103 protein-coding genes and 1 tRNA gene (1 of these 104 running past the window's edge) are annotated in these 115,343 nt (G+C 70.5%); 55 read left to right on the forward strand and 49 right to left on the reverse strand.

Annotated elements, in window-relative coordinates; genetic code table 11:
* Positions 1-102: 102 nt before the first annotated feature.
* Positions 103-1,146: an aldo/keto reductase gene (locus tag ABZ374_RS19230; RefSeq protein ID WP_360312485.1), complete on the reverse strand. Its 1,044-nt coding sequence runs from the start codon at positions 1,144-1,146 to the stop codon at positions 103-105.
* A gap of 179 nt (positions 1,147-1,325) precedes the next feature.
* On the opposite strand from ABZ374_RS19230, the gene ABZ374_RS19235 reads away from it, so the two are divergent.
* Positions 1,326-2,192, forward strand: coding sequence for a helix-turn-helix transcriptional regulator (locus tag ABZ374_RS19235; protein ID WP_360312487.1), 867 nt, complete (start codon positions 1,326-1,328; stop codon positions 2,190-2,192).
* 47 nt (positions 2,193-2,239) lie between these two features.
* Here the strand turns inward: ABZ374_RS19235 and ABZ374_RS19240 are convergent, their stop codons facing one another.
* The 7 genes from ABZ374_RS19240 to ABZ374_RS19270 all read right to left on the reverse strand — a co-directional run bounded on the left by ABZ374_RS19240 (position 2,240) and on the right by ABZ374_RS19270 (position 7,152).
* The gene (locus tag ABZ374_RS19240) at positions 2,240-3,013 is read right to left on the reverse strand and encodes a hypothetical protein (protein WP_360312488.1); all 774 of its coding nucleotides are present in this window, start codon (positions 3,011-3,013) and stop codon (positions 2,240-2,242) included.
* Between the two features lie 54 nt (positions 3,014-3,067).
* Positions 3,068-4,153, reverse strand: coding sequence for a hypothetical protein (locus ABZ374_RS19245; protein ID WP_360312490.1), 1,086 nt, complete (start codon positions 4,151-4,153; stop codon positions 3,068-3,070).
* 190 nt (positions 4,154-4,343) lie between these two features.
* Positions 4,344-4,904, reverse strand: a complete 561-nt coding sequence (locus ABZ374_RS19250; RefSeq protein WP_360312492.1) for a restriction endonuclease — start codon at positions 4,902-4,904, stop codon at positions 4,344-4,346.
* Between the two features lie 612 nt (positions 4,905-5,516).
* Complete coding sequence (locus ABZ374_RS19255) at positions 5,517-5,762, reverse strand: hypothetical protein (RefSeq protein WP_078974732.1); 246 nt, start codon at positions 5,760-5,762, stop codon at positions 5,517-5,519.
* Complete coding sequence (locus ABZ374_RS19260) at positions 5,759-6,049, reverse strand: hypothetical protein (protein ID WP_360312494.1); 291 nt, start codon at positions 6,047-6,049, stop codon at positions 5,759-5,761. The genes ABZ374_RS19255 and ABZ374_RS19260 overlap by 4 nt, the downstream gene beginning before the upstream one ends.
* A gap of 114 nt (positions 6,050-6,163) precedes the next feature.
* Positions 6,164-6,634, reverse strand: coding sequence for a hypothetical protein (locus ABZ374_RS19265; protein WP_360312496.1), 471 nt, complete (start codon positions 6,632-6,634; stop codon positions 6,164-6,166).
* Between the two features lie 8 nt (positions 6,635-6,642).
* Complete coding sequence (locus ABZ374_RS19270) at positions 6,643-7,152, reverse strand: SigE family RNA polymerase sigma factor (protein WP_360312498.1); 510 nt, start codon at positions 7,150-7,152, stop codon at positions 6,643-6,645.
* Positions 7,153-7,466: 314 nt separating this feature from the next.
* Here ABZ374_RS19270 and ABZ374_RS19275 point away from each other — a divergent pair, with 314 nt between their 5' ends.
* The 12 genes from ABZ374_RS19275 to ABZ374_RS19330 all read left to right on the forward strand — a co-directional run bounded on the left by ABZ374_RS19275 (position 7,467) and on the right by ABZ374_RS19330 (position 21,535).
* On the forward strand, positions 7,467-7,835 hold the full coding sequence (locus tag ABZ374_RS19275; RefSeq protein ID WP_360312500.1) for a hypothetical protein: 369 nt from the start codon (positions 7,467-7,469) through the stop codon (positions 7,833-7,835).
* Between the two features lie 123 nt (positions 7,836-7,958).
* Complete coding sequence (locus ABZ374_RS19280) at positions 7,959-9,248, forward strand: cytochrome P450 (RefSeq protein ID WP_360312502.1); 1,290 nt, start codon at positions 7,959-7,961, stop codon at positions 9,246-9,248.
* 553 nt (positions 9,249-9,801) lie between these two features.
* Positions 9,802-10,506, forward strand: coding sequence for an SAF domain-containing protein (locus ABZ374_RS19285; protein ID WP_360312504.1), 705 nt, complete (start codon positions 9,802-9,804; stop codon positions 10,504-10,506).
* On the forward strand, positions 10,503-11,462 hold the full coding sequence (locus ABZ374_RS19290; RefSeq protein ID WP_360312506.1) for a hypothetical protein: 960 nt from the start codon (positions 10,503-10,505) through the stop codon (positions 11,460-11,462). Before ABZ374_RS19285 ends, ABZ374_RS19290 begins: the two co-directional genes overlap by 4 nt.
* Positions 11,452-13,317, forward strand: a complete 1,866-nt coding sequence (locus ABZ374_RS19295; RefSeq protein ID WP_360312508.1) for an ATPase, T2SS/T4P/T4SS family — start codon at positions 11,452-11,454, stop codon at positions 13,315-13,317. Before ABZ374_RS19290 ends, ABZ374_RS19295 begins: the two co-directional genes overlap by 11 nt.
* Positions 13,318-13,322: 5 nt before the next feature.
* A complete protein-coding gene (locus ABZ374_RS19300; RefSeq protein WP_360312510.1) occupies positions 13,323-14,294 on the forward strand; it encodes a type II secretion system F family protein in 972 nt (323 codons plus the stop codon).
* On the forward strand, positions 14,291-15,166 hold the full coding sequence (locus ABZ374_RS19305; RefSeq protein WP_360312512.1) for a hypothetical protein: 876 nt from the start codon (positions 14,291-14,293) through the stop codon (positions 15,164-15,166). Before ABZ374_RS19300 ends, ABZ374_RS19305 begins: the two co-directional genes overlap by 4 nt.
* Before the next feature lie 44 nt (positions 15,167-15,210).
* Positions 15,211-15,507 (forward strand): hypothetical protein, encoded by a 297-nt coding sequence (locus ABZ374_RS19310; protein WP_360312514.1) that lies wholly within the window; start codon positions 15,211-15,213, stop codon positions 15,505-15,507.
* A 40-nt stretch (positions 15,508-15,547) separates the two neighbouring features.
* Positions 15,548-15,982: a TadE family protein gene (locus ABZ374_RS19315; protein WP_360312728.1), complete on the forward strand. Its 435-nt coding sequence runs from the start codon at positions 15,548-15,550 to the stop codon at positions 15,980-15,982.
* A 17-nt stretch (positions 15,983-15,999) separates the two neighbouring features.
* Positions 16,000-16,434, forward strand: coding sequence for a TadE/TadG family type IV pilus assembly protein (locus ABZ374_RS19320; RefSeq protein ID WP_360312516.1), 435 nt, complete (start codon positions 16,000-16,002; stop codon positions 16,432-16,434).
* 20 nt (positions 16,435-16,454) lie between these two features.
* Positions 16,455-16,907, forward strand: coding sequence for a pilus assembly protein TadG-related protein (locus tag ABZ374_RS19325; protein ID WP_360312730.1), 453 nt, complete (start codon positions 16,455-16,457; stop codon positions 16,905-16,907).
* A gap of 110 nt (positions 16,908-17,017) precedes the next feature.
* Entirely contained in the window at positions 17,018-21,535 is a 4,518-nt protein-coding gene (locus ABZ374_RS19330) for a LysM peptidoglycan-binding domain-containing protein (RefSeq protein WP_360312518.1), read from the forward strand.
* 80 nt (positions 21,536-21,615) lie between these two features.
* Here the strand turns inward: ABZ374_RS19330 and ABZ374_RS19335 are convergent, their stop codons facing one another.
* Complete coding sequence (locus tag ABZ374_RS19335) at positions 21,616-22,182, reverse strand: A24 family peptidase (RefSeq protein ID WP_360312520.1); 567 nt, start codon at positions 22,180-22,182, stop codon at positions 21,616-21,618.
* A gap of 139 nt (positions 22,183-22,321) precedes the next feature.
* Between ABZ374_RS19335 and ABZ374_RS19340 the strand changes: the two genes are divergently transcribed.
* The 5 genes from ABZ374_RS19340 to ABZ374_RS19360 are packed head-to-tail and all read left to right on the forward strand — an operon-like array spanning position 22,322 to position 29,376.
* Positions 22,322-23,269 (forward strand): MoxR family ATPase, encoded by a 948-nt coding sequence (locus tag ABZ374_RS19340; RefSeq protein ID WP_360312522.1) that lies wholly within the window; start codon positions 22,322-22,324, stop codon positions 23,267-23,269.
* Positions 23,266-24,288 carry a hypothetical protein gene (locus ABZ374_RS19345; protein WP_360312524.1) on the forward strand — a complete coding sequence of 341 codons (1,023 nt, stop codon included), beginning with the start codon at positions 23,266-23,268 and terminating at the stop codon, positions 24,286-24,288. Before ABZ374_RS19340 ends, ABZ374_RS19345 begins: the two co-directional genes overlap by 4 nt.
* Positions 24,285-27,134, forward strand: a complete 2,850-nt coding sequence (locus tag ABZ374_RS19350; protein ID WP_360312526.1) for an alpha-glucosidase C-terminal domain-containing protein — start codon at positions 24,285-24,287, stop codon at positions 27,132-27,134. Before ABZ374_RS19345 ends, ABZ374_RS19350 begins: the two co-directional genes overlap by 4 nt.
* Positions 27,131-28,474 carry a toll/interleukin-1 receptor domain-containing protein gene (locus ABZ374_RS19355; protein ID WP_360312528.1) on the forward strand — a complete coding sequence of 448 codons (1,344 nt, stop codon included), beginning with the start codon at positions 27,131-27,133 and terminating at the stop codon, positions 28,472-28,474. Before ABZ374_RS19350 ends, ABZ374_RS19355 begins: the two co-directional genes overlap by 4 nt.
* Positions 28,471-29,376: a DUF4231 domain-containing protein gene (locus ABZ374_RS19360; protein ID WP_360312530.1), complete on the forward strand. Its 906-nt coding sequence runs from the start codon at positions 28,471-28,473 to the stop codon at positions 29,374-29,376. The genes ABZ374_RS19355 and ABZ374_RS19360 overlap by 4 nt, the downstream gene beginning before the upstream one ends.
* A 100-nt stretch (positions 29,377-29,476) precedes the next feature.
* Here the strand turns inward: ABZ374_RS19360 and ABZ374_RS19365 are convergent, their stop codons facing one another.
* The 5 genes from ABZ374_RS19365 to ABZ374_RS19385 all read right to left on the reverse strand — a co-directional run bounded on the left by ABZ374_RS19365 (position 29,477) and on the right by ABZ374_RS19385 (position 33,415).
* Positions 29,477-30,535, reverse strand: coding sequence for a terpene cyclase (locus ABZ374_RS19365; RefSeq protein WP_360312532.1), 1,059 nt, complete (start codon positions 30,533-30,535; stop codon positions 29,477-29,479).
* A gap of 384 nt (positions 30,536-30,919) precedes the next feature.
* A complete protein-coding gene (locus ABZ374_RS19370) occupies positions 30,920-32,044 on the reverse strand; it encodes an FAD-dependent oxidoreductase (RefSeq protein WP_360312732.1) in 1,125 nt (374 codons plus the stop codon).
* Between the two features lie 119 nt (positions 32,045-32,163).
* Complete coding sequence (locus ABZ374_RS19375; RefSeq protein ID WP_360312534.1) at positions 32,164-32,517, reverse strand: hypothetical protein; 354 nt, start codon at positions 32,515-32,517, stop codon at positions 32,164-32,166.
* A gap of 71 nt (positions 32,518-32,588) precedes the next feature.
* Complete coding sequence (locus ABZ374_RS19380) at positions 32,589-33,245, reverse strand: hypothetical protein (RefSeq protein ID WP_360312536.1); 657 nt, start codon at positions 33,243-33,245, stop codon at positions 32,589-32,591.
* On the reverse strand, positions 33,242-33,415 hold the full coding sequence (locus ABZ374_RS19385) for a hypothetical protein (RefSeq protein ID WP_360312538.1): 174 nt from the start codon (positions 33,413-33,415) through the stop codon (positions 33,242-33,244). The genes ABZ374_RS19380 and ABZ374_RS19385 overlap by 4 nt, the downstream gene beginning before the upstream one ends.
* 190 nt (positions 33,416-33,605) lie before the next feature.
* Here ABZ374_RS19385 and ABZ374_RS19390 point away from each other — a divergent pair.
* From ABZ374_RS19390 to ABZ374_RS19415, 6 genes are all read left to right on the forward strand, one after another.
* Positions 33,606-33,692, forward strand: a tRNA-Leu gene (locus ABZ374_RS19390).
* Positions 33,693-33,908: 216 nt separating this feature from the next.
* The gene (locus ABZ374_RS19395; RefSeq protein ID WP_360312540.1) at positions 33,909-34,523 is read left to right on the forward strand and encodes a zinc ribbon domain-containing protein; all 615 of its coding nucleotides are present in this window, start codon (positions 33,909-33,911) and stop codon (positions 34,521-34,523) included.
* Positions 34,524-35,164: 641 nt separating this feature from the next.
* Positions 35,165-35,392, forward strand: coding sequence for a hypothetical protein (locus ABZ374_RS19400; RefSeq protein WP_360312542.1), 228 nt, complete (start codon positions 35,165-35,167; stop codon positions 35,390-35,392).
* Between the two features lie 97 nt (positions 35,393-35,489).
* The gene (locus ABZ374_RS19405; protein WP_360312544.1) at positions 35,490-36,137 is read left to right on the forward strand and encodes a hemerythrin domain-containing protein; all 648 of its coding nucleotides are present in this window, start codon (positions 35,490-35,492) and stop codon (positions 36,135-36,137) included.
* A 279-nt stretch (positions 36,138-36,416) separates the two neighbouring features.
* The gene (locus tag ABZ374_RS19410; protein ID WP_360312734.1) at positions 36,417-37,382 is read left to right on the forward strand and encodes a hypothetical protein; all 966 of its coding nucleotides are present in this window, start codon (positions 36,417-36,419) and stop codon (positions 37,380-37,382) included.
* A gap of 16 nt (positions 37,383-37,398) precedes the next feature.
* Positions 37,399-38,241 carry an alpha-L-glutamate ligase gene (locus tag ABZ374_RS19415; protein WP_360312546.1) on the forward strand — a complete coding sequence of 281 codons (843 nt, stop codon included), beginning with the start codon at positions 37,399-37,401 and terminating at the stop codon, positions 38,239-38,241.
* A 352-nt stretch (positions 38,242-38,593) separates the two neighbouring features.
* On the opposite strand, the gene ABZ374_RS19420 is transcribed toward ABZ374_RS19415, so the two are convergent.
* Positions 38,594-41,755, reverse strand: coding sequence for a BTAD domain-containing putative transcriptional regulator (locus ABZ374_RS19420; RefSeq protein WP_360312548.1), 3,162 nt, complete (start codon positions 41,753-41,755; stop codon positions 38,594-38,596).
* A 380-nt stretch (positions 41,756-42,135) separates the two neighbouring features.
* On the opposite strand from ABZ374_RS19420, the gene ABZ374_RS19425 reads away from it, so the two are divergent.
* Positions 42,136-43,356: a hypothetical protein gene (locus tag ABZ374_RS19425; protein ID WP_360312550.1), complete on the forward strand. Its 1,221-nt coding sequence runs from the start codon at positions 42,136-42,138 to the stop codon at positions 43,354-43,356.
* An 83-nt stretch (positions 43,357-43,439) separates the two neighbouring features.
* A complete protein-coding gene (locus ABZ374_RS19430; RefSeq protein WP_360312552.1) occupies positions 43,440-43,784 on the forward strand; it encodes a hypothetical protein in 345 nt (114 codons plus the stop codon).
* Positions 43,785-43,812: 28 nt separating this feature from the next.
* Here ABZ374_RS19430 and ABZ374_RS19435 read toward each other — a convergent pair whose 3' ends face one another.
* From ABZ374_RS19435 to ABZ374_RS19455, 5 genes are all read right to left on the reverse strand, one after another.
* Positions 43,813-45,999 (reverse strand): NB-ARC domain-containing protein, encoded by a 2,187-nt coding sequence (locus ABZ374_RS19435; protein ID WP_360312554.1) that lies wholly within the window; start codon positions 45,997-45,999, stop codon positions 43,813-43,815.
* Positions 46,000-46,153: 154 nt separating this feature from the next.
* A complete protein-coding gene (locus ABZ374_RS19440) occupies positions 46,154-47,110 on the reverse strand; it encodes an iron-siderophore ABC transporter substrate-binding protein (RefSeq protein WP_360312556.1) in 957 nt (318 codons plus the stop codon).
* Between the two features lie 46 nt (positions 47,111-47,156).
* A complete protein-coding gene (locus ABZ374_RS19445; RefSeq protein WP_360312558.1) occupies positions 47,157-47,951 on the reverse strand; it encodes an ABC transporter ATP-binding protein in 795 nt (264 codons plus the stop codon).
* Positions 47,948-48,985: an iron chelate uptake ABC transporter family permease subunit gene (locus ABZ374_RS19450; protein WP_360312560.1), complete on the reverse strand. Its 1,038-nt coding sequence runs from the start codon at positions 48,983-48,985 to the stop codon at positions 47,948-47,950. The genes ABZ374_RS19445 and ABZ374_RS19450 overlap by 4 nt, the downstream gene beginning before the upstream one ends.
* Positions 48,982-50,004 (reverse strand): iron ABC transporter permease, encoded by a 1,023-nt coding sequence (locus ABZ374_RS19455; protein ID WP_360312562.1) that lies wholly within the window; start codon positions 50,002-50,004, stop codon positions 48,982-48,984. Before ABZ374_RS19455 ends, ABZ374_RS19450 begins: the two co-directional genes overlap by 4 nt.
* A 108-nt stretch (positions 50,005-50,112) precedes the next feature.
* On the opposite strand from ABZ374_RS19455, the gene ABZ374_RS19460 reads away from it, so the two are divergent.
* The 3 genes from ABZ374_RS19460 to ABZ374_RS19470 all read left to right on the forward strand — a co-directional run bounded on the left by ABZ374_RS19460 (position 50,113) and on the right by ABZ374_RS19470 (position 53,467).
* A complete protein-coding gene (locus ABZ374_RS19460) occupies positions 50,113-51,699 on the forward strand; it encodes an amidohydrolase (protein WP_360312564.1) in 1,587 nt (528 codons plus the stop codon).
* Between the two features lie 181 nt (positions 51,700-51,880).
* The gene (locus ABZ374_RS19465) at positions 51,881-52,543 is read left to right on the forward strand and encodes a hypothetical protein (RefSeq protein ID WP_360312566.1); all 663 of its coding nucleotides are present in this window, start codon (positions 51,881-51,883) and stop codon (positions 52,541-52,543) included.
* 162 nt (positions 52,544-52,705) lie between these two features.
* Positions 52,706-53,467, forward strand: a complete 762-nt coding sequence (locus ABZ374_RS19470; protein ID WP_360312568.1) for a hypothetical protein — start codon at positions 52,706-52,708, stop codon at positions 53,465-53,467.
* On the opposite strand, the gene ABZ374_RS19475 is transcribed toward ABZ374_RS19470, so the two are convergent.
* The 6 genes from ABZ374_RS19475 to ABZ374_RS19500 form a co-directional block, all read right to left on the reverse strand.
* Positions 53,464-53,685 (reverse strand): hypothetical protein, encoded by a 222-nt coding sequence (locus tag ABZ374_RS19475; protein ID WP_360312570.1) that lies wholly within the window; start codon positions 53,683-53,685, stop codon positions 53,464-53,466. The two genes, ABZ374_RS19470 and ABZ374_RS19475, sit on opposite strands and share 4 nt — an antisense overlap.
* A gap of 184 nt (positions 53,686-53,869) precedes the next feature.
* Positions 53,870-54,403 carry a hypothetical protein gene (locus tag ABZ374_RS19480; protein ID WP_360312572.1) on the reverse strand — a complete coding sequence of 178 codons (534 nt, stop codon included), beginning with the start codon at positions 54,401-54,403 and terminating at the stop codon, positions 53,870-53,872.
* A 243-nt stretch (positions 54,404-54,646) separates the two neighbouring features.
* A complete protein-coding gene (locus tag ABZ374_RS19485) occupies positions 54,647-55,150 on the reverse strand; it encodes a tetratricopeptide repeat protein (protein ID WP_360312574.1) in 504 nt (167 codons plus the stop codon).
* Between the two features lie 14 nt (positions 55,151-55,164).
* Complete coding sequence (locus tag ABZ374_RS19490) at positions 55,165-56,652, reverse strand: MFS transporter (RefSeq protein ID WP_360312576.1); 1,488 nt, start codon at positions 56,650-56,652, stop codon at positions 55,165-55,167.
* On the reverse strand, positions 56,649-57,134 hold the full coding sequence (locus tag ABZ374_RS19495) for a nuclear transport factor 2 family protein (protein WP_360312578.1): 486 nt from the start codon (positions 57,132-57,134) through the stop codon (positions 56,649-56,651). Before ABZ374_RS19495 ends, ABZ374_RS19490 begins: the two co-directional genes overlap by 4 nt.
* 149 nt (positions 57,135-57,283) lie before the next feature.
* Positions 57,284-57,997, reverse strand: coding sequence for a spermidine synthase (locus tag ABZ374_RS19500; RefSeq protein WP_360312580.1), 714 nt, complete (start codon positions 57,995-57,997; stop codon positions 57,284-57,286).
* Between the two features lie 460 nt (positions 57,998-58,457).
* Between ABZ374_RS19500 and ABZ374_RS19505 the strand changes: the two genes are divergently transcribed.
* From ABZ374_RS19505 to ABZ374_RS19530, 6 genes are all read left to right on the forward strand, one after another.
* Positions 58,458-60,005, forward strand: coding sequence for an ABC transporter substrate-binding protein (locus tag ABZ374_RS19505; RefSeq protein ID WP_360312582.1), 1,548 nt, complete (start codon positions 58,458-58,460; stop codon positions 60,003-60,005).
* 261 nt (positions 60,006-60,266) lie between these two features.
* On the forward strand, positions 60,267-62,495 hold the full coding sequence (locus ABZ374_RS19510; protein ID WP_360312584.1) for an ABC transporter permease: 2,229 nt from the start codon (positions 60,267-60,269) through the stop codon (positions 62,493-62,495).
* Entirely contained in the window at positions 62,485-63,246 is a 762-nt protein-coding gene (locus ABZ374_RS19515) for an ABC transporter ATP-binding protein (protein WP_360312586.1), read from the forward strand. The genes ABZ374_RS19510 and ABZ374_RS19515 overlap by 11 nt, the downstream gene beginning before the upstream one ends.
* Positions 63,243-63,986, forward strand: coding sequence for an ABC transporter ATP-binding protein (locus ABZ374_RS19520; protein WP_360312588.1), 744 nt, complete (start codon positions 63,243-63,245; stop codon positions 63,984-63,986). The genes ABZ374_RS19515 and ABZ374_RS19520 overlap by 4 nt, the downstream gene beginning before the upstream one ends.
* 62 nt (positions 63,987-64,048) lie before the next feature.
* A complete protein-coding gene (locus ABZ374_RS19525) occupies positions 64,049-64,573 on the forward strand; it encodes a hypothetical protein (protein ID WP_360312590.1) in 525 nt (174 codons plus the stop codon).
* Between the two features lie 96 nt (positions 64,574-64,669).
* Positions 64,670-64,816, forward strand: coding sequence for a hypothetical protein (locus ABZ374_RS19530; protein WP_360312592.1), 147 nt, complete (start codon positions 64,670-64,672; stop codon positions 64,814-64,816).
* Between the two features lie 47 nt (positions 64,817-64,863).
* Here ABZ374_RS19530 and ABZ374_RS19535 read toward each other — a convergent pair whose 3' ends face one another.
* Together ABZ374_RS19535 and ABZ374_RS19540 are read right to left on the reverse strand one after the other, a co-directional pair.
* Positions 64,864-66,009, reverse strand: coding sequence for an acyl-CoA dehydrogenase family protein (locus ABZ374_RS19535; RefSeq protein WP_360312594.1), 1,146 nt, complete (start codon positions 66,007-66,009; stop codon positions 64,864-64,866).
* The gene (locus ABZ374_RS19540) at positions 66,006-67,193 is read right to left on the reverse strand and encodes an acyl-CoA dehydrogenase family protein (RefSeq protein ID WP_360312736.1); all 1,188 of its coding nucleotides are present in this window, start codon (positions 67,191-67,193) and stop codon (positions 66,006-66,008) included. The genes ABZ374_RS19535 and ABZ374_RS19540 overlap by 4 nt, the downstream gene beginning before the upstream one ends.
* A gap of 343 nt (positions 67,194-67,536) precedes the next feature.
* Between ABZ374_RS19540 and ABZ374_RS19545 the strand changes: the two genes are divergently transcribed.
* Both ABZ374_RS19545 and ABZ374_RS19550 read left to right on the forward strand, forming a co-directional pair.
* Positions 67,537-69,378: an AMP-binding protein gene (locus ABZ374_RS19545; protein ID WP_360312596.1), complete on the forward strand. Its 1,842-nt coding sequence runs from the start codon at positions 67,537-67,539 to the stop codon at positions 69,376-69,378.
* 135 nt (positions 69,379-69,513) lie between these two features.
* Complete coding sequence (locus tag ABZ374_RS19550; protein ID WP_360312598.1) at positions 69,514-70,251, forward strand: HdeD family acid-resistance protein; 738 nt, start codon at positions 69,514-69,516, stop codon at positions 70,249-70,251.
* Positions 70,252-70,374: 123 nt separating this feature from the next.
* Here the strand turns inward: ABZ374_RS19550 and ABZ374_RS19555 are convergent, their stop codons facing one another.
* The 5 genes from ABZ374_RS19555 to ABZ374_RS19575 all read right to left on the reverse strand — a co-directional run bounded on the left by ABZ374_RS19555 (position 70,375) and on the right by ABZ374_RS19575 (position 75,403).
* Positions 70,375-71,877 carry a DHA2 family efflux MFS transporter permease subunit gene (locus tag ABZ374_RS19555; RefSeq protein ID WP_360312600.1) on the reverse strand — a complete coding sequence of 501 codons (1,503 nt, stop codon included), beginning with the start codon at positions 71,875-71,877 and terminating at the stop codon, positions 70,375-70,377.
* Positions 71,878-71,932: 55 nt separating this feature from the next.
* The gene (locus tag ABZ374_RS19560; RefSeq protein ID WP_360312602.1) at positions 71,933-72,544 is read right to left on the reverse strand and encodes an NAD(P)H-dependent oxidoreductase; all 612 of its coding nucleotides are present in this window, start codon (positions 72,542-72,544) and stop codon (positions 71,933-71,935) included.
* 161 nt (positions 72,545-72,705) lie between these two features.
* Positions 72,706-73,980 carry an MFS transporter gene (locus ABZ374_RS19565; protein WP_360312604.1) on the reverse strand — a complete coding sequence of 425 codons (1,275 nt, stop codon included), beginning with the start codon at positions 73,978-73,980 and terminating at the stop codon, positions 72,706-72,708.
* Between the two features lie 240 nt (positions 73,981-74,220).
* On the reverse strand, positions 74,221-74,772 hold the full coding sequence (locus ABZ374_RS19570) for a GNAT family N-acetyltransferase (protein ID WP_360312606.1): 552 nt from the start codon (positions 74,770-74,772) through the stop codon (positions 74,221-74,223).
* Positions 74,773-74,896: 124 nt separating this feature from the next.
* On the reverse strand, positions 74,897-75,403 hold the full coding sequence (locus ABZ374_RS19575) for a YfbM family protein (RefSeq protein ID WP_360312608.1): 507 nt from the start codon (positions 75,401-75,403) through the stop codon (positions 74,897-74,899).
* A gap of 142 nt (positions 75,404-75,545) precedes the next feature.
* Here ABZ374_RS19575 and lon point away from each other — a divergent pair, with 142 nt between their 5' ends.
* The 3 genes from lon (at position 75,546) to ABZ374_RS19590 (ending at position 79,144) form a co-directional block, all read left to right on the forward strand.
* Positions 75,546-77,963, forward strand: coding sequence for an endopeptidase La (gene lon / locus ABZ374_RS19580; RefSeq protein ID WP_360312610.1), 2,418 nt, complete (start codon positions 75,546-75,548; stop codon positions 77,961-77,963).
* A 372-nt stretch (positions 77,964-78,335) separates the two neighbouring features.
* Positions 78,336-78,722 (forward strand): hypothetical protein, encoded by a 387-nt coding sequence (locus tag ABZ374_RS19585; protein WP_360312612.1) that lies wholly within the window; start codon positions 78,336-78,338, stop codon positions 78,720-78,722.
* A gap of 131 nt (positions 78,723-78,853) precedes the next feature.
* Positions 78,854-79,144 (forward strand): YiaA/YiaB family inner membrane protein, encoded by a 291-nt coding sequence (locus ABZ374_RS19590; RefSeq protein ID WP_360312614.1) that lies wholly within the window; start codon positions 78,854-78,856, stop codon positions 79,142-79,144.
* Between the two features lie 36 nt (positions 79,145-79,180).
* On the opposite strand, the gene hrpA is transcribed toward ABZ374_RS19590, so the two are convergent.
* Positions 79,181-83,134, reverse strand: coding sequence for an ATP-dependent RNA helicase HrpA (gene hrpA, locus ABZ374_RS19595; protein ID WP_360312616.1), 3,954 nt, complete (start codon positions 83,132-83,134; stop codon positions 79,181-79,183).
* Between the two features lie 136 nt (positions 83,135-83,270).
* Between hrpA and ABZ374_RS19600 the strand changes: the two genes are divergently transcribed.
* Together ABZ374_RS19600 and ABZ374_RS19605 are read left to right on the forward strand one after the other, a co-directional pair.
* Positions 83,271-84,062 carry a class III extradiol ring-cleavage dioxygenase gene (locus ABZ374_RS19600; protein WP_360312618.1) on the forward strand — a complete coding sequence of 264 codons (792 nt, stop codon included), beginning with the start codon at positions 83,271-83,273 and terminating at the stop codon, positions 84,060-84,062.
* Positions 84,063-84,175: 113 nt separating this feature from the next.
* Positions 84,176-84,685 carry a hypothetical protein gene (locus tag ABZ374_RS19605; protein WP_360312620.1) on the forward strand — a complete coding sequence of 170 codons (510 nt, stop codon included), beginning with the start codon at positions 84,176-84,178 and terminating at the stop codon, positions 84,683-84,685.
* A gap of 59 nt (positions 84,686-84,744) precedes the next feature.
* Here ABZ374_RS19605 and ABZ374_RS19610 read toward each other — a convergent pair whose 3' ends face one another.
* The 4 genes from ABZ374_RS19610 to ABZ374_RS19625 form a co-directional block, all read right to left on the reverse strand.
* Positions 84,745-85,881, reverse strand: coding sequence for a protein-L-isoaspartate(D-aspartate) O-methyltransferase (locus ABZ374_RS19610; protein WP_360312622.1), 1,137 nt, complete (start codon positions 85,879-85,881; stop codon positions 84,745-84,747).
* Positions 85,882-85,919: 38 nt separating this feature from the next.
* The gene (locus ABZ374_RS19615; RefSeq protein ID WP_360312624.1) at positions 85,920-86,777 is read right to left on the reverse strand and encodes a radical SAM protein; all 858 of its coding nucleotides are present in this window, start codon (positions 86,775-86,777) and stop codon (positions 85,920-85,922) included.
* Between the two features lie 56 nt (positions 86,778-86,833).
* Positions 86,834-87,736: a hypothetical protein gene (locus tag ABZ374_RS19620; RefSeq protein WP_360312626.1), complete on the reverse strand. Its 903-nt coding sequence runs from the start codon at positions 87,734-87,736 to the stop codon at positions 86,834-86,836.
* A 441-nt stretch (positions 87,737-88,177) separates the two neighbouring features.
* Positions 88,178-88,699, reverse strand: a complete 522-nt coding sequence (locus ABZ374_RS19625) for an ATP-binding protein (RefSeq protein ID WP_360312628.1) — start codon at positions 88,697-88,699, stop codon at positions 88,178-88,180.
* A gap of 209 nt (positions 88,700-88,908) precedes the next feature.
* Here ABZ374_RS19625 and ABZ374_RS19630 point away from each other — a divergent pair, with 209 nt between their 5' ends.
* From ABZ374_RS19630 to ABZ374_RS19650, 5 genes are all read left to right on the forward strand, one after another.
* On the forward strand, positions 88,909-89,802 hold the full coding sequence (locus ABZ374_RS19630; RefSeq protein ID WP_360312630.1) for a helix-turn-helix transcriptional regulator: 894 nt from the start codon (positions 88,909-88,911) through the stop codon (positions 89,800-89,802).
* Positions 89,799-89,987, forward strand: a complete 189-nt coding sequence (locus ABZ374_RS19635; protein WP_360312632.1) for a DUF397 domain-containing protein — start codon at positions 89,799-89,801, stop codon at positions 89,985-89,987. The genes ABZ374_RS19630 and ABZ374_RS19635 overlap by 4 nt, the downstream gene beginning before the upstream one ends.
* Before the next feature lie 145 nt (positions 89,988-90,132).
* Entirely contained in the window at positions 90,133-90,834 is a 702-nt protein-coding gene (locus ABZ374_RS19640) for a hypothetical protein (RefSeq protein ID WP_360312634.1), read from the forward strand.
* A gap of 293 nt (positions 90,835-91,127) precedes the next feature.
* Complete coding sequence (locus ABZ374_RS19645; RefSeq protein WP_360312636.1) at positions 91,128-91,733, forward strand: hypothetical protein; 606 nt, start codon at positions 91,128-91,130, stop codon at positions 91,731-91,733.
* A gap of 121 nt (positions 91,734-91,854) precedes the next feature.
* Positions 91,855-92,970, forward strand: a complete 1,116-nt coding sequence (locus ABZ374_RS19650; RefSeq protein ID WP_360312638.1) for a MerR family transcriptional regulator — start codon at positions 91,855-91,857, stop codon at positions 92,968-92,970.
* A 60-nt stretch (positions 92,971-93,030) separates the two neighbouring features.
* On the opposite strand, the gene ABZ374_RS19655 is transcribed toward ABZ374_RS19650, so the two are convergent.
* From ABZ374_RS19655 to ABZ374_RS19675, 5 genes are all read right to left on the reverse strand, one after another.
* The gene (locus ABZ374_RS19655; RefSeq protein WP_360312640.1) at positions 93,031-93,339 is read right to left on the reverse strand and encodes an antibiotic biosynthesis monooxygenase family protein; all 309 of its coding nucleotides are present in this window, start codon (positions 93,337-93,339) and stop codon (positions 93,031-93,033) included.
* Positions 93,340-93,468: 129 nt separating this feature from the next.
* Positions 93,469-94,269, reverse strand: a complete 801-nt coding sequence (locus tag ABZ374_RS19660; protein ID WP_360312642.1) for a peptidase — start codon at positions 94,267-94,269, stop codon at positions 93,469-93,471.
* On the reverse strand, positions 94,266-95,540 hold the full coding sequence (locus ABZ374_RS19665; RefSeq protein WP_360312644.1) for a VWA domain-containing protein: 1,275 nt from the start codon (positions 95,538-95,540) through the stop codon (positions 94,266-94,268). The genes ABZ374_RS19660 and ABZ374_RS19665 overlap by 4 nt, the downstream gene beginning before the upstream one ends.
* 67 nt (positions 95,541-95,607) lie before the next feature.
* Positions 95,608-97,830, reverse strand: coding sequence for a glycosyltransferase family 39 protein (locus ABZ374_RS19670; protein WP_360312646.1), 2,223 nt, complete (start codon positions 97,828-97,830; stop codon positions 95,608-95,610).
* Positions 97,827-99,290 carry a bifunctional glycosyltransferase family 2/GtrA family protein gene (locus tag ABZ374_RS19675; RefSeq protein ID WP_360312648.1) on the reverse strand — a complete coding sequence of 488 codons (1,464 nt, stop codon included), beginning with the start codon at positions 99,288-99,290 and terminating at the stop codon, positions 97,827-97,829. The genes ABZ374_RS19670 and ABZ374_RS19675 overlap by 4 nt, the downstream gene beginning before the upstream one ends.
* 212 nt (positions 99,291-99,502) lie before the next feature.
* Between ABZ374_RS19675 and ABZ374_RS19680 the strand changes: the two genes are divergently transcribed.
* On the forward strand, positions 99,503-100,399 hold the full coding sequence (locus ABZ374_RS19680) for an alpha/beta hydrolase (RefSeq protein WP_360312650.1): 897 nt from the start codon (positions 99,503-99,505) through the stop codon (positions 100,397-100,399).
* A 107-nt stretch (positions 100,400-100,506) separates the two neighbouring features.
* Here ABZ374_RS19680 and ABZ374_RS19685 read toward each other — a convergent pair whose 3' ends face one another.
* The 3 genes from ABZ374_RS19685 to ABZ374_RS19695 are packed head-to-tail and all read right to left on the reverse strand — an operon-like array spanning position 100,507 to position 105,787.
* On the reverse strand, positions 100,507-101,019 hold the full coding sequence (locus tag ABZ374_RS19685; protein ID WP_360312654.1) for a hypothetical protein: 513 nt from the start codon (positions 101,017-101,019) through the stop codon (positions 100,507-100,509).
* Positions 101,016-105,326, reverse strand: a complete 4,311-nt coding sequence (locus ABZ374_RS19690; RefSeq protein WP_360312656.1) for a DUF6531 domain-containing protein — start codon at positions 105,324-105,326, stop codon at positions 101,016-101,018. The genes ABZ374_RS19685 and ABZ374_RS19690 overlap by 4 nt, the downstream gene beginning before the upstream one ends.
* 11 nt (positions 105,327-105,337) lie before the next feature.
* Entirely contained in the window at positions 105,338-105,787 is a 450-nt protein-coding gene (locus ABZ374_RS19695; protein WP_360312658.1) for a hypothetical protein, read from the reverse strand.
* Between the two features lie 467 nt (positions 105,788-106,254).
* Between ABZ374_RS19695 and ABZ374_RS19700 the strand changes: the two genes are divergently transcribed.
* Positions 106,255-106,428 carry a hypothetical protein gene (locus ABZ374_RS19700; protein ID WP_360312660.1) on the forward strand — a complete coding sequence of 58 codons (174 nt, stop codon included), beginning with the start codon at positions 106,255-106,257 and terminating at the stop codon, positions 106,426-106,428.
* Positions 106,425-106,898: a PaaI family thioesterase gene (locus ABZ374_RS19705; RefSeq protein WP_360312662.1), complete on the forward strand. Its 474-nt coding sequence runs from the start codon at positions 106,425-106,427 to the stop codon at positions 106,896-106,898. The genes ABZ374_RS19700 and ABZ374_RS19705 overlap by 4 nt, the downstream gene beginning before the upstream one ends.
* Positions 106,899-106,987: 89 nt before the next feature.
* Here the strand turns inward: ABZ374_RS19705 and ABZ374_RS19710 are convergent, their stop codons facing one another.
* Together ABZ374_RS19710 and ABZ374_RS19715 are read right to left on the reverse strand one after the other, a co-directional pair.
* Positions 106,988-108,394, reverse strand: a complete 1,407-nt coding sequence (locus ABZ374_RS19710; protein ID WP_360312664.1) for a HAMP domain-containing sensor histidine kinase — start codon at positions 108,392-108,394, stop codon at positions 106,988-106,990.
* Entirely contained in the window at positions 108,394-109,119 is a 726-nt protein-coding gene (locus ABZ374_RS19715; RefSeq protein ID WP_360312666.1) for a response regulator transcription factor, read from the reverse strand. Before ABZ374_RS19715 ends, ABZ374_RS19710 begins: the two co-directional genes overlap by 1 nt.
* Positions 109,120-109,417: 298 nt before the next feature.
* Between ABZ374_RS19715 and ABZ374_RS19720 the strand changes: the two genes are divergently transcribed.
* The 3 genes from ABZ374_RS19720 to ABZ374_RS19730 all read left to right on the forward strand — a co-directional run bounded on the left by ABZ374_RS19720 (position 109,418) and on the right by ABZ374_RS19730 (position 111,741).
* Positions 109,418-110,242: an enoyl-CoA hydratase family protein gene (locus ABZ374_RS19720; protein WP_360312668.1), complete on the forward strand. Its 825-nt coding sequence runs from the start codon at positions 109,418-109,420 to the stop codon at positions 110,240-110,242.
* Positions 110,243-110,333: 91 nt separating this feature from the next.
* Positions 110,334-110,990, forward strand: a complete 657-nt coding sequence (locus ABZ374_RS19725; protein ID WP_360312670.1) for an alpha-ketoglutarate-dependent dioxygenase AlkB — start codon at positions 110,334-110,336, stop codon at positions 110,988-110,990.
* 241 nt (positions 110,991-111,231) lie between these two features.
* Positions 111,232-111,741, forward strand: a complete 510-nt coding sequence (locus ABZ374_RS19730; protein WP_360312672.1) for a hypothetical protein — start codon at positions 111,232-111,234, stop codon at positions 111,739-111,741.
* Positions 111,742-111,767: 26 nt separating this feature from the next.
* Here ABZ374_RS19730 and ABZ374_RS19735 read toward each other — a convergent pair whose 3' ends face one another.
* Entirely contained in the window at positions 111,768-112,331 is a 564-nt protein-coding gene (locus ABZ374_RS19735; RefSeq protein ID WP_360312674.1) for a TetR/AcrR family transcriptional regulator, read from the reverse strand.
* Between the two features lie 77 nt (positions 112,332-112,408).
* Between ABZ374_RS19735 and ABZ374_RS19740 the strand changes: the two genes are divergently transcribed.
* Together ABZ374_RS19740 and ABZ374_RS19745 are read left to right on the forward strand one after the other, a co-directional pair.
* Positions 112,409-114,013: a carboxyl transferase domain-containing protein gene (locus ABZ374_RS19740; protein ID WP_360312676.1), complete on the forward strand. Its 1,605-nt coding sequence runs from the start codon at positions 112,409-112,411 to the stop codon at positions 114,011-114,013.
* Between the two features lie 11 nt (positions 114,014-114,024).
* Positions 114,025-115,343, forward strand: partial view of a biotin carboxylase N-terminal domain-containing protein gene (locus ABZ374_RS19745; RefSeq protein WP_360312678.1) — the 5' portion only. It continues 727 nt past the right edge of the window; only the first 1,319 of its 2,046 coding nucleotides appear in the window; its start codon is at positions 114,025-114,027; its stop codon lies off the right edge, out of view.

Raw genomic sequence — 115,343 nt, forward strand, 5'->3', positions numbered from 1 at the left:
GCCGCGGTGAGTTCGGGGGCGCCGGGGCGGAGTTTGACCCAGGCCATCAGTTCCTCGCCGTAGCGTTCGACCCCCGGCACCCCGCCGAGCGGGTGGTGTGGGTCAGGGCCGAATCGGGCCCGTGCCCGCACCGGTCGCGGTGATCGCGGCGGCGATGGCGTCCAGGTCGGCGGCGGTCAGGACCAGATCGGCGGCACCGGTCCAGCCGTCCACCTGGGCGGGCGTACGGGCGCCCACGATCGCGGCGGTGACGCCCGGCCAGGCCAGCGTCCAGGCCACCGCGACCTCGGCCGGCGACACACCGTGCGCGGCGGCGATCGGCCGCAGCGCGTCGGCGAGGGCGAGGTTGGCGGTCAGGCCCGTGGTGAAGTCGCCGTGGGTCCTGCGCCAGTCGTCGTCGGCCAGAGCCGCGACGCGCTCCACCGAGAACGCGCCGGTGAGCAGGCCGGATTGCATCGGCGAGTACACGATCACGCCGGTGCCGTGCGCGGCGGCCCAGGTCAACTCGGGCGCGGCGGAACGGTTGATCGCGGAGAACGGCGGCTGGATCGCGTCGACGTGCGCGATGCGTTCGGCGATCTCCAACTGCGCGACGTCGTGATTGGACAGGCCGATCGCGCGGACCTTGCCCTCGGCCCTGAGGTCGGCCATCACCTGCCAGTACTCCTCCAGCGGGGTGGCGTCGGGCGACGGCTTCGAGACATCGGCGCCGTACTCGAACGCCTTGCCCGTGTCGGGCCAGTGCACCTGATAGAGGTCGATGTGCTCGACGTCGAGCCGACGCAGCGAGTCTTCGAGCTCGCGGCGCACGCTTGCCGGGTTCATCACCCGACGCTCCGCGGCGGCCGGGTTCTCCGGGTCCCAGACCAGGCCGACCTTGGTGAACAGGTACGGCCGCTCGGCCTCGGGGAGATCGGCGACGGCCTTGCCGACGAGACGCTCGGAATGGCCGTGGCCGTATACGGCGGCGGTGTCGATCCAGTTGACGCCGGCGGCGATCGCGTGCCGGATCGCGGTGATCGACTCGGCGTCGTCGGTGGCGCCCCAACTGTAGTTCCAGCCGGCGCCGGACACCGCCCACGAGCCGAAGCCGACCCGGGTGATGGCCATGTCGGTGCTGCCGAAGGGTGTGGTGGACAGACTCATGATGTGGGTACTCCGTACTCGACTCGGTGCTGCGAGAGGGCGATTGCGCCGTGCCCTCATCCTGGAGGCGGCCGCACCGGCTACCCAGGGCCTTGCGCGGGCTGGGAACAGGCTTTCCTGGGTCCGGCAGAACCACCTTCGCCGGTCCCGGACGCCGGCCCGCGTCCAGGATCGGCACAATGACCACGCGAGCAGACCTGGGCGCCTTCCTGCGCACCCGCCGGGCCCGCCTCCAGCCCGAGGACGTCGGCCTGACCCGGTTCGGCGAACGCCGCCGAGTGCCGGGACTGCGCCGCGAGGAACTCGCCCGACTGGCGGGCGTGAGCGTGGACTACTACGTGCGGTTCGAGCAGGGCCGCGCGGAGAACGTCTCCGACGAGGTGCTGAACGCGATCGCGTCGGCGCTGCGGCTGAACCGGGACGAGCACGGACACCTGCGCGATCTGGTCCGGGCGGGATCGGAGCGCCGGGAGTCGGCGGCGGCAACGGCGCTGCCGACTCAGCGGGTTCGGCCGGGGCTGCGCCGGTTGTTGGACTCGATGCCGGAGACGCCCGCGTTCGTGATGGGCCGGCGGACCGATCTGCTCGCCTGGAACTCGCTGTTCGCTCTGGTGTTCATCGACCTCGACGCGGTGCCGGTCGAGCGGCGGAACAAGGCGTGGTTGGTCTTTTGCGACGAGCAGTTGCGGGCGCGGTACGTCAACTGGGAGACCAAGGCGCAGGACGTCGTCGCCTACCTGCGGCTGGACGCGGGCCGGCACCCCGGCGACCCGGCCTTCACCGAGCTGATCACCGAACTCTCGGCGGCCAGCCCCGACTTCCGCCGCCTGTGGGCCACGCACGAGGTCCGCGACAAGACGCACGGCGGCTACCACCTCCGCCACCCGGCCATCGGCGAACTCACCCTGTCCTACGAAAGCTTCCGCACCTCCGACGACCCGGACCAAACCCTCGTCACCTACACCGCCGCCCCCACCTCCCCATCGGAAGCCGCCCTACGCGCCTTCTCGCCGGCCAGGGCCACGCCCACTCCGCTGGCGAGGTGATTCCCTCGCGCCATACATGAGCCTCACCACGGCGGTCCGCTGCGAGGTCAGTTGATCAACTGGAGTTCACCGATGCGGACTTCGGCGGTATCCGTGCCGGTCAAACCGGGCAGGGGATGCGAGCCCGTCGCGTCGGTGTAGTAGGTCTCCCAGAACACGGTTGCGGTCACGGTGAACTTATCGCCTGGCTGACCCTGTGAGGTGTTCTTGTATTTGTAGCCGCACTCGCTCATGTTGTTGAGATCCGACGGTTGGTACGGCCTTCCGGGCGAGTCGCACGTCACCTTCCCGCCGTCACCCATATTCCACTCGACCTTGGTGGAACGCGCAAATGCGGTGACAGAGACGGTGCCGACGGTCAGAGTTTGGCTCAGCCATTCTTTGGACCATGTGGTTTTACTGTTCCCGGCGATCCACATCCAAACTGGAAGCCCTACCAGGCCGAGTTTTCCGGGCGCCGGGTTGACGGCGATCTCCGGATTCTCCAGTCCGAGTGTCGCAAGGGCCCTCAGCGCAACGTCGGCCGGCGCGGGGGGCGGAGGGTTTTGGTTGCCTGTCTGGCCTGGAACATTTCCAGCGCTGGTGCCGATTCCACCATCTGGCGGGAAGCCTTGCTCTCCGGAGCTCCCTCCGGCAGTGCCTCCGGTATTTCCCCCTGTGCTTCCGCCGGTAGTTCCCCCCGGCACGCGGATGTCAATGCAGATGAGTAGATTCCCGCATTGATTGACGTCTGCGGTCGCCGAAGGAAGCCCCAAGAGGGCGGCAGAAACACCGGCCGTGCAAGCTATGGCGATGCTGCGTACAACTCTACGACCTGCCATGACATCTCCTTGGAATGCCTGTGCTGGGGAGAGGGAGGTGTTTCCGTGGACGGATCATGCCGAAGTCCCATCGACGGAATACGGGCGCCCGGAGCTGGCAATCAACTCGACCGGCCCATTGCCTGTGGCGGGAACCTTGAATGCATACATTCCTATATTTGCGATCTCCAAGTTGCGCCATGTTGTGATGCGACCGCTTAGGTTCTCATAAGTCGCGCTTTGATTAACAGTGAAAGTGCCGGAAGGTCCGGCCGTCATGCTTGACGTCAACTTCACGCTACACATGACCAATTTTGCGCCGTCGGTAGTGTTCCAAGCGGGAATATGATTTGCAGTCAGAGCCTCGGATCGCACCGAGACGTTGCCTCCTTTGGTTACCGAAACCAGGCCTTGCTTGTTGGTCTTTTCGAGCTGAATCGACTTCTGTGCCGAGGCTCCCCAGGTTGTCGAAGTCGGCCCCTCCGTGAGGCTGGAGGAAAAGTCGGAACAGATTTTGTCTCCGTAGTCGATTTCTGGGGTTCCGTCAACGGTGGAGATTTGAGCAACGCCGGGCAGAGTCTTCTTGACTTCGCCGAAGGTTAGAAACGCCATCTTCCAGGGACCCGTTCCCTGTGTTTGACGCAGTACGCCAAGAGCCGGGCGGGAATCGCTGCCCAACCGCTGTGTACCGATAGATAGAAGCCACCTGTCGCTGCCATTCGGCCCGTCCTGGGGCTTGGCGACTTGGATGTCACTCGTAGCGGCAGTTTCTTCGGCAAGCTGGATGTTGTTGCCAAACTTGATGATTCTTTGCTGTCGGGCCTTTGAGATATCGAGCAGCGTGCCGGTTTCGAGCTGATCGAGCCCGGCGATGTCATGACTCGACTTTGTCTTCTTGCTCTGGTCGTAATAGTTCTGAGCGATGGTCTTGGCTTCGCTCTCGCTGACCGGAGGTGCCACCGGTGCCGGGGCTTGTGGGGCATTCGACGCCGCCGGGAGGGGAGGGGCGGCGGTTTTGGGGGCGGCTTGGTTGATTTTGGGGGGTTTGGGGGTTTTGTCTGATGAGCAGGCTGTGGTGGTGGTCAGGAGGGTGAGGGTGGTTAGGGCTGCGAGGAGGGTTGGGGGGAGTTGGGTCTTGATTGGTCCGGCCAAAACTGCCACCCCCGCAGTGCGATCTTCGGAGTTCGGTGCTCAACGGTGATCCGAAGCATCATTGCACTTGATCGGGTGGGCCGTAAGCGTCTTCGGCGGATCGCTGCGTGTAGTGGGTTTGGGGCACGGGTCGGGGCAAAACGGTGGCTATCGCGCGGGATCGTGTCGGGTGGCCGGGGCGTCGGTGGTCCTGCCGTGGTCAGTGGGTGGTGCCGACCAGGGTGGTCAGGCCGTGGCCCTGTTGCCATTGGTCCAGGCGGGGTCGGTCGAGCAGGACGATGCCGTGGTGGCGGGCGAACTCACGCGCCTCCGTGGTGAGTCCGTGGAGGGTGAGGAATACCGGGATGTCGGCCCGGTGGTCGTGGTGGGCCGTGCCGATGAAGGCGTGCAGGTCCAGGGGGCGGGCCGGGTGGTCGGTGGGGCCGCAGCGGATCAGGACCAGGCTGCCGTTGGGGAGGTAGGCCTTGATGTCGGCGCCGGGGGCGAGTTGCACCGCGAGTAGGCCGTCGCGGCGGCAGAGGTCGGCGATCCGGAGTTCGAAGGCGCGGTCGTCCGGGTGATCGGTGCGGGCGTCGAGGGTCGAGTTGGCGAGGTGTACGACGGCGCACAACAGGGCCAGCGAGGCGACGGTGGCCAGCCACGCGTCGATCCCGGTGATGTCGAGGAAGGCGAAGAGGTCGCGCAGTGCGATGGCCGGGACGACGACCAGCAGGACCATGGCCCGACCGCGGAGTTTGGCGTGGGTGGGGGTTCGGGGCATGCGGGATCCCTCCGGTGGCTACCGACGGCGGAGCGGGCGGCAGCCTAGGCGGAGGGAAGGTCGGTCAACCACCCGACTGGATGGGGGAGAGGGGGAGAGGGTGGTTCGGTGGGTCCGGGTCGGACGAGGATTCCGCTGGTCCTCGGGGGTGTCGGTGTCCGGTGGTGCGGTTGTCGGGCGGTTGCTCGGTGCGGGGCCGTGTGGGTGAGGAGGCGGTGGCGGTGCGGGGGTGTCGCGGCCGCTCGGTCCGTGGAGCGGGCGATGGTGGGGCGTTGTCGTGCCACCCGGTCTCGGCGGTTCGCGAAGACGGTTAGTGCGTCGGCGCCGGCTCCGCTATCTTCTGCCGAATGAGCAGGATCCGTAAGACAGCGATCATGGTTGTGGCATGTTTCGGTCTCGCGTTCGCGGGAGTGGCTTCCGCCTACGCCATTCCCGGCCAGCACCCACAGGTCCGCAAGGTCTGTCGGGTACTCGACCCGGAGACCAAGCACGCCAAGCGGGCAAACCATGACGGTCGTACCGGTGCGCCGGGGGTGCGCCGCCAGCGGCACGAAGGCGTGATGGGGGAAGTGGCCGACCACTACTGCGTGCCGGGTGGCGGGAAGCGCCGGATCAACCCAAGTGCACGACCTGCAGCACGGTAACGGTCGTCGTCCCCTCGTTGAGCAGTACCACCACGATCAAGGGCCCCGCCGCTGCGGTGCGGACGATGCGATCGTCCTCGCCGTAGCGGACGGTGGCCGTGTACGGGTCGCAGACCAGCTTGTACAGCAGCATTCCCCAGTGGTTGAGCGTGGTTTCGGGGAAGCGGTCGATGACCTCTTGGTGCTCGATGCCGATCCTCGGGCGCCACGTCACGCGGCACTGCTTTGCGCTCGGCCGCGTGCGATCCACTTGCGGACGATCTCCTCGTCCACCTCGTCGAGGTCCGGGTCCTTGCCGGTGGCCCGCACCTGGGCCGCGAGGGCACGCGCGTGCGGCAGCGCGGCGATCAACTCCTCCGCGACCTGCGCGTAGCGGGCCAGCAGGCCGGGCAGATCGCCGATCGGCGTCAGGTGTACCAGTCGCAGGAATTCGTGGCGGGCTTCGGGGTGTGGGAGCGCATGCGCGATGCGATCCACGGTCCACGGGTCCGTGCTGTTCACGCCGGGCCTCTCTTCCCTCCGGACGAAGTGATCCGGGATCAGATTAGGGGCCGGGTGCGCGATTGCGGCGTGATCGGCGGGTGACGACCGGTGCGATTCGGGAGTGACAATCCGTCAATTTCGGGCGGATGATGAGCATTTGCCCTCGTCGGTGGCCTGACACCTGATCGTCCGGGAGCTCTGGGTGGGTAGCCGGGGCGGGTTGTCCGCCTCGACCGCCTCCGGCGGCCCCTCGGGCGCGATGCTCGCGTCGGCGCGCGTGCCGTCCTCCGGCGGTGTCGTCGGGGGCTCGGTCGAGCGCGGCGTCGCGGTGACGTCGGGCGCCGCGGACTCCGGCGTCGGCCGGGCCGACGCCGCGGCCGGCGGCGGCGGGACGGGCGCTGCGGGGCCCACCTGCTCCGAAGCCGAGGGGGTCAGCAACACCCCCGCGCCGGCGATCGCCAGCACGGCCGCGCCGGCGGCCAGCGTCGCCACGCGGCGCCGCCGCCGGGCCCGTCGGCCACCCGCGACGGCCGCGTCCACCACGCTCGGGAAATCGGGCTCGGGTCGGTCCAGGATGAGCTGGAACAGGTCGTGATCGTTCATGGCCGGCCTCACCGTTCGGACAGCTCCCACATGTGCTCGCCGACGAGTTCGCGCAGTCGGCTCAGGCCGCGCGAACTCTGGCTCTTGACCGTTCCGGTGCTGATCCGCAGGGCCTCCGCCGTCTGTTCGACGCTCCAGTCCTCCCAGAATCGCAGCACGAGCACGGCCCGGTAGCGCGGCGGCAGTCGCAGCAGCGCCGCCCGCAGGGTCAACCGCAGGTCCGGCGAGGAGGACTCGTCGCTCGGCCGCTGCGGGAGTTCGTCGACCGGCTCCTCCCGCCAACGGCCCTTGCGATGCTGGTCGATGTAGGTGCGCGTCATCACCACGCGGGCGTAGGCGTCGATGTTGCCGTCCCGGCGCAGTCGGCCCCAGGCCGTGTACATCTTCATCAGCGTGGTCTGCGTGAGGTCCTGCGCCTCGTACCAGTCGCCGCACAGCAGATAGGCCGAGCGGCGCAGTTGGGCCTGCCGGGCCTCGGCGTATTCGCGGAACTCCCGTTCACGGGCGGCCTCCCTCACGCGTTCGGCAGCGGGGTTGCCAGGGGGTGGTCGCGGGGGTCGCGCACCGTGATCTCCTCCTCACCGGGCCCGCGCCGCGAACGCGGGAGCGCCCGGCCGGTGCCGGGCGCCTGTTCGTCTGCCTGTCGAGGGGCCTGTCATCCACGGGATACGCGGCTCGGCCGCCCCGGGTTGCATCGGGCCCGGGAGATGTTCCGCACGTGTGCGAGACGGGCGTGGAGTGCAACGCGGGTCGCTCGGGAGCCGTATTTCCGTGTGCAACGTTCGGCGCCGTGCGCGGCGCCCGACACCGGTGACAGCGAAGGAGTGCTTCCGTGTCGAACCGTCGAGACCGGGTGCCCGGCCGGACCATGCGACGGGCCGGTCCGGTCGGGGCCGTACTCGCGACCGTCGGCATCGCGCTGGGTGCCTGGGTGGGTATCGCGCCCGCCTCGGACGCGGACGAGCCGCCGCCCGCCTCGGTGACCTCGGTCGGGGCCGGCCGGCGGATCGATCCGCCGCCGATCGCCGCTCCCGACCGGCCCGCCACGAACGACCCCGAGGCGGTCGCGCCACGCAGGCTCCGGGCGCCCGGGCCCGGCCGGGCCGGCGTCGTCACGCCCGGCAAGCCGTACGTGGACCGGGGCGTCGAACCGACCCTGGCGGCGCGCAACCGAGGTTCGGCCGCGCCGGCGAAGCCCTGACCACCGCCGCACATGACGGGCCCGGGCCGGGAACCGCGCCCGCGAACCCCTCCGACCGCCGCTCCGCCTCCGCGGGTGTGTCCAATACGCTCGGCACGCCGGTCAACCCCAAGGAGTCGCAACGTGGTCCCGATCGCCCCGGGCGCAGTTCCGCTGCTCGGCCACACCCCGGCGCTGCTGCGCGGCCGCTGGGACTTCGTGTCGTCGCTGCGTGCCCACGGGCCGATCGTGCGGATCCGGGTCGGGCCGAGGGAGCTGTACGTCCTCAACGACCCCGCCCTGGTTCGGTGTGTCCTGGTCGAACACGCGGACACCATCGAGCGGGACGGCTTCTTCAAGCAGGCCCGGTTGCACATCGGGGACGGCCTCGCCGCCTCCGACGGCCCCCTGCATCGACGCCAACGACGGACGTTGCAACCCGCGTTCCAGCGCTCGCGGATCGGCGGTTACGTCGAGCTGATCCGTCGCCGGGCCGAGCAGGCGAGCGCGCAATGGTTGCCGGGGTCCACGCTCGCGCTCGATCGGGAGATGAGCGAACTCGGGCTGGACACGCTCGGTCGGTTGATTTTCGGGGAGAGCCCGGCGGCCGACGCGGCGGTGGCCGAGGTGCGGCGTTCGTTGCCGGTGTTCATCCAGGAGGTGTTCACCCGCACCGTGCTGCCGGAGTGGGCCCGTCGGTTGCCCACGCCCGGCAACCGGCGCTTCGCCGAGACGGGCCGCCGGTTGCGGGCGGCGATCGCCTCGGCCGTGGACGCCGACGCGGGTACCGGGCTGCTCGGCGAGTTCGCCCGGATGGACATGGCGCCCGAACTGGTGCGCGACGAGGTGGTGTCGATGCTGATCGCCGGCAACGACAACACGAATGCCACCCTTTCGTGGGTATTTTTCGAGCTGGGCCGGCACGAGGACGTACGCAAACGGCTGTACGCCGAACTCGACGAGGTGCTGGCCGGCGGACCGGTGACCGCCGAGAACATCGGGGCTCTCGTATATACAAGGTGTGTTGTCGACGAGACGCTTCGCTTGTACGCGCCCTGGCTGGTGGTTCGCCGGGCCAATCGCGAGGTGGACGTGATGGGTCATCACATCCCGAGCGGAGGCGACGTGTTGTACAGCCACCACGCGCTGCACCGGGACCCCGAGCTGTTTCCGGAACCCGAGCGCTTCGATCCGGACCGATGGGCCGAACCGGGCTTTCCCGGGCGGGTGCGCGGCGTCTACATGCCGTTCGGCGCGGGGGTGCATCGATGCATCGGCGAACACCTGTTCCTGGCCCAGATCGTGACCACCGTCGCGACCGTGTCCGCCCGTTGGCAACTGCGGCCGGTGCCCGGCAAACCGTCCCGCCCGAGGACGAGCGCGCTGCCGCGCCCCGGGCATCTCCCGGTCACGGCCGTCCGCCGAAGGACCTGAGGCGACCCGCCCTCGGCCGGCAACTCCCGGCCCTGGTAAGCGCCTAAGCAATTTGACGACACTTCCACCCCTTCGCCGGATTCGCCGGCGAGGCCCCGCGCGCGCCCACGCAGCGTGTCGAGTACGGTTCGCAGCGTCGGGACGGCAGTGCGTTATCACGTTCGGCCGATCACGGTGCGCGCAGAACTCGGCCGGCCAACAATTGCCCGAAAGTGCTTGCGGAGCGCCTCGTTTCGGGACCATCGTGGGGCCCGTTCGATGTCCGGAACGAGATGCTTGCCCGTGATCTTTGGTGGGGTCGGGTTCGTCATACGGCGTCCGCGATCGTGCTGGTTGACGTGGTGGGAAGTCGTTCCGGAAAGCTTCGAATGATCGACTTCGACGACTGTTTTCGGGCTGTTCACCATTCACCTGACAGTGTGTGTGGTGGAAGATACGAGCGGTAGCTCCGAAGTGGATCACGGTCCGCACGGAACCTGGGTGGACCCGGCAGAGCAAGGGGGCGGAGCCGGTGGTGAAGGCAGCTACGGAACGGCCATCGGGTAATGGCGTCGTGTCGCAGGGCGCTGCCGCCGGCACGATGCCGGTCACGCCCACGCGCAGCCTCGGCGCCAGACGCCGGCGGCCGGCGCTCATCGCGCTCTCGGTCGCGCTGATCGCGGCCGGTGGACTCGGTTCGGCGGCGTTCTATCAGATGGGCGACAAGCGGGTGCCCGTGCTCGCGGTCGCCCGCACGGTGCCCTACGGCCAGACGATCGCCGCCGAGGATCTGCGCGTCGTGGAGATCAACGACGCGCCCGGGCTGCGCCCGATCGGATCCGGCTCCAAGGCCGTCATCGTGGGCAAACGCGCGGCCGTCGAGCTGCGCGCGGGCACCCTGCTGACCTCGGACCAGGTCACCGAGCGGATCGCGATCCAGCCGGGCGAGACCCTCGTCCCGATCGCCCTGGACATCACCAAGATGCCGGTGCAGCGGGTCACTCCCGGCACCCGAATCCTGGTCGTGACGTCGGCGCCCCCGGTCGGCGGCGCCGCCAACTCCACCTCCACGCAGCCGATCACCACCGCCGCCACGGTGATCCGCTCCGGCAACACGGACTCGAATTCGAGCTCGGGCAAGGCCGTCCTGGACGTCGCGGTACCCGCCAAGGACGGCCCGGTGCTGGCGCTCCAGGTGGCCGAGGGCAGGTTCTCCATCGTCGTGCTGAACACGGGCAACGCGGACGCGGCACCGGCCAGGACCGGAGGAGCCCCATGACCGTCGTCGCGGTCACCGGTGGCACCCGTGCGCCCGGCGCCACCTCGACCGCGCTGGCGCTCCTGCTCACCTGGCCGCTGCCGGCCGGTCGCCGGGTGATCCTGATCGAGGCCGATCCGGACGGGGGTTCGATCCTGGCCGGCGCGCTCCAGGGTCGGGTTTCGGCCGAGTACGGGCTGCACCAATTGGGTGTCGCGCACCGTCAGGGCAACCTGGTGGACGCGTTCTTTCGGCAGTTGGTCGACCTGTCCGACGGCCGGCGCGAACGGCTGCTGCTGCCCGGCCTGGTGGACCCCACCCAGGCTTCCGGACTGGCCTACACGTGGGACCCGATCTCGCAACTCGCGGCCGGTCTGGGCAATCAGCAGATCCCGCACGACGTGATCATCGATCTGGGCCGGCGCGGCACCACGGGCGCGTCGGCCATCGCCGCACGCCGAGCCGACCTGGTACTGCCGGTCGTGCGCGGGACGCTGCCCTCCCTGGCCCAGGCACAGCCCCGGCTGGCCTCGCTGCGCCACGACCTGGACACGCACGGGACGGGCTCGGACTCGATCGCGCTCGTGGTGATCGAGGAGGGGCGCTACGCGCGCCAGGAGATCGGCAAGCACCTGGAGGCGCCGGTGCTGGGCCTGTTGCCGTTCGATCCGGAACGGGCCCGGGTGTTGTCCGACGGCGAAGGGGACACCGGAAAACGGTTCCTGCGGTCGAAGTTCATGCGTGCCGCGCGAACCACCGCGGAGGCCGCGCTGGCCCTGGCCAACCAGCGCCGGATGCGATTGGCGCCGCGCCCGGCGCCCGGCGGCCAGTTGCCCGCCGGGCCGGACGCGCCGCTGCCGGGCGACGGTTGGGCCCAGGCCGCCGCCTACATCCGCCGACCCGCGGAGCCCGAAGCCCGACCCGAGGCCGAACCGGCGCACCGGCCGGCCGGCGAGGAGGCGGGTCATGTTCGATAACGCGCGACCCCTGCACCCGGACCCGCACAACAAGCCGGAACCGGAACCGGATCCTGCCGCCGAGACCGGCTATCGCCCACACATGCATGTCGTGCCGGGCCTGCCGGAGGCGGAGGACGTGGTGTACGCGCCGCCCACGCCGCCGTTGCGCACCTGGCCCGAGGGCTTCCAGCGAAGCGCCTCGGCCGGACCCGACGCGCCTCCCCCGCCGACCTGGTCGGCGGGCGCGGGCTCGCTGACCCCCGCCGTGGGGCACACTCCACCGCCGACGCCCGCCAACGGCACCCCGGTTTCGCCCGCCGCGACGGCGCACCCGAACGGGCCGCTGAACGGCGCGGTCCGGCACGCGGGCGGCCGGGACGGCATGTTCACCGTGCCGCCGACCGCGAGCGTGAGTGCGAACGGCGTGGGCACGGTCAGCCGGCGACCCCCGCCCGCCGGCCGGGCGCCCGCCACGACCGGACCCGCCAAGCCGCCGCGCAATCCCTCCGGCGAACCGGTGGTGGACCCGGCGCTGGTCCGGATACTGAAGGACCGCGCGGCCGAGCAACTCCACGAATTCGACAAGATGTCGCCCGGCCTGACCAACGAGGACCGCGAACAGCGCGGCCGGGCGATCGTCGCCCAGGTGGTCGCCGAATGGGCCGACATCACCGCGCGTGAGCGCGGCATCTCCACCACCCCCGCCGAGGACCGGGCGATGGCCCGGGCGGTGTGGGACTGGCTGTTCCGGGCCGGGCCGTTGGAGCCGTACCTGACCGACCCCGCCGTGGAGAACATCCTGGTCAACGGCTACGACACGGTCTGGGTGGACTACGCCGACCGGCCCCGCGTCCAGGTGCCGCCGCTCACCGCCTCCGACGAGGAACTCCGCGAACTGCTGAGGGACCTGGCCCGCCGGCACGGCAGCGGCGAACGCACCCTGTCCACCGCGCAGCCCACCCTGGCCCTGCGGTTGCCGGACGGCTCGCGTCTCCAGGCGATCACCGAGGTCACCCCGCACACCTACGTGACGATCCGTCGGCACCGGGTGCGCGACGTGCGGCTCGCCGACCTGATCGGACTGGGCACCCTGGACCGGACCCTGGCCGCCTTCCTGGGCTCGCTGGTCCGGGCCAAGAAGAACCTGATCATCTGCGGGACCCAGGGGGTGGGCAAGACCTCGCTGTTGCGGGCGCTGTCCCACGAGATCCCCCGGGACGAGCGGATCGGCACCTTCGAGACCGAACTCGAATTGTTCCTGCACGAGTTGGGACACCTGCGCCAGGTGGTGGCGATCGAGGCCCGCGAGGGCAACGGCGAGCGGGGCATCGACGGCAAGTCGGCGGGCGAGTTGACCATCGGCGAGTTGATTCCCTCCGCGCTGCGGATGTCGCTGTCCCGGATGATCGTCGGCGAGGTGCGCTCCAGCGAGATCGTGCCGATGTTGCGGGTGATGACCAACGGCGAGGGCGGCTCGATGTGCACGCTGCACGTGCGCGAGCCGGACATGATCTTCGACCGGATCGCCGAACTCTGCCTGGAGTACGGCGCACACATGAGCCCCGAACTGGCCTACCGGCTCGCCTCCAACGCGGTCGACTACGTGGTCTTCGTACGGATGATCGACGAGACGGCGATCGGTGGGAAGCGGCATCGTTTCGTGTCGCACGTGCTGGAGGTGACCGGGATGGGTGAGCACCGCCGCCCGGCCGTGAACACGATCTTCGCGCCCACCGGCGACGACCCGCGAGGTATGGCCCGGATGTACCCCTCGGACATGCCGGACCTGATCCGGGCCGGATTCAGTCCGCATCTGCTCGACGAGCCGCACGGCTGGCGGCCGTTGCAGCTCAAACTGAATCAGGTCGGGTGACGGACATGGGTGACGCCCTGTTGGTCGCGGTGTGCGGCTGCCTGTTGGTGGGCGGCCTGGTGGGTCTGGTGGTCGGCGTCGTCGGCACGTACGACGATCCGACGCCCAAGCCGCCCGGCCGGCTGGAGCTGGCCGTACGACGGATGCGTTCGGGGCCGGTGAGCGCCCGGCAACGTACCGCCCGGCGGGTGCGCCTGGGCATCGGACTCGCGGTGGCCGCGCTGGTCTGGCTGTTCACCGGCTTTCTGGTGGCCGGTCTCCTGGTGGTCGTCGCCTTCACCGGACTGCCCTGGCTGCTCGCGCCGACCAAGAGTGATCGCACCGTCATCAACCGGCTGGACGCGCTCGCCGAGTGGACTCGGCGGATCGCCGACCTGATCGAGCTGGGCGCCGGTCTGGAGAACGCGATCCTCACCTCCCGGGGCACCTGCCCCGAGCCGATCGTCGAGGAAGTCGGCGACCTGGTCAGCCGATTGCAGTCGCGCTGGCGCCCGGACGAGGCGTTACGGGCGTTCGCCGCCGATCTGGGCGACGCCACGGCGGACAAGATCGCGGCGGCGCTGATCCTGCGCTCCTCGGACCGCGGCCCGGGCCTGGCGATGGCCCTCAAGGACCTGGCCGGCACGGTGCGCGAGGAGGTGCGCCAGCGGCGCGCGATCGAGGCGGACCGGGCCGGCGCCCGGATCGCGGTGCGCTGGATCACCTACATCACGCTCGGGGTGACCGCCCTGGTCGTGGTGATCAACCGCGACTACGCCGAGCCGTACGGGACGGTGATCGGCCAACTGGTCCTGCTGCTGCTGGCGATGGGCTACATCGGCACCCTGATGTGGATGCGGTCGCTGGCCACGGATCGGTTCAAGCCCCGGTTCCTGGTCGCGGATCCGCGCAGCGTGGTCAAGGCCGCGCAGGCGGCGGACGCACAGAACGCGGAAGGCGTGCACACGGCACCGGTGCTGCGGGGTGAGTGGTCGTGATCCCACCCGTGATGATCGTCAGCGGTTGTGTCCTGGGCGCCGGCGTCGCGCTGCTCGTGCGCGAGTTGTGGCCGGCACCGCCGGACCTGGGCAACGCGCTGCATCGACTCTCCGGCACGCCCAAGCGGCGTACCGAGCAGACCGGCAGCAGGTACGACGACCAACTCGTCGCGCTGACCCTGCGCGTGCCGGGATTTCGGGTGCCGCATCGCGAACTGGACCTGGTCGGCGAGACGGTCGCGCAATTCGTGCGCACCAAGGCACTGCTGGCGCTGCTCGGCCTGTTGCTGCCCGCGATGCTGTCCTCGGTGCTGCTGGCCACCGGCATCGGAGTGGCTTTCTACGTACCGCTGTTCCTGTCCCTGGCGGTGGCGGCCGGGATGTGGCTCATCCCGGACTTCGCGCTGCGCGACCAGGCCAAGGCCGCCCGGACCGAGTTCCAGCACGCGGCCGCCGCCTATCTGGACCTGGTCGCGCTCGGCCGTGCGGGTGACGCGGGTCCGGGCGAGGCGTTGGAGCGGGCGGCGGCGGTGGGGGACGGCTGGGCCTTCTCCCGGATCCAGGACGCGTTGGCGCGGGCCCGGGTGAGCGGCGCGGACCCCTGGGACGGCCTGCGCGACCTGGCCAAGGATCTCGACCTTCCCGAACTCGCCGACGTGGCGGACATCATCGAGATGGCCGGCACCGAAGGCGCCGCGGTGTACGGCACGTTGCGAGCCCGGTCCCAGTCCCTGCGTATCGAACTGCTGGCGAACGAACACGAACAGGCGAACGCGGATTCGGAACGGCTCACCGTTCCGGGCACGATGCTCGTGGTAATCATGGGAATCCTGCTTGGATTTCCGGCCATATCCCGGATTTTCTCGGTATGAACGACCTTCGGATCTCGAGCCGTTCTCCGGAAGGAGTACAGGCAATGCAAACCGGTTCCTCATCCCCCGCGGTGCTCGATCGTGCGGAATCCGCCCTACACAGACTGGCTCCGGCCCCGATCGCCTTCGTCTTGATGGTCACCGGCGGTGTGGTGGACCGCTACCGGCGTCTGCGCAAGGAGCGCGACCACGGCGCGGTCAGCATCGAGACGGCGATCATCGTCGCGGTGCTGATCGTCGCCGCGGTCAGCATCGCCGGGGTCATCTACGCCATGTACCAGAAGTACCAGAAGGATCTGGACAACTCCGACTCGAAGTACCAGGAACCGAAGCCGAACTAGAGATCCGACGCGAAGGATCCGGACCGTCCTCGTGAACAAGATGCCATGCGGCTCTCTTGTCGACGCGATCCGGCGCCGTCTGCGCAAGGCAGGCGGGCCGGATCGCGGCGGCATGTCCATCACCATGGCGATCATCTTCCCGGTGTTCATGCTCGTGCTGCTCACGGTGATTCAGGGCTGTCTGTGGTGGTACGCCCGTGAAGTCGCTTTGCAGGCGGCCAAGGAGGGGGTCGAGGAGGGACGGCGCAGGGGCGGCGACAGCGCGGCGGCGGAACAGCGCGGCCGGGATGTGGCGAAGGACCTCGGCGGGGGAATGCTCAAGGACCTGAAGGTGATTCCGGAGCGGAAGGCCGGTGCGCGGCTCACCGTGACCGTTCAGGGCACGTCGTTGTCGATCGTGCCGGGACTCGGGAGTCTGACCATCAGGCAGCACGCGGACGGCGTTGTCGAGCGGTGGACGACAGCGGGCCGATGAAGAGCTGGGGGGCGAGGGTGTACAGGGGGAGCCTGCGGGCGGACGAGGGGTCGTTCGCCCTGGAGGCAGCGGTGCTCGCACCGGTGTTGATCGCGTTCCTGTGTCTGGTCATCGCGTTCGGACGCACCACGCTGGCCGGCAACGGGGTCGACGCGGCGGCGAAGGCGGGGGCACGGGAGGCGTCGATCGCACGCAACGCGTCCGATGCCGAGTCGGCCGCGAGGGCGGCCGTGGTGAAGTCCCTGGACCAGGACGGGATCGCCTGCGCCCCGGTGACCCACGTCGACATCACCGGCTTCGCCACCGACGTCGGCAAGGCGGCCACGGTCACGGTCAGTGTCACGTGCAAAGTGTCCCTCTCCGACGTCGCCTTCCCCGGCATTCCCGGCTCGAAGACGATGAACGGGACCTTCACCTCCGTGATCGACACCTACCGGGAGCGGTCGAAGTGACGGCCGGGCGGCGAACCCGGGTGCTTCACATCGGTGTTACCGGCGAGCCCCGGGATCGGGGTTCGCTCGCCATCATGCTCGCGATCATGATGGCGGTGATCATCCTGCTGGTCGGACTGGTGGTCGACGGCGGCGGCAAGCTGCGCGCGGATTCCAAGGCCGACGCCTACGCCCAGGAGGCGGCGCGCGCCGCCGGTCAGGCGATCGACCCGACCAAGGCCATTCCGGGGACGGCGATCGTGGTTCCACAGCAGGCCGCCGAGACCGCGGCGGGCGAGTATCTGAGGGCCCACGCCGTGGTGAAATCCGGCCACGCCAAGGTCACGTCCGACGGTCGCTACATCGACGTCGATGTGACGATCGAGTACAACACCAAGGTGGCCGCCTTCTTCGGCGTCTCCACCGTCACCGTCAAAGGCCATGCCCGTGCCGGGCTCGTCCATGGGATTCAAGCCCCGGAGGCCGCACCGTGACCGTTACTCAAGGCTCTCGCTCCGGCGCCGGTTCCGGTCCCGGGGCGCACGCTCGCAGCCGTGACGACCGCGGCAGGCGCCGCGGACCCGGCCGCTTCCTCTTCGACCTCGTGCGTGGCCTGCTCAGCCTCGTCGTGCTGCTCGCGTTGCTGATCGGCCTTCCCGCGCTGCTCGTCGTGGCCACCACGACGCTGTTGCCGCGCCGACTACCCGGCCTGGACGAGGTCACCAAGATCCTCACCGCGCCCGACGACGGGAGCGGCTTCATCGCCGCGCTCGCGATCATCGCGTGGATCGCCTGGTTGTGTTTCGCGATTTCGGTCGTGGTGGAGATCCCGGCCCAGGTGAAAGGGCTGTCCGCGCCGCGGATCCGCGGTTTGGGCTGGAGTCAGAAGGCGGCCGGCGCGCTGATCGGCGGCATCATGCTGCTGTTGCCGACCGGTACCGCGCTGGCGGCGGGCCAGGCGCAGGCCGCTCCACAACTCGCGGACACCGTGGCGAGCGCGCCCAGCCGGGTCGTGGAGCAGGAAATCCCGGTCCGGGTCCAGGAACCCGGGCCGAGTGCCGGGCCCACACATACCGTCCAGCGCGGTGATTCGTTGTGGACTATCGCCGAGGAACGACTCGGCGACGGCAAGCGGTGGACGGAGATCGCCGAGCTCAACGAGGGCAAGGTGATGGTGAACGGCCAGCGCTTCGACGCGGCGGACTACGTCGAGGTGGGTTGGGTACTGGCGCTGCCCGCGAATGCCGCGCCGCCCGCCGAGGTCAAGGCCGCGCACGCGCCCGAGAGCGGGTCCGGGGCCCAGCGCGACGACAAGAAGGCGTTGCCGCAGACGGTCACGGTCAAGCCCGGCGACACCCTGTCGGACATCGCCGAGGAACTGCTCGGCGACGGCGACCGCTACCCGGAGATCTTCGCCGCCAACAAGGACAAGCCGCAGTCGAGCGGCTCGGCCCTGACCGACCCGAACGCGATCGAACCCGGCTGGACGTTGTCCATCCCGGGCGCCGCCAGTGCGGAGGCGCAACTGCCGCCGCAACAACAACCACCCGCACCCCAGCAACCGCCTCAGCAGCAACCGCCTCAGCAACAACAGCAGCAACAACCGCCCGCCGCGCAGCCGAAGCCGTTCGTCGAGACGCCGCCGCACATCGCCAAGCAGGACCCGGTCGCCGCGCCGAGCGCCCCCGTCAAGTCGAGCGAGGCGCCGAAGCAGAAGTCCGAGAACCCCAATCCCACCGGCAGCCGGGCCGAGGCGCCGAGCACCGGCGGCGCCGAGCATTCGGTGCCGATCGGCGCCATCGCCCTGGGCGCGGTGGGCGCGGCGGCGGTGCTGGGCGCACTGCTGGTGCGTCGCCGGCTCCAACAGTCGGTCCGCCGGGACGGCCGTCGGATCGCGATGCCGGCGCCGGAGGCCGCCGACCTCGAACAACAACTGCGCGCCACCGAAACCCCGGACGCCCTGGACCTGTTCGACCGCACGCTCCGGACGTTGTGCGCCCGGATGTCGGACACCGGGCGGACCCTGCCGCTGATCGACTCGGTGCAGCTCACCGACCGTCGACTCGAACTGCACCTGGCCGCGCCGTCCCCGCCGCTGTATCCCTTCGAGGCGGTGCACGGCGACCACATGCACTGGACCTGCCCGGCGGACGCCGAGTTGCTGCACACCAGCGCGGCGGCCAATGTGCCGGCGCCCTACCCCGCGCTCGCGGTGTTGGGTGAAACCGACGACGGCAGGCAGTTGTTGATCGATCTCGAATCGCTCGGCGTGGTCGGACTCACCGACGGATCCGGTGAGGACAACCTGGCCGTGCTGCGCGCGTTGGCGGTCGAGCTGTTGTCCAACGTGTGGAGCGACGATCTGTGCGTGACGGTGGTCGGCTTCGGCCGCGAGCTGCGCGACGTCGAACGTGAGGGCCGGCAACAACTGCGCTACGCCTACTCGTTGGACGAGGCTCTCGGCCGACTGGCGACCTGGTCCGACGAGGTGGTCGGATTGCTCGACGACGCCAAGCTGACCTCGCCGCGCCAGGCCCGGACCAAGGGCATCCTGCCGGACACCTGGCCGCCGGAGATCGTGTTGTCCCTGGAGCCGCTGACCGAGGCACACGTGCCGCACATCCAGCGGTTGACCAACAGCTACCCGCGCGCGGCCGCCGCGATCATCGCGCCGATCCACTCCGAGCCCTGGCTCAGCGGGCTCGGGGTGACCCGACTGCCCACGGTGCCCGGTGTGGTGACGCCGAGTCGGATCAACACCGACGTACACGTGCAGCGCCTCGAAGACCCGCAGTACCAGGCGCTGGTGAGCATGTTCACGGTCTCCCGGGACCTGGACGGGGTGCCCGCCGACGAGGTGTTGATCCCGGGACAGCGGGACGACCACGAGCCGGAGCCGGTCCAGGTGGGCGCCGGAGCGGCCGGCAGCATCTCCTCGGCCGCCTGGTCCGCGGTCGGCGGGATGGAGCGGCCGGCCCGGATGGGGGGCGGCACCGCGACCGACGTGGACGCCGGGCCCGACGCGGCTCCCGCCTACTACCAGCCCGATCCCACCGACCCCGAGCCGGACGAGCGGGCCTTCGCGGCTCCCGCGCCGAACACGGCCGGCCGGGGCGGCCCCGGCTCCTGGGGCGCCGCGATCCACCCGATCGCCGGACGGCCGTTGGCCCCGCCGGAGCGGATCGAGCGGCGTGGCGGAGCGTCCGAGGACACCGGTTCGCTGCCGCTGCCGTGGTTGCCCGACGACCCGCACGAGTACGCCCCCACACCGGGCGAACGCGTCGACGAGCCCGCGTTGTTCCAGCCCGCGCCGGTCGGTCCGGACGGCCCGGATCCCGCGACGTCTCCGGGATACCCCGAGTCCACCGGCGCGGGGGAGTCGGCGGTCGACCCGCGGCCCACCGCCGGGGTCGGCGCGGAGCCCGGCTATCCGGAACAGTCATATGCCGAACCGCCGTATGCGGAACCGCGGTACCCGAATCCGCCATATGGCGGTGAAGCGCCGGTGCCGCCATCCTTCGAGGAGCCGACCGCCGACGGGTCGGTTCGTGCCGGGTCGGTGTATGCCGAACCGAACGCTCGGGAAGCCGTCGTCGCCACGTCGCAGCACGGCGAACCGGTGACGGAGGACCCGGTGTTCGAGGCGGCCGGGACGACGGTGGGCGACCCGGCGGTCCCGGCGGATTCGACCCTCGGCGAACCGGTGTTCGGAGCGCCCGTCGATGCCGAACAGGCGGCCGTGCGCGACCGGTTGGTCGACGAGCGGTCGGTGTCGGATGTCGGGCAGGACGAAACAGGACTCGAAGGGGTGGACGATCCCGAGGACCACCCCTACGCATCCGCCGAGGAAGCCGGACACCCGGCCGATCCGGCGGCGGCCGCAGAGGCCCCGGACGAGGGAACAGCAGTGCCGATCGACGCTCGGACCAGCACCGGAGAACAAGCCCCGCGGTGGGATGTCGAGGACGCGCCGGAGGGCGGTTACGCGGCCTACCCGGCCCATGCCGCCAACGGACACGGGGGCGTTCGCGCCGACGTGTTCAGCGGCTCGGGAGTCCACGTACTGGGTCCGGACGACGAGGTCGACCTGATGCAGGGCCGCGAGCGCGGCGCACCGGCGCCGACCGACCCGGGACCCGCGCAGGCGAGTCCGGCGGAGAGTGTCGCCGGCGGCGTCGAGATGCCGTCCGCCGAGTACTGGGGTGCGCCGGGGCAGGTGCGGGAGGGCCTCGGCGTAGAGGACTCCGGGATGTTCCTGGTGGTCGCGCCGGACACCGAGACGGCTGCGCCGGAGGCCCCGGAGGTGGGTTCGACCTGGGACGTCGCGCTGCCCGTCGCCGCGCCGCCCGCCGAGGCCCCGGCCGCGCCCGGGCAGCCCTCGGAGGGCTTCGCGCCGACCTACCCGGAGATCCGGATCCTGGGTCAGGTGGACCTGATCGGCGTCGGCGAGGAGGTCGAGCACGGCCGCCGGGCCCGGCTGACCGAACTGGCCGCGTGGATAGCCCTGCACCCCGGTCGTCCACTCGCCGAACTCGACACCGCCGTCTGGCCGCTGGGTGTCACCGCCACCGCGCGCAACTCGGCGATCAGCCAACTGCGCCGCTGGGTGGGCACCGCCCAGGACGGTACGAGCCACCTGCCGGCCGCGGTCGGCGGCGGGGGCTACGGATTCGGGCCGGGGTTCGCCTGCGACTGGTTCCGCTTCCGCCAACTGGTGGCACCCGGCCTGTACGGGAGCCACGAGGTGGCGATGGACTACGCGCGGGCGTTGGACATAGTGCGCGACGCGCCGTTCGACGGGGTGGGTCCGCGCCGCTACGTCTGGGCCGAGCCGTTCCGGCAGCAGATGATCGCCGAGATCGTCGACGTCGCCGCCCGACTGGCCGACTACCACCTGGACAACCACGACCCGCAGGCCGCCAAGCGGGCCTGCTCGGTCGGCCTGGTGGTGTGCCCCGAGTCGCAGATGCTCTACCGCACGATGTTCCGGGCGACACATATAACGGGCGACCGCGCGGAGTTGGACTACTACGTGGATCGGCTGGACGGCCTGCTGGCCGGCCTCGGTGCGGAACCCGAGGCGCTCACCGTCGAGTTGCTCCGCGACCTGCTGGACGACTGATCGGGCGATGGGCGGAGCGGCGCGGGACGCCGTCCGCCCACCGGCTCGTTCGCGGCGGTCGGCCTCCCGAGCCCGCCCGATCAGGCGCCGCGAAGCAGCAGGACGAGCATTGCGGCGCCGAGCAGGAAGGGGCCGAACGGGACCACGCTGCCGCGGCCCGCGCGCCTGCTGACCGCCAGCCCGGTCGCGTACACCCCCACGCAGACGTACGCCAGCACCAGTGCCTGCGCGAGCGCGGCCCAGGACGTCCAGCCCAGGACCAGGCCGACCAGGCCCGCGGCCTTCACGTCGCCCAGGCCGATGCCGACACCGCACAGCGCGAGCACGAGGTGCAGGGCGTACGCCCCGGCCATCGCGAACAGCGCCCGGAGGTAGGCGTCCCGGTCGAACGGGATCAGCAACAGCGCGGCGAGCACCGGGTATCCGGGCAGGGTCAGCGGGTCGGGGAGCCGCATCAGGCGCGCGTCGCACACCACGAGAGCCGAGGCGAGCAACGCGAAGGCGAGGAAGGCGGGCAGGACCGCGTGGAGGCCGACCCGCCAGACCAGCGCGCCGCCGGTGAGCACGAACGCGCCCGCGATCACCGGCAGGTCGTGACGCAGCACGCCTGCGGTGTCCTCGTCGAGATGGATCGGAGATATCCGCACGGCTCGGATCCTGTCAGACCGAGGGCCGGATCGGCACCGGGTCCGCTCCCTGGTCCGCCGGTTCGGTAGCGGGGCCGGATCGGGTGCGTTTGCAACGGAATCCGTACCGGGTCGGTCACTCGAACGGCACACTGGAGCCGTGCCCAAAGCCATGGCGTTCGACCCGTTCCGGCCGCTTCCCGCTCCGTCCGTACCGGCTACCGGCGGCGACGACGGCGACGCGGCGGTGGGCGACGGCGCATACGTGTTCGACGACGAGCGGATCGTGCTCGCGGTCAACGTCGCGCTGGCCACCCGCCGACCGCTCCTGGTGCTCGGCCCGCCGGGATCGGGCAAGTCCACCCTCGCGCCGAACGTCGCCCGGCACCTGGGGCGGGTCTGCCACACCGAGGTGATCACCGCGCGGACCGAACCCGAGGACCTGCTCTGGCGCTTCGACGCGCTGCGCCGGCTCAACGACGCGCAGATCCACAAGGTCGCGCCGACCATCGGCGCCTACTGCGTACAGGGCGTGTTGTGGAAGGCATTCGATCCGTACCGCACCGTGCCCCGGCGCGCGGGGGAGCGGCCCGTCGAACCCGCGTACGGGCGGCACACCGGGCCCGCGCCGCAGTCGGTGGTGCTGATCGACGAGATCGACAAGGCCGATCCGGATCTGCCCAACAGCCTGTTGGTGCCGCTCGACACCCTGCGCTTCACCGGGCCGGACGGCGAACCGGTCCGGGCGCGACCGGGCGCCGAACCGCTCGTCGTGATCACCAGCAACAACGAACGTGAACTGCCCGCGCCGTTCGTCCGCCGCTGCATCCTGCTGTCCCTCGAAGCCCCGGACCGGCCGCACCTGTTGAAGGTCGCGCGCAGCCATTTCGGCGCCGATCACGACGAATCGATGGCCGAGCAGGTGGCGGACCATCTGTTGAAGGTCGCGAACGAGTCCGCGTGGGTGGCCGGTCCGAGTACGGCCGAGTTCCTCGACACCCTGCGGGCCTGCCACGAATTGGGCGTCACCGCGGGCAGCCGCACCTGGGACCTGGTCGTGGAGGTCGCACTGAGCAAGGGCCGAGGGAGCGCGAGGCCGCACGGGTGAGCACGGCACGCGGGCAGGTGCATCTCGGCGACCTGGTCCGGGCGATCGTCGCGCTGGAGGTCACCGACGTCGCGGCGGCGGCGGAGATCGCCCGGATGCTGGGGCCGACCGGTGCGGCGGACCCGCGGGAGGGGACCGACGTGGCGGCACAGCCGGCGGCGGAGGCGGACGACGACGTGCCGGATCCCGCCGACCTGGACGAACCACCCGCGATGGACCCGGGAACCCCGGCGCCGCCCCCGGGTGAGGCGGATGGTGCCTGCTCGGTGCTCACGCTGCGCGGACCGACCCGGGGCGGGGCGGGCGTGGGTGGCGCGGTGGATTCGGACGGCCCGGCCGAGGCGGATGCGGTGGGTGTACGGAGGTTGCTCGATCCAGGTGCGGGCGAGGAGCCGACGCAGCCGCCGTGGGCGGTGCGTTGGGCGCCGGGGGTGATGTTCGCGGTGGCCTCGACCGACGTGCTCGGCCGAGTCCTCGACGAACGCGCGCTGGTTCGTGCGGTGGTCGACGGCGCCCCGGTGCGCAGGTTGCCGTTCCGGCCTCGGCCGACCACTCGACTGGGCCTGCAACTCCTGTTGGACGGCGGCGAATCGATGTTGCCCTTCGGGGCCGACCAGCGTTGGCTGCGGGACCTCGCGGACGCCGTGGTCGGCCGCGGACGGGTCGAGGTGCTGCGTTTTCAGGGCACCCCGTGGCGCGGTGTGCGGGCGATGCGGCGGCACGGACGGGTGGGCTACCGGGCACCGGCGCCGGGCACGCCCGTGGTGGTGGTGTCGGATCTGGGCCTGCGCCGACTGCCGTTCAGCGGTGCCGCCGCGGCCGGCGTCGCCGAATGGCGGGACTGGCTCGACGCGGTGCACCGGGCCGGTTGTCCGGTGGTGTGCCTGACGCCGTACGAGGCGGGGGCACATCCGTGGACGCTGCGGCGGCGGGTGGCCCTGGTGTCGCTGGATCGGCGGACCTCGATTCGCGCGGCGTGGCGGGAGAGCCGACGAGTGCGGGTAGGGGCGATCCGGTGACGGATCCGGACCCGGTCGTCGGCGGGCACGCGGTGGTCGGCGGGCGGGCCGAGCCCGGCGCGGCGGAACTCGACTTCCTGCGCCGGTTGGCGGTGGACGATCCGCTGCTGTACACGCTCGCCCAAGCCCTGTGTCTGGCTCCGCACGCCACGACGGCGTTCGTCCGGCGGGCCCGGCTGGAGTTCGTCCCGGCCAGTGCGGCCGGGCTGGAGGCGGACCTGTGGTTCTCGCCGCTGGTCGAGTCCGCCGACGCGCGGGCGGTCGTGCTCGATCCGTTGTATGCGGCGGGTTTGCGGCACGAGTTGGTTCGGGACCCGGTGCGCCGACGGGCGGTCCACGCTCTGACGGAGGAAATGCAGCGGCACGCGCCCGAGTTGGTGCGGCGCTATACGCGGTTGGCGCTGGCGGACGCCGGTGGGCCGGACGCGGAGGGGGTTGTGGACGCGGAACTGGCCGGGTTCGCGGCGGCCCTGGCGGTCGATGCCGGCGATGACGACGCGGCCGAGGATCTGTCCCGCTGGCTGGTGCACTTCCTGCCCCGGCTGCCCGGAGTGCTCGCGACCGACGCGCTCGCCCGTACGCTGCTGATCTCGGCGGCGACCCGGCTGGCCGTCGACCTGCCGCAGTGGGTGCTCGACCGGCACGGCCCGGCCGGCGTCGCGGCGGCTCGGGCGGCGGTGCGCGGCCATACGGAGCTGGGCGTATGGCTCGACGACAACGGGCTGACCCTCAGCCGCCCACCGGCGCCGGGCGCGCGGGTGCTCGAAGTGCCGGGTGGGGATCGGGTGTGGGTGGAGTTGGCCGGGGCGGGGGCAGCCGGTGCGGGTGGGTACGCGGTGGAGGTGGGTGCGGCCGAGACGGTGCGGGTGGCGGTCGCGGTGTTCGCCGAGTTGGTCGACGAGGCGTACTCCACTCGGCCGCAGCCCGGGTCTGTTGCGCAACTACGCAGCGTCGAGGTGGTGTTCGGCGGCTCGGCAGCGCTCGCGGACGGCGGTCTGCGGGCGGTGCTGCGGCGCGTCGGAAACGACACGGACCTGCTGATCTTCGGCAATGCGACGCCGGTCACCGTGGGGTTGATCGGCACCCCGGAACTGCTGCGGGTCGACCACGCGACCGGCACGGTACTCCTGAGCTCCCACGGGGATTTGGTGGTGGTCGGCTATAGCGGAGCCGAGGTCTCGAGGGTGTCCGGCCTGGGAAGAATTCACGACGCGGTGGTGGTCCCACCGCGGAGGACGGGCCGTCGGCCGGAGGTGATCCTGGCCAACGAACGCGGGATCTGGGCCGTTCGTCCGGATGCCCCGTCCGAACCACCGAGGATCCTGTCCCGATCGACCGGGCCGAACCCTCGGCTCTGGGCACCGGCGCAGTCGTCGCAAGTCGTGGTCGCGTTCGCCGACGGGCACCTGGAGTTCGTCCACGTCGACGGCGGTTCGCCCATGCACGACTCGGGAACCGAACAGCGCCCCATCACGGCCCTGTCCGGAGGGGTGGCCGGCTACCCCCTCGTGTTCGCCAGGCCGGGGCCGGAGTTGGTCGTGAGCCTGACGTCCGCATCCAGCTACGCCATTCGGGGACCCGAGCTGTCTCGGGAGATTCGTTCACTCGCGGCACATCCCGACGGACGCTCGGGTTTGGCCGTGGACGTGTCCGGGCGGCTGCTCAAGTGGAGCAGTGAGCCGGCCCCCGATCGTCTACAGGAGCGGCGACTGCCGTTCTCGGCAGTACATGTCTCCGCGCCGAGCCCCTTCGCATTCGGCATCATCGGGCGGGGTGGCCCGGTCGAGCTGAGGGCCCAGGACGGCCGCACCTTCCTGCTGACGCCTCGTCGAACGGTCGACGCGAAGAGGGACTGGCTGCGGGACACCCTGGTGGGCACGATGCCCATGGACCTGACGCAGGACGACCTGGAGACGGCTCGGCGGTTCGGGATCGGCTGTGTGTGCCTGCCCTTCGCTCCCGACGGTGTGGTCGGTTCGACGGCACCCGCCTTGTTTCGGGCTGCCCGGGCGGCCGGGATCAGAGTCCTGGCCGATGTGGTCGTCGGCCCCGATGAGGTCGATACTCCCCGATTGTTGCGGTACTGCGCGGAGTTGCTCGCGGCCGGAGCCGCAGGGGCGCGGGTGTTGGTGCCGGAGCGTGGGCCTGCGGGAAGCGCCGCCGGGTCGATTCCGGTGCCCTCGGCGGGGTTTCTCGGCGGGTTGCGGACGCTGGTCGACGACCACCCGGGACAGGTCCTCGTGCTCGACCACGGTGCGTGGAGCGGGAGCGACCGGGGAATCGCCGAGGGCGTGTGTGACCTGGTGCTCGCGGGCGAGACGCGCCCGTGGCGATGGGCGGGCAGGTCGGGTGGGGCGGTGGAACCGAACCAGGCCCGGAACTGGCGCGTTTCGCTCGCCGGGTCCGTCGACGGCGACCCGGCGTCCGCCATGGCGATCGCCTCGGCCACGCTGGCACTACCGGGACTTCGAGCCGTGGCCGAGGTGCCGTCCGGACTCCCGCCGGATCGCCTTGCGGCGTTGTTGCGGGCTCGCCGGGGAGAGCGCGCGCTCACCCGTGGCAGCGCGATCCGATTGCCGTCGATCCATGCGGACGTGGTCGCGCTTCTGCGCCGGTACAAGGAGGAGTACGTGCTCTGCGCCGCCAACCTCGGGCCGGACGGGCGAGTGATCGCGCTGACCACGCCCTCGGTACCGGCGGGCCGGTTGGTGGATCTGCTGGATGTCGCCGCGCCGCACCAGGAGCGGACCCGCAGCGGCGGCCCCACGTTGCTCACCCTCGCCCCCTACGAATACCGGTGGTTCCGCGTGCTGACCACCGACGAGCTCTACGCGAGCCGCCCGTGACGATCCATCACCTGCCCGACCCGCGCGGCGCCGTGCCGGTGTCGGCGCCGCGCCCGCGGATCTTCATCAGCCACAGCACCCGGGCCAAGCCCGGACAGGTGTGCTGCCGGTGCCTGGACGCACGCGACGTCCTGGTCGAACAGTTGCGGGCGGCCGGCTTCGAGGCGGTGTACGACAAGGACTTCCTGCGCAGCGGTGACGCGTGGCAGCAGGAGATCGCGGTGGAACTGCACGGCAGCCAGGCCACCGTGCTGCTGCTCTCCCGGCACGCGCTGGATTCGGCGAACGTCGGCTACGAGGCGAGCATCGCGGACGGCAGGCGGCGGGCGGACACCCGGTATCGCTTCATCACGGTGAAGTTGCCGGACGTACGGCGCGCGGATCTGGAGGCGAGTGCGCTCCGGGCGATCCACCTCGGTGAGGCGGACATGTGCGACTGGGCCGACGACGAGATCGCCGGCGGCCGGCTACCGGTCAAGCTGCATGCGGATCTGGCGCAGGTCCGGCTGTGGCACCTGGACCGTTCCTCGCCCACCCGGCACGCGGTGACGTACGCGCTGGGTGAGGCGTACGAGGACCGGTTACGGGCTGCGGCGGATCTGCTCGGGGTGCGCGAGCGGCTCGATCGCGAAGTGTTGCGGGAACGGTTGAGCGAGGCGCTGCTGACCGAGCGCGCCGCGGCTCCTCGGCGCGAACCCGACCCGCTGGTACGGGCGTTGGGCGAGGTGTTGCCGGTGTTGCGGCCGGATCCGGCGGGCACGGTGGCCGACCTCAGCGTCGTGTACGCGCGGGTGCCCACGATCGCCGCCGCGCAGTTGGGCGAGTTGCGCACCCGCGCGGGCGGGCGGGTCGCCGTGCTCGCGGCGACTCGGGGCGGGACCCTGCGGGCCTACCTGCTCCGGGCGAGCGGACACCCGCGTCCGTGGCCGCACCTGGAGGTCACGATGCCGGCCGGAGCCGGGGTGACGGTGGGGTTGATCGCCGCGATCCGGGACCGGGTGGCCGGCTATCTGGACTACGACGGCTATCACGACCCGGAGTTGGAGGGCGAGGACGGTTTTCGGGACGTGATCGAGGCGCACGCGCAGGAAACCGGGCCGATCGTGGTGGTCATCCGACATCTGCCGGATGCCACGTTGATCCGCGAACTGCGGTCGGCCTTCCCACTGTTGTTGCTGCTGTTCGTCACCGACCGGGCGGGCGTGTGCGGTTCGATCGAGGTCACCGAACTGACACCGTTGACGCCGTCCGGTGAAGGAGAGTTGAAACGTACACACGGCCGGGCGATGCGCCTGGCCGGACACCCGGAACGATCGAACCCGCCCTGGAGGCCCGCGTGACCGTCGGTACGGATCCGGTGTTGGCCCAGACCTGGCGAGCCCAGCGCCGCTGGTCGCTCGCGGCCTCCGCGGCCAAGGCGTCGGTGCAGCGCTGGCGGCTGGTGCGACTCGTGCTCGGGGTGAGCGGCGCGATACTGGCCACGGCCGGCACGCAGGTGCACGGCGATCCGGGCAAGGTGTTGTCCCTGATCGGCGCGCTGGGTGTGGGATTGGTCCCGCTGGTGACGTCGCTGCGGCTGCAGCCGGCCCGGATCGAGGCGTGGACGCGGTTGCGGTCGGTCGCCGAGGGCCTCAAGAGCGAGGTCTACCTCTACCTGACGTCGAGTGATCCGTACGGCGGCGGCGAGGCCCAGCGCCGGGCGGCCTTGTCCGCGCGTCGCGCCTCCTTCGAGGACGAGGCGAGCGAACTGCTGGCCGAACTGCCGCAGTTGGACCCGGCGATGGATCCGACGCCGCCGACCGTGTGCGATGTGGACGGCTATGTGCGCGAGCGGGTCGACGGCCAGGCGGACGGCTACTACCGCGACCGGGTGGTGCGGATGCGGCGTGGCCTGGTCCGGATTCAGTTCGCCGAGTTCGTGTTGGCGCTGACCGGTATGGCGTTGGCGGTGGTGGCGGGCACGGCGGGCGGCGACCGGCTCGGGGCCTGGGTGCCGGTGGTCACCACGGTCTCGGCTTCGGTGATGCTCTACGGGTACGGCGTGCGGTACCAGGAGAATCTGATCTCGTTCGCCCGCACGGCCGAGCAGTTGCGCCGGCTGCGCGACGATCGCACGGCGCGGATGCCGCTGGATCCGGCCGAGGAGGCGCGTTTCGTCGAGCGATGCGAGAACGTCATCTCGATCGAGACCCAGGGGTGGATGGCCCGGGCCGCGCACGCGGATCCGGGACCGCCGCAGTGAGCTCGCCACCGGGACCGGGGGCGACGCGCGTCGGATGGTGAGCGGCGGCCGGCGCCCGGGATGAGGCGGAACCGGGCGCGCGGGTACGGCCGTTGAGACCCTAGCGAGTGCGCAGGTGCACGGTCGCCGGGTGTTGCGCGTCCTCCGCGTAGCCGTGTGCGGGTTCGTCCGGGGGCGCGTCCGGTGCGGTGTAGGGGCCGGAGCGCAGGCCCCAGTCGTAGTAGCCGCGGATCCAGTTGCGCATGCCCTCGACGCTCATCTCCACGGCCGTGCGTTCGGTCGTGCCCAGGCCGAGTTCGCCGCAGATCTGGGGCATGTACGCCTGGAGGGTCATGAAGGTGTCGAGTTGTTCGTACGTCATCCTGGTCGCCTCGCGCAGCGCGGTGTCGTACGAGCAGTCGAGGCGAGCGCGCAGGACCACGACCAGGTTGTGCGAGGCGACCCGGCGGCCCTGACGGCCCGGCGACTGGATGTCGTTGATGTACGCGATGGTGTCGGTGGCGGCCTCGCGCAGTCGGCGCATCAGCGGGTGCGCCTGGATCTGGGCGGGCACTTCGAATCTGCGGCTGCGTTCGATCGCGTCGAGGGAGTGCGGGATGCCGGCGGTGTTGCGGCGCATCACGCGGTAGCTGTCCAACGCGGGGACGGTGGGCGAGGCGCTCAGCCGCAGTTCGGAGGCGTGCGAGGCGAGGAACCGGGCCCAGTTGGCCGCGAAGCGGTTCTGCCAGGTCACCGAGGTGCCGTCGGACATCGAGGCCCAGACCTCGGACCAGGCCAGGGTGATCGGGGAGACCAGATCGGGCGGGGTGCCGGGTTCGCGGAACGGGATGGTGATCAGTTCGCGGGCGATCTCCGCCACCCGGTCCGGGCGTTCGGGGGCCGCGTCCGGATCGTCGTCGCCGTCGTCGTCGCAGTCGTCGTCGATGAGGAAGGCCAGCGAGAACCAGTTCATCAGCATGTACTGGTCGTCGGCCGACGCGTGCGGGTAGGTGCGGCCGACCGCCTCCGGCAGGTCCCAGGAGGTGTATTGGCGCAGACCCGCGTCGGTGCGGATCAGGCCGCGCGCGCGGACCCAGTCGAGATGGCGGCTCCGGGCCTGGTCCAGGTACGGACTGATCGGGGCCTCGAACGGTATCGAGAACAGCACATCCTGCGGCACCTGGTCTCCCACCCGTTGCGTGATCATTGTTATGCCGCATCGGCGTCGCCGGCGCAAGATCCTTTGCAGGTGCGGAGAGTGACGTCGACGGGCGCTTCGACACGTACGGTGATGCATTTTCTACGGCCACGTGCGGTGAATCGTGTGCGGCCACGTGCGGTGAATCGTGTGCGGGTGCGTGCTGGTGGTGCGTGTGGTGTTGTGCGTACGCGGTGCCGAGTATCGGTGTTGCGTATGCCGTGCCGTGTATCGGTGCTGTGTCTGCGGTGTTGCTTGTGGGGCCGAGCGTGTGGTGCCCGAGCGTGTGGTGCCGAGCGGTGGGGCTGCGTGTGCGTGTGCGGGCCGTGTGGCGCTGTGCGCACGGGACTTGCGGTCCGGCCCGAGTCAGGCCGCGAGGTGAGCGGTGCTCTTGGTGGAGAGCAGTGCTTTCAGGTCGTGCACGGCGGCACGGCCGGCCCGGTTGGCACCGATCGTGCTCGCCGAAGGACCGTACCCCACAAGGTGGATGCGCGGGTCACGCGCGGTATGTGTACCCTCCATGCGAATGCCGCCGCCGGGCTCGCGCAGGTCCAGCGGCGCCAAGTGCCTGAGCGCCGCCCGGAATCCGGTCGCCCACAGGATGGCGTCGGCGTGTACCGAGGAACCGTCGGCCCACGCGACACCGGCAGCGGTGATGCGATCGAAGATCGGCAGTCGCGTCAGCACGCCGTGCTCGCGCGCGGCGCGCACCGCGGCCGTCGGCGGCAACCCGGTTACCGCCACCACGCTCTCCGGCGGCAGCCCCGCCCGAACCCGCTCCTCCACCCGGGCGACCGCGGAGCGCCCGACCTCGGCGCTGAACTCGCCGTCCCGGAACACCGGCGGCCGGCGGGTGACCCACGTGGTCGTGCCGACCTCGGCGATCTCGGCGAGCGCGTGGATGGCGGACGTACCTCCGCCCACCACGACCACGTGTTGCCCAGCGAACTCGGCCGGTCCGCGATAGTCCGCGGTGTGCAACTGCCGGCCGCGGAACTCGGCGGCGCCGGGGTAGAAGGGGACGAACGGGTGGCGCCATGTCCCGGTCGCGTTGATCAGCGCGCGGGCGGTCCAGGTGCCCCGGTCGGTCTCGACGAGCAGAAGGTCGGCGCCGGCTCGGTCGGCGGGGGAGGCCGCCTCCGGCGACGCGCCTCCGGGCGACGCGCCGTTGGTCGACCCGCCCCGCGTCGAGCGCACGGCCGTCACCGTGACCGGCCGCACGATGTCCAGGTCGAAGGCGCGCTCGTAGGTCGCGAAGTACTCCGGCAGCGCCTCGAACGCGGGCCGCGCCGGATCGATCTCCGGGACCGGCAGGCCCGGCAGCTCGTGGATCCCGTGCACGGCCTCCATCAACAACGTGGGCCACCGGTGCCGCCAGGCCCCGCCCGGCCCGTCGTCGGCGTCCAGTACGACGAAGGACAGGCCGGAGCGGCGCAGATGGTAGGCCGCGGACAGGCCCGCCTGGCCGGCGCCGATCACCACGACGTCCAGGACGCCCGGGTGCCTCGGCGCGTCGGTGGGCCGCCGCGCGGCGGAGGTGGAGGTCGCCGTCGTACTCGCCGTTTCCGTCACACGAGCCAGAACAGGTGGGCCCGGGAGATGCTTCCCGGTCAGCCCGTGGCGTCGACCACGGTCGTGATCCCGATGAGCTGACCGGCCACGGTGACCAGACCGAGCCACTGCCGCACGCCGCGCAGCCCGGCCTTCTCGGACAGCGCCATGGACACCGTGGCCAGGAAGAGCGCGAGCAGGCTCGTGCCGAACGCCACCAGCGACGCGTCCGCCGGGCCGACCGCCGGTTCCCGACAGCCCCACCGCTCCAGGCATTCGCCGGTGGCATTCCAATAGCCGGCGAGCACGAGCGTGGAGTCCACCAGGATCAATACGACCGTGCCGACGAACAGCACCCAGCCCCACATGAGCGCCCGAAGCCCGGGTCCGGCCGCCTCGTCGTGCCCGCTCACCCGCGCAAGCCCCTTCCACCGACCCCGCTCCGGATCCACTCGTGCCCGACGCGCATACCCGGACGTGTGCCTCAGGAATCCGACCCGAGCAGCCTGCCGAGTTGCTCCTGGCAACGATCGAGTCGGGCCTGGAGCAGCGTGACCTCGGCGACCAGTTGCGGCACCAGCTCGTACTCGCCGCGTACATAGGGACTCGCGTCGGCGCCGACCGGCACCCCGGCCAGGCGCGCGTACGACTCGAACGACAGCCCCACCCGCCCGGCCGCACACCCGGTACAACTGCCGACCAGGCCGCGCCGGCCCACGACCCCCGTACCCGCGTCGACCAGCAGCTCGGCCGGATTGCCACAGCCGCAGGCCCCCACCCGCACCGAGGTGACCCGCTGCCTGCTGTACCGGAAGCCGCGTTCGAAGCGGATGTAGTTGCCCAGTACGTCCACCCGCAGCAGCGCCGCGTGCCGATACTCGGTGACGCACATCAGCCCGCGCGCGTCGCTCTCGGCCGTCAGGCAATAGAACCCGCAGTCGCAGCGGGCCGCGGGCGGCCGATGCCGGCGCCCGTACGCACAGCGCGCCTCGGCCTCGACCTCGTACGCCTGGCCACGCCCGATCGACACCCCGGTGAAGCCCGCCCGATCACCGTCCACCGACAACAACAGCGCCGCGACCTTGAACCCCACGGGCGCGACGTCCGGCCGCTCCTCGGGCAGCCGCCGCCGGCCGATCATCGCCCGGCGACCCCCGACGGCACCTCCGCCACACTCGGCCCCGAGGCCCGCGCGTCACCCCCGCGACCCTGCGTGCCCTCGGGCACCGCGGCGTCCCGCTCCCGCTCCTCCTCGACCCGCGTCGCCCGCTCCACCACCACACCCGTTGCCACCGGCCTGCCGAGCTGCATGGGAAACCCCTCCCGAATCGACTCCTCCCAGGATGTTCACCAGCCACACCCCCACCCACACCCGTCGACCGATCCCGACAAATCACCCGGGAAAGCCGGCCAAACCAACCACCGGGTAACCGTGTCGCAAAGCCCGCCCGAACCTTGCTATCCTTGCCGTGCACGCAGGGCCCCGCCCCTGCGTCCACTCGTCCGGGTGGCGGAATTGGCAGACGCGCTAGCTTGAGGTGCTAGTGCCCGAAAGGGCTTGGGGGTTCAAGTCCCCCCTCGGACACCAGCGAGAACCCCTGTCCATGGGGTTCTTTTGCTTTTCCGGGCCCATTGCTGCTCGGCGGCTCGCGCGCTCGCGCACCGAAAGTCTTTGACGCCCAGGGTAATCGGGCAATTGCTGCACGTGTACGGGTGGGGCGGGGTGCCGGGCGGGGACGGGGGTGCGCGGTGTGGGAGCATCGGGGCCGCTGGGCTGGTGCTGCGACGACGGGGAATCGGGAACATGCTTATTTGGGGCTTCAAGTCCATATTCAAGACGCTTTCCGAGGGCGTCTTTCATTGCCCGCGCTGTGGGGGTGATCGGCAGTATCACCTGAAGTTGGCCCGGCGCTGGTTCACGTTGTTCTTCATTCCGATCTTTCCGTTCAAGCAGCAGGGCACGCACGTCGAGTGCACGACCTGTGGTGGGACGTTCCACGACACGGTGCTGCAGGGTGCGACGAGCGCGCAGATCTCCGAGTTGTTGGGGCAGGGGATGCGGGCGCTCGCGGTGAGCATGCTGCGGGTGTCGGGTGCGCCGTCCACGGCGGCTCGCACGGTGGCCACCGCCGCGGTCGTCGAGGCCGGGGTGGCGTGGTACACGGTGGCGCAGTTGGACGCCGATCTCGCGGGCGCCGGCTTCGAGTTGCCTCCCGTGCTGGTGCCGCTCGGCGACCAACTCCAGCCGCAGGGACGCGAATGGCTGCTCACCCGGGCAACCCTGATCGCCGCGGCCGACGGCGGCGTCGGCTCCGCCGAGCGAGCACTGCTCGACCAGGTCGGCGGCCTGCTGCAGATGACCCCGGCCCACGTCACGGGAGTCGTCGAGACGGCCCAACGCACCGCACCGCACAACTGACCAACCCTCCCGAGATCCCGCCTTCCCGAAAGGGTCGGCGGGATCTCGTGTTTCGTCGGCGCGGCGGCGGCACCGGTTTCGATCGTCGACCGGGTGCCATTGCCGGCCGGCGGGTTCGGGTGGAACCGGGGGTCTTTGCCCGCGAGTTGGGGGTGCGGCGGGGGGTGGTTGTCGAATGGGCGTTCAATTTTGGGTCGGTGGGGGGCAAGGGCGGGGAATGTAGCGGTTGTTCGTCTTCGGGTGAGGGTTCGGCGGCTCCGGGTGGGTATCGAAGGAGCAGATAGTGCGCGTCGCGCGCACCACGGCGACTGCGCCGGATACCGGGACGACCAGGAGGACGTGGCCATGACGCGGATCAGGATCGTCAAACGCCCCGTTTCCCCGCGGCCGCAGCCGCCGGCGGATTTGCGCACCCCGTCGGGGCGTCAGCTGCCCTATTGACGTCGGCGGGTGCTTCCATGTCGCCGTCGACGTCGGCGGACGCTTGCTGCTGCGTGGCATTTCATACGCCGTGCGTACGCGGGTGCATGCGATCAGCGATGTGCAGATCGAGTACTCGCTGATCTCGTGCGGGATCGAGGGCGACATCCCGGCCGCGTGCCGCGTGCCGCGAGCCGGGCATCGGGATCACCGCGTGCGGCGTGCTCTCGCGTGGCCTGATCGGTGCGCACTGGTCCCGCGAGCGGGCGGTCGCGCCGGGTGACGTCCGGGCGATCAGCCCGCGCTCCCCCGAGAGCGGGCGCCGACTGCTCCTGGCCGGCCTGACGAACCCCGGCACACGGGGCCTGATCGCCCGGGGCGTCCCGATGCGTCGTCCGCCCGGGGGCGCCCTCGCGGGCGGCGTTGATCGAATGGGCATCGGACGTTGATTGACGCGCGTAACACTTGCGCGTCCAGGCGGCCTCGGCCGCCCTCTCCCGCCGGCCGGATGCCTGTGCCGGCACCGTCCGCAAAAGGAACCGCCCCATGTCCGCCGTGCCCCATGCCGCCTTCTCCCCGCTCCTGCGCTTCACCGGGATTCGGCTCGTGCACACCGCACTGCGCCGCGATCTCGCGCCGATGCCGGGGCGGATTCGTGCCGTACCCACCGCCGAGGGCCCGCTCGTTGCCGATCTGTCCGCCCAATGGCGGCTGCTCGCTCGGATCCTGATGGCCCATCACGAGTACGAGGACGCCTGTCTGTGGCCGGTGTTGCGGGCGGCCCGGCCGGAACTGCGGTTGTTGCTCCATCGCCTGGAGGCCGACCATCACCGGATCGACCACGACCTGACCGTGGTCACCGCGATGATCGGCAGCCTGGACCGGGATCCGGAACGCTCGTGGATGGTGGCCGCCGCCGTCGAGGCGGTGCTGGAGACGGTCGACGCGCATCTGCGGGTGGAGGAGGTGCAGGTGTTGCCCGAACTGGCCGCGGTGGTCGCGGCGGGCGAGCACATCGGCACCCTCGGCGCCTCGCTCGCGGCGATCGACGCCGCCGACGTGTTCGACGCCCCGATGCCGGGCCACCGGGCGCCCACCGACGCGATCACCTGGCTCCTGGACGGGATCACCGGTGTCTCGGGCGGTTGCGCCGAACCGATCCCGGGCCGCTTCCCGGGGCCCCGCACGGCCTGAACCACCTGCGGTACGTCCGCCCCCGATCCCGCCCGGTCCCGGGCCATCGCGGCCGGCGTACGCCTTGACCTGCTCTATGCCGGGTGCCGAGCGGAGGATCCGATTCCTCTCTACTCTTGACCTGATGACGAATCACCCCCCAAATGGCCCATGATGGTGGTCACCCGTGGCGTTTGATGGGGTGTGTGCCGGTCGTCCACGGCACGCGTGGCATGCTGTGCCGTCAATGCTCTGCCGGATGGGGGAACGGCGGCCGTCCCGGGGGGATATCGGATGAAAATGGCCTTGGCGTTCCTTGTCGAGGAGCACTACCGCCTCGACGGCATGCCGCTCGACGTGGTCCGCCAACTCGACGCCTGGGGACATCACGTCGACGTCGTGCGTCCCGGCAGCTCGTTGATCGAGCTGTCCGACCTGATTCGTGCCGGTTCGCACGACGCTTGGGTGCTCAAGACGGTCTCCGGCGGTCCGGGGTTGAGCATGTTGGACGCCGCGGCGGCGCTCGGGCTCACCACGATCAACGACGCGCGGGCGATCCGTTCGGTGCGGGACAAGGCGGTGGCCGCGGTGATCGCGCGGGCGCACGGGTTGCCGATGCCGGTCACCTGGTTCGCCGCGGTGCCCGAGTTGCTCGCTTCGATCCCGGCCGATGCCTATCCGTTGGTGGTCAAGCCGGCCGGCGGTAGTTCGGGACGGGCGGTGCACCTGGTGTCCACGTCGGAGGACCTGGTTCGGCTTGGCGGCGAACTCGCGGGCGAGGGACCGTTGTTGGCCCAGGTATACGTCCCGAATTCCGGAAAGGACATCAAGGTCTACGCGATTTCCGGCGAATTCCACGCGACGGTGCGGCGCTCGCCGCTGCATCCCGGGCACGCGGTCCGAGAGACCCGGGTGCCGTTGTCGAGTGCGGTCGCCGCGCTCATGCACCGGATCGGCGAAGCCTTCGGGCTCGATCTGTTCGGCGTGGACGTCATCGAGGGCCCGGACGGCCCGATGGTCGTGGACATCAACGATTTTCCGAGCTTCCGCTGTGTGCCGGACGGTGTGGCGAGGGTGGCCCGTGCGGTGCTCGATCTCGCGGCCGGAGGCCGGGGAGTCGGTACCGGCGCGGCGGTCGCCGCGAGCCTGGCCGCGGTCCCGAGCGTCGCCGCCCGCACGTCGTTGCGCTCCCGGGCCGTGGTCACGCCCACGCGAGCCGGTACGAATGCCACCGTCGACGCCGCGCCGCCCGCGTACGTCGGCTGACGGGGCGCGTGCACACGTGCTGCGTATCTGCCTCGTCACCGACCGTCCCGACCACCCCTTGCTGGCCGAAGCACGCGCTCTGTTGACGTTGCGTCACGAGGTGGTGGCGCTCGATCCGGACACCGTCACCGATCGGCATCCGATCAGCGCCGACGTGTACCTGCTCAAGGCGCGCACGGCCAAGGCGCTCGCGTTCGCCGAGCGGGCCGAGCGGGCCGGTGCCCGGGTGATCAACTCCCCTGCAGCCACGCGTGCTTGTCAGGATCGGGTACGCATGGCCGAACTCGCCTGGGCGGCCCGGCTGCCGTTCCCGGACACCCGGGCGTTTGCCTCGCCCGGCCGGTTGCTCGCCGCCGATCCGAGGTTCCCCCTCATGGTCAAGAGCCGACACAGCCGCCGCGACGACCTGGTGGCCCGCGTCGACGATCGCGACGCGTTGCGTGCGTTGGCCCGGGAGTGGCCGGACGAACCCATCGTGGCCCAGGAGTTCGTCGACAACGGCGGCTGGGACCACAAGTTGTGGGTGGTCGACGGCCAGGTTTTCGCGGGCCTGCGCCGTACCGCGCTCGACGGCCCTGCGGAGACCAAGCCGATCAGCCCCGAGGACCTCCCGGCGGGCTGGTCCGCGCTCGCGCGTCGGGTGGGCACCGCGTTCGGCCTCGACGTCTACGGGGTGGACATCCTGGAGGTGGCCGGCGTGCCGTCGATCATCGACGTGAATGCTTTTCCCGGCATGCGGGAGATGCGCGGAGCGCCCGAGGCGCTTGCGGCGTTGGCCGTACGGACCGGAAAAGCGGATATGTCCCGCGTGGGTTCGGTGGGGGGAAACAAGCGATTTATTCGGGCGAGTCGGGACTGATGGAACGGTAGTGGTCTTGGGTTTTGTGACTCGGGGCCGAAAGATCGCAAGGATGTGCGGCGGGGCCGATCATGGGATACGTTCTACGCAGTGAATCCCAGTCCAAGAACTCGTTTTTTCAGGACGGCTTCGGCATGCTCATGTTCTCCGCACCGATTCTCTTCGCCCTACTGCCGGTCGACCTGCTCGGGTCCGCTTTCGATTCGAATATGCTTTCGAGCATCCACGAGACATTCATGATGTCGATGCGCGATACATTCATGATGGGTTTCTCGAACCTCCGCGAGACTTTCATGATGTAACCGAGTGGTTGTGGCTTGCCCTCGTCGGCCGGTCGAGGAGTCCCGCGGGCTCACGGCGCCGCGTCGTCGATGCGCCGAAGGGCGTCCCGTGCGTGTGTTGCCTCCGGGGCGCCCAGGCGTTCGTAGCCGGTGAGTGCGGACGACCAGAAGGGGCGGGCGGCCGGGCCGCCGTCGATGGCCTCGGTCGTCCGTGCCAAGCCGACGATGGCGTGCAGTTCCTCCAGCTCGGTGCCCATGTGGCGGGCCAGTTCCGCGCTGATCCGGTACTCCGCGCGGGCGCCGACGCGATCGCCCAGTTCGTAGCGGGCCTGCGCGAAGCCCGCGGCGGCGCGTTGCCGGTGCAGGGCGTCGCCGATCCGCTCGGCGATCGCGCGCCCGCGCGCGAAGTGTTCCAGCGCCTCCCCGGGGGCGCCCAGCGCCAGGTGCGCGTGGCCGACGTTGATTCGCGTGTCGGCCTCGCTGCGGAGGTCGTTGATCTGCTCGTAGACCCGGATCGCCGCGGCGTAGCGTTCCAACGCCGCGGTCGGATTTCCGCGGGCCAACTCGACTTGACCCAAATTATTATCGAGCACGCCGAATTCGCCGAGGCCGTTGCTGCGGCGGACCACGTCGAGCGATTGCAGGTAGTAGCGCTCCGCATTGTCGAAGTCGTTTTGCATGAAATAGAGTTCGCCCAAATTATTAAGAATCTTGGCGGTCTCGCGCCATTCGCCGAGCAATTCATAGACGTCCCGGGCCGAAAGCATGCGTTCGGCTGCCCGGTCGAATTTGCGTAAATGGCCCAGGGCCACCCCGAGGTACAGCAGGACGCCGGCCCGCCCGAGCGGGTCGTCGATCTCGCGGTGGATCGCCAGCGCCTGTTCCAGGTGGTCCAGGGCCGCCGCGAACCGGCCCGCCCGCACGAAGGTCGCGCCGCTCTGCGCGAGTGCCTCGGCCCGGCCGTGCGGGTCCTTCGCCTGCTCGGCGAGCGCGAGGGCCTCGGCCGCGTCGCGGAGCGCCTCCTCGTGCGCGCCCAGCCGCCATTGGATGTTCGCGCGCTCGATCAGCAGATGCGTCTGGGCCCGGAGGTTCGGCGGGTCGACGCGGCGCCAGGCCCGCAGGGCGGCGGTGAACAGGTCGCGGGCGGTTTCCCAGGACCCCCACTTCAACAACGACCGGGTCAGTATTTCCGGCAATATCCGGATGTGCTCCGGCGACTCGACCTCGGCCGACCGGATGGCGGCCACCAGGTTCGGTCGTTCCCGGCCGAGCCACGCCTCCGCCTCCTCCGCCGTGCGAAACGGTGGCCGGGCCCGACGGGCGGGCACCGGTCGCAGGCCCGAGCGCCGCCCGTGCGGGTAGGCCAACCGGTCCGCCTGATCGGCCAGATCCAGATACAGGTCCAGCACCCGCCGCAGCGCGTCCGCGCGTTCGTGCTCCGGTTCCTCGCGGTGTGCGGTGTGCATCGCGAAGTCGTGCACCAGGTCGTGGAAGCGATAGCGCTCCAGTTCGGGTTCGCCCAGCAGATGCGACTCGACCAGCTCGTCGATGCCGCGCCGGGTCTCGTCCGGAGCCAGGCCGCACACCGCCACCGCGGCCGGCCAGGCGAGGTCGGGGCCGGGATGCAGGGCGAGCCGACGAAAGACCGACCGGGCGGCCGGCCCCAGTTCCGCATAGGACAGGGCGAACGCCATCGAGATGCCCGGCGGCGCGTCGATCGCGTCCAGCGGTCGGGGCGCCTCGGCCAGGCGCGCGACCAGATCGCTGACCCGCCAGGCCCGGTGCCGGAAACGATTCGCGGTCAATTGCACGGCGAGGGGATGATTCGCGCAGCGATTCACGATCTCCTCGACCAGTGCGCGGTCCCCCTCGTCCAGCTTCCGGGTCTCCTCCGCGATCCGGGTGAACAGCGCCGCCGCGTCGGCGGTTTCCGGTACCTCCAGGGGCAGCGGCCCGGCGCCTTCGAGATCGGTGAGCCGGCGTCGGCTGGTGACCAGGACCCGGCAAGTGGGGCTGCCCGGCAACAACAGGCGGACCTGCGCGGCGTCCCGCACGTCGTCCAGCACGATCAGCGCCCGCCGATCGGCCATCTCCCGTCGCCACTGCGCGGCCCGCAGATCCAGCGTGGGCGCCAGGTGTTGCGCCGGCATGCCCATCGAGATCAGCAACGAGCCGAGCGCCTCGGTGGGTTCCACCGGCGACTCGTGCGGATCGTGCGCGTGCAGGTTCAGGTAGAGCCGGCCGTCCGGGTAGCCGGCCCGCATCCGGTGCGCGGCGTGGATGGCCAGGGATGTCTTGCCCACTCCGCCCAGACCGGAAATGACCGTGATCGGCAGCGCGGTGCCGACGTCGTCCTCGCGCAACAACCGGGCCAACTCGGCGCGCCGACCGACGAAGTGCCGGGTGTCGCGGAGCAGCGTGTCGGGTGCGGTCGTGGTCGGCTCCGGCCGCAACACCCGGGCCGGCGACTCCCGTCGGGACTGCGTGGGGATCGACAGCGCCGGGTCCCGGTGCAACAACCGGGTGTGCAGTCGTTCCAGATCCGGCCCCGGGTCCGCGCCCAGTTCGGTGTTCAGCCGGGCCCGGGTGCGCCGATAGGTCTCCAGCGCCTCGCTGTAGCGGCCACAGCGATACAACGCGAGCATCAGATCCGCCACCACCGACTCGGCGACCGGGTGCCGGGCCGCCAGATCCCGTAACTCGCCCACGACTTCCGCATGTCTGCCCAGCCCGAGTTCCAGGTGGATGCGACGCTCGTGGATCTGTCCGAGCTGCTCCTCGAACCGGTCCCGCACGACGGCCGGCCACAGGCCGGGCAGTCCGGCGAACGGCTGTCCGCGCCAGAGCCGTTCGGCCGCCCGCAACAGATCGGCGGCGGACGCCGGATCCTCGGTCGCGTTGGCCCGCTCGTGCAGGGCGCGAAAGCGGCGGAAGTCGACCGCTTCCGGATCCAGTCGAAGTCGGTAGGTTCGCGAATCCGTGGACAACTGCACGCTGTCGCCCGCGATGCGCAGTCGCTTGCGTAATCGGGAGACGTAACTGCGCAATGTCTCGACCGATTTGTTCGGCGGTTCGTCGTCCCATACCCGACTGATCATCGTGTCCGTGGATACCGCCGCGCCTTCGGCGTACAACAGCACGGCCAATACGCATCGTTCCTTGACCGATCCCAATGGGTGCCGTGCGCCGTCCACCCACAGTTCCATCGGGCCCAGCACATGGATCGATAGCACCGCGTTATCCCCCCGCCCCAGCCCCTCCTGGCCAACGCGCCCGGTCCCGAGGTGTCGTCCAACCACTGTGGCACGTCCTGCCACAGCGCCACCAGAAGCGACACCGGCAATCCGACCGGAAATCGCCTATGCGTGACGACTCGTTCCGGTTCCCACCCGCGTGCGGTGCCATTGCAGACCTGTTGCAGCGGGGCTGCAAGGAATTCATCCGGTGAGTCGGGGATGTCCATGTTGTCGACGGTGATTCACCGTATCGACGGTGCTTCTCCGGATCGACGGTATCGACCGTATCGACGGTATCGACCGAACCGAACGAACCGACCGCCCGGCCACGGGGGAACGGGGCCCGTCCGGTGGTGACGACGCTCATGGAGGCATGGATGACGATCATGGCAGGCGACAGGAGACCCGTACCGGTCCGACCGGACGCGGCACGGTGGGCGACCCGATCGGGGACGCGGGGGGTGCTCGTCGTGGTGCACAACGTCACGTCGGGCCAGCGCCTGATCGAGGCCGTTCGGCTCCTGGAAGGGGATTTGCGGGTGGAGGTGTTCTTCACGATGGCGCCCACGGTCTTCTCCTCGGGCGTGGCGGAATTCCTGGATCGGCTCGGGGCCACCACGTTGCCCTGGCAGCGCGCGGTCGACATGCGCTTCGACCTCGCGTTGGCCGCCGGACACGGGGGACTGCACGAACTGGACGCGCCGGTGATGGTGATGGCACACGGCGCGGGGCACAACAAGCGGGTCTCCGCCCCACGCGGTGGCCGCACCGTCGCCGCTCGCGAGACGTACGGGATGTCCGCGCAATGGCTGATCCGGGACGGGCAGTTGGTGCCGGCGACGATCCTGCTGGCACACCACGAGGAGTTGACCCGTCTGGGCATGTCCTGCCCGGAGGCGGTGACCGCCGCCGTGGTCGCCGGCGATCCCGACTACGACTGCCTGGCGGCCAGTCGCCCGGATCGGGCGCGCTATCGCGACGCGCTGCGGATCGGCGCTCGGCAGCGACACATCGTGGTCACCTCGACCTGGGGCGGCAATTCGCTGCTCGGCCGCACCCCCGAACTGCTGCACCGGATGACCGTGGAACTGCCGCGCGACGCCTACCGGGTCACCGCGCTGATGCATCCGAACGTCTGGAGCGGGCACGGCGCCTGGCAGGTACGCTCCTGGCTCGCCGAGTCGTTGCGCGAGGGCCTGACGCTGATCCCGCCGGAGGACGACTGGCGGGGCGTGCTGGTCGCGGCGGACTGTGTGGTCGGCGATCACGGCTCGCTGAGCCTGTACGGAACGGCCACCGGGGCACCGGTGGCGCTGGCGACCTACCCGGAAGCGGACATCGATCCGGCCTCGCCGCTCGGCGAGTTGGCCGACTTCGCGCCGCGGATCCGGCATCGCCGGTCGATGCTCGGGCAACTCTCCCGGATTCCCGAGGACTTCCGCCGGGCGGACTACGCCCGGGTCGCCGGCCGGATCACCTCCCAGCCGGGCGCCTTCGGACGGAACACGCGCGGGCTGATGTATCGCCACCTCAAGCTCAAGGTGCCGCCCAGCCGACCGTTCGCCCGCGTCGCCGAGTTGCCGGGGCCGCTGCGATGACGGGGCCCTCGGGGTGCGCCGGGCAGGCGGCAGACCCGGGTGACGCCCGACCCCGCCCGATGGCGGCAGCGGCCGATCGTGACGTGCGTTCGGTCACGGTGGTGGTCCGCTCGGCCGACGGGCGGGTCACCGTCGACGAGCACAGGTGTGCCGAACTTCCGGACACCGACGGGGAATCGGCCGACGTGGTGGTCTTGGTCGAGGACGGCGTGCCGTCCTGGAGCCGATTGCTCGACCACGACCGCGAGTTGGCCTCGGCGCATCCCGGCGCCCTGGTCACGCTGATCGCCTGCGGCCCGGATCTGGCCCTGGTGCGGCTCGGCTCCCCGGCGCCGGGCGGCGCGCGCCGGACGAACACCACCCGGGTATGGCCGGTCTACGCCTCGATCCTGCACGCGTTGACCGTATGGGAGGTCGCCCCGCACTGATTCGCGCAGCACTCCGGCGGCCGGCACATCACCCCGGCGGATCGAGGTCGCGCAGCCGTGCGCGCACGATCTCGGCCGCCGGGGTCCGCCTCGTGCCGTACAACTCCAGCGCCTCCGCGTACAACTCCCGCGCGTGGTCGAACTGCTCGCGCCGCTCGGCCGACTCGGCGAGCGCGGACAGCACATGGGCCGCCTCCACCGCCGCCCGATGCCTGCGCAGCACCTCCAGGGCCGCGGTCGACTGCGCGTCCGCCTCGTCGTAGCGGCCCGCCGCCGACAGGGCCCGGCCGATCAACGCCCGCGCCCGAGCGGCGTTGTACTCGTCGCCCACCCCGACCAGTTCGACCCGGGCCGCCTCCGCGTACTCGACGGCCCGGTGCGGCAGGCCCGAGCGCAGCGCGACGTCCGCCCGATTGAACCGAGCCAGCGCGGCCGGACGTGTGTCCCCCAACGCCAGACACCGCTGCTCGGCCTCTTCGAACGCCTCGTCCGCCTCGTCCAGGCGGCCCAGACGCAACAACGCCAGACCGGTGTAGTTGCGGGTGCGCGCGGCCCCGACCGCGTCGCCGGCGGCCAGGCACACCCGGTTCGCCTCGGTGAACATCCGCAGCGCCGCGTCGTGGCCGCCGGCACTGAGCTCGCACAGTCCCCCCGACGTCGACATCCGCGACTCGGCCGCCGGATCGGCACACGCCCGCGCCGCGCGCAGACCGATCTCGTGCGCCGTGCGAGCCTCGTCGAAGTACTTGCCGCGCAGGAACAACGGCCACAGCGCGTCGGTCAACTGCCAGGCCACGGCCGGGAGGTCGGCGCTCTCCGCGATCCGGATCGCGGCCAGCAGGGTGGCCCGATGTTGCTCCAGCCAGGCCAATGCGGTGCCCTGGTCCGCGAATTCCACCCTGGGCACCTCGGCACGGGCATAGTCGCGGGACAGCGAGGCGTGTTGGGGGTCGAGCAGCCGCTCGGCGCCGGTGGCCGTGGCGAGGTAGTGGTCGAGGGTCGCGCGCAGCGCGTCGGTGCGCTCGACGTCCGGGCGATCGCACAGCTTGGCGACCGCGTGCAGGCGGACCAGATCGTGGAAGCGATAGCGCCCGTCGGCGGCCTCGGTGAGCAGATTGCGATCGACCAGGGCTTCCAGGACGAACTGCGCGGCATCGGGGTCGCAGCCCGCGCCGGTGTCGAGCACGGCGGCGGCCACGACCGGCCCGAAGTCGGGCCCCGGATGCACCCCGAGGCCCCGGTAGAGCAGGGCGGCGGCCTCGGGCAGATCGCGATAGGAGACGTCCAGCGCGGCCCGGACGGTGTGGTCGTCGTCCAAGGCGAGTGCGTCCAGCCGACCCCGCTCGTCGGTCAGTGCCCGCACCATCGTGGTGATCGGCCGGTTGGGGCGCGCCGCCAGCCGCGCCGCGACGAGCTGGACGGCGAGCGGGAGCCGAGCACACAGGTCGACCAACTCGGCGGCCTGGGCCGGCTCCTCGTCGACTCGACGGTCGTTCATCGTGGCCGCGAGGAGATCCACCGCGGCCTTTCGATCCAGCGGTTCGAGCTGGATCGGCACCCCGCCGTTGACCAACAGCCCGGACAACCTGCTGCGGCTGGTCACCACCGTCACATTGGCGCCCGCCGGCAACAGCGGCCTGACCTGGGCCGCGGTGACCGCATCGTCCAACAGCACGCCCAACCGGCGGCGCGCCGTCAACGACCGGTACAGGCCCAACCGTTCGGCCGGATCGTGCGGCACCTCGCCCGCCGGCACGCCCAGTCCGCGCAGGAAGCCGCCGACGATCTCCGCCCACCGGGCCGGCTCCTCGCCGCCGTGCCCGCGCAGATCGGCGTACAACCGGCCGTCCGGGAACTCCTCGCCCAGCTTGGCCAGCCAGGTCAGCGCGAGGGTCGTCTTGCCTACGCCCGGCATGCCGCTGAGCAACACGATCGGGCTGTCGCCGACGCGGAGCAGGCCGTCCAGCTCGTCCAGTTCGCGGCGCCGATCGATCATCGGCGGTCCGGGCGGCAGTTGCCACGGCACGACCGCGGCCTCCGGGCGCTGCACCGAGAAGTGGATGCCGCCGTGCACCGTTCGCGCCTGCACACTCGGCCCGTGCACGGTGCCGCCGAGTTCGTTGCGATGCGCATTCGGGGGAACGATCTGCCCGTCGTGCTGCGCATTCGGGAGACTTGCCGGCCCGCCGGCCCGCCCGTCGTCGACCTCCGACACGTGCGCCCCCGATCGTCGCGGCCGGAACCGCCCTCACGCGTGGCCGAACCCGGCCCGATGGGCGGAAGGGCATTCTGGATGTTTGTCACCCCAAGGGCCCGCGAAACCTCGGGTCGACGATCGCTGCCCCTTCGATCGTTGGTGGCGGTGCCCGTCAGGCCCGCTTCGGCAGGTCGCGTTCCAGGTCGGCGAGCACGCGGTCGGCCGCGGTGTACCCGGTGCCGACCATCCAATATTCGTCGTCCACCTCGTGGGCCCGGTTCGCCCGCACCGCCTTGAGCGTCTTCCACAGCGGGCCGCCGAACACCTTGTCGTGGTCCGTCTTGTCCTTGGGCCCGTAGGTGGCCACGAAGATCACGTCGCCGTCGGCCTTCTCGATCTGCTCGGCACTGACCTCGACCATGAACGTGTCCACGTTCTGCACGTCGGGGCGCCCCAGCCCGGCCTCGGACAGGATGCTGCCGACGAAACTGGCCCTGCCGTACAGCCGGTTCTGACCCGCGACGAAGCGCAACACGCTGACCTTGAGCGAGCCGGGGTCGCCCTGCGCGGTGCCCAGCGCCTTGGCCCGCGCGGTGAACTTGGCCACCACTCGGTCGCCTTCGGCCTTCTTGTTCAGCGCGTCCGCGTCCAGCAGGAAGTTCTGCTGCCACCGGGTGCCGGCCTGCTCGGAGAAGACCACCGGGGCGATCCGGCTCAGCGCGTCGTAACGATCCGCGTCGCGGACCAGGCTGCCCAGGATCAGGTCCGGCTTCAGCGCCTCGATCGCCTCCAGGTTGGGCGCGCCGATCGCGCCGACCTCCTTGATGCCCGCGGTGCGATCCCCGTGGTACTTCGGGAATCCGGCGCCTGGGCTGCCCACCACGGACCCCACCGGCTTGACGCCCAGGGTCAGCGCGGTGTCCAACTCGCCCATGTCCAGGGTGACCACCCGCTTGGGCGCGACCGGGACCTTGACCACACCCTTGGCGGTACGCACTTCGCGGGTGTCGGCCGGCGCGGCCTTGGCACCCTTGTCGCCGTCGGCACCCTCGGCGGAGCACCCGGCCAGCAGGAGCGCGCCGGCGACACCGAGGACGGCCGTGACACGGGGCAGGGACGTGACGGGCACGGGAACTCCTTCGGGAGGACGAAGGCGGCGAACAGGTCGCCGCCGGTCAGGACTTGCGAGGTCGACCCGGAACGACCATCGGTGCACCGGTGACCGGACACGGGATGACCACACACGCGAGCCCGAAGACGTCCCGCACCAGGTCGGCCGTGACGATTTCGGCGGGCGCGCCCTGCGCGACGATCGAGCCGTCGCGCATCGCTATCAGGTGGTCCGCGTAGCGGCACGCCTGGTTGAGGTCGTGCAGCACGGCGACCACGGTGCGTTCACGGGTGACGTTGAGCTCGCGCACCAGGTCGAGCACCTCGACCTGGTGCGCGATGTCCAGGAACGTGGTCGGCTCGTCCAGGAGCAGGATGCCGGTGCCCTGCGCGAGCGCCATCGCGATCCACACCCGTTGCCGCTGGCCGCCGGAGAGTTCGTCCACATAGCGGTCGGCGAGCTCGACCACGTCGGTGCGCCGCATCGCGTCGGCGACCACGTCCTCGTCCTCGTCGGACCACTGCTGCCACCAGCGCTGGTACGGCTGCCGGCCGCGGGCCACCAGGTCGGCGACGGTGATGCCCTCCGGCGGTACCGGGCTTTGCGGCAACACGCCGATGCGCCGGGCGATCTCCCGGGTGGGCAGGTCGCGCAGCGCCGCGCCGTCGAGCAGCACGCTGCCGGCGACCGGTTTGAGCAACCGGCCCAGCGAGCGCAACAGGGTGGACTTGCCGCACGCGTTCGGGCCGACCACGACGGTGACCCGGCCGGCGGGCACCTCCAGATCCAGATCGCGCACCACGATCCGGTCCTCGTAGCCGAGGGTGAGCCCGCGTGCGGCGAGCCGATGGGTAGTCACGAGGCGCCTCCGGCACGGGAACGGGTCAACATCCACAGCAGGTACGGGCCGCCGACGGCGGCGGTGAGCACGCCCACCGGCAATTCGGCGTTCGGGATCAGCATGCGCGCGCCGATGTCCGCGGACACCACGATCAGCGCGCCCAGCAGGGCCGAACACACCAGCGGCACCTGCGGGGTCCGGGTCAGCCGGCGGGCCACCTGCGGGGCCACCAGGGCGACGAAGTCCACCGGCCCGGCCGCCCCGGTCGCCACCGACGCGAGCAACACGCCGACCACGACCAGGCCGAGTCGGATCCGGCCGAGCCGCACCCCCAGGGCGATCGCGGTGTCGTCGTCGAAGCCGGCCGAGCGCGCCGCCCGCGCCGCCCACACGATCGCCGGGACGAGCGCGAGCAGCACCCAGAACAGCGGTTCGCCCTGCGACCAGCCGCGACCGTTCAGGCTGCCCGACATCCACACCTTGGCCTGCTGGGCCAGGACGATGTCGGCCTTGGTCAGCAGCAGGTTGGTGACCGCGACCAGGGCCACCGAGACACCGACGCCGATCAGCACGAACCGCTGCGCGTTCAGGCCGCGGCGCCAGGCCAGCACGTACACCAGGAACGCGGCGATACTGCCGCCCGCCACCGCGGTCAGCGGCGTCGCGGTGGGTCCGCCGAGGCCGAAGACCAGGCCGAACACCACGGCCGCCGCCGCGCCGTGCGAGACGCCGATCACGTCCGGGCTGGCCAGCGGGTTGCGGGCGACCGTCTGGATCAGCGCGCCGGCGATGCCGAAGGCCAACCCGACCAACAGTCCGACCGTGGCACGCGGCAGCCGCAACGTCTCGACCACGAGGCTCTCGTCGACGCCGAACAGCACCTTGAGCACGTCGCCGGGCAGGATGAACCGCACACCCACGCACAGGCTGAGCAGGAACACGGCCGCGAGCAGGACGGCCAGCACCATCGCGATCACCGCCGAGCGGCGGTGCACGAGGAACGAGAAACGCGGGCGGCGGAGCAGGACATGGCCGTACGGGCGGAGGCTCATCCGGACACCACCGGCTTGCGGCGCACCAGCACGACCAGGATCGGCACCCCGATCAGCGCGGTCATCGCGCCCACCTCGACCTCGGCGGGCGGGAAGATGATCCGCCCCAGGACGTCGGCGACCAACAACAGGATCGGCGCGAGCAACGCCGACATGGCCAGCACCCAGCGGTGATCGCTGCCCACCAGGGCGCGCGCCGCGTGCGGAACGGCCAGGCCGACGAACGAGATCGGGCCGGTCGCGGCGACCGCGACGCCGGTCAGCACGGTGGCGCCCAGGCCGCCGATCACCCGGATCCGGTTCACCTTGTGGCCCAGCCCCTTGGCCACGTCGTCGCCCAGCGCGAGGGCGTCCAGGCCGCGTGCGGTGCCGGCCACCAGGAGCATGCCCACGCCGACGAACGGCAACATCCGCCAGGCCACTTCGTCGGTGCGCCCGGACAACGAACCGACCAGCCAGAATCGGTACTGGTCCAGCGTGCCCTGATCGGTGGTCAGGACCAGGGTGATCAGCGCGCCGAGGGTGGCCGCCAGGGCCTGCCCGGACAGCGCGAGCTTGACCGGGGTGGCGCCGCCGCGCCCGCGCGCCGCGACCGCGTACACGAGCACTCCGGTGCACAACGCGCCGGCGAAGCCGAACCACACGTATCCGGTCAGGCTGGTCACGCCGAACACCGAGATCGCGGTCACCACGCCGGTGGCGGCACCGTTGCTGATGCCCAGGATGCCGGGCTCGGCGATCGGATTGCGGGTCAGCCCCTGCATGCAGGCGCCGGCGACGCCGAGCGACGCGCCGACCAGGAGCGCCACGACGGTGCGCGGCAGCCGCATCGAGTCGACCACGATCGCGTCGGTGGAGTCGCCGCCGTACACGAGCGCGTCCAGCACGGCGCCGGGTGCGATGGTTCGGCTGCCCACGGCGAGGCTGAGCAGACACGCGGCGGCGAGCACGAACAGGGCCGAGACCAGATAGAGGACTCGGCGCTCGGTCGGGCGACCCCGCGTCGGGAGGACATTCACTGGAGAAGGCTAGGCTGGCCTAATTTGTCCGGCCCGGTCGGGGGCCCGAGTTCACCCAGGGTCGCCGACCGACTGCGCCGGATCCACTCGACCCACGGAGGGCGCACCATGACCAGGACCCTGTTCCGGGGCACCGTTCGCACCGGCGCGGGCGACACGAACGCGCTGGCGGTTCGGGACGGGCGGGTCGTCGCGCTCGGCTCGGCCGCGCTCGCGCTCGACGCGGAGCTGGTCGTCGAGCTGGGCGAGGGCCTGCTGCTGCCGGCCTTCGGCGACGGGCACGCCCACCCCCTGTTCGGCGGCCTCGAACACTTCGGACCGCGGATCAAGGGGCTGACCGGCGTCGCGGACATCGTCGCGGAGGTCGGCCGCTGGGCGGGCGAACATCCGGACGAGGAGTGGATCGTCGGTGCGAGCTACGACCCGACACTGGTCCCGGACGGCGAGTTCGACGCGCGTTGGTTGGACGCGGCGGTGGCCGATCGACCGGTGGTGCTGCGCGCGTACGACTACCACACGGTGTGGTGCAACACCGAGGCATTGCGCCGGGCCGGGGTCACCGACGCGACGCCGCAGCCTCGGCTCGGCCACATCGTCCGGCGACCCGACGGCTCGGCGCTGGGCACGCTGCGCGAGTGGCACGCGTGCGATCTGGTGCTCGATCGGGTGCCGGGACGGCCGGTGGACGAACTGGTCGACGCCCTGCGGGTGGCCGGTGCGGCGTATGCGAGTGCCGGGCTGACCCGGGTTCAGGATGCCTGGGTGGAGCCGGAGATGGTGCCGGCCTATGTCGAGGCGGCCCGGCGCGGGGCGTTGTCGTTCCGGGCCGACCTGGCGTTTCGCGCCGACCCGGACCGGTGGCGGGACCAGCGCGCCGAGTTCGTCGCGGCGCGGGCGGAAGTCGCGGAGCGGGGTGGGCCGTTGTTGTCCGCCCGGACGGTGAAGTTTTTCGCGGACGGGGTGATCGAGGGCGGTACGGCGGCGATGTTGGCCCCGTACCGCGATGCCCCGCACAGTTGTGGGATGCCGGTCTGGCCGCCGGCGGCACTGGCCGAGGCGGTCACCGCCTTCGATGCGGACGGGTTCCAGGTCCATATCCACGCGATCGGCGACGCGGGCGTGCGGACCGCGCTGGACGCGATCGAGGCCGCCGTCTCGACCGACCCGACGCGGGATCGGCGGCCGGTGATCGCCCACGTGCAACTGGTAGACCCGGCCGACCTGGACCGTTTCGCGCGGCTCGGGGTGATCGCCAATTTCGAGCCGCTGTGGGCACAACTCGACCCGCTTCAGCACGAGTTGACCATCCCGCGGGTGGGCGCGGAGCGGGCCGGGCGGCAATATCCGATGCGCACCCTGGTCGACTCGGGTGCGCGGGTGTCGTTCGGGAGCGACTGGCCGGTGAGTTCGCATCGGCCGCTGGAGGGCATCCAAGTCGCGGTCACCCGACGCACGTTCGAGGGCGTACCGGTCGAGGGGTGGATGCCGCACGAGCGGTTGACGGTGGATCAGGCGGTGCACGCCTACACGGTCGGGGTCGCGTATCAGGCGTTCGCGGACGATCGGCGGGGGCTGGAGGTGGGCAGCGTGGCCGATCTGGTGTGGCTGAGCGCGGATCCGCGGGTGGTGGACCCGATGTCGCTGGGGCGGATCGTGGTGGAGGGGACCTGGTTGGCGGGGACGCGGACGCATTGAGGGGCGGGTGGGGCGGGGGCGGCCCGGCGCCCGATAGTTGCCTCTACAAGCCTTGGGCATACCTACCGGTTGTTCGCCAACTTCGTTCAGGATGACCGTATTTGACGGCCACTCAACCCTTTCGAGTGAATCCGATGGAGATTCGGCCTAAAGTCATCGATTCTGCCGGATGATCGTTCACATGAGCGCATGGGGTCGGGCGCGCCGGTGGGGGTGCGTGGTCGGGGCGGGGGCCTTGTTGGTTGCTCCGGCCGGTGTGGCGTGGGCGGGTTCGAGCACCGGCGGCAGCCATGCGCCGGGCGCGAGTGTGGATGTGTGCGTTTCGATCGGCGCTTCGCCCGGGGCGAGCGTGCGGGTCGACGTGATTCCGGCCACCGGGCCACCGACCGGCGGGATCGGGCTGAAGGTCGACTTCCGACTGGTGCGGGACGGCTCGTGTCGGCCCAAGCCGTCGCCGACACCGACCAAACCCAAGCCCACGCCGCCACCGACCAAGGCGCCCCCGAAACCCACGCCGGTGCGCACCCCGCCGCCCACGCCCCGGTCCACCCCGGTCGCGGTCGTGGTGCCCGCGTCGACGCCACCGGCACGGCCGACCCCGCCGGCGCCGAAGCCGCCCGACACACCACCGCCGACCAGTGCGCCGGTCGTGACTCCACCGCCGCTGCAACCGATCGCGGTCCGCCGCCCACCGGCTCGACCGTCCGCGGCGGCCCCACCGGCGCGCGGGACGTCGATCGTCACCACGACGCTGTTGATCACCGCGCCGGCGATCCTGGCCGGCGCCGCGCTCAAGCCGCGTGGCCGGGCAGGCGCACGTGGTTCGGGCGGCGGCTCGCGCTGACGCCCGGCATACCCGACTCCTGCTGTTCCCCGAGCGGTTCGGCCCGCCCGCGTCGTCGGTCGCGGGCCGCCGCCCGCTCTCCACCCGGGCCCGGTGGACGCCACTCCCGCGAGTTCGTCCCCCCGCTCGGCTCCATCGGAATCCTCGATCCGGAGGTCATCCATGACCCATTGGGTGGTACTCGCGCTCGCGATGGCCGCGGTGTGCGCGGTCGTCCTGGCGGTTGTCGTGCTCAAGCAGCGCCGGTTGCCGGACGACGACGATCCGTCGGCAACCCCGGACGTCCTCGAATACATGACGATGATGATCGGTGTGGTCTACGCGATCGTGCTCGGTCTGGCGATCGCGGGCGTGTGGGAGGGGAGGGGCGCGGCCGAGGACGAGGTGCGGCACGAGGCACAGGCGTTGCACGAGGTCAGCGAGCGGGTCCGGGTCTATCCGCCGCCGGTGCGCGACCAGATTCGGGCGGACATCGACGCCTACGTGAAGTACGTGGTCCACAAGGAGTGGTCCTACATGGCCGACCACGGCGAACTCTCCGATCGGGCCTCGCAGTTGTTCGACACGGTGCGACACGGGGTGACCGACTACGCGCCGCAGGGCGACCAGGAAGCGCAGATGTACCAGCCGATCCTGGACCAGATCGCGATCGCGGACGACGCGCGTCAGGCCCGCGGTGGGCAGGCCGGTTCATCGATGCCGGGGCTGGTGTGGTTCGGCCTGATCGTCGGCGCCGTGGTCACCGTCGGGATGATCTTCACGCTGCAAATCCGCAGATCCGCACCGGAGTTGATCGTTGCCGGGCTGTTCAGCGCGCTGATCGCGTTCCTGCTGTTCCTGATCTGGGACCTGGACGCGCCGTTCGGCCAGGGCATGACGGCGGCCTCGGACGCGTTCGTGTCGCTGTTCCCGGGAGCCGGTTAGCGAGCCGGCGAGCCGAGGAGCAAGATGCTGTGATAACTGGCCGACGGAGACCACCCGACGACGGCCGGCCGGCCCACGGCGAGTTGGGTCGCCCGACCGCGGCGGAACAGCGACATCGCCGCGAACATGACGCCGCCCAGGACCGTCTCGACCCGGACGGTCGGCGCCTGGTCGTCCTCCTGGAGCGCGGCGGCCAGGATCATCGAGCCGAGCACCAAGGCGCCGAGGGCGTAGCCGAGATGGGCCGCCCACGCGCGGCCGGCTCGACTGCCGGGTCGTTCGGGCGACGGCGGATCTCGGACACGTTCGCAGCCCGGGCAGCGGGTCGCGGGTTCGGCGCTGACCGGGCTGCGATGCCCGATCGACCTTGGTCGGCATCGGCGCGCCGGTCGGCGCGGGTGCTCAGCCGATTTCGGAGAGGCAGTACGTGCTTCCGTACGTCGGGATGCCGTTGCGCGTCCAGTAGCTGGAGTACGTGTAGTCCGCGCCGCTCACGTTGTCGCACGGCCGGCCGGCCGTCATGTAGGGGAACACGCGCAGGACCTTGAAGTTGGCCTTGGGGTCCGAGCAGCCGACCGTGATCAGCTTCTCCTGGCTCCCGCCCGTGCTGATCCTGCCGCTGAGGCATTCGCCCTTGTCGTAGGCCGTCTTGGTGCTCTCCGGCGTGGCGGAGGATTCGGAGGTCCGGGTCGCGCGGCTCGTCGCGGACGGGGATTCGGTGGCCCGGGTCCTGGTCGAGACGGGTGTCGTCGCGCTCGCGGTGCGTGGTGCGAACACCGAATCGGATGCGGAAGCCGTGGCCGTGGCCGTGGCCGAGACGCGCGCGGAGTTCTTGCCGTCCCCATTGCAGGCGCCGACCAGCAGGAGGACGGCCGGCACGGCCACGATCGCGGTGAACGCCGTGCGGCCGGCGAACGGCCCGATGTGGTAGGTCATGACGATGTCCCTTCCGTGCCGTGTCGTTTACTCGGCGGCACCGCTGAACCATGGCCGCCCGGGAATCGCCTCGGCAACCGAAATAGGGGCATTCAAGGGGACTCCCTCGATCCCGCGGCCCACGCCGCTTCGGGCGCGTCGGCGTCGCCCGTTCGGTTGTTCGCAAGCGCCGTGAGCACGGTGGGCGCCGCCCACGCCGTGGACGCGCCGGCGCGGCAAGCGCCGGACGGCGCGCCGACCGGGTCAGCCGTGGGTGGCGTCCAGGTCGGTCGCGTAGAGCTCGATGGCCTTGCGGTAAGGCGTCAGCCCGGGGTCGTCGCCGGTGTCGGCGATGACGCGCAGGAGGGATTCGATCGCGGTCTTGGCGTCGCCGGCGTTGTAGAGGGCCATGGCCAGGAACGTGGTCAGGCCCGCGTCGCCCGGGAACTCGGTGAGGCCCCGACGCAGGATCGCCACCGCCTTGTCGTACGCGCCGAACGCACGGTACGTGCTGCCCAGGCCCAGGAACGCGCCCAGTCGCTCCTCGGCCGTCAGGCCGTCCCCGATCAGCGCCCATTCGTAGAACGGCACGGCCTCGCGCTCCAGGCCGAGCACGTCGTGCGCCCACGCCGCCTGGTAGGCGATCCGCGCGTCGCCCGGGTGGCGTTCGACCAGCGGCACCAAGCGGGCCCGGGCCTCCTCGACCCGACCCCCCTCGCGCAGCGCGATCGCCTCGGCCAGGGCGGTGTCTCGTTCGTTCCCGATCATCCGGGCAGTCTTGCCTATCGGGTCGCCTGCACCCGGTCGGGTTCGGCCGTCACCCGCACCGGTTGCGCCGTTCGGCGCGCGCTCGGGATCGACCACGCGAGCAGCGCCGCGAGCAGGCAGCCGATGCCCAGCATGCCGAAGCAGATCAGGTAGCCGGCCAGCTCCGGTGCCTGGGCGACGCCCGCCGCCCGAGCGGTGCCCGCGTCGACCAGGGACGCGCTCAGGATCGCGCCGAGCACGGCCGTGCCGGTCGCCCCGCCCACCGTGCGCAGCACCGCGTTCATGCCGTTGGCCACCCCGGTCATGTCCGCCGGCACGTGGTCGTTGATCAGCGCGGGCATCGCGGAGAAGGCGAGCCCGAGGCCGAAGCCGAACAACACGCCGACCATCGAGAACGCCCACCAGTGCCCGTGCAGCGGCATCAGCAGCGCGAAGGCCGTGCCGCTGAGCAGCGGTCCGAGCACCAGCGCGGGCTTGGGCCCGTACCGGTTGGTCATCCGGGCCGCGACCGGTGCCGCCGCCAGGTTGCCGATCGTGCCCGGGAGCATGATCAGCCCGGCGATCAGCACCGACTTGCCGAAGCCGTACCCGAGCGCCGACGGTGCCTGGATGAACGGTGGGAACAGCAGCGAGGAGCCGTACATCGCCATGCCGGTGAACACCCCGGACAGGTTGGCCAGCAACACCGGCCGGCGGGCCATCACCCGCAGGTCGACCAGGGGTTCGGGGTGATGCAGCGCCCAGCCGATCCAGGCGGCGAACATCACCGCGGCGGTGATCAGCCCACCGAGCACCAGCGGATCGCCCCACCCGGACCGGCTGCCCATGCTCACCGCGGCGAGCAGCGCGGCCAGCCAGCCGGACAGGGTCAGCGCGCCGACCAGGTCCACATGGCCGGAGCGCCGTTCGGCGGTGTCCGGCACCACCCGCCACACCATCAGCATGGACACCACCGCGACCAGCGCGGAGAGCCAGAAGAGCAGGTGGTAGTCCCAGCGGTCGGCGATCAGCCCGGTCATCACCGAGCCGAAGGTGGCGCCGACGCTGATCGTGGCGCCGATGGTGGCGATGCTGCCCGCCGAGCGCTCCTTGGGGAACTCGTCGCGCACCACGCTGAGCGCGAGCGGGACCACGCCGCCGCCCATGCCCTGGAGCACCCGGCCGGCGATCAGCATCACGTAGGAGGTGGTGCACGCGGCCAGGATCGAGCCGAGCGTGACCGCCGCCAGCGCGTAGAGCAGGAATCGTTTGCGTCCGCGCAGGTCGCCGAGGCGGCCGAGCAGCGGCGTGGCCACCGCCGAGGCGAGCAGGTTGCCGGTGAGCACCCAGGCGATGGCCGAGCTGGAGACGCCGAGCCGGTTCTGCAGTTGCGGCAGGATCGGCGAGACCACGGTCTGCATGACCGCCATCGTGGTGGCCGCGAAGGACAGGGCGACCAGGATCATCGTCGGGCCGTGGCGCCTGGTCGGCGTGCGCGCGGCCCCCTTCGTGCCGGCGCTCATGCGGTCAGCGGCCGGTCCTGGACCCAGTCGCAGTGCAGGGTGCGGGTCTCGATGCGCCAGCCCTCGTCGGTGCGCACGAACGTGTCGAGGTAGCGGATCGACATCACCCGGTCGCGGCGCACCCCGCAGGATTCGTAGATGTGGTGCGCCGTGCAGTACGTCTCGGCGTTCGCCCGATCGCCGCCGGGCTCGAAGGCGACGAGCTGATTGGCGATCAGGTGGGTGGTGGCCAGGTAACGGTCCAGGCTGGTGAGGGCCTTGGCGATGGCGGCGCGGCCGGTGCGTACCGCCGGCGGTTCGGTGGAGCCGGGGTCGCGGTGGATCACCAGGCGGCCCTCGGGCGTGAACATCGAGGCGACGAGGTCGGGCTTGCGGCGGTCGGCGCCGTGGGCGTAGATCTGCACCACGTCCCGGAGTTCGCTGCGATCGCGCAGTTCGCCCGAAGTGTTGGATACGGGCGAATCCGCCTCGTCGTCGTGCATGTCCACCCTTTCACCAGCCGTCGATCGCATGCTGGCAGCAGTTGGATGACACACGCAAGTTTCTCTGACGTCGTGTCAGTTACATCTCGCGCACGCCCGGGCCGCCGCACCACCGCCGACTCGCCATCCCTTGCCGGCGCCGCGACCCGCTACCCCTCGCGTGCGACGAACACCACGTCCGGCTCCCCGCGCGGGACCGGCACCTCATGCACGCCCACCCGGCCGAACCGCCGCCGCAGTCGGTCGGCGAAGGCCGGGCTCGCCGTCGCGCTCCACACGGTCAACACTCCGCCCGGCAACAACCGGGCCTGCAGCGCGGCCAGCCCCGCGTCGTCGTAGAGCGAGGCGTTGCCGTCGGTCACCGTCCAGTCCGGCCCGTTGTCGATGTCCAGGCACAGCGCGTGGAAGCGCCCGTCCGACTCCCGCCCGGCGGGCTCGGCGACCGCCCCGGTGCGACCCGAGTGCACCCACGCCACCAGGTCGGATGTGATCACCCTCACGCGCGGGTCGGTCAGGGCGTGGCCGGAGAACGGCGCGAGCGGCCCCGAGCCCCAGCGCACCACGGCGGGCTCGCGTTCGATCACCGTCACCTGCGCGACCCGGGGGTCGGTCAGTGCCTCGCGCAGGGTGAAGCCGACGCCCAGTCCGCCGACCAGGATCCGCAGTCCGGTGTCGTCACCGAGCGCGTCGAGCGCGGTGCGCACCAGCAGCCGCTCCGAGGCGCCCGCGCGCGTGTCCATCAAAAAGCAGCCGTTGCTGATGATCTCGTAGTGCTCGCCCGCACGTCGCAGGACGAGTTCGCCGTCCGCCGCCGGGACTCGTTCGATCTCGCGTGCGTCGGTGGTCGAATCGATCGGGTGCATCGGTTCGCTGACTCCTTGTCGCTTTATGGAGAACGGGTGTCGCCGTGTCGCCTTTTCGCTGCGCGGGGCGCTTGGCGGACCGCGGGAAACGGATCGTCGGCACCTCATAACAGTGCCATCACGAAGCCGATGAAATTGCGACCCTGACGGGCGAAACGGTGACACGTGTGTAGTGACGCGCCCCGCCGCACGATGGACTGTTCTCGGGCTGCCGGCCAGCGGTTTTCGCCGGTTCGGTGACCCTTGCACCCTGTGGAACACCCCGTTAAGGTCCCGGCCATTGCTTCATGGCCCATTGACTGATGGCATGTCAGATCCAGTCGCAGGGACGCCTCGCAGGCGGAGCCCGGGGCAGGGCGAGCACAAGACGAGAACGACGCGAGCACAGCGCAGGAGAAGTACGTGAGAGCGCACCGGGCACATCGGCCCGGCCCGCGGAAACGAAGTGTCGGGAGGGCTGATGGCATCAACTTCCGCCGGGCGGCGTGGGACGCGCCGCCGAGCGGCGGCCGGCTTGCTGGTCGTGCCGCTCCTGTTGGCGGTCGGCTGTAGTCGCTCGGGTGACGACGCGGTGGCCAAGGGTCCGCAGGCGGCCGGGAATCCGGCGGCGCCCGGATCGACGAAGGACGGCAAGCCGGCCGCCGGCGGCGCGCCCGGTGACTTCGGCACGCTCAAGGACGTCTGCGGCAAGGGCGACGGCAAGCCGCTCACCAAGAAGGCCGACCGGGGCGTCACCGAGAAGGAGATCTCGGTCAGTGTGACCGGCGACCCCGGGGCCGCCGCCCAACCGGGCCTGGGCAAAGAGTTCTTCGAGATGGCCGACGGCTTCACCAAGTGGTGCAACGAACTCGGCGGGATCAACGGCCGCACGATCAAGCTGACCAAGCGCGACGCCGCGCTGAGCAACGTCGGCACGGTCATGACGGCGGCCTGCCAGAGCGACTTCATGGTGGTCGGCGGCGGCAACCCGTTCGACAACGACGGGGTCAAGGCTCGCACCGGGTGCAAACTCGGCGCTTTCCCGGCCTACGTGGTCGGCGAGGAATCGGCCAAGGGCGACCTCCAGGACCTCGCGGTCGGCCTGCCGACCTCCACCACGGTGGTGGGCGCGTACAAGGCGGTGTTCGCCGCGCACCCCGAGGTCAAGGCCAAGGTCGGCCTGCTGGGCCAGGCGATCGCCTCGTTGCGGCCCTCGATGGTCCGCTACAAGGCCGGCGTCGAGGCGGCCGGTGGCACGGTCGTCTACAAGGAAGACGTCCCCGTCATCCCGCCGCCCGGCCGCACCACGCTGGAGAAGATGAAGGAAGCCGGCGTCGAGATGCTGATCACCACGTGGCTCGCGGTGGACTCGGCCTCGATGTTCCGCGAGATGGACGCGATGAACTGGCACCCCAAGGTCATCGTCAGCGACGCGTCGGCGTACAACCGCTACACGCTCGCCTCCGCCAAGAACTCGCAGATGCCCGAGACCTACATCTACCCGACCTTCGTGCCGCAGTCGCTCGGCGACAAGAACCCCGCCGTGCAGAAGGCGCTGGAGATCCTGCACAGCGTGGAGCCGAAGAAGGACCTCGAGTTCTTCCACATGTCCGGGATCAACTCCTGGCTGTTGTGGGCGAGTGCGGTCAAGGAGTGCGGTACGGACCTGACCACGGAGTGCGTGCTGGCCAAGGGCAAGCGCGCCAACTGGGACGCGGGCGGCCTGTTCGCCCCCGGCCCGATCGTGGAGACCAAGGACGTACGCGCCGCGGACTGCTTCACCATGCTCAAGGTGAGCCCCAAGGGCTTCGAGTACGACGCCGCGCTGACCAAGCCGAACAAGGCCGAGTACTTCAACTGCGACCCGAGCAACGTGGTCGCCGTCGCGCCCGGTGCGCCCGCGGCGCAGAACACGCCGCCGCCGTCCGCCGGCACACCCCCGCCGGCCGGGGCACCCGAGACGAACACCCCGCCGCCCGCCGACGGAGGCGAACCGCCGCCGGCCGCGCCGCCGGAGAACGTCACCTGAGCCGATAGCCGATCCTCGGCCACTCGACAACGCACCACCGGCAACACCGCACCACCGGCAACACCCCGCACCACCGCCGAACCCGTCGGCCGCCGACCCCGCTCGGTCCGACCAGGCGAAACCCGTCGTCCTCCCGCCCCGCACCGGGCGGGAGGGCGGCACCAACGGCCCCCACGGCCCTGACGACCTGTCAGGAGCCGTGCCGCACCAGTCTCCGAGACCGATCGCCCCGCGACACGGCCCGGCCCGAACGGAGGGCGCGTGCACGAGTTCATCATCCTCACCATCAGCGGCCTGGTCACCGGCGGCATCTATGCCATCACCGCCGGTGGCCTGACCCTGACCTACACCACCACGGGCATCTTCAACTTCGCCCACGGCGTCACCGGCGCGCTCGCCGCGTTCACCTACTGGCAACTGCACTTCGACTGGGGCTGGCCGGTCTGGCTGTCCATCGTCGTGGTGTTGGGCATCCTGGCCCCGGCGTTCGGGGTGTTCCTGCACTTCGCCATCATGCGACGGCTGGAGGGCACGTCGGAGACGACGCGCCTGATGGTCACCGTCGCGGTGCTGCTGAGCCTGCTCGCCACGGTGATGTGGGTCTGGGACCCGCAGACCCCGCGCAACGTGGTCAACTTCTTCCCCGGCGAGTCCGTGGACATGGCCGGCACGCGCGTGTCCTACCACGACCTGATCACCCTGGCCGTGGCGCTGATCGTCGCGATCGGCCTGTGGGTGCTGCTGCGCTCCACCCGCGCCGGTGTGGCCATGCGCGCCACCGTCGACGACCGCAACCTCGCGGTGCTCAACGGCTCGCGTCCCGAGGTGCCCGGCATGCTGGCCTGGGCGACCGGCACCATGCTGGCCGCGCTCGCGGGCATCCTGATCGCGCCCAAACTCTCCTTCGCCGCGCTGCCGCTGACCCTGCTGATCGTCAACGCCTACGCCGCGGCGGTGATCGGCCGGCTCAAGAGCCTGCCGTGGACCTTCGTCGGCGCGATGATCATCGGCCTGGTCACCGAGTACGGCAAGGGCTACCTCACCGAGACCGACTTCCCCACCGCGGGCCCCTACCTCGCCGGCCTCACCGACTCGATGCCGGTGCTGGTGCTGTTCGTGGCGATCATGCTGCTGCCCACCTCCCGGCTGCGGGGCCACGCCTCCTCCCGCACCCGGGAGATCGCCCACCGCCCGACCTGGACCGGTTCGCTCGTCTTCGCCGCCCTGGTGATCGCGGGCGCGGTGGTCGCGGCCCACTCCCTCGGCACCGTGGACCTGTTCGCGAGCACCAAGATGTGGGGCTTCGCGATCATCGCGCTGTCGGTGATCCCGCTCGTGGGCTATGCCGGGAAGATGTCGCTGGCCCAACTGGGCTTCGCGGGCATCGGTGCGATCTGCGTCTCGCACCTGGGCTCCGGCGGCAACCCGCTGGGGCTGCTGTGGGCGGCGCTGATCTGTGCGGGCATCGGCGTGCTGGTCGCGCTGCCGGCGCTGCGCCTGTCCGGGATCTACCTGGCCCTGGCCACCGCCGCGTTCGCCGTCATGCTGGACCGCTGGATCTTCCAACTGCCCGCGTTCACCTGGGGCGACACCCGGATCGACCTGTTCAACAGCGGCACGCTCAACTTCGAGCGCTTCGACTGGCCGGGCGTGGACATCTCCTCCGACCGGGCCTACTTCATCTTCGGCGCGGTCTTCTTCGCCCTGTCCTCGCTCGTGGTGGTGTGGATCCGCCGCGGCGAGTTCGGCCGTAGGCTGCTGGCGATGAAGGACAGCCCGGCGGCGTGCGCGACGATCGGGATGAACCACAAGCTGACCACGCTCACCGTCTTCGGCCTCTCCGCCGCGATGGCGGGCGTCGGCGGCGGCATCCTGGGCGGCGCGACCGGCACGCTGTCGCCGGTCAGCTTCGACTTCACCGCCGGGCTCTCGGTGTTGATGCTGATGGTGATCGCGGGCCTGACCTCGCCGGGCGCCGCGCTGTTCGCGGGCATCTTCCTGGGCACGCCGCTGATCACCAACCTCTTCCCCGACTACGCCCAGCTCACCACGATCCTGATCGGCCTCAACGGCATCGCGCTGGGCAAGAACCCGAACGGCTTCATCGCCGCCAAGATCCGCCCGGAATGGGAGCCCGCCCTGCGCCGGCCGTTCATCCTGGCGGGCAGCGCGGCGGCCCAACTGGTCCTGGTGGTACTGCGGTTCACCGACGTGATCGGCAACTGGGCCTTCGTGATCGGCATCCTGCTCGCGGTGATCGGCATCCCGGCCGCGGTCAAGATCGAGCTGATGCTCACGGCGCAGCGGACCGAACAGGAGTTGCCGCCGGGCCTGTCCGAGCAGCCCGAGGGACTGGGCCTGAACGGCAACCGGTTCAAGTCCGCCGACATCGAGGCCTTGGACAAGCTGATCGCGATGCCCTCGCTGCCGACGGTCGCGCTGGCCGAATCATCGTCACCCACCCTGCCTGGAGCGCGTCATGGGGCTTGAGGTCGAGGGCGTCACGGTCCGCTTCGGCGGCCACACCGCCCTGAACAACGTCAACATCTGGGCCCACGAGGGCAAGGTCACCGGCCTGATCGGCCCCAACGGCGCGGGCAAGACCACGATCTTCAACGTGATCACCGGCCTTCAGCCGCCGTCCGCGGGTCGGGTCCGGATGGACGGACGCGACGTCAGCAAACTCGCGCCCTACCGCCGGGCCCGCCTGGGCATGGCCCGCACCTTCCAACGCCTGGAACTGTTCGGCTCGTTGACCGTTCGAGAGAACATCCAGGTCGCCGCCGCCCAGTACCGCCGACTGAACCGCGGCACCAAGGAGACCCCGCAGGACACCTCCGCGCGGCTGCTGCACCGGCTCAACCTGACCGAGATCGCGCACGTGCGCGCCGACCAACTGCCCACCGGCCAGGGTCGCGTGGTCGAACTGGCGCGCTCGTTGGCGGTCCGGCCCAAGATCCTGCTCCTGGACGAGCCCGCCTCCGGCCAGGACGACGAGGAGACGCGCGGCTTCGGCCAGTTGTTGCGCGAGATCGCCTCGGACGGGGTCGCCGTGCTGTTGGTCGAGCACGACATGGATCTGGTGATGAACACCTGCGACGAGCTGCACGTGCTTGACTTCGGCAAAAAAATCGCCAACGGTACGTGCGACGAGATCCGCAACAACGCCGCCGTACAGGCCGCCTACCTCGGTACCGCCGACGCCGCGGAGGCCGACGAAGTCCTGCAGGAGACCGTATGACGCTGAACGTGGCCGACGCGCGCCCCGCCGGACCGGCCGGCGCCCCGCCGCTGCTCGAACTGCGCGGCGTCAGCGCCGCGTACGAGCAGGTCGAGGTATTGCACAAGGTGGACCTGGCGGTGCCCACCGGCAAGGTCATGGCGGTCCTGGGCCCCAACGGCGCCGGCAAGACCACGATGCTCAAGGTGATCACCGGGCTGCACGAGCCCACCGGTGGGGACATCTTCCTCGCCGGGCGGTGCGTCACCGGGGCCGCACCCGTGGACCTGGCCCGGATCGGCCTGTGCAGCATCCCGGAAGGCCGCGGGGTCTTCCCCAATCTCACCGTGTCCGAAAATCTGTGGATGGCCACCTACCGAGGAGTCTCCCGCAAGGAGATCGAGGAGAAGGTCTTCCCGATCTTCCCCCGCCTCAAGGAACGCCGGACCCAGGCGGCGGGCACGATGTCGGGCGGCGAACAGCAGATGCTGGCCGTCGCCCGGGCGATCGCCACCAACCCGGCCATCATCCTGCTCGACGAACTCTCGATGGGCCTCGCGCCCCTCGTCGTCGACCAGTTGTACGACGTGGTCGGCAAGATCGCCGAGACCGGTGTCACCGTGCTCCTGGTCGAGCAGTTCGCGCGCACGGCCCTGGCCGTCGCCGACCTCGCCGCGGTCATGAGCGGTGGCCGGATCCTTCAGGTCGGCACTCCGGACGAGATCGCCGGCGACCTGCACAGCGCGTACCTGGGCGGCTGATCGCACATGGCCGTCCGCGGATACGTACCAACCTCACGGCGACCCACGAGGTGACGACTTAGATGAGTATGAACAGCGTGAACGCCGACGGGCAGCCCGCACCCGCGAGGCCCGCCGGCGAGCCGCCGACGGTTCCGCAGGGGGTGCCGACGGCCGGGCCACCACCGGCGTTCGCCCCGCGCCATGCGGCGATCCCGGCGGCCACTCAGGATCGGACCCGACAGTTCACCGCCGACGTCGGTGCGCTGAAACTGCGTGCGCCCAAGACCATGCTCGACACCCAGCTCATGTGGCTGGGCGTGGGGCTGATGGTGGTCGGGATCGGCATGGGCATCGGCGCCTACTTCATGTCGCACGGCACGACGCTGATCCTGACCCAGAACGACGCGATCACGTTGGGTCTGTCGGCGATCCCGGTCTCGCTGCTGGGTTTCGCCCTCTTCATCCGCTACTCGCTGTCCACGTTCATGCGGTTCTGGCTGGCCCGGCTGATCGCCGCCCAGCAGGTACCGCAGGCCGCCCCGGCGGTCGCGGGGCCGGCGGCGGACGCCACCGCGGTACTGCCCACCACCCCGGCCGGACACTGAGCCACATTCCGGGGCGAGGGCTCCTCAACGGGCCGCGCGCGGTGTCATCCTGAACGGGAGGACACCGCGCGCGGCACCGTGGAGGGCAGCCAGGACATGAGCGACAACCCGCAACCGGCGGACTCCGGTCCGACCGACACCCCCGCCGCCCGGGACGGAAAGCGCCTGCGTCTCGTCACGGCGGTGTGGGCCGTGCTCATGGCGGTCGCGGTCGTGATGATCGTCCTGATGCTGCGGAGCTGAACGGCCGGCCTCCGCCCGGAGGCCGGCCGCACCCGTGTCCGGACCGCTCAGATCGCCGGCGGCAGGTCCACCAGCGTGCCCAGCGTGGCCCGATGCCGATCCGCGGTGCCCAGCAGCAGCGCCGACGCCATCGCCCGCTTGAGGTACAGGTGCGCCGGGTGCTCCCAGGTGAAGCCGACCCCGCCGTGCATCTGCACACATTCCTCCGCCGCGCGCACCGCCACCTCGCCGCAGTACGCCTGCGCCAGGGCGGTGGCCACCGCCGCGTCCGCCGCGTCCTCGGCCAGGCACGCCGCCGCGTAGCGCGCCGCGGCCCGGGCCGCGGCGATGTCCGACCACAGGTCGGCCGCACGATGCCGCAGCGCCTGGAAGGACCCGATCGGCCGGCCGAACTGGTGCCGGACCTTCAGATACGCCACCGCCTCGGCCAACGCCTGCTCGGCCACCCCCAACTGCTCCGAGGCCAACAGCGCCGCCCCCTGCCGCAGCGCGTGCCCGAGCGCCGCCTCGGCGTGCTCCGGCCCGGCCACCACCCGGCCCCGCACCTGATCCAACGTCAACTCGCCCACCGGCCGGGTCGGATCCAGCGAGGTCACCGCCCGCCGGGCCAGATGCGCCGCGTCGCCCGCGACCAGAGCCAGCTGCGCCTCGCCGGCCACCACCACCGGAACCACCAGCAACTCGGCCCGATCCGCGGCCAACACCCCGGTCACCGCGCCGGTCAGCAACAAACCGTCCGCGTCCCGGGCACCCGTCACCGACAGCGGGAAACCCGCCCCCGGCCACGTGGTCGCGGTCACCGCCAGGGTCGCGGTCCGCGAGCCGTCCGCGAGTACCCGCAGCGCCGCGTCGCGCGCCTCGCCGGCCGGGCAGGCCAGCAGCGCCGACGTGGCCAGCACCGCACTGGCCAGGAACGGCACCGGCGCGACCGCGCGGCCCAACTCCTCCAGCGCCACCGCGACCTCCCGCGCCCCGACCCCGGCCCCGCCGAACTCCTCCGGGATCAACAGCCCGGCCAGGCCCAGTTCGGCCGCGACCGCCTTCCACAGGCCGTCGTCGTACGCCTCCTCGGTGTCGATCCGCGCCAGCACCTCGTGCCATCCGCACCGATCCCGCAACACCTCGCGCAGCGCCGCGCGCAGGTCCTCCTCGACCTCGCCGTACAACAACGACGGAATCCTGGGCTCGCTCACCGGGGCATCTCCTTCCACGGCACCTTGGTGTCGGTACGCGGCTCGCGCGGCAGGTCCAGCACCCGGTCCGCGATCACGTTGCGCAGCACCTCGGACGTGCCGCCCTCGATCGAATTGCCCTTGGCCCGCAGGTAGTAGTAGCCCGGCGCCCGCGCCCCGAGGGTGGCCTGACCCAACTCGCTGCGGCGCATCGCCCAGTCGTCGTAGCCGAGGCCCTCCTCGCCGGCCAACTCCAGCCACAACCGGGTGACGTCCTGGTTCAGCCGGGCGTAGGCGATCTTGGCCGCCGATCCCTCCGGGCCCGGCGTACCGGCAGCGAGCTGCTGGCGGATCCGCTCGTTGCCCAGCCGGGCCACCTCGCACTCCACCCAGGCCCGCAACAGCCGGTCGTGCAGCCCCGGCGTGCGCAACTCCGGGCGGTCGCGCCACATCCGCGCGACCGCGCCGATCGCGTCCGCCTCGCGGGCCGACGCCGCGCCGCCGATGGCCACCCGCTCGTTCATCAGCGTCGTGTTCGACACCGCCCAGCCCTGACCCACCTCGCCCGCCCGGTGCGTGTCCGGGATCCGCACGTCGGTCAGGAACACCTCGTTGAACTCCGCCTGCCCGGTGGCCTGGCGCAGCGGCCGCACCTCGACCCCCGGCGCGGTCATGTCCAGGAAGAAGTAGGTCAACCCTTGGTGCTTGGGCAGGTCCGGATCGGTCCGGGCGAGCAACATCGCCCACCGCGCCTTGTGCGCGAGCGAGGTCCACACCTTCTGGCCGTTGACGACCCAGTCGCCGTCACCCTCGCGGACGGCGCGGGTGGCCAGACCCGCCAGGTCCGATCCCGCGCCCGGCTCGCTGAAGAGTTGGCACCAGATCTCCTCGCCGGTCCACAGCGGGCGCAACAACTCGGCCCGCAGCCGGGCCGCGCCGTGCGCGGCGATGGTGGGCGCGCCCATCCCCAGGCCGATCGGATTGCGGTATCCACTGGCCGTCTTCGCGCCCGCCGCGATCAACGCGCTCTCCACCACCTGCTGCAACGCCCGCGAGGCGCCCAGGCCGCCGCACCCGACCGGGAAGTGCACCCAGGCCAGGCCCGCGTCGAACCGGTGCCCCAGGAACTCGACCGAGGACATCGTGGTCGGATCGTGCGCCGCGACCAGATCGGCCACCCGACGCCGAATGCCCGCCTCGTCGATCCCGTCGGCGGCTTCGCGCTCGGGCTCGTCGGTCGGCGCGTGGCTCGGCGTGTCGGTCGGCTCGTCGGTGGGCTCGCTGTCCGTATCGCTCACGTCGCCCCGCTCTCGCACCACAGGTGCCTCCGTCCTCCGTCATGACGCCCTGTCCATCGACCCGGACACACTGTCGACAACCGGACTGCCTGGATGCTAGGCGCTGAACTCACCGGTAGGAAGCCCGCGCCCGGGCCCCCAATCGGCACGCCCAGGCGATATGTTCGTCTCCCCGTGTGAGCGAGTACACGCACGGACTCCAGCCGGGACCTTCCGGGATTCCGCGCGTCGCAGGGGGTGCTGTACAGCCATGACCGCCGATCAACTCGAGGCGGGTCTCGCCGCCGAACTCGCCGCGGACGGGGAGTCGGTCGTCGAAGCACTGGACCAGTGGTCGGTGCGCACCCCGATGCGGGTCTTCATCCACTACGGCGAGCACGGCCTGGACCTGAGCTACGCCGAGGCCAAGCGGGCCACCGACACGATCGCCGGCAACCTGGCCCGGGCGGGCATCCGCCGCGGCGACCGGGTCGCGGTGCACTGCCGCAGCGCGTACGCCGCCGCGTTGTGGATGTTCGGCATCTGGAAGGCCGGCGCCGTGTACTGCCCGGTGGATCCGGACGCGATCGGCGACCTGCTGGTCGAGCAACTCGAAGCCGGCCAACCGGTGCTCGTGGTCACCGAACGCGCGCTGGTGCCCGCGTTGGAGGCGGTCCGGCCGCACCTGAACCGGCTGCCGCGGCTGACCGTGCACGACGCGGTCGGGCCCAGGCCGCCGCACGGCTACCCGGAGATCGCCTACGCCAACTTCCTCGCCCGCGCGGTGCCGCCGGCCGTGCGGATCGATCCGGGCGACGTCGGGATGATCGTGCACACCGCCGGGGTGACCGGCCGACCCAAGGCCGCCGTGTTGCCGCACCGTTGGCTGGCCTCGTACACGCTGCTGCTGCGCCGGCTCACCACGCCCGACGACGTGGTGCACGTGGACCTGCCGCTGCACTCGGTCCAGGGCGCGTTCGCGGGCCTGGCCCGGGCCGCCTGGGCGGGGGCCGGGGTGTCGTTGTGGGACCGATTCCACCCGGTCGACTTCTGGCGCCGCGTGGCGTCGGCGGGGGCCACCAGCGCGGTGCTCACCGAGACGATGGTGGGCTGGCTCTCCGGCGCGCCCCAGACCCGCGGCGAGCGCGACAACCCGCTGAGCACGGTGCTCATGCAGCCGCTGCCGCCGATCCACCACACGTTCGCGCGCCGGTACGGGATCGACACCGTGGTCGCCGGCTACGGACAGGTCGAGACCGGCCTGCCGATCGCGGCCGTGCTGACCGGCCTGGACCCGAGCGAGGCCACGCCGCCCGCGCTGCGCCGCGGCCTGGCGCCGGCGGCGATCGCGAAGGTGTGCGCCCGACTGGGCGTGCCGGTGCTCGACGGGGCGCGGATCGTGCGCAAGGGCTGCCTGGGCGCGCCGCTGCCGTTCGCCCGGGTGGCGATCCTGGACGAGCACGATCGGCCGGTGCCGCGCGGTGTGGTCGGGCACCTGGCGATCCGACCGCATCTGCCGGGACTGTTGGTGCAGGAGTACGTGGACGACCCGCTGAGCACCGCGGAGGCCACCCGCAATCTGTGGTTCCACACCGGCGACGCGGCGGTGTTCGACGAGGAGGACGGGCTGCTGCACTTCGTCGACCGGGTCGTGGACCGGATCCGGATCCGCGGCGAGAACGTGTCGGCCTATCACATCGAGGACCTGATCAACCAGCATCCGGACATCGCGGTCGGCGCGGTGTTCGGGGTGCCCACCGACCGGGAGGACGAGGACGAGGTGGTCCTGTACGCCGAGCCCGAGCCGGGCCGACCGCTGGACCCCGACGAACTACGCGCGTGGTGCGTCCAGTCGTTGCCCGCGTACATGCGGCCGGCGCAGGTGCGCATCGTCACGCGGATGCCGCGGACGCCGAACGGGCGGGTGGAGAAGTACCGGCTGCGTCGGCACTTCCTGGGCCTGATGGACCGTCCGGGCCCGGCGGTGCGGGGTGTGTCGGTGCCGACCCCGATGCCCGCCACGCGCCCGGCACTGTCCCCGGCACTGTCCCCGGCACTGTCTCCGGTGCGCTCCGCGCTGCCCCCGTCGTTGCCGCCGGGAACCCGGCGCTGATCGGTGCGGGCGGCGTGATCGGCGCCCTCGGCCGATCGTGCGGACAGCCGATCGTGCGGATATGTCGCTTTCCAGCGGGAAGGCGTACCAGGCACGCGATTCTGCGGGCGTGGGCAGATCCGAGGAGCGGCACCCATGGACAGCACGAAGGGCGTCACGGGACCGACCGCCGAATCCGGCGCGGGACGGCATCGGCGCAGCGGCAAGGGCTTCGGTTTCGGTTTGCTGGTCGTGCTCGGCACGTTGTTGATGCTCGGCGGGATCGTCGGCCTGGTCTACGTGGGTGTGGCCACGCTGACCACGATGGTGTTGTTCGGCTGGCTGCTGTTGATCGGCGGTGTGGTCGGCTTCGTCCAGGCCATTCAGGCGCGCAAGGAGAACGCGTTCTGGCTGGTGGTCGCGGTCTCCGCGCTCAACATCGCGGCGGGTGTCGTGTTGTTGCGCCGGCCCGAGGTGGCGGCCGAGGCGCTCACCCTGTTCGTGGCGCTGCTGCTGCTCGGCGCGGGCATGTTCCGTATCGTGGGCGGCGTCGCGAGCATGTCGGCCAAGATGATCTGGACCATCCTGGTCGGCGTGATCGACCTGGTCCTGGGTCTGTTGGTACTGGCCGAATGGCCCAGCAGCAGCCGCTACGCGATCGGCACGTTCATCTCTCTGGCCCTGCTCTTCGACGGACTCAGCCTGGTCAGCCTGGGCCTGACGGGCCGTCGGATCGTCGGCTTGGTCCGCGAGGCGGAAGTCCCCGAAGGGGCCCCGGCACCGCTCGCGCGCGACGAGCACTCCACGGAGTGGAAGGCCAATGGTGAAACCACCCGGGAGGGCACCTTCAAGGGCCCGGACACGATGACCGAGCGCGGGGACCGGGAGCGGTAGCGCCGGACACACCGAACGCCGGACGGGCTGTCGACGACAGCCCATCCGGCGTTCGGTGTGTCCGGTGTTCGAGGGCACTCGGCCCGTCCGGCGGGCGAGGGCGCATCGGCCGCGGGTCCGGCTTCACGTCGTCGGCAGCGGTGCCCGTCGACTCATCAGCAGCGCCGGCAGGAACGCCAGTGCCATGAACCCGACCGCCCACCAGTACGTCCCCTGGAACGTGTCCGCCAACCGAGGCCCGATCTCGTCCACCGCGGCCGGCGACAACATGTGCAGTTCACCGAGCCCCCCGGCCCCCCGCCCGGCGGGCAGGCCCTCGCGCATCGCACCGGCCAACAGCACCGACATCAGCGCCCCGCCGATCGCGGCGGCGACCTGCTGGATGATGGTCAACGTGGTCCCGGCGACCGCGACCTGCTCGTGCGACATGGTGCGCAGCGCCGAAGCGGTGGTCGGCATCAGCGTCATGCCGACCCCGATCCCGGTCACCGACATGCAGGACATCAGTACCCAGTAGGGCGTGTCCGCGGCGACCTGCGTGGTGAAGGCGAGGAAACCGGAGGCGGCGACCACGATCCCGACCAGCACGATCCGTCCCGGCGCGATCCGGTCGCTGAGCCGGCTGGCGATTTGCATGGACACCGCGGTGAACAGCGCCTGCGGCGCACCCAGCAGGCCGGACGCGGTGGCGCTCTCGCCGCGCACCAGTTGGTAGTAGAGCGGGGCCAACATCATCGAGCCGAAGTAGGCGCAGACGAACAGCACCATGGTGCCCGCGGCGGCCACGAACGGGCGGCTGCGGAACAGCCGCAGATCGATCAACGCGTGCTCGACCCGCAACGCCCGGATCACGAAGCCGATCACCAGGAACGCGCCCGACACCGCCGGGACCAACGCGCCGGTGGCGCCGAAGTCGCCCTTCTCGCCGCCGGTGGCCAGACCGTAGATCAGCAGCGCCAGGCCGGGGGAGAGCATCAGCAGTCCGGGCACGTCCAGCGGCCTGGTCGGCTGCGGCGTATCGCGCGGGAAGACCTTGGCGGCCAGAACCAGCGCCACCGCGCCGATCGGCACGTTGATGAAGAAGATCCAGCGCCACGACACGTCGTCCACCAGCCATCCGCCCAGGATCGGGCCGGCGAGCGGGCCGATCAGGATCGGGATGCCCAGGATGGCCATCGTCCGCCCCATCCGGCTCGGATCCGACGCGCGGGCCAGGATGGTCATCCCGACCGGCATGATCAGGCCGCCGCCGAGCCCCTGCAGGACCCGGAAGGCGATCAGCGACTCGGCCGACCAGGCCAGCCCGGCCAGGACGGAGCCGGCGGCGAAGGTGGCGATGGAGAACATGTACAACCGCTTGGTGCCGAATCGGCCCATCGCCCACGCGGCCGCGGGGATGACGGTGGCCAGGGCCAGCGTGTACCCCGTCGCGACCCATTGGATGGTGGCCAGTGGTGCGTCGAAGTCCTGCGCGAGGTGATTGAGGGCGACGTTGACGACGGTGACGTCGAGTACGGACATCACCGAGCCGAGAACGACCACGAGGGCGATCATCGCGATGTTGCGGGACGGGGTGGGGACGGCGGTCGCGGGCGCGCTCGCGGCCGGGGCGGTGGTCGAGGCCATCACGGGCTCCTGGCGTTCGGCGGTGGAATGGCTGCGGCTGCTTCGGAGCGGGTGTTCAGACGCCGTACGGGCGGCGCAGGCGCGTCGACCGGGTGGCCTCGGTCCACCAGGCGAGCTGATCGAGCATCACCTTGGCGGCGGCCTCGGTGCCCGCGACGTCGACCGGCCGGCCCTCGGCGTCGAACTTCTCCCAGGCCATCGGGAAGGCGAGTCCGTCCCGGGTGGTGACCATGTGCTGTTCGGCGAAGACCAGGCGCAGTTGCTCGACGGCGCGCAGGCCGCCGGAGATGCCGCCGTAGGACACGAAGCCCACCGGCTTGCCCTGCCATTCGTTGCGGAACAGGTCGATCATGTTCTTCAGCCCGGCCGGGAAGCTGTGGTTGTACTCGGGTGTGACCACCACGAACGCGTCGGCGGCGGCCAGCCGAGCGCCCACCGCCTCGACCACCGCGGCGGGCTCGCTGCCCATCGGAGCCCACACGTCGGGCAGCCGGTCGTGCGCCAGGTCGATGATGTCCACCTCGAAGTCCCCGTGCCGCTCGGCCGTTTCGGCGAACCAGTTCGATACGACGGGGGCGAAGCGCCCTTCGCGGGTGCTGCCGACGATGACGGCCAGCCGGAAGGTGTCGGTCCGGGTGTGCGTCTCGGTGTGCGTGGCGATGCTCATGGGAACCCCCGGGAAGAGAAAGGCGAACTGTGCGGTGAGGCCCCGGAAGTGCTTCCTCCGAGCGCCTGGTGAAGACGTTAGAAGTTGAAGTCGACTTGAAGTCAACCCCGCCCGTCTTCCTTCCGCCGTACGGCCTTTGCGCAAGCCGGGTGCGGGGGTGGTCAGGTGGTGCGACGAGGTGCTTCGTCCGGCGCGGCGAGGGCCGCGAGGGCGGCGACCGCGGCGAGGGCGATGGCGCCGGCGCACACCATCACCGTCGACGGGGACGTGGCGTCAACGACGGCCCCGCCGACGAGCGCGCCGGTGGCGAGGGTGAGTTGGAAGGACGATGTGAACACGACCATGGCGGCCTCCGGCGCCCGAGGGGCCGAGCGCGCGAACCAGGTCTGGGAGCAGGCCGGGACGGCGCCGTAGGCCGCCCCCCACACCACGAGCAGCCCGACCGCGCCCGCATCCCACCGGCCCAGGACCGGGAACAGCAGCGTGGCCGGCGCGATCAGCGCCGCGCACGTGACGAACGTCGCCCGCAGGCCGCGCACCATGGTCGCGCCCGCGACGAAGTTGCCGACGATGCCGGCCACGCCGAAGGCCAACAGGTAGACGCCGATCAGCCCCCGGTCCACGTGGGTGACCTGCTCCAGGAACGGCGTCACATACGTGTAGGCGCCGAAGTGCGCGATCACGATCAGACAGGTCGCCACGAGCCCGATCCGGATGTCGGTGCCGCGCAACAACCCACGCAACACCGCGGCCCGGGTCACCTGAAGCGGCGGCAGCGGCGGAAGCAGTGCGAGCAGCGCGGTCGCCACCCCCAGCGCGAGTACGCCCAGCACCACGAACGAAGCGCGCCAGCCGATGTGTTCGCCCAGTTGTGTCCCGGCCGGCAACCCCAACACCGAGCCGGCCGGCACCGCCGCGAAGACCACGGCGGTCGCCGTACCCACCGCCCTCCCGTGCACCAGCCGAGGCGCCAACCCCGCCCCGATCGACCAGAAACCGCCGATGGTCACCCCGACCAACGACCGCGCCACCAACACCACCCAGAACGCCGTTGCGATCGCCGCAAGGAAGTTCGCCACCGCCAGCAGCACGATCAGCGCGACCAACATGCCCCGCCGATCCAGCCGCCCGGTGGTCACGGTGACCAGCGGCGCACAGATCGCCGCCACCAGGCCCGGCACGGTCATCAACCACCCCGCCGTGCCGTCCGAGACCCCGAACTCGCCCCCGATCGGCGTCAACAACCCGATCGGCAGGATCTCGCTGGTCACGATCGCGAAGATGCCGACTCCCAGACACACCACACCCGGCCAGTACTGCCGAGGTTCGTGCTCCCGCGTCCGCGCCCGCGCCTGCTCCCGTGCCCGCTCTCGCTCTTGCGAAGCCGGGTCGGTCCGCCCGGTCGTGTGCTCGTCGGATCCGGTCGTGACGGACATGAAGTCCCTTTCGGCGGTGGGGGTGGGGCCCCGACAGCGGGGCGCCCCCAGTACAACCGCCGGCAACCCGTCGGGTCTGGCGGTATCCCGCCGTCAACGTCCCTCCGCCGCCGAGCAGTCGGAGATCGACCGCCACCCGCGCCGACCCGCCGCACCGCACGGGTCGGCTTTACGAATCCGCCCACGGGTCGGCCCCACGGGATCCGTCCACGGGTCGGCCCATCGGCCCTACCGATCGGCCTACAGGTCGGCCGGGGTCAGTGAGTACAGCACGACATCGACCCGACCCGTGTGCAGCCGACCGGCGTTGCGCAGCGTGCCCTCGCGGTGCAGGCCGGCCTTGATCGCCGTCTTGCGCGAGGGGATGTTCCCGACGGCGGCCTTGAGTTCGAGGCGCTCGAAGCCCTGCTCGGTCAACAGCCAGCGCCCGAGCACCCGCGTGGCCAAGGCGGCGATCCCGCGTCCGCGAGCCCACGGCGCCACCCAGTACCCCACCTCGCTGACCAGTTCGTGCCAGTCGGTGCGCTTGAGCCCGATGGCGCCCAGGAGTCGGCCCTCGTCCGGGTCGACGATCGCGAAGTGCACCCCGTCGCCCGACTCGCGCAGCGTGTGCGCCGTTTTCGTACACCAGTCGACGGATGCCTCCAGGGTGTACGGCCGGGGCAGCGGTAACCATCGCTGGACTACCTCGTCCGCACAGGCGGCTCGGTTGTCCTCGGCATCATCGGCGCCGAACGGCCGCAGTGTGATCGGCCCCGCAGGCAGGACACGTTCGGGAAAGACGTCGCTCACTGACCGGATTCGCCCCCTCGTATCGAGTCGCACGATTCTTCCGCCCCACCGACCCACGACGAAAGTGCCGGGCGCGGAATTCACCCACTGCGCCCAATCCCCGACCCGCACCGGGGCGCACGAGTCAGGACAACCAGACCAGTACCGCGTCCCCGGCCTCGGCCGCGGAGCGGAAGAACACGCCGAGCGCCGTGTAGTGCCCGGTGGCGTAATCGAGGGATTCGGCCTGCTCCCAGACGAAGGCCGGATAGACCCCCGCACGCACCAGGTCGGCCGGGCCGACACCCGCGACGAGCCGGTGACCGGGAGTCGCCGACAGAGCCTCGGCGGCTGCTCGAACGCGGTCCGGGGTGAGGTAGCGCGGAACCCCGTGACTCCAGTCGTTCTCGTCCCAGGGCATCGCCTCCGCACCGTGGACGACGTCGACGGTGAAGCCGATCCGCCGGGTCAGGAAGCCCAGGGCGTCCCACGCCTTGTCGGTGTTGTGCGACCGGGCCCGCGTCGGGTCGGGACACCCCTCCGACTCGGCGTCGAGCACGTCGTCGATGAATTCCTCGCCCCACGCCTGGTCGGTGATCGCCCGCGCCAACTCGGCGGGGGCGACTCTCAGGTACTCCCCGACCATGCCCATCGCCGCAGGCTAGCGGCGTCCACCGACAACTTCGCCCAGGGCGAACACGGATCGGGGAGGGGTGGGGGAACAAAGGGAGGCTCTTGTTTCTTGAGTCAATGCAGCGCAACTTTTTCGACTGTGGCTACCTGAGGGGCATGACATGAGCGAGACCATCGGGACCTTGACCCTGCCGGTTCTTCCGCTGGACGACGTGGTCGTCCTCCCCGGCATGGTGGTCCCGCTCGAACTCGATGACGCGGAGACCCGTGCCGCCGTGGATGCCGCGCGGGCCGCCGCGGGGCGGTCCGGTGGACCCGGCATCCGTAGTGAGAGCAAGGCGCGGGTGCTGCTTGTTCCGCGCGACGACGGGCAATACCCGGCGGTGGGCACGCTCGGCGTGATCGAGCAGGTCGGCCGACTGCCCGGGGGCGAGTCGGTCGTGGTGGTGCGCGGCGAGGGCCGGGTGCGGATCGGCAGCGGTACCACCGGGCCCGGCGCGGCGCTGTGGGTCGAGGCGACCCGGGTGGCGGACGTCGAGGCGGACGAGCACACCCACGAGCTGGCCCGCGAGTACAAGGCCCTGGTCACCACCGTGCTGGGCAAGCGCGGCGCGTGGCAGGTGGTGGACCACGTGCAGGCCCTGGAGGACCCCAGCGACCTGGCGGACAACTCCGGCTACGCCCCCTACCTGACGCTCCAGCAGAAGATCGAGGTGCTCCAGACCGTCGACGTCGAGGAGCGGCTGACCAAGGTCGTCGGCTGGACCCGGGACCACCTCGCCGAGCTGGACGTCGCCGAGACGATCCGCAAGGACGTCCAGGAGGGGATGGACAAGCAGCAGCGCGAATTCCTGCTCAAGCAGCAGCTCGCCGCCGTGCGCAAGGAGCTCAACGAGCTCAACGGCACCCCGGACAGCGAGGAGGAGGACTACCGCGCCCGGGTCGAGGCCGCGAATCTGCCGGAGAAGGTGCTGGCCGCCGCGCTCAAGGAGGTCGACAAGCTGGAGCACGCCTCCGACGCGTCGCCCGAGGGCGGCTGGATCCGCACCTGGCTGGACACCGTCCTGGAAATGCCGTGGAACGACCGCAGCGAGGACGCGTACGACATCGCCGAGGCGCGCGCGATCCTGGACGCGGACCACTCCGGCCTGGTGGACGTCAAGGAACGCATCGTCGAATACCTGGCGGTCCGCAAGCGCCGTGAGGAGCGCGGACTGGGCGTGGTCGGCGGACGACGCTCCGGCGCGGTGCTGGCCCTGGTCGGCCCGCCCGGCGTCGGCAAGACCTCGCTCGGCGAGTCGGTGGCCCGCGCGATGGGTCGCTCGTTCGTCCGGGTCGCGCTCGGCGGTGTGCGCGACGAGGCCGAGATCCGCGGCCACCGGCGCACCTACGTCGGCGCGCTGCCCGGCCGGATCGTCCGGGCGATCAAGGAGGCGGGCAGCATGAACCCCGTCGTCCTGCTCGACGAGATCGACAAGGTCGGCTCGGACTACCGCGGCGACCCGACCGCGGCCCTGCTCGAAGTGCTGGACCCGGCGCAGAACCACACCTTCCGCGACCACTACCTGGAGGTCGAACTCGACCTGTCCGACGTGGTGTTCCTGGCCACGGCCAACGTGCTGGAGACGATTCCCGAGCCGCTCCTGGACCGGATGGAACTGGTCCGTCTCGACGGCTACACCGAGGACGAGAAGGTCCTCATCGCCCGGGACCACCTGATCAAGCGCCAGTTGGACAAGGCGGGCCTGGACGTCACCGAGGTGTCCTTCACCGAGGAGGCGCTGCGGCTGCTGGCGGGCGAGTACACCCGCGAGGCGGGCGTGCGCACCCTGGAGCGTTCGCTGGCCCGGGTGCTGCGCAAGGTCGCGGCCCGGCAGGCGCTGGACGCCGACGCGCACCCGCTGCCGATCACGGTGGACGCCGGCGACCTGCGCGACTACCTCGGCCGGCCCCGGCACACCCCGGAGTCGCTGCTGAGCAAGGCCGAGCAGCGCACGGCGGTGCCGGGAGTGGCCACCGGGCTCGCGGTCACCGGCGCGGGCGGCGACGTGCTCTACATCGAGGCGTCGCTCGCGGACCCGGAGACGGGTGGTACGGGGCTGACCCTGACCGGCCAACTCGGCGACGTGATGAAGGAGTCGGCGCAGATCGCGCTGTCCTACCTGCGCTCGCGCGGGGCTGAGCTGGAGGTGCCGGTGGGCGACCTCAAGGACCGGGGCGTACACATCCACGTGCCGGCCGGAGCGGTCCCCAAGGACGGCCCGAGCGCCGGCGTCACGATGACCACCGCCCTGGTGTCGCTGCTCACCGGGCGGCCGGTCCGCTCGGACGTGGCGATGACCGGTGAGGTCTCGCTTACCGGCCGGGTACTCCCGATCGGCGGCGTCAAGCAGAAGCTGCTCGCCGCCGAGCGGGCCGGCGTCACCACGGTGCTGATCCCCAAGCGCAACGAGGCCGACCTGGACGACGTGCCCGAGGAGATCCTGAGCCGCCTCACCGTGCACGCGGTGGCCGACGTACGCGAGGTGCTGGAACTGGCCCTGGAGCCGGCCAACGCCGAGCACACCGTGGCCGCCTGACCCTGCGTCAGGTTGTGGGACCTGCCGCGCGAGCCGCCCACCCGGGCGGCTCGCGCGGCATTTTTCGGCCAGGACCGGACAACCCGGTTGGCCATGCATCTCGATTCGATCACATGATCGGATTGTCTGGTTGCGCGCTGTCATCATGCGCGCATGTGCTATGGAACAGGTGGGGGACCGGGCCAAAGACAGGCTTCCTGTCGGGCTGAGCCCGGGTTTCCGAAGAACGCACAAGCCGCGCGTCCGTTGCGCGGAGCGGGCCGGTGGGCGGCGGGGGTGGCCGCGCTGCTGGCTCTGACGGTGCTGTCGGGTTGTACGGGCGACGACGACAAGGGGTCGGCTCGTCCGACGCCCACTCGCCCTGTGGCCACCGTGACCAACTCGCCTGTCACGGCCCCGTCGACCAGCGCGCCGCCGACCGCCACGCAGTCCTCGTCCGCGCCGCCGACGTCGGCGCCGCCGACCTCGCCGCCGGCCGCCGCGCCGCCGAAGGCCGAGGAACCGCCGAAACAGGACCCGGCCGCAGTCGATCCACCCAAGCAGGATCCGCGCCGACAGGATCCGCCGAAGAAGGATCCGCCCAAGCCGGACCCGCCGAAGAAGGATCCTCCGGCGAAGCCTGATTCCGGGCAGGCCGGTTCGGTCCATCCCGGCGCGTTCTGCGCGCCGGTCGGCGCTCGCGGCACCACGGTCAAGGGCACGGCGATGATCTGCTCGAACAAGGCGGGCGACATCCGGGCGCGTTGGCGAGCCGCCTGACGCCGACCGAGGCACACCTTCGCGGCCGACGTGATCCGTACGGCCCGGCCCCCGGATTCGAACCGGGGGCCGAGCCCGGATGAGTACATCTACTCATGTGCACAACACCCATCCGGCCCAACACTGTTGCCATGACATCGCCGCTGCGCACCAACAACACCCATGGCTTCTTCGTCCAGGCCGCGCTGTCCTTCGGCGTGTCCGTGAGCGCGGTCATGATCGGGATCGTCTACCTCCCGGTGGACCGCTGGATCCGCGCCTTCCTCGGGCTCGGCGTGCTCTACGTCGTGACGTCCAGCATCACCGTCGCCAAGGTCGTCCGTGACCGTCAGGAGAGCGAGGCCGTGGTCAATCGGGTCGACCAGGCGCGCCTGGAGAAGTTGCTGACCGACCACGACCTGTTCAAGAACGACCTGGTCTGAACGCGGGCGGGCGGCGCCCGATTTCGCGCCGCTCCGCTACTGGCCCAGTTCCTCGATCGTCTTCAGGATCCGCTTGTCCGACACCGGCTGCGGCGTGCCCAGGGACTGGGCGAAGTAGCTCACCCGCAGTTCCTCGATCTGCCAACGCACCGCCGCCACCTCGGCCGGAATCGGCGCACCCTTGGTCTGACGGTCCATCAAATCCCGGTAGGCAGCCTGGATCTGATGGACCTTCAGCATGCGCTCGCGGTCCCGCACCGGGTCCGCCTCCAGGCGTTGCAGCCGGCGCTCCATCGCCTGGAGATAGCGATGTACGTCCGGCAGCCGCCGCCAACCCGCCCCGGCCACGAATCCCTTGTGCACCAGCGCCGTGTACTGCGCCTTCAGGTCGGCCAGCGCCGGCGCCAGGGCCGGACTCCGGGTCGCCTTCAGCCGCCCGGCGACGTTGTGCGACGCGCCCAGGATGCGCTCGACCTTGACCACGGTGTCCTCGGTCAGCCGCGGCAGCCCCGCCTTGACCCGGTCGCGCAGCCGGACGAAGCCCGCCTCGTCCCACACCGGGCCGCCCGCGTCCCGGATCAGCATGTCCGCCGCGCACGCGAGGATGTCCTCGAAGAGCGGATCGATGCCCCCGTGCGGGTTGTGACTGAGGGTCAGCTTGGCCATGTTGGGCAGCCTCCCCTGGATCTGCTTGACCGGCGACTGCACGTTCAGCAACACCAGGCGCCGCGTCCCGAGCCGCATCGCGCGCGCCTGCTCCGACTCGCTGTCGAACAGCCGGACCGCCACCGAGGCGCCCTCGTCGACCAGCGCCGGATACGCCTTGACCACCAGCGGCCCGCGCCGCTGCTCGACCACGCGCGGCAGTTCGCCGATGGTCCAGGCGGTCACGCCGGTGCGCTCGATGTCCAGCGTGCTCGCCGCCTCGGACACCGCCGCCCGCATGTGGTCGCGCAGCTTGAGCTTGAGCGCCTCCAGGTCCTTGCCCTCGGCGAGCGTGCGCCGGTCGTCGTCGAGCACCCGGAAGGTCATCCGTACGTGGTCGGGCACCTTCGACAGGTCCCACGTCTCGCGCTTGACCGGCATGCCGGCCATCCGGCTCAGCTCGCGCTCCAGCACGTCCACCAACGACCCCCGGCGGGCCGGGATCCGGGCCAGGATCGCGCGGGCGTAGTCCGGCGCGGGCACGAACCCGCGGCGGATGCCCTTGGGCAGCGCGCGGATGTACGAGGTCACCAACTCCTCGCGCAGGCCCGGGATCTGCCAGTCGAAGCCGTCGCCGGTGAGCTGGTTGAGCACCGCGACCGGGATGTGCGCGGTGACCCCGTCCGCGTTCGAGCCGGGCTCGAACTGGTAGGTCAGCCTGAGCTCCAGGCCCTCCTCGACCCACGTGTTCGGGTAGTCCTCCTCGGTGATCCCGCCCGCCTTGGCGTTGATCAGCATGGACTTCTCGAAGCTCAGCAGGTCCGGCTCGGTGCGGTGGGCCTTCTTCCACCACGCGTCGAAGTGCCGTCCGGAGACCACGTCGGCGGGGATGCGCTCGTCGTAGAAGTCGAACAGGGTCTCGTCGTCGACCATGATGTCCCGGCGCCGGGCCCGGTGTTCGAGCTCCTCGACGTCGGCGAGCAGTCGCCGGTTGGCCGCGAAGAACTTGTGGTGCGTACGCCAGTCGCCCTCCACCAGGGCGTGCCGGATGAACAGTTCGCGGGACAGCTCCGGATCGACCTTGCCGTAGCCGACCTTGCGCGCGGCCACGATCGGCACGCCGTACAGCGTGACCTTCTCGTAGGCCATCACCGCGGCCATCTTCTGTTCCCAGTGCGGCTCGCTGTAGGTGTGCTTGACCAGGTGCCCGGCCAGCGGCTCGATCCACTCCGGCTCGATCCGGCCGGCGATCCGCGCCCACAGCCGCGACGTCTCGACCAGTTCGGCCGCCATCACCCAGCGCGGCGGCTTCTTGAACAGCGCCGAGCCGGGGAAGACCGAGAAGCGGGTGCCGCGCGCGCCGCCGTACTCGCGCTTGGCCGGGTCCATCAGGCCGATGTGCGAGAGCAGGCCGGAGAGGATCGCGGTGTGGATGTGCTGGGTGTTCGGCTCCTGCGGCTCACCGGTCGCCTCGATGCCCAGCGACTTGGCGGCCGAGCGCAACTGGCTGTGCAGGTCCTGCCATTCGCGTATGCGCAGGTAGTGCAGGAACTCGCTCTTGCACAACTTGCGGAACCGGCTGGAGGACAGCTCGTCGCGCTGTTCCTTGATGTAGTTCCACAGGTTGAGATATGCGAGGAAGTCGGATTCCTTGTCCGCGAACCGCGCGTGCAACTGGTCGGCGTGCTGCTGGTGTTCGACGGGTCGCTCGCGCGGGTCCTGGATGGACAGCGCGGACGCGATGATCAGCACTTCGCGGACCACGCCGTTGCGGTCCGCCTCCAGGATCATCCGGGCCAGCCGAGGGTCCACCGGAAGCTGGGACAACTTGCGGCCGACCGGGGTCAGCCGCTTGCGTACGTCCGCCTCGTCCGGGTCCAGCGCGCCCAGTTCCTGGAGGAGTTGTACGCCGTCCTTGATGTTGCGCCGATCCGGCGGCTCCACGAACGGGAAGGCGGCGATGTCGCCCAGGCCCAGCGCGGTCATCTGCAGGATGACCGAGGCCAGGTTGGTGCGCAGGATCTCCGGGTCGGTGAACTCGGGCCGCGACTCGAAGTCCTCCTCGGAGTACAGCCGGATGCAGATGCCGTCCGAGGTGCGCCCGCTGCGGCCCTTGCGCTGATTGGCGGAGGCTTGCGAGACGGCCTCGATCGGCAACCGCTGCACCTTGGTGCGCAGGCTGTACCGGGAGATGCGCGCGGTGCCCGGGTCGATCACGTACTTGATGCCCGGCACGGTCAGCGAGGTCTCCGCGACGTTGGTCGCGAGCACGATCCGGCGACCGGAGTGTTGCTGGAAGACCCGATGTTGTTCGGCGGCGGACAGCCGCGCGTACAGCGGCAGCACCTCGGTGTTGCGCAACTGGCGTTTGTTCAGCGCCTCGGCGGTGTCCCGGATCTCCCGCTCGCCGCTGAGGAAGACCAGGATGTCGCCGGCCGGCTCGCCGAGCAGTTCGTCCACCGCGTCGCTGATCGCCTGGACCTGATCACGATCGTCGGGTCGGCGCTTGGCCGCCGGCTCGTCGTCGTCCTCGTCCTCGTCGACCTCCGCGACGAGCGGGCGATATCGCACCTCGACCGGATAGGTACGGCCGGACACCTCGATGATCGGCGCGTCGTCGAAGTGTTGCGAGAAACGCTCCGGGTCGATCGTGGCCGAGGTGATGATCACCTTGAGGTCGGGCCGACGCGGCAACAACTGTTTGAGGTAGCCGAGCAGGAAGTCGATGTTGAGGCTGCGCTCGTGGGCCTCGTCGATGATCAGCGTGTCGTACTGGCGCAACAGCCGATCGTTTTGCACCTCGGCGAGCAGGATGCCGTCGGTCATCAGCTTGACCAGCGTGTTGTCGCTCGACTGGTCGTTGAAGCGGACCTTGTACCCGACCACGTCGCCGAGTTGTCCGCCCAGCTCCTCGGCGATCCGGTCACCGACCGTGCGCGCGGCGATGCGGCGGGGCTGGGTGTGGCCGATCAGTCCCTGGACACCGCGACCGAGTTCGAGGCAGATCTTGGGGATCTGGGTGGTCTTGCCGGAGCCGGTCTCGCCCGCGACGATCACGACCTGGTGATCGCGGATCGCGGCCAGGATGTCGTCCTTCTTCTGGCTGACCGGGAGGGCCTGGGGGTACCCGATCGTGGGCACGGCGGCGCGCCGGTTCGCGATCCGCGTCTCGGCGGCGTCGAACGCGGTGATCAGGCTCTCGGTCTCGGCGACCTGCTGCGGGCCCTTGCGGCTCTTGCGGGTCCGGTCGAGGCGACGGCGCAGACGGTCCTGATCCCGAAGCATCAGGTGGGGCAGGCGCGCCTGGAGGTCGGCGAGCTGAGATGTGGCTACTGGCGTTCCCATTACGGGGTCAAGGATAAGTGGCACCCCCGGGGCACAGGCCAGTGGATTACTCCCGACGGTGATCGGCGGTGTTTCACTCCTCGATCCCCCTGTCGTGTCAATTGTTGAACGTAGAACTACTTGCTATCCTGGGCCCATGGACACCGTCTCGTCGCCGCGCGCCGTACCGCGCATGCCCGTCCTCTATCTCGGCCACGGTGCGCCGCCGCTCGCGGACGACGCGTTGTGGACCGGCCAGCTCGCCGCCTGGTCCGCCGACCTGCCCCGGCCCACCGCGATCCTGATGGTGTCCGCGCACTGGGAGGACGCCCCGATCGCGCTCGGTGCGACCCGCACGATCCCGCTGGTGTACGACTTCGGCGGCTTTCCCGAGCACTACTACCGGGTCACCTATCCGGCGCCGGGCGCGCCGGAGCTGGCGGCGCGGGTGCGGGCGCTGCTCGGGCCGGACGTGCGGGACGCGCCGGAGCGCGGGCTGGATCACGGCGCGTACGTGCCGCTGGTGGAGATGTATCCGGACGCCGACGTGCCGGTGCTGCAGATGTCGCTGCCCACGCTCGATCCGGTCGGGCTCTACCGGGTCGGCCAACGGCTCGCGCCGCTGCGGGACGAGGGCGTGCTGATCGTGGGCAGCGGGTTCTTCACCCACAACCTGCGCGGCCTGGACATGCGGCCGGAGGCGCCGGCGCCGGGGTGGTCGCGCGAATTCGACCACTGGGGCGACGAGGCGTTCCGGGGTGGTGACGTGGACACGCTGCTCGACTTCACCCACAAGGCGCCCGCCGCGCGCCTGGCGCACCCCCGGACCGAGCACTTGGCGCCGCTGTTCGTCTCGCTCGGCGCGGGCCACGAGGATCTGGACCGGCTGAACCAGGTCATCGACGGCTTTTGGTTCGGCCTGTCCAAGCGGTCCATCCAGCTCGGATGACCTGCGGGGCTGCGTCTGCTGGCTACTTCGGCGCCCAATGCTCCGAAGTAGACCAATGTCGTAAATAAACGGAACTGCGCCACGGCGCGCCACCGGAGCCGTAACGTAGCCGCATGGCTGCCAGAACCCTGCCGCAGAGCTGCGTGGGAGTCGGCTGCATGCTCGTGCGCGAGCATCTGCACACCGAACAGCCCTTCTGGGACGCGAGGTTCTTCCCGTCCGGGGGCGTGCGGGAGGACAGTGGGCTGCTCGTCGCGCTGCTGATGGCGTCGGCGCTCTACCGCGTGGCGCACACCATGGGCATGGCGGACACCGACCCCGACGCGGTGATGCGGGTCCCGGTGGTGCCCGCGCACGCGCTGCTGCGCACCGACCACGACGCGATCGAGGCGGCCCGGACCTTCACGAACCCGGCCGAACTCGACGAATTCCACACCCGGCTCACCCGGCTGCTGCCGGGCCGGGACGCGGTGTGGCCCTCGGTCCGTTGGACCGCCGAGGACCTCCTCCTGGTCTACGCCTACGCCGCGGCGACCCACCGCGTGCTCCCGACCCTGGACCCGACCCGAGCCCTGGCCGACATCGACCCGGGCCTGACGGTGGCGGGGCTGTGGGAGGACTGAGGGGCGGGCGCGGGACCGGGACCGGGACCGTGGTCGTGGTCGTGTGGTCGTGCTCGGGTTCAGGCGGGTGAGATGGTCGCCTTCCACGCGCCTCGGCAGAGGTGCAGGGTGCCGTCCGGGTCGATGACGGCCGTGGCGCCGTATTCCGGCAATCCGCCGTCGGAGAGCCATCGGCTGCGGATGTCGTCCAGGACGGTCCACAGGCGTTGCGGGCCGGACTGGTGCAGGGTCGGCGGTTCGCCGTAGCGGCCGGTGGCCCGGGCCCATGATCCGTCCTCGTGGACCATGACCGCGGTGCGGATGTCGTTCTCGGCCACCCGGTACGCGTGGTGTACGCCCGGGGCCTCCAGCGCGAAGGCCGACATCAGTCCCCAGGTGTCCTGCACGCTGACGACCGGGTATCGGCCGATGCCGACGTCGTCCCCCTCGTCGGTCCAGGCGTGCGCGGTGTCGAGCGAGGGCGGGTAGTCCTGGCCGGACCGAGTGACCATGAACCCGGCGCGCTCCTCGGTGACTTGCCCTCGGGCGCCGCCGTCGGGCGTGGCGTCGGCGGCGATGACCAGGCCGGTGCCGCCGAGGTTGGTCACCAGCCTGCCGCCCGGCCGGAGTGCGGCGAGCCAACTCGTCGGGACGCCGGGTAGGCCGACGGTGGCGACGATGCGGTCATAGGCGCCGGGTAGCGGGCCGGTGATGTCGCAGACCTGCACGTGTGGGTGACGGCCGACCCGCGCCAGGCGGTCCGCGGCGGTGTCGACGAGGTACGGGTCGACGTCGACGCTGGTCACGTGTCGATCGCCGAGCCGGTGGGCGAGCAGCGCGGTGCCGTACCCGGTGCCGGTCACGCACAACGTTTCGGCGCCGTCGGTGATCATCGCCTGGCGGTACATCGCGACGACCAGGCAGGGGAGGGTCGAGGAGGAGGTGGGGTTGCCGGTGGGGCGGTCGGTGGGGTCGGCGTGGTCGGCGTGCAGCGCGCCGAGGCGGGTGACGATGGTGCGGTTGGCGTAGGCGGTGTCGAGCCACCGGTCCGGATCGGAGACGCCGTCGCGCAAGGTCCAGCGCGACCGGTCACGATCGGCCTGCCACCAGCGGGGCACGAATTCGTGGCGGGGGATCTCGGTGATCGGCGCGTGCCAGCGCGACGAGGCGTGCACGGTGTCGGCGGCCAGCGCTGCCGCACGGGATTTCCAGTCCATGGGCCTGCTTTCGTCTTTTGTCGGATGTTGTGCGGCCGTCAGGCGTTGCGGACGCCGGGATTGGGCGCGCAGGAGTCGGACTTCGGTTGGCACGGGGGATCGGCGAGTCGTCGCGGGATGGACTTCGCCAACGCTCGCCAGGGTTGACCGCCGATGATGGTTTCGAGGGATTGGGTGTGTGCGTTGCCGGTGACGACCTGGGCGGACATCGGGCAGGCGGAGACGTCCCCGTCGGGGCCGATGGCGATCTGGCCGTCGGTGCAGTGGCCGCACAACTGGCCTGGGTCGAGGGTGTCGCCGACGGCGGCGCGGCCGATCGCGCGTTGCCGGTCGATTCCGATGCGCGTCACGCCCAGGGCGCGGAGTTCGGCTTCGGCCTCGGTGATGCGTTGGCCTTCGAGGATGTCGACCATCGAGGCGCGCAGCGGGATGCGGTATTCCACGGCTTTGCGGATGTTGGCCTTGGTGCGCTCGTAGGAACCGCGTTGCCGGGTGATCTTCTCGTGCTGGGATGCGAGGTCGCTGTAGTAGGAGAAGCCGAGGCTCACGCCGTCGTGCCGGAAGGTGGCCCAGTGGGGTTCGCGGACGTGGATGAGGTTGCTGAACACCTCGACCCACATGCCGAGCTTCAGGGCGTGGTGGACGAGGTCGGGCAGGTTCGGGTTCAGTGTGGCTTCTCCGCCGGAGAGCTGGGTTTGCGTCGCGCCCAGGGCGGCTCCTTGGTCCAGGACGGACAGCCAGTCGGTGAGCGCCATACTGCCGGCGGTGCCCTGCGGGCCGGACTTGTTGAAGCAGTGCACGCAACTGGCCTGGCAGGCATGGGTGATCGTGAGTCGGACCACCTTGAGGCGTTGGGTGGCGGCCGGTGGGGTTTGCTGGTCGAGGGCTGTGGTCACGCGCGTTGTTCCCTTCGGTGATGTCGTGCCGGGACTTGTTTCCGATGCACGGGACATCACTCAGTGTGTTCGAAAAGTCGCACACTGTCCGGATTTTGAGCGGTTGTCACGCTGAGGCGGCGGCATGCGTTCGCATGAGTGGGCGGGCCGGCGTGGTGGTGGAGTCGGGGCGTCAGGTCGGGCCGGCCCGCCGAAGGGCGGCCACGTCCGGAAAGGCACTGGCCCGAGGCGGCAGCCGCGATGCGGAGGTCGTGCCACGAGGGGCGGTGCTCCCTGGTTGTGCGACCGCATGGACAGTGCTGGGCCGTGCGGGTGCCGAACGTGGCGACGATGCCGACCCACCAGTTCGCGACGGCCAGGCGATACATCTCGGGCGGGAGGGCTGTGTGTACGGGAGCCAAGTGGGCCAGGTGGACGGCCAGGTTCGTGCCGAACCCCACCGGGGGCGGGTATTCGGGGACGAGGGTGTGCCACACACCTCGATCGGTGACGACGATGCCGTCCGGCGCGGCGGTGACGACTCCCAGGGTCAACGGTGGCGTGTCGACCGGTCTCCCGGTTGCGTTGACGAACACCCCCTGGGCGTCGACGGAAGGCGCCTCGTACGCCGGGAAGACTGCGGAGAACCCGGTCGCGGGGTGGATGAGGGACAAGGGGCCGGTGGTGTGGCTGCCGATGGGCGAGGTGTGCAGCCTCGCGTCCAGTTCGCCGAGCGCGAGCGGCACGGTCTCCAGCCAGGCGCGGCAACCGGATTCATGTTCGAGGGTGCGCGAGACGTGTTCTCCCGGTACGACCCACTCGAAGACGGCTCGGCCCAGGTTCGAGCCGGGCAGCAGGGTCGACTCCGCGAGGCGAAGCGCCGGCAGGAACAGGCGGGCGACATCCCCGGCATTGGTGAACGCGACTCCTTGGGCGGGGGACAGGCGGTGGATGCCGACGGTGGAGGGCGTGCGGGACATAAAGGCTCCAGCGGGTGGGCGCGGTGGCGGATCCGGGCGGGAAGGCGGCACGGTGGGGCGAGAGTCCGCCGGGACGGCAAGTCGCCGCATTGGAGAGGGAGTTGGGCCTCGCGTCGATGCAGGGTGGAATGTGCGACGGGAGGCCCGCGCCGGCGCAGCTGGTGGGAGTGGTGCAGGCAGCTCAGCTCTGAGATGACGTGTCGTCAGGAATGGTGCTGTGTCTCGGCTTTCGAACGACCACCGTGGCCATCGCCGCCCAGGGCGCCGAGTCGGTGGGCCGCTCAGGGGTGGCTCGTGGGCTCGGCAAGCCCACGACGACCTGGTCACCGGCGAGCCGAACCACGATGCCGCGACGGCGGTACGGCGGTTCGGGCGACTGGGATTCGATGACCGACCCGTAGTTGGGCGGATGTTCGGATGCCGGTCGCTTCGGTCGCTCGCTCACGACGCGAGGGCCGATTCCTCGGAATCCGGCGGCGGAGCGGGACAGCACAGGCGCACCGCGAGGAAGTGCGGATTGGCCGAGGTCGGCAGTTCGAAGACGGCCCGGACGCACTTGGATGTGCCGTCGGTCAGCCATGAGACGGCGTCGGCCAACTCCTTGACGATGAGCAATCCCCGGCCGCAAGTGCCGTTTGCCGAGGACTTGGTGAGGACCGGCTTCGGAAGGCAGTCACCCCGCGCGTCCCACACCGCCACCACCAACCGACGCCCCGCGATGGCGATACACACCACGATCGGGCGCCTGCCGTAGGTAACGGCGTTCGTCGCCAACTCGTTGAGCGCCAACTCCGCGCTGTCGATCTTCGACTGGTCGATGCGGGCGGCGACACACAGGCCCACCGCCCTCTTCCGTATGGCGGAGAGCGAGGCGACTTCGTCGAGGCCATCCGCATCCGGGCGTTCGATCGCCAACGGCAGGTCATCGGCGCGGGTCGGCAGGCATGTGGTGTCGGTAGGCACGGCTCTCCCCTGGAGGTTGGGGTCGGTGCGGCTGGGTGTTCCTGTTGCACAAGGTGATCTTGCATGCGCTGTGGGTTGCTGTTCGTACCGTGCCAAACTTTCACTGGTGACGTCAATGAAAATCCCAGAGAGAATTTCTTAGTCCCCCGAACGAGCGACATCGTCACGGTCGTTCGTGGTGCAGAATGAGCGCTCACAGGGAGGCAGTCATGGCGAGCACACGCGGTTCGGTCACCGGCGGCAGCGTCGTTGGGCAACGCACGCTCGGTGCGATGCTCAAGGCGGAACGCAAGCGAGTGCGCGGAAGATCGCTGAAGTGGGTCGTGGAGAAGACCCAAAGCGCCTTCTCGGTCAGCCGGTTGAGCCGACTCGAGAACGGAGACGCCAAGCCGACGCGTGATGACGTCAAACTTCTTCTCAAGCTTTACGGTGTGCCGAAGGATCAACAGGGTCGCTTCTACGAGTTGTTGCCTGCGGAGGGCGCGCTGCCAAAACCGCACCTGTGGTACGAGGCGTACGGTTCGATCCTGAGCGCGGACTTGTACCAACGCATCGCAATCGAGCACGAAGCCGTCCGGTCCCAGGAATATTTGCCTCTCGGCATTCCTGGCCTGCTCCAGACTCGGGACTACGCCGCGTTGACCCAGCACGGCGCCTACCTGGCCATGGGTGCCGACGAACGCGCGGACCACACGCGAGTACGAATGCTTCGGCAGGAACGTCTTGACGGTTCCGAACCCCTCGTGCTGACCGCCTACATCACCGAGGCGACGCTCTTGTTGACCGCTGGTGCGGGACCGGAGCTGATGGCGGCTCAGATGCAACGCCTCATCGATGAGGTCGACCGCTCGAACATCACGATTCGCGTCGTGCCCAACAGCGCCGGTCTCAAGGCCATGTACCCCTGCGGCATCAACCTTCTGGAGTTTGGTGACGCCAGCAGCTCGGTCGTATACCTGGACGTAGTCGGCGGGAGTGTCCTGCGCGACAATGAGCGCGACATCCAACGCACACTGCGAGTGTTCGAGGAGTTGGACAGGCAGGCGTTGCCACAGGAGAAGACCCTCGAACTTCTTCACCGAAAATTGAGAGAGATTTCGTGATCCAGAACAGGCACCCCGATGCGCCTTGGCGCAAGTCCACCCATTCGGGAGAGGGCAACGGCTGCGTCACCGTTGCACCGCTCGACTCGACCATCGGCGTCAAGGACAGCAAGCTCAATGCCAGCCCTGTTCAGGAGTTCGCCCCCAGCGCATGGGAGCAGTTCCTGAGCGATGGGTTCCGTTGACATAGAGCGCGGCGGACCGTCGCCCAAAGATCACCTGGAGGGCGGCCCCCGGGTATAGGGGGCGTCCTCGTCTGCGTCACCGTATCTGCCGGCGTTGACACGTTTTGGCCGCCATTCTTCGCGGTGCGCGATTGACGTTCCGCGCGTGGCACCCGTGCGTTGCACAGGCGACGGCGCACTCGGCCACCCGGCTGGTGCGCCGTACGAGCGCGTCCACATCACCGCCGGCGTGCGCCGCGTTCCCGCAGCCTGGATCGAACAGGTCGGCGACAGCGCCACCATCGTCATGCCCTGGGGTACCGACTACACCCCTCACGACCAGATTCTCAGGCTTACCAAAACCGAACCCGGACGCGCGTGTGGGCCGTTCGTTCTACCGTCCTCATTCATAAAACTCCGCGACCAACGTCACGGATATCCCGAGACGTCTTTCCCGGACGACTGGACCGACAACGCGCGCGAGTCCACCCCCGACATCGACATCGGCGATATCACGGGCGGAGCCTACGACCCCGTGCAATTCGTGATCGGCCTCCACGTTCCCAACTGCGTTCCGGACCCCGTACCGGGCACCCTGTGGTTGTACGCCCCCGACATGGGAGCGGGCCCGTCCATTGCAGCGGCCACCTTCGCCGACGGCTACAAGTCCGCCGCGTACGAAGCCGGCCCACGAGACCTGTGGACCGAGGTCCAAGCGGCCTACCACCGCTGGACGAACGCCGGCCAACCACCCGCGCACGCCTTCGGCTTGACCGTCACCGTCGCGGACGACGGCACGGTATGCCAACGCCCGTGGTTCAAGTCCCCCGACAACGAACTCCACGCACCGTGGAAGTCCCCGCAGTAGCAAGGAGTCACGGTTCACCGCGCGCATCGACTCGGGCCTGTTGGACTGGCGCAGCGACTACGGCCGTCACCGGTACAGCGTCATGGAACTCCCCGAACCCGTGGCCCGGGCCACCATCCGGTACATGCGCGACCAGCGGCTGTCCTACGGAGCCCTGGATTTTGCCCTCACCGCGTCCGGGAGTTTCTGTTCTACGAATGCAATCCACTGGGGCAGTACGGGTGGATCGAGGCGTCCACAGGGATGCCGATCTCGGCGGCGATCGCCGATCTACTCCGGAACGGAAGCTCGACGTGAATCCTCCCGCCCCCTCCGCCTCGATCCGGGACGGTGCCCTGTTGCGGCGTCGTCTCGCCGACGAACTCGCCGCCTGCGGGGATCTGCGCACGCCGGCGTGGCGCGTGGCTGTGGAGTCGGTGCCCCGGGAGGTGTTCGCGCCCGAGTGGTTCGAGCGCGTGGACACCGAGCGGGGCACGATGTGGGCTCCCGTGGTCGGAGATGCCGCGACGTTGGCCCGGGTGTACGAGGACGTCACTCTGGTCACCCAACTCGACAACGGAGTTCGTCCCAGGGACGCGACCGGGCCCGTCTTCGGCGTGCCCTCGTCGTCGACGTTGCCGGGCCTGGTCGTGGGGATGCTGGTGGGCGACGGCCCGCAGTTGGACCATGTCCTGGACGTCGACGGCTCCTTCGCGACGCTGTTGCCCCAGCGGGATGGGTCGTGGCGGGTCCGCGAAGGAGGCCCTCGTCGCCTCTGGGACCTCGCCGAGCGGGCTGCGGCCGCATGGCGGGTGCAGCGCTCACCCGCCGTCGACGCCTTCCGCCTGTCGATCACGCCCGATCGACAAACCGTCCACCTTCCCGACAATTCCCTGACCTGGGACCTGCCTCGCGGCTGAGTTCGCCGCTCGCCGCGGCGCCGGCCGGGCGCGCCCGGCCGTCCCCCGGCCGACCGGGAGCCGCGCCGGGGGGAGTGGCGTGGTTGACCCTCACGTGGCGTCATGGCGCATTGTCGGGGGTGTGGAAGAGCACCTGACCGTGGGGCGGGTGGCCGAGTTGGCCGAAGTGACCGTCCGCACGCTGCATCACTACGACGAGATCGGCCTCGTGCGGCCGTCCGCGCGGACCGCGGCCGGGTATCGGGCCTACGCCGTGGCGGACGTCGAGCGACTGCGGGAGGTGCTGGCCTACCGGCGGTTGGGCTTCGGGTTGCGCGAGATCGCCGATCTGGTCGACGACCCGGCCACCGACGCGGTCGCGCACCTGCGCCGACTGCGCGGCCTGCTGCTGGATCAGCGGGACCGCGCCGCGGGCATGGTGACGGCCATCGACAAGGAACTGGAGGCACGGGCGATGGGGATCAGGACCACGCCGGAGGAGCAACTGAGAGGGTTCGGGAAGCAGTTGTACGACACCATCGGGTCCGCCTACCCGGCGACGCGGCGCACCGAGCCGCGGATCGCCGCGCGGGTCTGGGAGGCGCTCGGGGACGCGCGTACGGTGCTCAACGTCGGGGCCGGCACCGGCTCCTACGAGCCTCCCGACCGCGAGGTCACGGCGGTGGAACCGTCCGCGGTGATGCGGGCGTTGCGTCCCGCCGGTGCGGCGCCGTGTGTGGCCGCCGGCGCGGAGAGCCTGCCGTTCGAGGACCGGTCGTTCGATGCCGCGATGGCGTTCAGCACCGTTCATCACTGGCAGGACCCGATCGCCGGGCTGCGCGAGATGCGCCGGGTGGCGCGTCGTGTGGTGGTGTTCACGCACGACGCCACCGACACCGGCTGGCTGCACCGGTTCTGGCTCACCCGCGACTACCTGCCCGAGGTCGCCGGTCTGGTCACCGGTCGGCCCTCGGTGGATCGGCTCGCCCGCGCGATCGGGGCTCGGATGGAGCCGGTGCTCATCCCGTGGGACTGTGCCGACGGCTTCTTCGAGGCGTACTGGCGCCGACCCGAGGCGTACCTGGACGAACACGTGCGCCGCGCGATATCGGTCTGGACCAGGGTCGGGCCGCAGGCCGAGAAGCGCGCGGTGGACGCACTCCGCGCCGACCTCGCCTCGGGCCGGTGGGCCGAACGCAACCCCGATCTGGTCGACCTCGACGCGGCCGAGCTGGGTCTGCGCCTGCTCGTGGCCTGAGTCGTCGGGGAACGCGACCCCGATCCGGCGCGCAAATCGGGGCCGCGTCGGCGCCGCGGCTCAGCCCTCGTCGGCCGGCGTCAAGTCGCTCTCGTAGTGCACGATCGTCGGCGGGACGGCGAAGAACTCGCCGACGATGGCCCGCCACTGCGGGAAGAGGTCGGATTCACGGAAGCCGACCGTGTGCGCCTCCAGGGTCTCCCAGCCGATCAACAGCAGGAACGAGGTGGGGGACTCGACCTGGCGGACCAGGCGGGCCCAGCGGAAGCCGGGAGACTTGGCGACGACCTCGCGTCCGCGCAGGAACGCGGTCTCGAAGTCCGCCTCGCGGCCCTCCGTGACGGTGATGTCCGCGTGTTCGATGATCATGGCAAGCTCCGTGCTTCGTCGGATCGGGTCAAGGCGACACCAGGATATGGATCATGGCGAACCGCCCCGGCGTCGAGCGTGCCGGGGCGGTTCGTCGGTGCCGACGAGCGAGCGTCGACGGCCCCGGTCCTAGCTGAACCAGTGCCGCTTCTTACGGGTGAGCTGGTAGCCCAGGATGCCGAACACGACCGCGACGAAGGTCGCCATCGCGGTCCAGAACCAGCGCGCGTTCGGGCCGTCCATCCAGTCCCACTGGTACCAGTGGTCCTCTTCCTGATCCCAGGCCACCGACCGGGTGTCCGCGGTCTGGCCGCTCTTGAGCACCGAGCCGGCCTTGGTGATCGGCACCAGCGGGTCGGCGAGCCTGCGGTCCGAGGTCGGCACCTGGTCGTCGCCGTCCTTGGTGTCCACCCGTACGGTCACCTTGGTCGCGGCGCCCGTGTCCAGGGCGGGCACGTCCATCGCGGCGATCCGGACGAAGTACATCCCGGGCAGCGGGTCGGTGGACCACGGCTCGGCCCAGTCGCGCACCGTGCGCGGGGTGCAGGTCAGGGCGATCTTGTTGTCGGTCTTCTGCGCGGTGGCGACCTGCTTGCCCTCGACGCACGGCTGCCGCCGGCGCAGGCCGTCGTAGATCTCGATCCGGTAGGTCACCGGGCCGCTGCGCGCATTGCCCGAGGCCAGCTCCAGGTCCACCTTGGCGTGGATCTCCTTGCCCGCCTTGGCCGGGAACTGCCAGTACAGGTACTCACCTTGGGAGGCCGACCAGCGCGCCTCCTCGCCCAGCTCGAGCGTGCCCGCACCCAGGAACGAGGTGCCCGGCGGCGTGTCCTGGTCGGCCATCGCCGGGCCCGCGAACAACGTCACACCCACGAACGCCGCGGCGACCGCCGCCAACGCCCGCTTCATTCCACGGATCGCGCCCGTCATGACATCGCCTTTCCGAGAGCCTTGAACGCGCGACGCAGCCAACCGGCCAACAGCCCGGCGATCAGGCCGAATCCGGCGAGTACGCCGAGGAACACCCAACCCCGGCCCAGGCCGTGCACGTTCGCGGCCTTGCTGTCGGTGGCCTTGACCAGGTCCACCGTCAACTCCAGCGGCAGGCCCGGCTTGGTGGCCACATTCGGCTGCGCGGCGAACGCGTTGGTGACGACCAGGCAGATCGTCTTCGTCTTCGCGTTGTCGCTGTCGGTCTTGTACGGGTAGCGCAGACCGGCGGACTGCACGTCGGTACGGCCGTTGCCGGCACCCGCGTTGCCGACCAGTTCGCGGCCGTCCTCACTGAACGCGGTGACCGTCACGTCGTAGTCGCGCGCGACCTTGCGGTCCGCGCCGACCGTCGCGGTGGCCCGCAACTCCTGGTTGGGCTTGAGCGGCACCTTGTACCAGAGGTGCTGGCTGAACTCCTCGCGGTCGCTGTACACGCCGGGTGCGAGCAACGGCGCGTCCTGGCAGCCGTTCGGGCTGCCCTTGACCGACGCGGGCGTCTCGTCCGCCTCGCGCACCGCGCGCTTGACGATCTGCTGGACCTTCTGCGACAGCTCGTCCGCGTTCAGCACCGAGGTGTAGGTGCCGCCGGTGGCCTCGGCGATGCAGGAGAGCTGACGGCGGGTGTTCTCGTCCGGGACCAGGCCCAGCGTGTCCACGATCAGGTTGAGTCCGGACGCGGCCAACTCGCGGGCCACGTCGCACGGGTCGGGCGGCGCGCAGGTCTCCTCGCCGTCGGTGATCAGCACGATTCGGCGGCTGCCGGCTCCGGTGCCCAGGTCCTTGGCGGCCTCGCGCAACGACAGTGCGATCGGAGTCCAGCCGGTCGGCGCCAACTTGGCGATCTCGTTCTTGATCACGACCTTGTTGGGTCTGCCGACTGGGGCCAGTTGCTGGGTGTCCACGCAACCCTTGGCCTTGTCGTTGCCCGGGTACGTGGCACCCAGCACCCGGACGCCGAAGTCGGCCGGCTCCGGGACACTGTCCACGACCTCGTTGAAGGCCTTCTTTGCGGCGTCCATGCGGGTCATCCCGCCGGCGTCGTTGGCCTTCATCGAACCGCTCACGTCGAGGACCAGCTCGACTTTCGGCGGTGGCCCGGTCGGATTCGTCTCGTCGGCCATCGCGGACGGTGCGGAACCGCCCACGACAGCCAAGGTCGTCAGCAGGCCGATCACACCGGCCCCGACCTTTCGCATCTTGATCGTCACGGGGGAGGATCCTACGGATCTAAACGGCCCGCCGTTTGCCGCTCACCGTAGGTGGATTGACAGCCCGTCAGGCGGTTGGTGACGATTCGTCGGAAACATTCCCGGTCGGTGCCGTCAGGTCGTACAGGGTCACCCCGCCCACGGTGCTCGCGGTGAACGTCTGCTCGACCCAGGTCGAGATGCTCTGCGAGGCGTTGCTGCCGCCCATGCTGCGCATTCCGCCGCCGCCCATGCCGCCACCGGCCCCGCCGCCGATGAAGTAGTGGATGCGACCATCCCTGACCAACTTTTGGAACTCGGCCAGGGTCGGCGACGGGTCGCTGCCGTTGAAGCCGCCGATCGGCATGACCGGCTTCCCGGTGGCGAGTTGATATCCCGAGGCGCTGTTGGAGCCGACCGAGGCGGCCACCCACGTGTAGTCGTCGCTGTTCTTCTTCAGGGCGGCGACCACCTCCCTGCCGGGGGTGCTGCCGTTGAGCAGGCCGCCCATGCCGCCCCCGCCTGCGCCGCCGCCTCGGCGCGGCGTCGTTCCGGGCGGAACGGCGCCGTTGCCCGGAGTGGTTCGCTGCCCGCGCGGACCGGCCGTACCGTCGGGGGTCTGCCCGTTCTGCCCGGGAACGCCCTGGAACGGCTGGGCCCCCTGGCCGGGTTGCGCGCCCGGGGCTTGCCCCGGCGGCCCGCCCTGGACCCCGCGCTGCCCGTCCCCGAAGCCGCCCGGTCCGCCCGGTCCGCCCGGCCCACCGGGCCCACCCGGTCCGCCGCGCCCGAAGCCCATGCCCGCCGGGCCCGCGCTCGGGATCGACCCGCCCTTGGCGGTGGCGACGGTGTCCCACGTGTACGCCGCAGGCCCCGCCAGCAGCGCCGCCACGGACACCGCGGCGGCCACCGGCGCGAGCCCACGCAGCGCGACGAACGCGGCGCCGAACACGGCCAGTGCGCCGAGGATTCCGCCGACGAGCACGACGTGCCGCAACCACGGATGCCAGTCCGGCGTGCGGTCGAGCAGGTGGTACGACCACCACGCGCCCACCGCGACGGTCACCGCCGCGACCGCCGCGGCGCGCGGATCGTGCCGCCGTTCCCACAGCAGCGCGGCCCCCATCGCCACCACCGCGGCGATCGCCGGGGCCAACGCGATGTTGTAGTAGGCGTGGAAGATGCCCGCCATGTAACTGAAGACCAACCCGGTGGTCAGCAACCAGCCGCCCCACAACACGATCGCCGCCCGGGCCGGATCGGTCCGCGGCGCGCGCCGGGTCGCCCACAGACCCACCACCAGCAGGATCAGCGCGGCGGGCAACAACCAGGAGATCTGGCCGCCCATTTCGGCGTTGAACAGCCGGTCCCACCCGGTGGCACCCCAGTTGCCGCCGCCACCGCGCGGCCCTCCGCCGCCGCCCACGCTGCCGGTCTCGTTGCCGTTGAGCCGGCCGAGGCCGTTGTAACCCAGCGTCAGTTCGAGGATCGAGTTGTGTTGCGAGCCGCCGATGTAGGGACGGGACGATTCCGGCCACAATTCGACGATCGCGATCCACCAGCCGCCGGCGACCAACAACGCGAGCCCGGACCACAGCAGTTGCCGTACCCGACGCCAGAAGCCGACCGGCGCGCAGACCAGGTACACCAGCGCGAAGGCGGGCACGATCAGGAACGCCTGGAGCATCTTGGCCAGGAACCCGAAGCCCACACACGCACCGGCCAGCAACAGCCACCGGGTGCTCGCGTGCTCCTGGGCGCGCAACACCGCGTATCCGGCGACGGTCAGCAGCAGCACCAGCAGCGCGTCCGGATTGTTGAACCGGAACATCAACGCCGCGACCGGGGTCAGGGCCAGCACGGCACCGGCCAACAGCCCGGCCCAGGCCGGGAATCGGCGCCGTACGGCCAGGTAGAGCACACCGACCGTGGCCACCCCCTCCAGCGCCTGCGGGACCAGGATGCTCCACGCGTTGACGCCGAAGACCCGGGCGGACAGGCCCATCACCCACAGCGACGCCGGGGTCTTGTCGACGGTGATCGAGTTGCCCGCGTCCGAGGACCCGAAGAAGAACGCCTCCCAACTCTGCGTCCCGGCCTGAACGGCGGCCGAATAGAACGAGTTCGCCCAGCCCGAGGCGCCCAGGCCCCAGATGTACAGCAGACCGGTCCCGATCAGCAGCGCGAGCAACGCGGGGCGCACCCAGGGCGCATCCGCCTCGCGTCCGCGAGCCAGTCGGGCGTACCAGGGCCGTCGCGTCGCCGCGCCGCTCCCGGGCACCGGGATGGGCAGCGGAGCCACCACGGCGGTCATGCGTCCTCACCTGCCGAATCGATCGAACCGACCGGAGCGACCGAGCCGACCGAGCCGACCGAGCCCGACGAGACCGGCGAACCGGTCGACCCCGCCGAACCGGCCGCACCGCGCGTGGCGTTGGACGTGATCGAAGTCACCGAGGCAATCCGCGCGCCCGGGCCTGTCGCGCCCGCCGACCCGGCCGAACCCGCCGACCCGCCCGGATCCGCCGGGCCGCTCGGATCGTCCGGCCCACCCGGATCGTCCGGACCACCCGATCCCAACGCATGCACCGAAGCCACGACTCCCGCCGTACGAAACACCCACACCCGCAGCAGCAGGAATCGCACGATGGTGGCCACCGCCCCCGCCACGACCAGCGCGCCCACTTCGACCCCCCGCGCAGGCCGCTGCACGGCCCCGTGCAGGGCGCCCAGCGTCGCGCTGCTCAACGCGAGCCCGACCACGAAGGCCAGGCCGCCCTGGGCCTGATGGCGCCACACCCCGGCCCGCCCGCGTACCCCGAAGGTGAACCGGCGGTTGGCCGCGGTGTTCGCGATCGTGGTCATCGTCAGGGCCAGCGCGTTCGCGGCCAGCGGACCCATGTCACCGCGCAACAGGACGTACAGCAGCAGGTGCGCCAGCGTGCTGACCAGCCCGATCAGCGCGAAGCGCGGGAGTTGCACGCGCATGGACGCCGGCAGCCGCGCGTCGCGCACCCGCGCCGGGACCGACACCCGGAACGTTCCCGCCGCGATCCGCCTGGCCACCCGCGCCATGCCGCGCAGATCGTCCAGCGCGGTGTGCCACACGTCGACCCGACTGTCCGGGTCGTCGATCCAGTCCACCGGGACCTCGTGGATGCGCAACCCGTTGCGCTCGGCGAGCAAAAGCAGTTCGGTGTCGAAGAACCACTCCTCGTCGTGCACATGCGGCAGCAACGCCTGCGCGACCACCGTGCGCGCCGCCTTGAAGCCGCACTGCGCGTCCGAGAAGTGCGTCGCGAACACCCCGCGCAGCAGCAGGTTGTAGGACCGCGAGACCACCTCGCGGCGCGGCCCGCGGACCACCGCCGCCGAACGGGCCAGTCGGGTGCCGATGGCCAGATCGCTGTGGCCGCTGACCAACGGCGCGACCAGCGGCAGGAAGGCGTCCAGGTCGGTGGACAGGTCGACGTCCATGTACGCGACCACGTCCGCGTCGGACTCGGCCCACACCTTGCGCAGCGCCCGGCCGCGACCCTTGCGGTCCAGGTGCACCGCACGTACGTGCGGCAGTTCGCGGGCCAGCTCGCGGGCCACCCGCCAGGTCGCGTCGGTGCTGGCGTTGTCCGCGATGACGATGCGGAAGGCGTACGGGAATCCGCCGAGCAGATAGGCGTGCAGTCGATGCACGCTCGCGGCCAGGACGTGTGCCTCGTTGTACACGGGCACCACCACGTCCACGATCCGCGTGCGAATCGGTGTCGTCAGGCTCATGCCGCGACGGTGTCGAGACGGCCTGGGAGCCGTCTGAGGCGTTTCTTAAGGCGGGATGAGAATCGATGTGCGGCCGGAAACCGGGGTAGCGCCGGCAGTCGGCCGGATGGGGGCTGGCGCGGACGGCCGTGGGATGCGAATCTCGCGTTTCGAGACGCCGATGCTGCCGATCGCAAGACGGGCGCGGCGCGACACAGCGATTCGGAGGTCGGATGAACACCTCGGCGGGTAGCTCAGTGGGCGCGGATTCCGCGCAACCGTTCGTGGAGGCCGTCGAGATCCCGGCCGGGGAATGGGTCTTCAACGCCCGAGTTGCCGGACCGGCGAACGGCCGCCCGGTGTTGTTCCTGCACGGGTTCCCGCAGACATCCGCCTCCTGGACGGCGCAACTCCTGGGCCTGGCCCGGGCCGGCTACCGGGCGATCGCCTTCGACCAGCGCGGCTACTCGCCAGGCGCCCGGCCGCCCCAGGAATCGGCTTACGGGCGCGACGAGTTGGTCGGCGACGTGTTCGCCGTACTGGACACGCTGGGCCTGTCCCGGGTGGATCTGGTCGGGCACGACTGGGGCGGCGCGCTCGCGTGGCAGGTCGCGGGGTTGCGGCCGGAGCGGTTGCGCACGCTGACCGTGGTGTCCACGCCGCACCCGGCCGCACTCGCCGCGGCGGTGCGCGACGACAGCAGCGGGCAGCGGGAACAGTCTTCGTACATCAACCTGTTCCGCACCCGCGGGGTCGCCGAGGAGAAGCTGCTGGCGGACGACGCGGCCTACCTGCGGGCGGCGTTCGCCTCGCTCCCGACCGAGATCACCGAACGCTACCTCGCGGTGCTGCGTGAACCGGGCGCGCTCACCGGGGCGTTGAACTGGTACCGGGCGATCGACCCGAAGGTGCTGCGGGACATCGGCGAGATCGAAGTCCCGACCCTCTACGTCTGGAGCGACCGGGACACGGCGCTCGGACGCACCGCCGCCGAGGCCACCGCCGCCTCGGTCGCAGGCCCATACCGCTTCGAGGTACTCGCCGACGTCGACCACTGGGTCCCCGAGAACGGCGCGCAAGCCCTGACCGCCCTACTACTGGAGCACCTGGCGGCCTTCCCCCGGGAGTGACCCGCGCTCCGCCCGGTCCCATCGTCGGGCCCGGGCGGACCCGATCACAGTCGGGACCATTCTGCGCCGTGTTTGCCATCCGCGCTCGAAGCACCAAGTGGGCTCCATCACGGCGCTTTGCGCGCCCAGGGGAAGACGACGTCGTCGTGCCCGAACCTGGGCAGCAGGAAACGCCACGCCTCATGACGCGATGGAGTCGCCGGAAATACCTGGACCCTGATCGCCTGTTCCAGTTCGATTCGCAGATCCCCGATTTCAGCGACGGCGATGGAAAGGATGCGTGGTTTTGCGCGGCTCAGGACACCTTCGACGACTTCCGCCCCACGGTCGTACGCATACTCCTGTTCCCGGTCCGCAGATGGAGGGGAACCTTCGGGTAGGCGTCGATACAGGTCCTCGGACCCAAGCACGATCCGATTGCCTTGCAACAAGCGGAATGGACATTGAATATGCAACGCATATGCGCGGCCGGTTCGAGCAGGTCCGCCGTCCGTCGTCGTCAACGGGACCTCGTCTCCGAACCCGAGGGTTGCCATGCTTTCAAACCTGCCGATCTCGTGAAATGTCAGACCGACCACGCGTTGCAGACTCTCATTCACCCGCTCCAGTTCGAAGCTCATTGCCGCCCTCCTCCAAACATATGCCGGACTTCAGCCAAGACGCCTTGATAGCCGTAGCCCTTCCCGGAGATCTCATGATGCACGCGCTCCACTTCCGCAGGAGTCAGTGTGCGACCAATCTCACCTTGCACGACTACGATGGCGTCCCTGGCTTGTTTGTTCTGCCTCTCGTGGTCTTGGGTGGTGTCGTATCCATCGCCGTCCCCGTTACCTGGATCCCAGTCGGGAATAGGGAATGAATAGGGCTCGTCATCGGGTGATCCCGTGCCGCAGTGAATGAGACCGAGAGGGTCCTGAAGTGTGAGCGGATTGGTCACATAGCCATGGTTGTTGTGAGCCGCCGCAAGCCCTAAAGGGTCGGCAGATTGGTAGGATGCGATCTCTGGTCGATAATATCGGAACAGATTATAGCTCGAATCTGTTTCGGCATCATAGTACTGACCGGGGAATCGAAGAAGGCAAACGACGTCTGCGGCCGCCTCGGTGGACGCTCCCCACAAGCTCGGCCGTGAGCGCCAGGAAACCTCACTGGTCGAGGACACCAATTCGGTGGGTGTGCCGACCAAATCCGTGAGGATCGCGTAGAAACGTCGGTCTATCTCGTCCTGAGTGGAGTGCTTGAAATCGGTTTGGGTCAGCGGGCGGTGGGTTCCCGGCGCGTAGTCCCACGTGGTGACTTCACCTGCGTTCGTCGACTGCTCGGCGAGTCTATTGCCGTCCCAGGTGAAAGAAATTCGCTCACCGAGTTCCTGGTCGTCGACGATCCGTCGTTTCTCGACCCGACGCCCGAGGGGGTCGTATGTGTATTTCCACTGCTCACCCGCCGGTGTCACAACGTGGGTCAGACGGTCATCGGCATCCCACGAGTACCGCCAGACTCTACTTTTCCCCGACAAGGTTTTGCGTGTCACACGGGCGATGCGTCCTTGATCGTCGTGAATATAGTGGGTGCGGCCGGCGCGGCGGACCAATGTCCCTTTAGTCTCCCGACCACCTTGATCGTGGTTATCGGAACCCGGCCAGAATGCATCCGTGACGTTGCCGATCGCATCGTATGCGTAGCGTTCCGACCAGTTGTGGCCGTGGACTGCGGTAACCCTCCCCATCTGGTCGAGATCATAAGTACGAATTCCGGTCGCTTGATCCTCCAATGATGTGACGAAGCCATCCGCGCGATAGCTGTACTCGCGATGGGTAATCCGCTCGGGCGCCCCGCTTGGATCCAGAGTAGCGATCAGTTTATTTTGTTCCGAGCCGGCGCTGAGGGATTGAGTTCTCAATCGTCCTGCGATATCCCAGGTTGTGGCGAGGTTGAGACTCGAACCGAAGGCTCGCCCGACTTCACGGCCCGCCTCATCGTAAGTAAAAACCATCGTCTCGTCCGCCGTGGTCAGCGCGACCGGCCGACCAGCGGCATCCCAACGCCACTCGGCGATTGCGCCGTTCGGGGTTTCGCGACGCGTACGCTGTCCTACTTCGTCATATGTGTTGGCCAACACATGACCGTTGCTGTTCTCTTCGACGACTCGACCGGCCATGTCGCGTTTCAAGGCAAGATGCACGTCGCGGTTTGTCGCTTGGATCAGGCGGCCGCAGGCGTCGTACGCGAAGGTGGTGGTGTGCCCATCGGCTTCGAGCCGCTGGGAGACCAAGCGACCCATTGTGTCACGAGCGTACGAGACGACCTCGGCTGCGCCGTTGCTGCGCAGAATCAACCGGCCCGATGGATCGTGGCGGTAGGTGATTTCCCGGCCGTCGAAGTCGGTCTCGGCGATCAGGCGACCTCCCGGGTCGTATTCGTACGTCCAGGTCTGTCCGTGTGGGTTGGTGACCTCGGTCAGTCGAAGCTCGGTGTCGTAGGCAAACTCGTATCGCACTCCATCGGGGTCGATCCGGGCCGCAGGTAAATCGAAGTGAGCCACCTCGAAGCGGGTGATCCCTCCCACCGCGTCGCACTGCTCGATCAGGTTTCCTTCGCCGTCCCAGATCCACGTCTGGTGTGCGCCGTCCGGGCCTTCGCGCCGGCAGGGTCGGCCCTCGGGAGTCCAAGCTTGGCGGGTTACCGCGCCGTCGGGTGCGGTAGTGGCAACCACCCGGCCCCAGGCATCACGTTCGTACGTCGTGACGCCACCTGACGGATCGACCATCCGAGTGAGCAGACCAGCGGGGTTCCGCGTCATCGTTGTGGCGGCCCCGAGTGAGTTCGTGGCAGATGTGATGGCGCCGTATTCGTCGACATCGAAGACCGTGGTGTTTCCGGTGGAGGTTGTTGAAGTGAGAAGATTTCCTCGTGCCGAGTATGTATACAACCGAACCGAATCCCCGGGACCGGTCACCCGAACGGGGAGACAAACAGGCCCGTCATACTCCGTGGTTATCTGCGTGCCGTCGGGGCGCTCGATGCCCAGCACGTTGCCAAGGTGGTCGTATGTGTATCGGGTTGTGTGCCCGGATCGGTCCGTGACGGCGAGGAGTTGGTGCCATTGGTCCCACTTCTTGACGACGGTGTGGCCGATCGGGTCGACTATTCGCTCGACCTGTGACCACTCGTTGTAGGCGTACTTGCTGATGTCGCCGAGGGAGTTTGTGTAGTAGGTGACCCGGTACGTGTCGTCGTAGCGGAAAGAACCGCTCAGGTATCCGTCGGACCCGCACGCACGTACGCACCGACCTGCGGAGTCGTACTCGTAGTGATACTCGGTTCCGTTGCGATCGCACCACGAGATCATCCGGTGTTCGTCGTCGTAGGTGAAGCGCTGGGCCGCACCGCTGGAGTCGAACACCTCCGTCAGGTCGCCCCGCTCACTGTACCCATAGCGCACCAAAACCAACTCGTCGCCCGCAGACGGAAGATGACTCTCCGGATGTGTGTCGAGCAGGCGCAGGGTGACGATCCGACCCATTGCCGTGTCCACGGCGATTTGGTAGCCGCCGTTGTGTCGGACCCCGATGAGGGTGCCGTGGTCGTCGTATTCGATTGCGATGGCGTTGCCGTTGCGATCGATGATGGATTCGAGGAGGAAGATCCTCGTGTTGGCGATTGGGCGGAACGTCAACCCCAGACCGAGCTTCGGTTTGCCGATCACGACCGCTCCGTCCGGCTGACCGTCCCAGGCCAGTGGCCAGCGCGAGCCGCCGTATGGAAGTACGAATCGGTCCGGCTCGGGCATCGGATACCGCAGGGTCACTCCGTCGGCGGACCGGAAGACGACCCCGTCCTGGTCGAACTCCACATGCTGGTCGAGTACCGATGCCCACGATGCGCCGAAGTGGCGGCCGTGGCGGTAGGAGGATCGGTGATCGCGCCCGAGCACGAGTGGTAGCACACCCGCCAATCGCAGATCGATCTGCGTCAACGACACCTCGCCGGTGACCGGATCGACGGGATCCCCGCAGGACTCACACGTCTCCTTCGGGCGGTCCTTTTTGCTCAGATCGACCGGATCGGGGGCGTCCGGTCGGGCGATTGTCACCGCCTTGCTGCCGCCGCCTGTCAGCACCGAGATGAGCAGGTCGGGGGCGGTGAGACCGAGGGCTCGTGCCGGGTTCTTGCTCCACTCCTCCCAGTTGACCGCGTCCTTCGCGAACCCCACGGGGTCGCTGAACGCCTGTTGGTAACCGGCAGCGATCTGCTTGAGGTCCGTCAGGTAGGCCCCGGGTTCCGCGTACAGCCGGCCCGGGTTCAGCATCGCGGCCGTCTCCACCAGACCGACCACGCTGTCCTTCGCACCGCCCCCGAAGCTGGTGAGCGCTGTGGTGATCGGGTCACCGCCGCTGGGTGCCGCCTGGATGCCCTTGTCGATGCTCTCGGTGAAGCTCTCCTGAGCGTCCTTGAGTCGGGCCCGGATCCGGCCCAACTCCTCCTCGGCCTCTTTGAGTCGTTCCTTGCCCAAGTCCTTGTCGGGGGTCGACGGGGCCACGTTGTTGTTCCGGGCGGTCTCGCGGTCGATCTGCCACTGCGCCGACCATGCGCGCGCCGCGTTTGCCTCCGGGATTACCCGCGCCGCGACGTCTGCCTGCGCCTGCCGCAACGCACCCGCATATCCGCGCAACGCGTTCGCCGCATCGGTGAAATGCCGAACGGCCTTGTCCAGGGTCTTCGGCAGATCCTCCATCTGGCCGACGAACCCCTCGGCAGCCTTGCCGCCCCACTCCTCAATCTTCGCCATGGGCCGCATTCGACCGGCCGCGTCCGCCGACGAGGTCGAATACAAGGCGAACGTATCCGCCAGCGTCTCCAGGACACTTGCGTCACCCGGGATCAGGTCCGTGACGACCGGGCAATCGGGAATGCTGTTCTTGCCCACAGAGCCCACCCCTACTTCGCCGCAGGCGCGGCAGAAGCCGGCGGAGTCTGGCCGGCCGGGGGAACCGGCGGGTTCGGCGCGAGCGGATTCGGTTGCCGAGGGATCCCGGCGTTCTGTGACAGCTGCTCGAGGGGCCCGGGCGGAACAGGGACGAACCCCTGCTGCGCCTGATGCTCGGCCAACTCGTAGTTGGCAACCACCTGTTGGAGTGCTGCGGCGATCGCCGACCCCTGCTTCACCACCACACCCATGGCATGACCCCACTCATGGACGAAACGCCGCACGCCGTTCGTCACAGGATCCGAACCGCACCGCTCGACCCCGGCCGCGATCTGGCCATCGTCCTTCCAGATCCGATCCGCCACCTGCAGCGTTGCGATCAACGGATCCACAGTCTTTCGCAGATGATCCACAGTGACCTGAAAGCTTCCGCCGCCACCGTCCGGCACCGCGTCAACCATGAATAGTCGCCCCCAGCACAGAGTCGAACAAGGATCCGGTAACTCTAATGGAGTCATCGGACACGTCCCGTAAGGTTTTTGCTCCCGGGGCAGCGTGCTCGGGTGTGGTGTCAGGGGCGGCGGGTGTTGTCGGGGTAGCGTGGGTGTTCGGGGAGGCCGAAGTGCTCACAGGGCATCTCGAAGACATGGTGCGGCAAGGTCGGAGACCGGCGAGCAGCGCGGCCATGCGATCGTCGGGGAACTCAAGTCCCGCAGTAGCGGGCGGATCGCCCTGCCGGGTGGGGCCGTCCACCCGGCGCTGCGCTGCCTGGAGGGTGCGGCCTGATCGCCGGCCGCCGGTCCGTACACGGCGGGCGTTGCCGCAGCTACGAAGTCGCCCGGGTGGGTCGTCGGGCACCAACCGAAGAGCGTTCCTCGTGGCGGGAGTTCACCTCGGTGCCCTCCGATGTCCTGGGGGCGGAGCCGGGATGGGCCGAGACGTCGTGACCGGGATCGGTAAGCGGACCGGCCCGGCCGAGGGCGCGTGTCGCGCCGGTGCCGAGTGGGGATTCGCGATCGTGGTGGCCGAGGCGTACGACGGGGCAGTCCAGCGAGGCGGTGTGCACTGCGTGGCCACGACCTGGCGTTGGCTGCGGCGGTGAGCGCGGCCATGGGAACCGGCGGGCAGGGTCGGCAAGGGCCGTTTTGGGATGTGGTGGCGGGGCGGGTGGCGCCGCCGCCGGCGGCGTTGTTGCTCGGGTGGGAGTTGGTCGAGGTCGATCCGGAGCGGGGCACCATCGAGGTGGCGTTCGCGGCCGACGAGCGGTTCGTGAACCCGGTCGGGGTGATCCAGGGCGGCTTCCTGGCCGCGATGCTCGACGACACCCTCGGGCCGGCGCTGGTCGCCACGTTGCCGCCGGACCGGTTCGCGCCGACGCTCGACCTGCACGTGCAGTTCCTGCGGCCCGCCCGCCCCGGCCGGCTGTTGGGACGCGGGCGGATCGTGCAACGGGGCCGGGAGGTGTGCTTCCTCGCCGGTGAACTCGTCGGCTCCGACGGCAAACCGGTGGCCGTGGCGACCGCGACCGCATGCATCCGGGTGGTCGGTCAGGCCCCGTCCGGCGGATCCTGACGGATCGGGCCGGGTCGTCCGGAGCCGGGCGGCGCGCCCCACCAGGATCCGCCGGACAGGGCCCGGCGCCCCCCGGACGGGGCCCGCGCTCACCCCGGCGTGCCCGGCAGCCGTATCCGCGCGATCGTGCCGGGCCCGTCGGCGGCCGGCTCCAGGGCCACCGTGCCGCCCGCCTCGGCGACCGTGCGGGCCACGATGGCCAGCCCCAGACCGGAGCCGGGCAGGCCGCGGGCGGCGGGCGCGCGCCAGAAGCGCTCGAAGACGTAGGGGACATCGGCGGCGGCGATCCCGGGCCCGTGGTCGCGCACGGTGAGTTCGCCGTCCCGCAGGCGCACCGACACCGTGGCCTCGGCGCCGGAACCGCCGAACTTGAGCGCGTTGTCCAGCAGGTTGACCACCGCCCGCTCCAACGCCGCCGGCTCGCCCCGCACGAACCAGGGTTCGATCTCCGTCTCGATCCGGGCATCCGGCGCCCGCAACCGGGCCCGCTCGACCGCGCGTTCGATCGCGATGTGCAGCCCGGCACTCGTGCTCGGCGGCGTGCTGGGCACGTGCTCCGGGCGGGCCAGCAACAGCAGGTCGCCGACCAGGTCGGAGAGTTCGACCAGTTGCGCCTTGACGTTGTGCAGCAGGCGCTCCTTGTCGGCGCTCGGGATCGGCCGTCCGCTCTGCTCGCTGCGCAACAGCAGGTCGGTGTTGGTGCGCAACGACGTGAGCGGCGTGCGCAGTTCGTGCCCCGCGTCGGCGATCAGCCGCTGTTGGCGCAGCCGGGACGCCTTGAGCGAGGCGGTCATCGCGTTGAACGAACGGCCCAGACGCGCGATCTCGTCCTTGCCCGCGACCGGGATCACGATGTCCAGATCCTCGGTGCGGGCCACGTGCTCGGCCGCCTCGGTGAGCCGGTCCACCGGCCGCAGCGCGGCCCGCGCCACCAACAGGCCCAGCGTCGCGGCGCCCAGGATGCCGATCGCGCTCACCACCGCCAGCCACACCGCGAGGCTGTCCAGCGAACTCTCGATCTCGGCCAGCGGTCGGGACACCGACACCGCCGTATCCCGACTCACGTGCTGCGTCATCACCCGGACGTGCTTGCCGTCCTTGGCCGTCGCGTCGTGGAAGACCACCTTGTCGTCCTCCGCCGCGTTCGCCGCCGCGACCTCCTTGTCCGCCGCGTGCACCGGCACCGGGGCGACCGGGTCGGTCGTGGTGCCCAACTGCGTGCACGACCACCCGTCGGCCCGGACCACCTGGTAGGTCAACAGGCCACGCTGGAACGGCGGTGCGGGTCGGCCGCAGATGTCGGCGATGGTGGCGCTGGGCCCACCGCGCGGGTTCATGAACGGCGTCCCGGTGGCGGCCAGCGTCCGGTCCATCTGCTCGCGGAGCTGATTGCGCGTCAATACCCAGCAGGTCACCGCCGCCGCCGCGACGGCGAGTGCGACGGCGAGCGCGGTGAGCAGCGCCAGGCGGGCGCGCAGCGGCAGGTGACGATGCATCAGGCCGGCGTCTCCGCCGCACGCAGTACGTAGCCGACGCCGCGCACGGTGTGCACCAGTCGGGGGAGCCCGCCCGCCTCGGTCTTGCGGCGCAGGTACATCACGTAGACGTCGAGCGAATTGGACGCGGGCTCGAAGTCGAACCCCCAGACGTTGCGCAGGATCTGCTCCCGGGTCAGCACCTGACGCGGGTGGGTGAGCAAGAGTTCCAACAGGGTGTACTCCGTTCGGGTCAGATCGATCGGCCGGCCCGCCCGGGTGACCTCACGCGAGGCGGTGTCCATCCGCAGGTCGGCGAACGCGAGCGCGTCGTCCGCCGTCTCGGTCGGGCCGGACATCGCGCTGCGCCGCAGCAGCGCCCGTACCCGGGCCAGCAGTTCGTCCAGCTCGAACGGCTTCACCAGGTAGTCGTCCGCGCCCGCGTCCAGCCCGGTGACCCGGTCGCCGACCGCGTCGCGGGCGGTGAGCATCAGCACCGGGAGCGTGTCGCCCCGGGCGCGCAGTCGCCGGCACGCGGTGAGGCCGTCCATCCGCGGCATCAACACGTCCAACAGGACCAGATCCGGCGCGTCGCCGGCGATCGCGCTGAGCGCGGCCACGCCCTCGTCGGCGAGGGTGACCCGGTAGCCCTCGAAGCGCAGGCTGGATTCGAGCGCCTCGCGTACGGCGGGCTCGTCGTCCACGACGAGGATGTGCGGCGTTCCGGTGTCGGCGGCGGGCGTCATGGCGAGCGGCTCCTTCATTCGGCGGACCCGGGGATCGATTACTGCGGGTGGCCCCACGGTCGCACGCGGACACCCTCCGTGTGGACTCGGCACTATGCGTGTCGTGCCAATGTGCGCGCTGGACATGAAAGGAACATGAAAGCGACGCCGTTCGATCGAAGGTGACCCGCTCATGTGAGGATCTAGGGCCACGGCACCAGTATCGCGAGCGGCAACTCCCGCCGGTCGCGGCGCTGGGCCCGCGCGACCCGGTCACCCCCGGCCGTCGCGCCGACCGCCCCGAACCCGGAGGAGAACCGTGGACGCCGAGCCGGCACGCATCAACCTGGACGCCGAACCGGAACACCCGACGCCGACCGACGACCCGGCGCGGATGACCCTGGACGACGGGATCGCGACCATCACCCTGGACTCGCCCGCCAACCGCAACGCACTCTCCGCCCGCCTGGTCGCCCGACTGCGGCACCACCTGGCCGAGGCCGGCGTGGACGAGCGGGTGCGCGCGGTGGTGCTCACCCACACCGGACCGACCTTCTGTTCGGGCATGGACCTGCGCGAGGCGGCCGAGGGCGGCATGGCCCAGGGCGCGGAGCAACTGCTCGCGCTGCTGCGCCTGGTGGTGGAGGTGCCGGTGCCGGTGGTCGCGCACCTGCGCGGCAACGCGCGCGCGGGCGGCATCGGTCTGGTCGGGGCCGCCGACCTGGCGATCGCGCCCGCACAGGCCACGTTCGCCTTCACCGAGGCGCGGTTGGGGCTCAGCCCGGCGGTGATCTCGCTGACCACGGCGCCGCGGATGGACCCGCGCTCGGTGTCGCGCTACTTCCTCACCGGCGACGTGTTCGACGGCGTCGAGGCCGAGCGGATCGGGCTGCTCACCCGCGCGGTGGACGGCGTCGCCGGCGCGGACGACGCGGTCGCGGCGCTGGTCGCCTCGTTCCGACTGTGCTCGCGCCAGGGGCTGATCGAGTCCAAGAAGCTCACCACCGGAGCGCTCCGGGCCGGCTTCGATCGGGACGGTCGGGCCCTCGCGCAGCGCTCCGCCGAGTTGTTCGCCTCCGCGGACGCGACCGAGGGCATGGCGGCCTTCCGGGAGAAGCGCGCGCCGAAGTGGGTGACCGGGTGAGCGAACACCCGCGGGCGCCGCGTCGGCCGGGCATCGGCGGGCGGTACGTGGTGACTTCGGCCGATTCGGCCCGGACGAACCGGTGCCGCGGGTGAACGAGGGACTGTTCCGGCTGCCCCGGAAGCGGGTCGAACTCGCGCCCGGGGCCTGGCACGTACCGGACTGGCTCACGCTCGACGAGCAGCGCGAACTGGTGGTGGCGGCGCGGGCCTGGGCCGCGCCGCCGGCCGGTATGCGGCACGTGGTGATGCCCTCGGGCGGCGTGATGAGCGTGCGCAGCGTGTGCCTGGGGCTGTACTGGGAGCCGTATCGCTACACCGAGCAACTGCCCACCGGCGAGCGGGTGAAGCCCTTTCCGCCGCTGCTGGGCGCGTTGGCCCGGCGGGCGGTGGCCGAGGTGTACGGATCGAGCCCGAGCGACCCGTACGACATCGGCCTGGTCAACTTCTACGACGCGAACGCGAAAATGGGCCTGCATCGGGATGCCGACGAGGACTCGCCGGCCCCGGTGGTGTCGCTGAGCATCGGCGACACCTGCGTGTTCCGCTTCGGCAACACCGAGACCCGCACCCGTCCGTGGACGGACGTGGAGCTGCACGGTGGCGACCTCGTGGTGTTCGGCGGCCCGTCCCGGCTCGCCTACCACGGGGTGCCCAGGATCCGCCCCGGCACCGGGGATCCGGCCACCGGCCTGGCCGGCGGGCGGCTCAACATCACCATCCGGGCATCGGGTCGACCCGGCCGATGACGGCGCGTCCCCGAGGCCGCCAAGCCCGCTCGCCGCACCCACCCTCGGGTCGCCGCGCCCGGCCCCGCAGTCTCTGCCCGTGGGACGGGGTTGACGGATCACGCCCGGGAAGGGAACTCTCGTACGAGTAACCGAACGGAGTCGGTCGATCACCCCTCGGATTCCTCGGGGGAGTCCGGGTCCACCACGAGGCATCGTCGCGGCTCGAACAGGGCCGACCGGGCGAGCCGTTGGGAGCGTCATGTCGTCGCAACGCCGTCGGGTCGGTCCGCTCATCGCCTTGAGTGCCGCGGCCCTGGTGGCATGTGGCGGCCCGGCCCGGTATCAGGCGGTGGTCTCGGCGTCGCCGGCGGCCGCCGCCGGCCCGTGCCGGTCCGCGGTCGCCCGCGGGGAGTTACCCGGGTGGGCGCGCTCGGGCCTCGCGCCGGGGGCGTCCGCCCCGCACGTGTTCGGCGCGCGCGGGGAGATCGTCGCGATCCTGCTCGGCTATCCGTACTCGGCCCCGGCCAAGCCCGGCCGGCCCAGCAGGATCCTGTGGGCGGCCCGCCCGGGCCCGACCGACGACGACCGGCCGAGCCGGGCGCTGCACATCGAGGCGACCCTGGTCGGCGGCAGCCACTTCGTCACCCGCGAGCTGGCGAACGGCCCCGGCCCGGCCGACATCGACCTGCCCGCGCCCGGCTGCTGGCACCTGGACCTGTCCTGGTCCGGCCGCACCGACGCGGTGGACATCCCGTACGAGGTCGGTTAGGCCAACCTCCGGCGGCCCCCTCGCCGCTAGGGCGTCGCCGCCGCCGCGAGGGCGCCCAGGGCCATCCGGTGCAACATCGGCGCCAGGATGCGCTGCGGGGTGCGCAGGGTGTGCGGGGTCGAGTTGATCAGGCCGAAGGCCGCGTGCACCGCCGCGCGCGCCTCGCGGTCCTCCAGTCGGCCCGGATGGGCCTTGAGGGCGACGTCGACCCAGATCTCCACGTACGCGCGCTGCACCCGGCGGATCCGGTGCCGCTCGGCCGTGGGCACCTGGTTGAGCGCGTGGTCGTGCAGCGTGATCAGGTCCGGGTGGCGCAGCGCGAAGTCGACCTGCCCCTCGATCAGCGCCGCCAACGCCTGCGCCGGATCCTCGATCGCGGCCCGCTCCCGCCCCCTGGCCAGGAGTTTCTCGCTGATGTCGACCAGCAACTCGGTCAGCATCGCCTCCTTGCCCCGGAAATGCTTGTACAGCGCGGGGCCGCTGATGCCCACCGCCGCGCCGATGTCGTCCATGCCCACGCCCTGGTAGCCGCGCTCGGCGAACAGTCGGGCTGCCACCTGCAGGATCTGCTCTCGACGGCTCATGGTCATGTGTCCATGCTAGACACTCGGATTAACCGTGGTTAACCTCGGGGGCAGGTGAACGCAGGTTAACTTGAGGCGGTGTCATGGAGAGCGTGCTCGGCACAGCCGCCGACCCGGGGGCGAAGACGTACCGGGCCAACGCGGAGGCACACGAACGCGCGGTCGGCGAGCTGCGCGACCGGCTGGCGGCAACCGCCCTGGGCGGCGGCGAACGCGCCCGGGAGCGGCACACCGCGCGCGGCAAATTGCTGCCGCGCGACCGGGTGGAGGCGTTGCTCGACCCGGGCACGCCGTTCCTGGAGGTGGCCCCACTGGCCGCCGACGGCATGTACGGCGGCGACGCGCCGGCCGCCGGGATCATCGCGGGCGTCGGCCGGGTGGCCGGCCGCGAATGCGTGATCGCGGCCAACGACGCGACCGTCAAGGGCGGCACGTACTACCCGATGACGGTCAAGAAGCACCTTCGGGCGCAGGAGATCGCACTGGAGAACCGGCTTCCGTGCCTGTACCTGGTCGACTCCGGCGGCGCGTTCCTGCCGATGCAGGACGAGGTGTTCCCCGACCGGGACCATTTCGGGCGGATCTTCTTCAACCAGGCGCAGATGAGCGCCAAGGGCATTCCGCAGATCTCCGCGGTGCTCGGCTCGTGCACCGCCGGCGGCGCGTACGTGCCGGCGATGAGCGACGAGACGGTGATCGTGCGCAACCAGGGCACGATCTTCCTCGGCGGCCCGCCGCTGGTGAAGGCCGCGACCGGCGAGGTGGTCAGCGCCGAGGACCTGGGCGGCGGCGACGTGCACGCGCGCATCTCCGGCGTGGTCGACCACCTGGCGAGCGACGACAAGGACGCGCTGCGGATCGTCCGCGACATCGTCGGCACCCTCGGCGACCGCCCGCAACTGCCGTGGGACGTGCGCGAGATCGAGCCGCCGGCGGTCGACCCGGCCGGGCTCTACGGGGTGGTCCCACCCGACGCGCGCACACCCTACGACGTGCGCGAGGTGATCGCCCGGATCGTGGACGGCTCGCGCTTCCACGAGTTCAAGGGCGAATACGGCACCACGCTGGTCACCGGGTTCGCCCGGATCCACGGCCACCCGGTGGGCATCGTCGCCAACAACGGCATCCTGTTCGCCGAATCCGCGGTCAAGGGCGCGCACTTCATCGAACTGTGCGACCAGCGCGGCGTGCCGCTGGTGTTCCTGCAGAACATCACCGGCTTCATGGTCGGCAAGGACTACGAGCACGGCGGCATCGCCAAGCACGGCGCCAAGATGGTCACCGCCGTGGCCACCACGCGCGTGCCCAAGCTGACCGTGGTGATCGGCGGCTCGCACGGCGCGGGCAACTACTCGATGTGTGGCCGCGCGTACAGTCCGCGCTTTTTGTGGATGTGGCCCACCGCCAAGATCTCGGTGATGGGCGGCGAACAGGCCGCGACCGTGCTCGCCACGGTCAAGCGCGACCAGGTCGAGGCGAGCGGCGGGAACTGGACCGGCGAGGAAGAGTTCAAGCAGCCGATCCGCGACCAGTACGAGCGGCAGGGCAACGCCTACTACGCGACCGCGCGGCTGTGGGACGACGGGATCATCGACCCGCTCGACACCCGCACCGTGTTGGGGCTCGCGCTGACGGCGTGCGGAAACGCGCCGCTGGCGCAGCCGCAATTCGGTCTGTTCCGGATGTGAGGGGTCACGACGTGTTCGAGGCTGTACTGGTCGCCAACCGAGGCGAGATCGCGGTCCGGGTGATCCGCACGCTGCGCCGCATGGGCGTGCGGGCGATCACCGTCTACGGGCCGGGCGACGCCGACGCGCGGCACGTGCGCGAGGCGGACGTGGCGGTCGCGGTGCCCAGCTATCTGGACGTCGCCGCCGTGGTCGCCGCGGCGGTGCGATCCGGCGCGCGGGCGATCCACCCGGGGTATGGATTCCTGTCCGAGAACGCCGCGTTCGCCGCCGCCGTGGAGCAGGCCGGACTGGTCTTCGTCGGTCCGCCGGCGGGCGTGATCGAGCTGATGGGCGACAAGATCCGGGCCAAGGAGACGGTCGCCGCCTTCGGCGTCCCGGTGGTCCCGGGCGGTGGTGCGGCCGGCATGAGCGATGCCGAACTCGCGGACATCGCCCGCGAGATCGGCTTCCCGGTACTGATCAAGCCGTCGGCGGGCGGCGGTGGCAAGGGCATGCGCCTGGTGCACGACGGCGCGCTGCTCGCGGACGAGATCGCGGCGGCGCGGCGGCAGGCCAAGGGCGCGTTCGGCGACGATACGTTGCTGGTCGAGCGCTGGATCGACCGGCCCCGACACATCGAGATCCAGGTGCTCGCCGACACCCACGGCACGGTCGTGCACCTGGGCGAACGCGAGTGCAGCCTGCAGCGCCGACACCAGAAGATCATCGAGGAGGCCCCGTCCGCGCTGCTGGACGCGGACACCCGGGCCGCGATGGGTGCCGCCGCCGTGCGCGCCGCGCGGGCCTGCGGCTACGTGAACGCGGGCACCATCGAGTTCATCGTGCCGGCCGAGGATCCCGGCTCGTTCTACTTCATGGAGATGAACACCCGCCTCCAGGTCGAGCACCCGGTGACCGAACTGGTCACCCGGGTCGACCTGGTGGAGAGCCAACTGCGGATCGCCGCAGGCGCCGCGATCGGCAAGTCCGACGTGTCCATGCACGGCCACGCGGTCGAGGCGCGGATCTACGCCGAGGACCCCGACCGGGGCTTCCTGCCCACCGGCGGCCGGGTGCTGACGGTGTGCGAGCCGGACCTGGAGGGCGTCCGGGTGGACTCCGGGCTGCGCGAGGGCGGCGAGATCGGCAGCTCCTACGACCCGATGCTGGCCAAGGTGATCGCCTACGGCGACGACCGGGCGACGGCGATCAGCCGACTGCGGGCGGCACTTGCGCAGACCCGGGTGCTGGGCGTGACCACCAACCTGGGCTTTCTGTACCGGCTGTTGGGTGACCCGGCGGTGCTCGCGGGCGACCTGGACACCGGGCTGGTCGAGGCCAGGACGGA

Origin of the sequence: Embleya sp. NPDC005971, assembly GCF_040629175.1 — a bacterium.
GTDB lineage: Bacteria > Actinomycetota > Actinomycetes > Streptomycetales > Streptomycetaceae > Embleya.

Excerpts from the sequence above, each read along its gene's own strand:
- ABZ374_RS19600 (WP_360312618.1), top strand. The coding sequence starts at position 83,271 with ATGGACACCGTCTCGTCGCCGCGCGCCGTACCGCGCATGCCCGTCCTC.
- ABZ374_RS19495 (WP_360312578.1), bottom strand. The coding sequence starts at position 57,134 with ATGCACGACGACGAGGCGGATTCGCCCGTATCCAACACTTCGGGCGAA.
- ABZ374_RS19610 (WP_360312622.1), bottom strand. The coding sequence starts at position 85,881 with ATGGACTGGAAATCCCGTGCGGCAGCGCTGGCCGCCGACACCGTGCAC.
- ABZ374_RS19480 (WP_360312572.1), bottom strand. The coding sequence starts at position 54,403 with ATGACCTACCACATCGGGCCGTTCGCCGGCCGCACGGCGTTCACCGCG.
- ABZ374_RS19235 (WP_360312487.1), top strand. The coding sequence starts at position 1,326 with ATGACCACGCGAGCAGACCTGGGCGCCTTCCTGCGCACCCGCCGGGCC.
- ABZ374_RS19450 (WP_360312560.1), bottom strand. The coding sequence starts at position 48,985 with ATGAGCCTCCGCCCGTACGGCCATGTCCTGCTCCGCCGCCCGCGTTTC.
- ABZ374_RS19560 (WP_360312602.1), bottom strand. The coding sequence starts at position 72,544 with ATGAGCATCGCCACGCACACCGAGACGCACACCCGGACCGACACCTTC.
- ABZ374_RS19550 (WP_360312598.1), top strand. The coding sequence starts at position 69,514 with ATGGACAGCACGAAGGGCGTCACGGGACCGACCGCCGAATCCGGCGCG.
- ABZ374_RS19425 (WP_360312550.1), top strand. The coding sequence starts at position 42,136 with ATGACGATCATGGCAGGCGACAGGAGACCCGTACCGGTCCGACCGGAC.
- ABZ374_RS19545 (WP_360312596.1), top strand. The coding sequence starts at position 67,537 with ATGACCGCCGATCAACTCGAGGCGGGTCTCGCCGCCGAACTCGCCGCG.
- ABZ374_RS19710 (WP_360312664.1), bottom strand. The coding sequence starts at position 108,394 with ATGCATCGTCACCTGCCGCTGCGCGCCCGCCTGGCGCTGCTCACCGCG.
- ABZ374_RS19295 (WP_360312508.1), top strand. The coding sequence starts at position 11,452 with ATGTTCGATAACGCGCGACCCCTGCACCCGGACCCGCACAACAAGCCG.
- ABZ374_RS19520 (WP_360312588.1), top strand. The coding sequence starts at position 63,243 with ATGACGCTGAACGTGGCCGACGCGCGCCCCGCCGGACCGGCCGGCGCC.
- ABZ374_RS19715 (WP_360312666.1), bottom strand. The coding sequence starts at position 109,119 with ATGACGCCCGCCGCCGACACCGGAACGCCGCACATCCTCGTCGTGGAC.
- ABZ374_RS19405 (WP_360312544.1), top strand. The coding sequence starts at position 35,490 with ATGTCCGCCGTGCCCCATGCCGCCTTCTCCCCGCTCCTGCGCTTCACC.
- ABZ374_RS19730 (WP_360312672.1), top strand. The coding sequence starts at position 111,232 with ATGTCGTCGCAACGCCGTCGGGTCGGTCCGCTCATCGCCTTGAGTGCC.
- ABZ374_RS19565 (WP_360312604.1), bottom strand. The coding sequence starts at position 73,980 with ATGTCCGTCACGACCGGATCCGACGAGCACACGACCGGGCGGACCGAC.
- ABZ374_RS19460 (WP_360312564.1), top strand. The coding sequence starts at position 50,113 with ATGACCAGGACCCTGTTCCGGGGCACCGTTCGCACCGGCGCGGGCGAC.
- ABZ374_RS19695 (WP_360312658.1), bottom strand. The coding sequence starts at position 105,787 with ATGGTTGACGCGGTGCCGGACGGTGGCGGCGGAAGCTTTCAGGTCACT.
- ABZ374_RS19465 (WP_360312566.1), top strand. The coding sequence starts at position 51,881 with ATGAGCGCATGGGGTCGGGCGCGCCGGTGGGGGTGCGTGGTCGGGGCG.
- ABZ374_RS19250 (WP_360312492.1), bottom strand. The coding sequence starts at position 4,904 with ATGCCCCGAACCCCCACCCACGCCAAACTCCGCGGTCGGGCCATGGTC.
- ABZ374_RS19670 (WP_360312646.1), bottom strand. The coding sequence starts at position 97,830 with ATGACCGCCGTGGTGGCTCCGCTGCCCATCCCGGTGCCCGGGAGCGGC.
- ABZ374_RS19700 (WP_360312660.1), top strand. The coding sequence starts at position 106,255 with ATGGGCCGAGACGTCGTGACCGGGATCGGTAAGCGGACCGGCCCGGCC.
- ABZ374_RS19660 (WP_360312642.1), bottom strand. The coding sequence starts at position 94,269 with ATGACGGGCGCGATCCGTGGAATGAAGCGGGCGTTGGCGGCGGTCGCC.
- ABZ374_RS19490 (WP_360312576.1), bottom strand. The coding sequence starts at position 56,652 with ATGAGCGCCGGCACGAAGGGGGCCGCGCGCACGCCGACCAGGCGCCAC.
- ABZ374_RS19735 (WP_360312674.1), bottom strand. The coding sequence starts at position 112,331 with ATGACCATGAGCCGTCGAGAGCAGATCCTGCAGGTGGCAGCCCGACTG.
- ABZ374_RS19315 (WP_360312728.1), top strand. The coding sequence starts at position 15,548 with ATGCCATGCGGCTCTCTTGTCGACGCGATCCGGCGCCGTCTGCGCAAG.
- ABZ374_RS19555 (WP_360312600.1), bottom strand. The coding sequence starts at position 71,877 with ATGGCCTCGACCACCGCCCCGGCCGCGAGCGCGCCCGCGACCGCCGTC.
- ABZ374_RS19630 (WP_360312630.1), top strand. The coding sequence starts at position 88,909 with ATGGCGAGCACACGCGGTTCGGTCACCGGCGGCAGCGTCGTTGGGCAA.
- ABZ374_RS19525 (WP_360312590.1), top strand. The coding sequence starts at position 64,049 with ATGAGTATGAACAGCGTGAACGCCGACGGGCAGCCCGCACCCGCGAGG.
- ABZ374_RS19740 (WP_360312676.1), top strand. The coding sequence starts at position 112,409 with ATGGAGAGCGTGCTCGGCACAGCCGCCGACCCGGGGGCGAAGACGTAC.
- ABZ374_RS19470 (WP_360312568.1), top strand. The coding sequence starts at position 52,706 with ATGACCCATTGGGTGGTACTCGCGCTCGCGATGGCCGCGGTGTGCGCG.
- ABZ374_RS19680 (WP_360312650.1), top strand. The coding sequence starts at position 99,503 with ATGAACACCTCGGCGGGTAGCTCAGTGGGCGCGGATTCCGCGCAACCG.
- ABZ374_RS19505 (WP_360312582.1), top strand. The coding sequence starts at position 58,458 with ATGGCATCAACTTCCGCCGGGCGGCGTGGGACGCGCCGCCGAGCGGCG.
- ABZ374_RS19230 (WP_360312485.1), bottom strand. The coding sequence starts at position 1,146 with ATGAGTCTGTCCACCACACCCTTCGGCAGCACCGACATGGCCATCACC.
- lon (WP_360312610.1), top strand. The coding sequence starts at position 75,546 with ATGAGCGAGACCATCGGGACCTTGACCCTGCCGGTTCTTCCGCTGGAC.
- ABZ374_RS19385 (WP_360312538.1), bottom strand. The coding sequence starts at position 33,415 with ATGCAGCTCGGCAGGCCGGTGGCAACGGGTGTGGTGGTGGAGCGGGCG.
- ABZ374_RS19590 (WP_360312614.1), top strand. The coding sequence starts at position 78,854 with ATGACATCGCCGCTGCGCACCAACAACACCCATGGCTTCTTCGTCCAG.
- ABZ374_RS19290 (WP_360312506.1), top strand. The coding sequence starts at position 10,503 with ATGACCGTCGTCGCGGTCACCGGTGGCACCCGTGCGCCCGGCGCCACC.
- ABZ374_RS19515 (WP_360312586.1), top strand. The coding sequence starts at position 62,485 with ATGGGGCTTGAGGTCGAGGGCGTCACGGTCCGCTTCGGCGGCCACACC.
- ABZ374_RS19530 (WP_360312592.1), top strand. The coding sequence starts at position 64,670 with ATGAGCGACAACCCGCAACCGGCGGACTCCGGTCCGACCGACACCCCC.
- ABZ374_RS19575 (WP_360312608.1), bottom strand. The coding sequence starts at position 75,403 with ATGGGCATGGTCGGGGAGTACCTGAGAGTCGCCCCCGCCGAGTTGGCG.
- ABZ374_RS19675 (WP_360312648.1), bottom strand. The coding sequence starts at position 99,290 with ATGAGCCTGACGACACCGATTCGCACGCGGATCGTGGACGTGGTGGTG.
- ABZ374_RS19380 (WP_360312536.1), bottom strand. The coding sequence starts at position 33,245 with ATGATCGGCCGGCGGCGGCTGCCCGAGGAGCGGCCGGACGTCGCGCCC.
- hrpA (WP_360312616.1), bottom strand. The coding sequence starts at position 83,134 with ATGGGAACGCCAGTAGCCACATCTCAGCTCGCCGACCTCCAGGCGCGC.
- ABZ374_RS19310 (WP_360312514.1), top strand. The coding sequence starts at position 15,211 with ATGCAAACCGGTTCCTCATCCCCCGCGGTGCTCGATCGTGCGGAATCC.
- ABZ374_RS19395 (WP_360312540.1), top strand. The coding sequence starts at position 33,909 with ATGCTTATTTGGGGCTTCAAGTCCATATTCAAGACGCTTTCCGAGGGC.
- ABZ374_RS19655 (WP_360312640.1), bottom strand. The coding sequence starts at position 93,339 with ATGATCATCGAACACGCGGACATCACCGTCACGGAGGGCCGCGAGGCG.
- ABZ374_RS19240 (WP_360312488.1), bottom strand. The coding sequence starts at position 3,013 with ATGGCAGGTCGTAGAGTTGTACGCAGCATCGCCATAGCTTGCACGGCC.
- ABZ374_RS19300 (WP_360312510.1), top strand. The coding sequence starts at position 13,323 with ATGGGTGACGCCCTGTTGGTCGCGGTGTGCGGCTGCCTGTTGGTGGGC.
- ABZ374_RS19500 (WP_360312580.1), bottom strand. The coding sequence starts at position 57,997 with ATGCACCCGATCGATTCGACCACCGACGCACGCGAGATCGAACGAGTC.
- ABZ374_RS19410 (WP_360312734.1), top strand. The coding sequence starts at position 36,417 with ATGGCCTTGGCGTTCCTTGTCGAGGAGCACTACCGCCTCGACGGCATG.
- ABZ374_RS19605 (WP_360312620.1), top strand. The coding sequence starts at position 84,176 with ATGGCTGCCAGAACCCTGCCGCAGAGCTGCGTGGGAGTCGGCTGCATG.
- ABZ374_RS19485 (WP_360312574.1), bottom strand. The coding sequence starts at position 55,150 with ATGATCGGGAACGAACGAGACACCGCCCTGGCCGAGGCGATCGCGCTG.
- ABZ374_RS19620 (WP_360312626.1), bottom strand. The coding sequence starts at position 87,736 with ATGTCCCGCACGCCCTCCACCGTCGGCATCCACCGCCTGTCCCCCGCC.
- ABZ374_RS19265 (WP_360312496.1), bottom strand. The coding sequence starts at position 6,634 with ATGAACGATCACGACCTGTTCCAGCTCATCCTGGACCGACCCGAGCCC.
- ABZ374_RS19685 (WP_360312654.1), bottom strand. The coding sequence starts at position 101,019 with ATGAGCTTCGAACTGGAGCGGGTGAATGAGAGTCTGCAACGCGTGGTC.